This is a genomic window from Candidatus Chloroploca mongolica (genome assembly GCF_004762035.2).
Lineage (GTDB): Bacteria > Chloroflexota > Chloroflexia > Chloroflexales > Chloroflexaceae > Chloroploca > Chloroploca mongolica.
Genome location: NZ_SIJK02000021.1, coordinates 1 through 101,202, shown reverse-complemented (window position 1 = coordinate 101,202; position 101,202 = coordinate 1). Strand labels below are relative to the sequence as shown.

The window sequence follows — 101,202 nt, the reverse complement described above, 5'->3', positions numbered from 1 at the left end:
GCGGCCGCCATCGACCGCCTCTTGTTCCGGGCCTGACTTTGCATCAGCCCTGGTGCCTGCGGGCTGAAGGCCCCAAAAGCTTGGTGTGTGTGATACAATATAAAAAGCAATGCATACGTTCACGATATGGTGGAGAAGAGCCTATGGACGCCTTGATGGGTAACGCCGCTGTGCAGCATGTGCTGCAGACCACTGTTGAGCGTCTGGGAAACGTCCAGGGCTTTAGGCGCCACAGTTATGTGTATACACCAGGCCAACCCGCGCACGCGCTCTACTTTGTGCAGAGCGGGCAGGTGAGTCTGCAATTATTGTCCAACGAAGGCCGGATCTTGACGCTTAAAGTGGTTGAGCCAGGTCAGTTTTTTGGGCACAGTGCGCTCGATGGTAGCGGCTCGTATGATACGTATGCGCAGGCGCTCTTGCCTGTACGTGTCGTTGCGGTACAGTCCGCCACGCTCCGTGGATCTGTGGCTACAACCCCCGGCCTGGCGAGTGCCTTGATTGATATGCTCGGCCAACACCGGCTGGCGGTCAGCCGCCGGATTGATGAAGTGGCCTTCAAATCGGTGCCCGCCCGGCTCGCATCGGTCTTGCTTGAGATGTCAGGCGACCAACCCGAATCCAACCAGCCACGCCAACGCGTGCCACGCCGCACCCATCAGCAACTTGCCGAGATGATCAACGCCTACCGCGAAACCGTCACCAAAGTGATCAACCAGTTTCGCGATGCCCACCTCCTCGATATTGATCGCTCGGGCATTACCCTGCTTAACCTTTCACGCCTCCGCGAACTCTCGCAAAGTTAACCGACGTTCCCCATAGATCGCAGAAGGCCAGCAAAGCTGGCCTTCTGCGATCTATGCACCACCTCTACTTGCGCAGCAAATAGATCCCCACTGCTACCAGCGACGCTGGAAAAACAATCCAGGTGAAGCCGGGCCAGATGATCTGCAAAATGATAAATACCCCGAGCCCCAGCAGCATGTAGCCGAGCATCCGGTTGCCCGGGGTGGCTGGCTGACTCTCATGGTGCGGCCTGCCACCGCCGACATTGTTGATCGGCACTTCTTGTTCAGGCCCGCCGGTCTCCCCAGTCATCGCATCAACACGCAGACGCTGCGTTTTGCCTGTTGCCACAAAGACCTGGCTCACTCCCGCGCCCTCGGCTGGTTCTTGCGGCATAATCAGCCAGAGCAAAGGGTAGAGCAGGAACGCAGGGCCACTGAGGGCCAGCAAGACGAAAATCAAGCGGACAATGGCCGTATCTATGATGAGATAACGGGCGATCCCGGCGGCCACGCCAGCGATCATCCGATCATTGCGACTGCGCATCAAGCGGGTTGTCGTATTCATTGTTGTTCCTTCCGTCACTACCTTCCGTTCACTTGTCAATGAGACGGTGCGCAGCGGGGAATAGTTGCAACAAGGTGGAGATGATGCGCCTTTGCGTCAACCCTTACGGCTGAGGCAGACCAAGTTTGCGCCGACGGGCGGCGATCTGTTTCATATGCTGACGCCGGACAACCAGTTTGCCCCAGAGCTGGATCAGTTGCACGCCGGTACGCCAAAGACGCGGAAAGTTGAAGAACTGGCTCTGCCCATAGGTGCGGTGGTAATGATGCACCGGTACCTCGGCAAAGCGGTATCCCGCGTCCTGTAGCTTCTTGACGAGCTCGAGACAAATTGTGCCACTGTCCGACTCAAGTTCGACCACATCAAAGACGCCACGCCGGATCAGCCGGAAGTCGCAGTCAACATCGCGTAACTTGAAGCCAAAGAGCAACTTGACCGTATGATGGTAGACACGCCCGATGATTTTGCGGTGCAATGGGTCAGAACGATCGATTTTCCAGCCATTGACGATATCAATTTCGTCATGCATGGCGGCAAGCAGTAGGCGTAGCTCACGGGGGTCATACTGGGCATCACCGTCGGTGTAGAAGATCAGATCCTTGGTGGCACTGGCAAAGCCGACCCGCAAGGCCCCGCCATAGCCGAGCGGTTGACGATGGGTAAAGACCCGGAGGCGCGGGTAGTGAGCAGCGAGTGACTCGAGCACCTGTACGGTATAATCGGTGCTGCCATTCTCGACCACAATCACTTCGTAATCGTCAGTCAGATCCTCTAAAGTCTCGATGACACTGATCACCATACTGCCAATGGTGCCTGCATCGTTGAAAGCCGGAAAGAAAGCCGTAATGCTGGGCCGCTCGGTCATGCTGCTATCCTTAAAACTCGCGGGCTTTTGCCACGCGGCGATTATAGCATAGGTACTCGCTACGATATGTTATCATGAAGTCTCAGAAGGTGGGTAGGTGCGTTCTTGGCGCGCGTGTCTATGGGAGTGCGGACTTCAGTCGGCTGAGCCGGAAGCCGACTGAAGTCCGCACTACCGGATTAATTTCTTGCAGACCAATTAGCCGGCTAAAGCCGACACGCCTCTATAGATATAAATGAGGAGGAACCAATGTGGGTGTCTGGACGTATCTGATTATCGGCGTGATCCTGTTTGAGGTCTGGTATCTGGTGGCGTTTTTATATGCGTATCGCCAGATTGGTGAGCGTTTGCTGTTGTTGCCTGCGCTACAGGCCTTGCTGATGCTGCTTGCCTTTGCGTACCTGGCCGTAGCCTCGGTCGTTGGCTTTGATATCAATATGGTTGTCTTCATCGCGTTGCTCGTCACCGCGATGCTGATCTCGCTCTTCTGGCGACGCAATCCCAATGGCCTGACCCGGTTTATCAAGAGCTATCCGCGTGGCACGCTTGATGTGCTCGGCTTTCGCCAGCCGTCGCTTGACCTCAAGCGCCGTGTTCGCACCAAATAAAACGTCGCTCTCCTGCGATGATATCTCATCTACAAGGCCTTGTCAGACCATCACGATACGGTACCATAGACGTATCAGTCGGTACGCTGAAACCAGCACGGTTTTCAGGCATGGTATGAGGAGATAACGCAATGAGTTGTACGCAACACGAGAACCATCCGCATGTGCATAGCGAGCATTGCGGCCATGTACGGGTACGCCACGAGGGTCACGTTGATTATCTGCACGATGGGCATCTGCATCATACCCACGCGAGCCATTACGATGAGCATGTGATTGCGGTGAGTGCAACCAATCCTGATGGCTGCGCCCCCATTGCCTGCGCATGTGGTCATGTCGGCTGTGGGCATCCGCTGGTGCCGCACGGCGACCATTTCGACTATCTCGTTGACGGGCGTCTGCACCACGTCCACGGCGACCATTGCGATGATCACGGCCCCCTTGAAGTCGTTGCCTAACTTTTTTAAGTAAGCGAGGCGACCAGCGAAGCTGGTCGCCTCGCTTACTTTTATCCTCGTTGCAACCCTTGCAAGGCGTCGCTGGCGGTGAGCCAGCCGCGGCCGGGGAAGATGCGGGCGATTTGCGGGGCGAAGAGCGGTGAGTTGCCGAGCACGTTCCACGGGGGGCCGTCGGCAATCAGGCCGCCTTGGCCGAGAATCAGCACGCGGTCGGCAATCTCGGCGACAAATTCGACATCGTGTGAGACGACGATGATCGCGGTGCCTTCCCGACTCCATTGGCGCAAGAGGCCGCCGAGCATGGCTTTGGCTTCGTAGTCGAGCCCCCGCGTTGGTTCGTCAAGCAGTAACCCTCCCGGTCGCGTGATGCTGATCGCCCCCAGGGCGACCCGCTGCCGTTCGCCGATGCTCAGGTCGCGTGGGTAGCGCTCGCGTCGTTCGCTTAGCCCCAGTTGCGCAAGCAGTTCGTCAATGAGCGCTTCGTTCACCGGCAGGCGGTGGTTGCGCAGCGTGGTGCGCAGTTCGTCGGCGACGGTGTCGGCAAAGAGCATGCTTTCTGGTTCCTGGGGCAGGCAGGCAAGCTCGCGGCTGATCGCGGCAACATCGCGCCCGGCAATGGAATGCCCTGCAATGCGGATCTCGCCTCGCCGTGGCCGCAAGAGGCCGATCATGCATTTGAGCAGGGTGCTTTTGCCGATGCCATTGCGCCCCATGAGCAGGGTGATTTCGCCCGCCGCAATGGTGAGATCCAGGTTGCGCAAGACCGGTGTGGTGCCGTAGCCTGCTTCGAGGCTACGTATTTCCAGATATGGGCGTTGCTGTCTGGTGGGGCCTGTTGCACTGGCCCGCCCCGCCTCCCCGGTCTTCCCCACAGCTATTGCATCCTGTTGGGCCAACCCTTGCCTCGTGGCAAAGGGACGCGCCTCTTTCACACTCAGGGGCAGGGGTTGCCACCCGGCGGCACGCGCTACGGTGATCAGCGGCGGGCAGAGCGGACTATTCGCCAAGATCTCACGTGGGTGGCCGCTGACTACGCGCCCGGCCCGATCAAGCGCCACAACCAGATCGACCATCGGCAAGACGCGTTCGGAGCGGTGCTCGGCGAGCACGATCGTCAGCCCCAGGTCGTGATTGAGCCGCACCAGCGCTTGCAAGACGTCGTCCGCCGATTGTGGGTCAAGCTGGCTCGTTGGTTCATCGAGCACGAGCACCTCTGGTTGCAACGCGAGTGTTGCGGCAATTGCCACGCGCTGGCGTTCGCCTCCCGAGAGCGTCGTCAGCAACCGGTCGCGTAGCGGTGCGAGATCGAGCAGGTCAAGCACCTCTTCGACCCTGATGCGCAGTTGCTCGCGTGGCACCGCGGCATGTTCCAGCGCAAAGGCGATCTCGTCTTCGACCCGCTCCAGCACAAATTGCGCCTCGGGGCTTTGAAAGACCATGCCGACATGGCGACTCATTACCCGTGGCCCGAGGGCAATGGGATCATAGGCGGCGATCCGCACGCTGCCCGCAACCTCGCCGCCACTGAAGTGAGGCACGAGCCCGTTTAGACAGCGGAGCAGCGTTGATTTGCCGCTGCCCGACGGGCCGATCACCAGCGTAAAGCTCCCGGCAGGCAGCGCCAGGCTCACCTGGTCGAGACAGACCTGCGGCTGGTCAGGGTAGCGATAGCTCAGTTGTGCAAACTCAATCATGGTAGATAATGGTCGCCCAGGCGTACCGCCACAGGCATCAGCAGCCCCATCAGGGCGAGGGCGAGCAGCGGCTCGAAGATTGGCATTTGCAAGGTCGGGTAGGGCGTGTAGGCGAGACTCGCTCGCCCCGGCCAGGGTGCCAGCACGGCGATCAGGGTCAGGCCGGCCCCAAGCAACACCATCATATCACGGATGCCCCGGCGATAGACGCGGTAGCGCGTGCGCGGGGCTTGCTGGCCCGACTCACGCAGTGCCCAAAGGATCAGGCCAGTGCCAATGAGCAGGGTCAGACTTGCCGCCACGACTTGCCCCCAGGCAAACTGCAAGAGCAGCCCGGCAAAGAGCGCGGCCAGTCCGCCGACGAGCATCATTCTGACCTGATTGGAGGGCGGATCGGCGGCGAAGCCTCGCGCCGCCATTGCTTCGGCGAGTTGCAAGGCTCGTTCGAGCCCGCCGATGAGCAGCGGCAAGAGCAGCGGCAGCCCGTCGCGCCAGACGCGCACCTGATGCCCGCGGAGTTGCTGGGCTTCACGGACTTGCCCGGCGAGCCGGATCGTCAGCGGGACATAGGTGACGGCGACGCTCATCACGACGGCCAGCGGATAAAAGGCGCGGGGCACGAGGCTGATCAGCGCACTGATCGGCATCGCGGTGCCAAATGCGCCAAATCCGGCCACCAGCGCACTGAGCACCAACCCGTTGATCATGCCAAAAACAACGGCTTCAAGCGTGATCGGCCCACCGATCAGCCACCACGATGCCGGCAGCGCCACCAGCACCGTATCGCCATAGCGGATCGTCGCGGCATTGAAGAGTGCCCCAAACGAAACCGCGATCACCGCAAAGAAGATCGGATCAAGCGGCGTCGCCCGCCCCGTCGGACGTTCGGTTTCGGCCACGAGGGTTAGCCCGAAGAGCAGGAGCAGCAAATAGAGCGGATTCCGCGTGAGCGACACCGTCAGCAGCGTCGTACCAAGCCAGATCGTCCAGGTGACCGGATGCACCAGCAGCAGCGAGCGCGGCGTCACAGCCCCTCACTCAGCGGTACGTGCCGCAACACAAACGCAAAGCGGCGCTGGAACCGGCGCAAGACGCGCAGAATTGGCCCGCCAAAGGCCGCAATGAGCAGGCCATTGCCGAGACTCCCTGCGACATCCCAGAGCAGCGACGTCGCAAGGTAGAAGGTCAGATAGCGGCGCACCGTCTCGATAAAGCCGATGCCCGTCTGCCAGTATTGCTCCACCGGGCCGCTCGCAAAAGGCCAGAACCAGAGGTTCATGATTGCCCCATACCCAAACCCCCAGAGTGCCCCAAAGACGGCGAGCACCAGCACCTCGCGGTAGCGCCCGACGCCCCCAAGCAACTGGATTGGCCCCCGACAGAGCGGTGCCGTCAGACCGACCCAGCCCGCCGTCAGCATCTGAAAGGGCAGCCACGGGCCAACGCCGCCGGTGATCAGCGCCGAAACGAGCAGCGTCATCGTACCCATCAAAAAGCCAAACGAGCCACCAAAGAGATAGCCAGTGAGGATGATCAGGACGAAGATCGGTGAAAAGCCGCCGGGCAACGGTAGCGCAACATCAATGAAGCGCAGGATCGCATTCATCGCCACGAGCACCCCGAGCAACGCCACGAGCAACGCATGCTCGGCGGCGCGCTGCGCCTCTAGCAACAGCGCCAGAAAGCTCAGGCCCACCAGGGTCGTCAGGATCACCGGGGCTGTGCCAGCGTGCGCCCCCCCGACCCCGCCGGTCGCCACCGTCGGCAACCAGAAGGGATAGAGAAAAGCAATGATCCCGATCACCGTCGTGAACCCAATGATCATTCCGCTCATCAACCGGTCACGCATGTCAGACCATTTCAGATTGCAGATTTTGGCTTGCAGATTGCCGTGCATGGCGTTCCCATGCGCTCTGGCAGCAATAGCTCTATGCGGATTGCTCAATTTCAATTGCTATCACGTCCCTGGTTCACGGCGTGAACGTGCCACAACGAGTGCCCCGGCAAGTGTCATGCTCATCACCAGAAACCAGGTCAGGCCCTGGCGCTGATTGGTTGACGCTGGCGTCGGTGCGGGCGCCGCCGTTGGCGACGGCTCAGGCGTGGCGGTCGGGGTTGCCGTTGCCACCGGGATGGTTGTCGGTTCCTGGAACGTGATGGTCGGTCGCACCACTGTCGGTTCAGCCCCTGCCTGTTGCACCATCGGCAGCCAGACCGGAGCGGGCGAAGGAGTTATCAGGGCGATCAGGGCCATCGTCTGATCGGGCGTCTCTTCGGGCGTCGTTTCGTAGGCAGGATCGGGCTGCGTCGAGATCACTGCAGCCTCGCTCACTGGCGTTGGGGGTGCAATGGAGGGAACTTCAGGGAGACCAGGTGCGGGCGTTGCCGTGCTTGCGACGGTCGGCGAAGGTGGCGCTAGCGTCGGCGTTGGAGGCACGGGCGTTGATGTGGGTTGCGTGGTTGACGTGGCAGGCAGCGCCGTTGCGGTCACGGTCGTCGGCGAGGGTTGCGGCGTACTCGTTGCCACCGGCATGATCACCGGCGCATCGGTGGGCGGAGGTGGTGCAGCAGGCGCATCGGTTGGCTGAGGCGTGGCCGTCGCGGCGCTGGTCGCGGTTGGCGTTGCAGTCGCCGTGGGTGTCGCAGTCGCCGTGGGTGTCGCGGTCGCCGTGGGCGTTGCGGTCGCCGGTGGCACACAGATCTCTTCAAAAGGCACGGCAGGCGGTTCTACGCCAAGGCCAATGCCACCTGGCCCCCACGACCAGCCGTCAACATCGCCATCCCGCAGGATGCGCGAGCTCGAGCCCCCCTGTGAAAAGACCCAGTCGTTGTTATTCCATTGATAGTAAGCCCAGTAACGACACTGCTGGCCTGGGGCAAGCGTACACTGACAGAAACAGCCCTCGGCGGGATAATTGCAGCCTACCTGTTCGATCTTGCAGACAGCAGACCCAGCCCCTGGATCAAAGGCAACAATAGTAGTTAGCCCTGACGCACGTAACGCCTGTTCCCCCGTCATCTCCCCCGTTGCGCCAAGATTAACGCATGCCTTCTCGACCCTGCCATCGCCAAACCGCACGACGAGCCCCGCCTGCGCTGGGTTCTGCGCAACCGGGGCCGCCAGACTCGCCGGAATGGCAGGCACAAGCCCGCTCAACAAGGCAAGACAGCTTAACATAAGGATAGAGGCAATGAGTTTGAACAGGTAGCGCATCGTTGTTTCTGGCCTTCCACACGCGGAATGTTACGTTACCGTCTTTCGCGTTTCCGCCCCCCTCCCAACCTCCCCCCGCTTGGGGAAGGCGTCCGGCTCCCTCCCCCAGCGGGGGAGGGCTGGGGAGGGGGCGGACGGGCGTGAATGGTAACCCGTCACCGCAACACAAGCGGAAGATACATTGTCGCCGGTGGCACACAGATCTCTTCAAAAGGCACGGCAGGCGGTTCTACGCCAAGGCCAATGCCACCTGGCCCCCACGACCAGCCGTCAACATCGCCATCCCGCAGGATGCGCGAGCTCGAGCCCCCCTGTGAAAAGACCCAGTCGTTGTTATTCCATTGATAGTAAGCCCAGTAACGACACTGCTGGCCTGGGGCAAGCGTACACTGACAGAAACAGCCCTCGGCGGGATAATTGCAGCCTACCTGTTCGATCTTGCAGACAGCAGACCCAGCCCCTGGATCAAAGGCAACAATAGTAGTTAGCCCTGACGCACGTAACGCCTGTTCCCCCGTCATCTCCCCCGTTGCGCCAAGATTAACGCATGCCTTCTCGACCCTGCCATCGCCAAACCGCACGACGAGCCCCGCCTGCGCTGGGTTCTGCGCAACCGGGGCCGCCAGACTCGCCGGAATGGCAGGCACAAGCCCGCTCAACAAGGCAAGACAGCTTAACATAAGGATAGAGGCAATGAGTTTGAACAGGTAGCGCATCGTTGTTTCTGGCCTTCCACACGCGGAATGTTACGTTACCGTCTTTCGCGTTTCCGCCCCCCTCCCAACCTCCCCCCGCTTGGGGAAGGCGTCCGGCTCCCTCCCCCAGCGGGGGAGGGCTGGGGAGGGGGCGGACGGGCGTGAATGGTAACCCGTCACCGCAACACAAGCGGAAGATACGTTCGGAACGGCTCAACCGTTGTCACTGTCGTCAGGGTTGTGCTTACGGCATTGCCTGCCTGCACGCCATCGCTGTCGTTCACAATCGTGCGTAGTTCGTAGGTTCGCGGCATGGTTACGGGCAGCGTCGCGGTAAAGACGCCAGGTGCCCGCGTCAGCGTCGCTGTGAGCCATTCACTTGCCCCGGCGGCACGCCATTCGAGTTCAGCAGTAGCGTCACCATTGAGATCACCGCCAAAGGGGAGGCTGACGGCAATGCTGTTGCCCCAACGCCCTGTGGTTGGCCGCACGACCAGGCGGTCTGGATTGGGGCCGCGCAGAACCGGGACATACTGTGTCAGATCAGTTCCTGTCGGCAGCGGATAGCTGCGGGCGAGCAGCGCGGGCACAGCCTGCCACGTGGCAAAGGCATTCGACGTCCCCGGCGTAAAGAACGAACCCTCTTCCCAGGTGTAGGTCAGCGGGCCATCGGGCCGCTGATAGAGACCGAGCGCGTCGAAGGGGCTGCGTCCAGCTTTGCGCCAATCGCTGCGCAGATCTTCGCCAGCGGCGAGCAAGCCCTGGATAGCGTAGGCCGTCGAATTGGGATTATTCCAGCCACCGAGCGCATCCTGCTGGCTGCGCAGGAAGGCGACTGCCGCGGCAATGGCTGGATCATTTGGCGCGACCCCGGCGGCAACGAACGCCTGGATCACCAGGCCGGTGGTATCAACACTGCCCCACGAGCCATCTTCGGCATTCTGGCGCTGACGCAGGAAATCAATGGCCTCGTCGGGAATAGCTTCACCTGCCGCACGCAGGCCCAGGATGGCAAAGGCCTGACTGAGCGGGGTTGCCGCCCCGCTGCTAAAGCCACGTACAGCGGTGGTACTGTAGGCACCAGTAGGCTGGAGGGTTGCCTGAAGATCGGTGACGAGATTGAGCGTGACGCCAGGGCTGGCGGCAAAGGCGGTCGGATCTTCGCCTGCCGCAACAATGCCAAGCAGCGCCTTGCCCGTCGCAGCCGGGAAGAGATTGGTGCTGACATCGCCAGCGGTGGTGATCACACGGGTATAGGTCAAGACCTGATTGCGCAAGAAGGCGAGCGCCGACGCTCCACCGGGCTGGCTCACACTGTCGGGTGCAAAGCCTGCCGCGCTAACGGCCAAGATGACATCGAGCGTCGCCCCGACGTCGGGCGTTGTGCCAAACGAAGCCCATCCGCCACTGCTTGTCTGCGTTGTCTGCAACCAGGCAAGCGCACGCTCGGCCCGCTGGCGGCTACTAAAGATCGGCAGTGGCGCCTCGGCCAGCCCAGGGATCGCATTGGCCGTGCCAAGCGCATTGCCAAAACCGCCATCAGCCTGTTGCAGGGCCAGCAGCGCCGTCTGCGGATTGCCATTGGCCGCCTGCCAGCTCAAGGTCACCGGGAAGAAACCGGCGGCGGCGGCGGCTTGGATCACGGCAGCCGTCGAGTCGGCATTCGGCGTCCCATCGAAGCCCCAGCTCCCATCATCGATCTGGCTTGCGGCGAGAAAGCCGAGCGCATCCTGGATCACCGGCGCGGTCGGGGCAACGCCATTGGCAAGCAGCGCCTGGACAATCAACGCGGTCGTATCAACATCGCCCCCAAAACCAAAGCCCCAGCTTCCATCGGTATCTTGCAGATCAATCAGGTAGGTCAGCGCTTGCTCAGAAGGCAAAGCTTGCTGTGCTGCCGCCAGACCGAGCAGCGCATAGGCCTGATTCAGTGGGCCGGCGGCACCACTGGAAAAGCCGAGCGATGCCGTGCTGCTATACGCGCCCGTCGCAGGCTGGTAGGTTGCCGTCAGCGCGGCAACCAGATCGAGCGGCTGCGCGGTAGGATCCGTCCCGTAGGCCATCGGATTCGCGTCACCGGCCACCGCCGCGATAATCAGCATACCGAGACGACCGGGCAGCGGGCGCCCCTGGAGATCGTGCGTATAGCTATAGGCGCGGGTGGTCAAATAATCGTGGACGCTCTTGCCCTCGTCACTGAGCAGATAGTCACCAGGCAGGCGGGCTGCACCAAGCGCAAAGGCCACCCTAACACTCGTGAAATCATCGCTCTGGCCGGGGGTAAAGCCAACAAAACCGCCATCGTTGCGCTGGGCACCATCCAGATACACAAGCGCACGGGTGATCGGGGCCGTATCAAGAATGGGATAACTCGTCCGGGGTATCGCAAAAGCCGCGGGTGCAGCTACTGGGGCAACGGCAGGAACGCGGGCCGTAGCGACACCAACAAAACCAAGCAACGTACATACTGCCAGACCACAGGCCAGCACGAACAAACGAACCTGATGCATTGCCTACACTCCTCACACTACAAACAAACAGCGACCGCACGACAAAAGTGTCGGGCGGTCGCTGTGCATGTACCGGCAGGGCCACGATCGCGGGACCGGGGGGTTCTCCTACGGGTCAGTCATACTCGTCCGCCTTCCTCAGATTACGCGAAGGAAAGGTCAGCAAAGATAGCGGCGCTCGACCTGACTCTGCATCCTTTGAGGGAGGCATTACAGTTGCGCGACAGTGCCGGACTCACACCGGCTTCGGCTTTCACCCTGATTGTAAAACCAGAGGAACCGCTATCTGACTGGAATATATAATTGGAAAATGTCCCGCGTCGCACCTCTTTTGTGAAGCATATGCAACGCCGTGCTACTATAGCACCGGATTACCTCGGCGTCAACTTGCGCCGTTTCGCGCCTTTGCGTCAAAAAAACCTACCTATCCGCAAGGTAGAAGAAATCCAAGGGCCATATCTGGTAGAATGATTCCTGGAGTGCTTGCCCGGGGCGGCGTGAGCTCGCCCTTCGCAAGCGCAACTGGAGTTGTGGGACATCGCCCTATGTGCAGTGTCGATGAATCTGTATTGGGAGTTTTAGCATGAAGCTACGTTCTGATGGTGTGTTTCGTTCGTTACGTCTGTTCCTTTTCGTTGCTTTGTTGATGGGCATGGTCGGGATGGCAATAGGGGTTGCCTCGACCACGGCTGAGGAAGGAACCCTTTCGTCAGGTGGCTTGACCGCCTACCTCCCCTTTGCGGCCCTGCCGCAACCGCCCGCGCCGCCGCCTCCACCCCCGCCGCCTCCACCCCCGCCCCCATTCCCTGCGCGCCAGGTGACGATTCGCCCGGTACCGTTGTCCCAGGTGCAACGCGGCTCAACGCTGTCGGTTGAGTATCGCTTTCGTAACCAGAGCACTACTGATATGATTGCAAGCGACACCCTGCAACTGGTCTATCAGTCGCGCTTGCTTTCCTTTACGTCGGTAAGCCCAGCACCTGGGGATCGTTACCTTGCCCATGATGGCAGCACCGTGACCGTCGAAGTGCGGAATATCGCGCCCGGTGAAGAACGTCGCGGGCGGATCAATTTCTTTGTGCGCCGCGATGCGCCGTTGCAGTCACGGGTTGCCCTTTTTGCGGTCTTCCGCTGTACACCAGTCCAGACCTGTAACTCGAACCTGGCTGAAGTGGAAGTCCTTGCCAATGATGATGAGAGCACAACCGGCGGCATCTTTACCATGGGTGTTTCGCCGGATCGTGGCCCGATTGGGACGGCCCATGTCTTCCAGGGGTCACGCTTCCTGCCCGGCGAAGAGTTCCGCACCTGGCTCAATATGCCAGGTGGCGGGGTGATGCCCCTCTCAATCACTGGGAACGCCGATGCCCAGGGCAATATCCGCTTTACCTTTGGCTCGGGTGGGCTGACCCAGGCGGGCTTCTATAGCATGGTGGCCCACGGGATGAGCAGTTCGGTGCAGAATGTGGCCCCCTTCATTGTGCAGATCAATGGTCAGCCCGCGACGATGCCCGGGATGGCAGGCGGGGCTGAGTTGACGCTGCCCGTGAGTGCCTTTGAAATTCCTGCAACCCCTGTTCTCGCCGGCACGGGCGGTCTCGCCGGTACCGTGCGTGATGCAACGGGAACCGGGTTGGCCGGGATTGTCGTTGAAGTACTGGATAGCCAGGGTGACATCATCACCGTCACGCGCACTATTACTGATGGCGTCTATACCATTGCAACTGGCTTAGAGACGGGAACCTATACTGTCAAAGCGTTGCCCGGTGCAACAGGCGATCCGGCGTTGGCGCTGTTCGGCACGGTCAGCAGCGACCCGGTGCAGGTCACCGAGCCGAATTTGACGCCCGAGGTTAATCTCTTGCTGCCTGCGGTGGGTGCTTTGCGCGGAACCGTGACTGCCGATGGCGCGCCCGTGGGCGCTGTGCGGGTGACTGCGGTTGATGCTGATGAGAACTCGGTTGCCGGGACTCTCACCGACGAAACCGGTACCTACACCTTGGATAACGTACCGTCCGGCACCTACACGCTGCGCTTCGATCATCGGGCCATATCCACGAGTGGGGCTTTTGGTTCAACGACGCTGGCCGATGTGGCCGTGACGGCAGGTGCGATCAGTCCGGTTGCGCCCATCGCTCTGCCGGCTTCGACGCAAACCGGCACCATCCGTGGCACGGTCAAGGCCGCTGACAGTCAGGCCGGGCTTGGTGGGGTCATTGTTGTCCTGGCCCGCCTTGGGGCAAATGAGGCTGAATTCCCATTTGTCACCGTGACCCAGACCGATCCCGATGGTACCTATGTCAGCAAGCCACTCATCCCTGGTGCGTATCGCGTGCAGTTTGTGACCAGTTTTGCATCAGTGACTACCACCCTCGGCTATGGTGGGGCACTCTATGCAAGCAACCCTGTGACTGTCACCGAGGGCCTGCTGATCTCGAATGTTGATGCCGAACTGGTTGCCGGTGGCAGCATCACGGGAACGGTCAGCGGCGATGGCGCTGATGCGCTTGCCGGTGTTCTCGTCGTAGCTACAGATAGCAACAACATCATCCGTGGGCTGGCGCGCACCAATGCAACCGGTGGCTACCGTATGGGCGGGCTAGAGGCGGGCGAGTATACGCTGCGCTTCTTGGCGAGCCGATCACCCAATGCCGAGGTGCGTGCCTTCTTCAACAGCGCGCTCGATCCGCTTGTGCTTGGCGCAGGCGAAAACCTGAGCAACCGCGATATTACGTTGAATCGCGGCCATCAGATCATTGGCACGGTGACCGCCGCTGATACCGGCGCACCGCTGAGCCAGGTCATCGTGATCTTTGAAGATGACTTGACCGGCAGTGTCATCGGGGCGACCTTGACCGACGCAACGGGGGCCTTCAGTTCACCGGCCGTTGACGGTGGGCGCTACCGTGTCCGGTATGCCACACGGCTCTCGCCGGATGCAACGACGCAGCGCTATCAGAGCACCGATGGCGAAGCGTTCATCGTGCCGCGTTCACTGGGGACAAGCAGGCGTGATTTTGCGCTTGAGCTTGGTGGCGCAATCAGTGGCCGGGTCAGTGCCGTCGCTTCAGGCGAAGGCCTGGCTGGCGTCGCGGTGGTGGCACGGGTCAACGGCAACGCCGTCGGCAGTGTGGTCACTGACAATTTCGGCCAGTACGACCTGGCTGGCCTGCCGGCTGGTGAAGTGACGCTGGATGTCTACACCGAAGCGACGCCGCTGCTGACGGTTCGCCGTTACACGAGTGCCGTCGCCAGCGCAACCGTGACGGTCGTGATTGGTACCACGGTCGAACAAGATCTGCAACTGGATCTTGCGCCATAGCTTCTGATGGCTCGCGGATGCGCACAAAAACGGCCAGCTTTGCTGGCCGTTTTTGCGTGCATCCGTATAGATCCCTAGCCTGGTGCGCCTATCATCGACTCAGAGCGCCGTGCCAGGGCCGCATTCCGGGCCAGGAGCGTACCGCCAACGGCAAAGAGGAAGCTGAGCAGATAGATGAACCATCCCAGGAATGGCACCATGCCAAGCAACACAATGACGGTAACCCCCAGCATCAGGCTTGCCAGGCGGCTCGCATAGCGCCCCGTTGCCTGGAAGATGGCCTGCCCAAGCCAGAGACCCGTAACAAGTGGGCTGAGTGTCCAGATAAGCACGAGGGCACCGGTTAAAAAGAACCCAAACATGATCGCAGGCAGAGGCCCCCAGAAGAGCAGCAAGATGACACCGATCAGGGTTGAGAGCAAGGGCAAGCCTACGAGTAAGAGTGCGGCCACGAGGCCATAGAGCAGGGCTTTGCCAGGGCTCATCATAATGGCTCCGGCAGGTGTCGCCAGGGCCTGGGGCGCAAAACGCAACAGCAACCATGCGGCACCGGTAAAACCAAGCAGCACTAACAGCAAGCGCAGCGCCTGACTAAAGAGACTTGACCCACCACCAGTCGTCGCGCTCGTGGCCTCTGGTTCAAAGCGGATCTCGGCGGCGACCTGATCAGGGAGGCTGAGCTCTTCAGGCGCGGTATAGGTCAACTGACCAGTCACACGGGCGGTGTCGGCTACGTCCAACGCGCCCACGCTCAACTGCGCATTGCCCTCTACCGTGCCTGCGAGCACGGCGCTACCGGCTGCCACCAGAACATCATCGCCGACAGTGCCCTCAAGTTGCACCCCACCGGCAGCCACGATCACGCCGCCCCCAACCCGAGCATCGGATGCCACGACAAAGCCCTGCTGCACCGTTCGTCCACCGATAGGTGGGACAAAACCTGCGGGGCCATCGCCTCCACCTGCTGCAGCGAGCACGTGGTCACCGACCTCACCATGAATGATCACCCCGGCGGCACCGGCGCGCAGATCGTCACCCACAACGCCATTGATGCGCACCTCGCCCGCGAGCGCGAGCAGATCGCCTTCAACCCTCCCATTTACCTCAACGAGGCCGGCAAAGGCGACAAGATCGCCTTCAACCGTTCCATCAATATAGACCTCACCTGCGGTAACGATCAAATCAGAGGTCACGACCTGACCAGCCTCTAAGCGATAGACCTCGGTATTCGCCAGTTCAGCCGCGACCGCTGGGCGACTGATCAGCAAGGCCAGCCCACCGACGCAGAGCACGAGCAACCAGAACCTTGTCGTTGTCCGCATAGAAACTCCTTAGCGGCTGGCTGAAAAGAGTGTCAGCACCGTTCGCCACCACGTGGTGTGCCGTTGGAGTGCCGGCTTTAGCCGGCTAAAGTCGGCACTCCGGAGCAACCCGTCGACATTTCAGGCAGCCTGTTAGCACTTTTGTGTTGCTCATCGAAAAAGCCAGCTATGCTGGCTTTTTCGATGAGCGAAACACCGAATTGGAGGGCGACAGCCCTAATCAAGGTACCCACGCAACTTCTTGCCCAGATGGGGATGGCGCAGCTTACGCAGGGCCACCGCCTCGATCTGGCGAATGCGCTCACGGGTAATGCCAAACTCCACGCCAACCTCTTCGAGCGTGCGATAGCGGCCATCCTTCAGGCCATAGCGCAGTTGAATGATCTTGCGCTCGCGTTCGGGAAGTTTTTGCAGCACCTCTTCGATCTGCTCGCGCAGCATCGAAACGGCGGCGGCCTCAGAAGGTGTCGAGATGCGATCATCCTCAATGAAATCGCCCATCCGTCCTTCACCCTCCTGCCCAACCGGCATTTCGAGGGAGAGCGGATGCATACTTGCTTCGAGGGTACGGCGCACTTTGCCAGCGCTGATCCCCATTGCCTCAGCGATCTCTTCTGGTGTTGGCTCACGCTGCATCGACTGCTGGAGCTTGTGGCTCGTGCGTTTGACCTGGCTAATTGCCTCACCCATATGCACAGGGAGCCGGATCGTGCGACTCTGATCCGCAATAGCCCGCGTAATCGCCTGTCGGATCCACCATGTAGCATAGGTCGAGAACTTATGCCCCTTGGTATAATCAAACTTCTCGACGGCACGCATCAAGCCAATATTGCCCTCTTGCACCAGATCCATCATGGTCAGGCCATACGACGTGTATTTTTTCGCAATCGAAACAACCAGGCGGAGGTTGGCCTGGATCAAATGTTGCCGTGCCTCCTGGCCCTGGGCAAACGCGCGCTCAAGCAAGAGGCGCTCGCGACTGGTCGCATACTCTTCGCGTTCGAGGGCGACTTTCGCCGCATCGCCAGACTCCATCGCCTTGGCGAGTTGCACCTCTTGGGCCGCAGTCAACAGCGGTACCTGTCCAATCTCCTGAAGGTACATCCGGACAGGATCATCAAACGCGATGTCAGCCAGATCATGCAGGTCGCTGGCAGGTTCCTCATCACTGAGTTCGGTGATTTTTTCCAGATCGGCCGCCGACTCAATGACTTTAATGCCCTCAGCTTGCAATCTAGCGTAGAGTTGATCAACCTCTGCAACTTCAAATTCTGGTTGCGGATACGCTCCAAGGATCTCACTATACGTGAGATACCCACGACCCCGGGCTAGCTCTAACAGCCGCTCGATCATCAGACCCGACTCCTGTGTGGATAGTTTGTGCTGCGTTACCATCCTAATCTCCAGGAAACGCCTGACACCACTCGCCGTAACAAGTGCTGTCAACAGCAGTCGTATGTACTTGTATCATACACATGCTGTCAAGCCTTTCCTGCCAACTTGCGATATCAACGCTCACCCTGCGCAAGGAGAGACTCTTCAGCATAACACGATCATTATGGCGTCGCAATGCCAAAGAACGATGAAGGCCCGAGCGAGTTTATTACCCCACTCTGGCCCCTGTGCCATAGTATGACCTGCATTAGCATAAAGAGAGGGCCGAGCTGGGTAGCTCCAACCCCATCAGGATCACACAATCGAAGGGACGCGATCCTGGCACCCCGTTGATGTACTGGTTGCTACTATAGCACTATCGCATGGGGAAAGTCAACCCCCTTAGAGCGACCGTTATCGGGCGATTGCAGCTTTTGTCGTGGCCGTCAACGCGGCACCTACCGCTGAGGCAGACGGTTACCCCGCTTGCTTGCGTGCGGCTTCCTGGGCAGCGATGCGGCTAATGTGGGTCGCGAAGTCGCTATCTTCGCCTTCAAGCAGCAGCGGCAGCGTGGTACGAAATTCTTCGCGCCGACACCATTCACGCATGTAGCCCTCCCACGAGCGCCAGAGACGCTGCTGACGGGGGGGCATCTCCTCTTCGTAGACGAGAATGTAGGCTCGTTCAAAGAGCGAGACGAGGATGTCAAAGATGATCAGCCGTCGTTCCTGCTGATCGTCGCTCAGTGGCGGCGCTGTGCCGATCATGCGTAGGTGGAGATCGGGGTGCTCGAGAATGAGTTTTTGAAAGCGGACGTACTCATCAATCAGGGCGAGATAGACGGCTTCTTCGTCACGTTGTTCGGCCAGGCGCTGTTCGCGGAGATAGATCACAATGGCATAGGGTAGGCCAATAATGGTGACTATATAGCTCGCGATTTCGAGGATCGTCAGGAAGCTCACGGTATATCCTGTGGTTACGCATCCAACCCGCGCCGTGACCAGCGTTCGACCTGGCGCAGCAGGGCGTTGGCCCCAAACGCGAGCAGTGAGACGGCGATCGCGCCAGCGACAATCTTTTCCTGGTTGCTGCTGCGGACACCGTCAAAGAGCAGCATCCCCAGGCCGCCAGCATTGATAAAGGCGGCAATTGTTGCAATGCCAATGGTCGAAAGCGTCGCGATGCGGAGCCCGGCGAGCAAGAGCGGTAGGGCCAGCGGGAATTCAACGATGATCAGCCGTTGCCATCCATTCATGCCCATGCCATTGGCTGCTTCGAGGATCGCGGCGTCGATTTCGGTCAGGCCAACGACAAGATTGCGCACCAGCACCAGTTGGGCATAGATGACGAGCGTGACCACTGCCGGCCAGTAGCCCAGGCCCAGCAGTGGGATCAGCAAGACCAGCAACGAGAGACTGGGGATCGTGTAGAGTACCCCCAGCAACCCGAGCACCGGCCCACGCAGCCGTGGAATCCGTACGAGCAGAATGCTCGTGGGCACGGCGATGACCAGGGCGATGGCAAGCGCCGAGAGCGTGAGCCAGAGGTGTTCGACGACTAGGCTGCCGACCGAGCGCCAGTTCTGCACCAGGTAGGTCATCGTTGTGCTCCCAGGAGTGCTGGGTCACGTAGCACTGCTTGTAGATGGCTCAGCGTCAAACGCCCACACGTCCGCCCGTCCTCTACGACGACCAACCCCTCGTCACCGACGCTGAGCAGGCGGGTCAAGGCCAAACGCAGGTCATCCTGCGGATGCAGCGGCGTCAGGTCAGCAGTCTCATCGGTCGACGGTTGGAGACCAGGATGCGCGAGGGCTCGCTCGACGGTAATCAGGCTCAACTGACGGAGCAGATCGCTCGCACCAGTCAACTCGGCCACAAAGGGATCTTCTGGTTGAGCGAGGAGCATCAGGGGCGTGGCAAACTGGACAATGCGTCCATCCTTCATCACCATCACCCGATCAGCGAGGCGTAGCGCTTCTTCGATATCATGCGTGACAAAGAGAATCGTCTTGTGCAATTTGCGCTGGATTGCCATCAACTCATCTTGCAGGCGGGTACGCGTGATTGCATCGAGCGCCCCGAACGGCTCGTCCATAAGCATCATCGCCGGATCAGCGGCCAGGGCACGAGCCAGGCCGACCCGTTGTTGTTGCCCGCCCGAGAGTTGCCGTGGATACCGTTGGCGAAACTCACGGGGCAAGCCAACAAGATCGAGCAACTCATCGATACGCGCTTCGATGCGCTCACGCGGCCAGCCAAGCAGCCTGGGCACCACCGCGATATTCTGTGCGATGCGCAGATGCGGAAAGAGCCCGGTCTGCTGGATGGCATAACCAATGCGCCGTCGCAACTCGGTGACCGGCATATCGTGTGCATCCACGCCCTCAATGAAGAACCGGCCACTCGTCGGCTCATACAGCCGGTTGATCATCTTGAGCAGGGTCGTCTTGCCGCATCCCGAAGGACCCAGCAAGACGATGAATTCACCTGGCTCAACCGTAAAGCTGACCGCATCAACGGCTGGCTGACTTTCACCAGGAAAGAGTTTGGTCAGTTCGTCAGCAACGAGCATGCTCATGGATGAAACCCTTAGATCTAATGTGCAGGTTCATCTTCCTGCTGGGAGTGAGGGCGCGACGCCCTCGCTCCCAGCAGTGAAGATGAACCTTTAGATCAAGCCCTGACTGGTCAGGAAATCACGCACGACATCAGGCACTTCGCGCTTGTCTGGCCCGTCAACTTCCCAGTTGAGCCCCGACATCACTTCGCCCGTCAGGGATGCTGAGAGGCGATTGAGCAGATCGGTGATGGTCGGATTGGCCTCGAGGGTTGCCTGACGAATCACGGGGCTCACTTGATAGATTGGGTAGGCATTTTTATCGTCGACCAGGGGGCGCAAGCCGAGCCCGGCCAGTTGCCCGTCCGTCCCAAACGCGACGACAACCTCAACGTCACCACGGACGAGCGCCTCATAGCGCAACCCACCGGTATCGAGTTGCACATAGTTGTCGCCGCCAAACTTCGGATCAAAGCCATAGAGCGCGAGCACGGCTTTGTTATCCTCACGCTCGGGAAACTCGGGTGGCCCACCAAGCCGCAATTCGCCCGACAAGGGTACCAGGTCGGAAAAGCTCGTTACGCCCAACTCGGCAGCCCGTGCTTCGGTCATGGCAAAGGTATTGGTATTATTGAACGGGGCGGGTTCGAGCCAGGTGATTTGGAACTGGCTTTCGTAGCCTTCGCGTAGCGCGGCCAGAATGCCAGCCGCATCGGCAATCGGCTCTTGTTTGAGTACCTCGAGCAGACCGGTTGACGTATACTCAGGGTAGAGGTCAATCTCGCCACTGGTCAGGGCGGTATGGGCGATTGGCGTAGCCCCCAGGTTGAGTTTGCGTTCGACGGTAAAGCCATTGGCTTCGAGCATCTGGGCGTACATTTCAGCGACGAGCAGTGATTCTGTAAAATTCTTCGAGCCGATCTTGATCGTCGGGCTGGCAGGTTGCCCGCCACCCGGCCCAGCTGCTGGCTGACCTCCACAGGCGGCCAGTACCAGAACAAGCAGCAGGATCAGTGTTCCCGGACGCCATGCGCGCAACAAAGTTCTCATCACGATGTCTCCTTATGAACGATACGAAGTTGCCCATCGCTCGGCCTGACCAAGCAGCAGATCGCTGCCTAGGGCGAGCAGCGCAATAGGCACTGCACCAACCAGCATAATGCGTGGCTCGAAGAGGGCAAAGCCACGCGTAATAAAAATCCCGAGCCCACCCGCCCCGATGAAGGCGGCCAGCGTCGCACTTGAAATAACTTCAACCGCTGCGATCCGGATTCCCGCCAGAATGACGGGTAACGCGAGCGGCAGTTCGATCCGCAGCAATTGCTGCTGCACCGTCATGCCCATCCCTTGGGCAGCTTCCACGATGGCACGTTCAACGCCAAGCAGTCCAGCATAGACATTGATCAAGATCGGGGGGAGAGCCAGCACCGTGAGGGCAATCAAAGCCGGGGCGAAACCAGTGCCGAGATAGGGTTGGGCCAGAAAGAGGATCGCCAGACTGGGAACAAGGCGCAGCGCACCAACCGCATTGATGAGATACTGCGCACTGGCTGCATGACGGGCAGCCCAGATCCCCAGTGGCAGGCACACGAGAATGCTGATGCCAAGGGCCGTCCCACTCAAGGTCAGGTGGCGTCCAAACTCGGTCCAGAAGCGCGTCTGATTGGCGAGATAGTAGGCGTATGCCTCGCCGAGCAGTTCGATCATAAGATGAAGATACTCCTGGAGCCTGTGCGGAAAGACGACGTCTAAGGCCTTCTTTGTATGTTCTCACAATCACCGATGTACGTCAAATGTTGGGCCGCTTCTTGTCTTAACTCTGATTTTTGTGATGCGATGAATGACGATGAGGGGTCTTGTGCAACCCGCTCAGATTCCTCGCTGCGCTCGGAATGACAAGAATGCGGCATCATCAATAGTAATTGGTATAAGACCGGAAGAGAGGCTGTCAACCTGTGTGTTTGATCATGGTAAGATGGTACCAGAGCAAGCCTGGAGACGAAAGGCAGCTATGGAGTTTTTTAATATTCATTTGACCGAGTTGCTGATTATTGCTGGCCTCGCTCTGGTGATCTTTGGGCCTGAGCGGTTGCCTGAACTAGGGCGCTTCGCGGGCAAGCATGTGGCCCGATTTCTCGCCTGGCAACAGCAATCACCTGAATTTCAGATGATCAATGAGGTGCGCGCTGAGTTTGAGCAAGAGATTGCCAGCCTGCGTGATGAATTGGTGCGTACGCGCAAGCATTTCGATATTTCACCTGATCTGACCAGTCTCCCCAAAGAATTGCGCCCGATGCTACGTTTGACCGACTCGACGACGACGCCTGCTGAGGCCGCCGATCTGATAGCTGGTGATCCCGCCCAGACGATCCTGCCTCCGCGTGAGGCGGGCGCAGGGGCTGAGATAGGGCCTGATGTGCCAAACCTGACCGAGGTGGCTCAATCGAATGGTGTTGTTGCGCCCGCTGATCTCGCCGAGGCTACCCAGACAGTGAGGGAGCAACTTGCTGCGCCACCCCCGCTTGTGCCGACACCTGCCGCAGGGAGTGTGCCAGCCCCACCACGCCCGGCGCGTATGGCGGCAACCCAGCCTACGGGTGTGCTCAACTCAGTGCAAGACTGGGCACCGGTTCCAGCAACTGAGGGAACGATTGCTGAACCGCAAACGTCTGACTCGCATGAGGTAACCGCACCGCCTGAGCCACAGCCAGCGATGGTTACGTTGAGTGTTGAAGAGCACGCCCAACTAGTGGGACAGCTTGAGGCTGTGACGATCGCACTGCACCATCTGGTTGCTGAATTGCGTGAACGGGGCCTTTTGAGCGAGTCGTGGTCGGCAGAGGTTGAAGTACAAGCGCAGGAGACGTTGTCACGGTGACCACCAAGACAGAACAAGCAACCACGAATCCATCGCCCCCCAGTAACGCTGCAGAAGATGAGCCAGCGATGTCGCTCATTGAGCATCTGAAAGAGTTACGGATGCGTCTGGTGCGAGCGAGTATTGGGATTTTCATTGGGGTCGGTTTCGGTATTTTCCTGGTGATGGGGCCGTTCAAGCTGGTTGATCTCATTATCAATACCTTTGCGCCCCTGACCGATCGCCCGCCTGTGCAGTCGGTTGGAACGACCGAAGAGTTCACCAGTTATATGACGGTCGCCCTGACGGTTGGCCTGATTATGGCGATGCCGGTGATTGTCTACCAGTTGCTTGCGTTCATTGTGCCTGGTTTGAACGACCGCGAACGACGCATTATCTATATCTCGCTCCCGTTTGTGACCTTTTTCTTTGCAGCTGGTCTTGCTTTTGGCTGGTTTATTACGGTGCCAACGGCGATTCAATTTCTGATTGGCTTTTCAGGCTCAGAATTAATCGAAAGTCAGCCATCAGTTGCTAATTTTATTCGCACCATTACGACCTTGCTCTTGATCAACGGTATTGTTTTTGAGTTGCCGGTGATTATCTATGTGCTGGCCTTTCTTGGCGTTGTCACCGCCAGCCAACTGACAAAGTATCGCCGATTTGCCGTGCTGGCGGTCGTGATCATTGCCGCGTTGATTACGCCAACGGGCGATCCCATCAACCTGGCGTTGCTGGCAATTCCGATGTATTTGCTCTATGAGCTTGGAGCGATTATGGCGCGCTTTGTGCCAAAACGCTGAACATATTTGCGCCGCGCCCTCGCACAGTGCTATACTGCAAATGAGGGATTGTTCGGCGCTGTCAGGTTAAACGGGAGGACAAAAGCGGATGGTCGAGCGCATCTGTCCTGTGTGCCAGCATGGCAATCCAATGGAAAATCGTTTCTGTGGGGCGTGCGGGGTTTCACTTGAGCAGCATGCCCTGGCGCAACGCCCGCCTGATGCCCTGGTGATCGCTGGGCAGATGATCCCGCTCACGCAGGTGCGCCAGGTGGGCAAAGCTGTTGCCGTGGGGCTCGCCGCTGTTGCGGTCGAGGCAGGGATCGCCTGGTTGCGACGCCGTAGTGAGCCGACGAGTCTTGCCGTTGCACCGCAAACGATGGCCCTTACGCAGTCCAATGGGCTGCCGCAAGCCGAGGCTGTTTTCGGGGCGGTGACGATTGTGAGTCAACGTGTGGTTGAGATCTGGGATCATGGCACTTTGACCCGTCAAATTGTTGAAAAGCACGTCTGGAAAAAAGAGGGTTGAGTACCGTGTCACCATATGATCAGATGCGGCAGCAGTTGCGCCCACTCGGGTTGCGCCTCCGCTTGAGCGATACACTCTGGTTTGCTAGTCAGAGCCTCTGGGTGGCGACGCTGGCGATGGTCGGGGTGGCGCTGCTCGGGCGGTTGATGCCGATTGCAAACCTGCTGTTGTGGGCGTTGTTGCCACTCCTGATCTGGTTACTGGTCGTCCTTGGCTATGGCCTCTTCCGTCCGCTGCCGCTGGTGCGGGTCGCCCGCCGCGTTGACCTGATCCTTGGCCTGCGTGAGCGTCTGGCGACGGCAATCGAGTTGCACGACCGCGATGCGCACGATCTGTTGAGTGAACGTCAGCAGGAGGATGCAGGCAGTGTCGCTCAGGCGCTCAAGGCTGGGCAGTTGCCGCTGCGGGTCGCTCGTAAGCCGTTGCTCTGGTCGCTCGCTCCACTTGCCCTCGCACTCTTGTTGCTCTTTGGTCTGCCCAATCCCCAGGATCTTGTGCTTGCCGAACGTGAGGCGGTGCAAGCGGCGTTAGAGCAGACTGATCAGCAGTTGACCGAGTTGCAGCAGCAGATCGCCGAAGATACGCAGCTCTCGCCTGAAGATCGTGAGCAGATTCTTGCCGAGTTGCAGGCGTTGCAAGAGCAGTTGCGCAACAATCCCGGTGATCGCCAGGAGGCGCTGGCTGATCTGTCGGCGGCTGAGGCGCGCTTGCAACAGCGGCTTGACCCGAATAGCGATGCGCAGCGGGCGGCGTTGGAACAGATGGCGCGTAATCTGGAGAATCTGGCGGGCAACCAGCCGGGGCAGCGTCCGAGTGTTGAACAGGCCGCGCAACAACTCGAAGAACTGGCTCGCCAGCTTGACCAGTTGAGTGACGCTGAACGCGCCGAACTGGCCGAGCAACTCGGGCAGCAGGCAGCCCAGCAGTCCTCGGCAAATCCTCAGGTGGCCCAGAATCTGCAGCAGGCATCGCAGGCCCTTGAACAGGGCGATACCCAGCGCGCCGCCGAGCAACTTGCCCAGGCTGCTGATCAGGTGCGCCAGGCGCAAGAAGCGCTGGCGAACCAGCAGAGTACGCAGGAGTCGCTTGCCGAAGTGCAGGGTGCACGTCAAGAGGTCGCTGAGGCTGGTCAGCAAGGTCAGCAAGGCCAACAGGCGCAACAGGGTGAGCAAGGTCAGCAGGGTCAGCAGGGTGAGCAAGGCCAGCAGGGTGAGCAAGGCCAGCAGGCTCAGCAAGGCCAGCAGGGCCAGCAAGGTCAGCAGGGTCAGCAGGGCCAGCAAGGCCAGCAGGGTCAGCAGGGCCAGCCTGGTCAGGGTCAGGGCCAGGATGGGCAACAACCCGGTGGTGGTGGTGGCTCGAATGCCGATAACCTTGGCGCCGGGCAGAGCAATAATGGGGCCAATGTTGATCCAAACCGACCTTCAGGTCAGCAAGGCAGTGGTTCAGGCAGCGAGGGCCTCGTCTATCAGCCCTTCCGCCCATCGGGTTTGCAGGGCGACCCCGATTTTGTCCAGGGTCAGCAGGGTTCAGGCGGAACCACCGAGACGCGACCGGGGCAGAGTACGCTTCCCGGTACGGACAGCCCGTCGGTCGTGCCCTATCAGCAGATCTTCCCCGAATATAGCCAGGCCGCTAGCGAAGCGCTCGATCGTGGTTATATTCCGCCCCATTTGAAAGATTTTGTCCGCGACTATTTTTCGCAGCTTGAGCCTTAGAGGCAATACCTTGCAAAGAAGGCGGTTGTTTTGACGCAAAGGCGCAAAGGCGCAAAGTTTTTAGCGCAGGTGAGCGAACCTTTCGCGTGAGCTTATTTGAAAAGTATTGGCCTTAGAGACTGTCTGAAACGTCGACGGACTGCTCTGGGGTGCCGGCAGTACCCTGAAACCGTGCCTTAAGCGTCTAGATGAAGGTAGCAATGCCAACGTCCTTGCCAGACGATTACGTTGTTTGGCAAGGACGTTGTAAGGAATTGATAGAATGAGTGAAGCTCTCCCTAAGGCCGCGGCGGCGGTCAATCGGATTAGTCCTGATGAATTTCGTCGGCGTGCCCAGATGATCGAAGCTGAGGTGGGCAATGTGATTGTTGGGCAGCGTGAACTGATCCGCCAGGTTGTGGTGACGCTGATGGCCGGTGGCAATGCGCTGCTTGAGGGCGTGCCCGGTCTTGCCAAGACGACGCTGGTGCGGACGCTGGCTGATGTGATTGATTGCGGTTTTTCGCGCATCCAGTTTACGCCCGACCTGATGCCTGCCGATATTATTGGGACGACGCTGATCAGTGAAGATGAGCAGGGACGCAAGACGTTTCGTTTTGAGCCGGGGCCGATCTTTGCCAATCTGGTGCTGGCCGATGAGATCAACCGTGCGACGCCCAAGACGCAGTCGGCGCTGCTTGAGGCAATGCAAGAGCGCACGGTCAGTGTCGCCAAGACGATCCATAAGCTCGCGCCGCCCTTCTTTGTGCTGGCGACCCAGAACCCGCTCGAGATGGAGGGAACGTACCCGCTGCCGGAAGCCCAGCTTGACCGCTTTTTCTTCAAGGTCAATGTGCCTTTTCCGACCACGGCTGAACTGGTTGAGATTGCGCAGCGTACCACGGGCGAACGTCAGCCGACGATCCGTCACGTGACGAGTGGGGCGATGATTGTCGAGATGCAAGATCTGGCGCGAACGGTACCGATAGCGAGCCATGTGCTCGCCTATGCGGCCCGGGTGATTTCGGCGACCCATCCCGAGACCCGTGAGGCTTCGTCGGTCACAAAACAATATGTGCGCTATGGTGCGTCGCCGCGTGGGATGCAGGCGCTTATTCTCGCTGGCAAGATCCTCGCGCTGCTTGATGGCCGCTATAATGTCTCGTTTGCCGATCTCAAGCTTGCCGCACTCCCCGCCCTCCGCCATCGGGTGGTGCTCAATTTTGAGGCGCAGGCCGAAGGCATTTCGCCCGATGAGGTGGTCAAAGGGGTGCTTGAGGCGATTAAAGAGGAATAGGCTGGCCCTATGACCACGACCGAACCTCTGCTCGAGAGCAGTTTTTTGCGCAAGCTCGATCGGCTGATGATCTTGACCCGGCGGGCGATGGCGGGCGAGATTCAGGGTGAACGCCGGAGTCCGCGCCGTGGTTCGTCGGTTGAATTTGCCGATTTTCGCCCCTATACGCCCGGCGATGATATCCGTCAGATTGACTGGAACCTTTATGCGCGGATGGAGCGGGTCTTTCTCAAGCTCTTTGTGGCTGAGGAAGAATTGACAGTTCATCTGCTGGTTGATACAAGTGCCTCGATGGATTGGGGGACACCGAACAAGCTGCGGTATGCGACGAAGCTTGCCGCTGCGTTTGGCTATATTGCGTTGAGCAATCTTGACCGGGTGAGCGTGAGTGCGTTTGCGGCTGGCGCGACGCCGGTGCAGATGCCGAGTGTACGCGGCAAGCGGGGCGCTATTGGGCTCTTCACCTTTCTCCAACGCCTGGGGGTCAGTGGGGGCGGCAACCTTACCGAATCCTGTCGGCGCTATATGCAGACAGCGCGGAATCCGGGGCCACTGTTGCTCTGCTCGGATCTGCTTGATGCCAACTGGCAAGAGGCCCTCAAGACGCTGTCGTCGCGTCCGTTTGAGATTACGGTGATGCATACGCTGGCCCCTCAGGAATTGTCGCCTGAACTGGATGGCGATTTTCGCCTGATTGATGTCGAGGGCGGGCCAGCCGTCGAGATTAGTGCCGATCTTGATCTGCTGCGCCGCTACCGCGAGCAACTTGCGGCGTGGCAAGATGAGATCGAGAGCTTTTGCAGTGGTCGGGGCATCGTCTACCTGCCGATTGATACGGGTGTTCCTGTCGAGGAGTTTGTGCTGGGGCGCTTGCGCAAACGAGGGGTCTTACGCTAATGACGAGCCACGCTGCCCTCTGCCGAATGGATCTGATCCGTGCGGGATTGGTGCCGTACGCCGAGGCACTGGCCTGGCAGCGGCGTCTGGTGGCGGCGCGTTCGGCGGGCGAGGTGCCTGATACGCTCCTTTTGCTCGAACATCCGCCCACGATTACGCTTGGGGTGCGCGCCAAACCTGCGCATGTGTTGCTCACGTCGGCGCAACTGGCGGAACGGGGCATTGCGCTGGTCGCCAGTGACCGCGGGGGCGATGTGACCTATCACGCGCCCGGCCAACTCGTCGGTTATCCTGTGCTCAAGCTTTCGCACCACGGTGCTGATCTCGGGCGGTATGTGCGCACGCTCGAAGAGGTCATCATTCGCACGCTGGCCGATTATGGCGTGGTGGGCGAACGCGTCGCCGGTTTGACGGGGGTCTGGGTCCACGGAGGCACCGCCAAGATCTGTGCGCTCGGTGTGCGGCTCAGCGCGTCCGGCGTGACCTCGCACGGCTTTGCGCTGAATGTCGCCCCTGATCTCGCTGGTTTTGCGCAGATTGTGCCGTGCGGCATCAGCGATCGGGCCGTGACCTCGCTGGAGGCGCTGCTTGGCACGGCGCCAGCCCTGGTCGACGTTGAGCAGCGGGTGCTGGCCCACTTTTGTGCGCTCTTTGGCGTGACCTGCGCGCCCCGGGAAACTCAGTGAAACGGCGGTATGTCGTTTGTCTGCTGGTGCTCTTGGTGCTGGCAGGCTGCACGCTCAGCGGGCAGCGCCTGCCTGCGGGCGATCGCGTACGCCTGGCCTATTTTCCGAATGTCACCCACGGGATTGCGCTGGTCGGGGTCGCCCGGGGGACGTTTCAAGAGGCGCTTGGGCCAGAGGTGACGCTGGTGACGGCGAATTTCAATGCCGGCCCATCGCTGGTCGAGGCGCTCTTTGCCGGCGAGGTTGACATTGGCTATCTCGGGCCAAACCCGGCGATCAATGGCTATGTGCGCAGCAACGGCGAAGCAGTGCGCATCATTGCCGGGGCCGCCGAGGGCGGCGCGGCGCTGGTGGTGAACCCCGATGCGGGCATCAATGAGCCGCCCGATTTCGCTGGTAAGCGTTTCGCGACCCCGCAGTATGGCGGCACCCAGGATGTCGCCCTGCGCCACCTGATGCAGCAGTACGGACTCAAACCGGCGGATCGTGGCGGCACCGTCACGATTTTGCCGAGCCAGAACCCCGATATTCTGACGCTCTTTCGCAAAGGCGATCTTGATGGCGCCTGGGTGCCGGAACCGTGGGTTTCGCGGCTGGTACTGGAAGCAGGTGGCACCGTCTTGATCGATGAGCGCTCGCTCTGGCCCGAAGGCCGTTTTATCAGCACGGTTGTGGTTGTGCATCCCCGTTTTCTGCGTGAACATCCCGATCTGGTTGAAGCCTTCTTGCGTGCGCACGTTGATACCGTACAATACATGCAAGCGCAGCCTGCAACGGCAGCGCAGCTGATCAACCAGGAGATCGAGCGCATCACGACGCGGCCACTTCCCGAAGAGGTGCTGAAACGTTCGCTCACGACCCTGGAGTTTACCTATGATCCCTTGCCCGCGACCCTCTTGCAGGCAGCGGATCATGCCTACGCACTTGGCTTTCTGGGGGCAACGGAGCCCGATCTCCAGAATATCTACGACCTTGCATTGCTGAACAAGGTGCTTGGAGGGCAGGGGCTGGCACCAATGGTGCTGCCATAGCCTCGATTGGAGCGAAACATGGCGGAGCGACACCTCGTGGCGCAGCACGGGCATGCGGTTGCTGGGATGGCTGATGCGTCGGAGCAGCCTTCGGGTGGGATCTCGTTGGAAATTGTTGGCGTAAGCAAGCGTTTTCTCGCCCGTGGTCGTATGGTCGAAGCCCTTGCCCCGGTCGATCTGCAGGTCAAACCGGGTGAACTGATCTGCCTGCTCGGGCCGAGTGGCTGCGGCAAGTCAACGCTCTTGAGCATCATTGCCGGGCTTGAACCGCCGTCGAGTGGTCTGATTCGGGCGGGCGGGCGCAAAGTGCAAGGCCCAGGGATTGACCGGGTCTTGCTCTTTCAAGAAGCGGCGCTCTTTCCGTGGCTCGATGTGCAGCACAATGTCGCCTTTGGCTTGCGGCAGGCCGGTATGCCTGAAGCCGAGCGGATGCGCATGGCCCGCGAATATCTGGAACTCGTGCATCTGAGTGGGTTTGAGCATAGCTATGTGCATCAGCTTTCGGGCGGTATGCGGCAGCGGGTCGCGCTCGCCCGTGCGCTCGTGCTCAATCCGGCGGTGCTCCTGATGGACGAGCCCTTTGGGGCGCTTGATGCGCTGACCCGTGATAAGTTGCAGATCGAGCTCGAAACAATCTGGGCGGCCACCGGCAAGACGATCCTCTTTGTGACCCATAATGTACGGGAAGCGGTGGCGCTCGGTGATCGGGTGCTTGTCTTTTCGCCGCGCCCTGGACGCATCATACAAGAATTTTCCATCACCCTGCCCCGCCCGCGGAGTCTCGAACATCACCAGACGATTGACCAGGCCCGCGAGATCCTCGCGGTGCTGCATGCTGATCAACGTCCCGATGAGGAGGCAAACGATGAGTGGTGAAATGACGACCATGCTTGCCGAACAATCGCGTCTCGGTCGGGCCAGAGTCATGCCGTGGATCCGACGGCTTATCTTTTACCTGATCCTGCTGAGCATCTGGGAAGGCATCGTCCGCCTCGAAATCTGGCCGCCATACCTCTTTCCCGGGCCCCTGATCGTCGCCAACGCGCTCTGGGAAGGGGTCACGCAGGGGCTCTTTCTGCCTGCGGCCCTGGTGAGTCTGCGCCGCCTCGCGATTGGCTACAGCATCTCGCTCTCGCTTGGCCTCGTGCTGGGCTTGCTGCTCGGGCGCAACAAACTCATCCAGGAGACTGTCGGCTCGCTGGTGCTTGGTATGCAAGCGTTGCCGAGTGTGTGCTGGCTGCCCTTGGCGATCCTCTGGTTTGGCTTGAACGAACGGGCGATCATCTTTGTGGTGGTGCTCGGGGCGCTCTTTTCGATTACGCTCGGCGTCGAAGCAGGTGTCAAGAATACGCCGCCGGTCTACTTGAAAGCCGCCCGCAACCTTGGCGCACGTGGGGTACGCCTCTATACGCAGGTGCTTTTGCCTGCGGCCCTCCCCGCGATCCTCAACGGGCTCAAACAGGGTTGGTCATTCGCCTGGCGCTCACTCATGGCTGGCGAGTTGCTCTACTATACCCTGAGCCTTGGCAATCTATTGCAGACCGGGCGTGATCTGAACGATGCGGCCCAGGTGATGGCCGTCATGGTGATGATCGTGATCGTCGGTGTCACGATCGATCAGATCCTCTTTGCCCCTGTCGAACGCCGTGTCCGCGAACGCTGGGGGCTGGCGTGAGTTGCGATATAGTCAAGATTGACTATGTCGCAAGATTGATTATAATAGGAGGTGGGTTTGGGGCCTAAGGCCCCCAGGAAGCTTTCTTCCAGCGAAGAAGCAGGGTTTGAGGGCGTAGCCCTCAGGAGTCGCGCTTGTGCTGGTGACAACGGCCAGCACAGGTACAGGTTGTAGGACGGAGTTCCTATGCACGCTCAGCGCCTTGATGCCGCAGTTGATGCGCTCTCACGTCGGCGGATTATGCTGGTTCTTTTTGTCGGGGTCTTTATGGCGGCGCTCGATACAGCAGTCGTTGCGCCTGCGGTGCCTGCCTTGCGCCAGGTGTTTGGGGTTGACAATAGTCAGATCGGGATGATTACGATCATCTTTAGTCTGGCAACGCTCAGCAGCACGACCTTGATGGCTGGCCTGGGTGATCGCTACGGGCGGCGCCCGGTCTACCTCTTTTGTGTTACCGGCTTTGCGCTCGGGTCGTTGATCATTGCGATGGCTCCAAGTTTTACGGTGCTCTTGCTTGGGCGAGCGATCCAGGGCTTTGCTTCGGGTGGCGTGACGCCAACCGCGAGTGCGATGGTGGGCGATGCTTTTCCGCGTGAAGAACGGGGTAAGGCGCTCGGTATGCTAGGGGCGACCTTTGGCATGGCTTTTCTGTTGGGGCCACTGGTGGCGTCGCTGATTCTGCTGGTCTTGAGTTGGCAGTGGATCTTTTTGATCAACCTGCCGGTCGCGGCAGTGGTCATCTGGCTCGGCCTGCGGAACCTGCCCGGCAAACAACTGGCCGCAAACCCGGCTCCCCTCGACTGGGCCGGGGTGGTGGTGGTAGCAGTGATGTTGACCAGTCTGGTGCTCGGGATCAACCGGGTGCTCGACAACGCGCTTGGTTTGATGCTCTGGCCGGCGTTGCTTGGCCTGGCGTTGCTCTGTGTCCCGTTGCTGATCATGGTCGAGCGCCGCGCCGCTAGCCCGGTTGTACCGTTGCACCTCTTCTACTCACGTCAGCTTCGCCTGACCTACATCCTCTGTTGCGGGGCTGGTTTTGGCATGGGGAGTGTGATCTACATCGCCTCGGTGGCGGTCGCCGGGCTAGGCATTGCCGCCGAGCAGGCCGGGTTGCTCTTGTTGCCCCTGGTGATCGCATCATCGGCGGGCTCGGTGATCTTTGGGCGCTTGCTCAATACCCTCGGCTCGCGCATGGTCATGCTGATCGGCTTTGGCACAACCGGCCTTGGCTCGGCCTTGCTTGGCCTCACCGAAACAGCGGGGCTCTGGATCTTTTTGCCTGCCAGCATGCTGATTGGTCTGGGGGTCGGCATTATCGTCGGGGGCACGCTGCGCACGATTGTCTTGAACGAAGTAAACCTTGAAGAGCGTGGCGCAGCGCAGGGTCTGGTGAACGTGGGCATCAGTGTCGGCAACCTGCTCGTTGTTGCGACGCTCGGCGTGATTGCCGATGCCTGGGGCGGCGGGATGACCGGTCTCGCCATCGCCTACTTTGCCTCGGCGGTTTGCATGGGCGTGATGTTCTTGTTGAGCCTGGGGCTCAAATCGCACGGCGAGGAATTAGCGACCGCTCTCGCGACGAGTGAGGCTTCTTCGGGTGCGTGAGTTTGCCGTGCCCCGCACTGGGCACGGCGATGGTGTGCCCCTGCACCCGGGCACGGGCACGGGCGATGGTGTGCCCCTACACCTGGGCACGGCGATGGGTGTGCCCCTACACCTGGGCACGGGCGATAGTGTGCCCCTACACCGCGCCCCCATCCCCTGGCACGGGTTCCCGCAAGATGGTGTATACTCTAGACACCATCCCAAAGGATGCTCTCTATGTCATTGGATGTGGTGCAGTAGGTTGTCGGGCGGGCGATTACCTATGCTGAGTTTTGTTAGCAGTTGATTGAAGATGCGCGTAGCGTGTGTCCCGACGATGAACTCGATGCGCTTGGTACCGAGAGTTTGAAGGCGTTTGCGGGGACGCTCGATCCGCGTCTGTCGAAGAGTGCCGGACGTGATTTTATTTAGGTTGCAGAGAAGCTATGTTTGATCTGGCGACAATTGATCATTTGCTCACGACAACCCGGTCGGTGCGCAAACGGCTTGATCTGAGCCGTCCCGTTGGACCTGAGGTGATCGAGCGCTGCTTGGAGATCGCGACTCAGGCGCCGAGCGGGTCGGATCGCCAGCGTTGGCATTTTGTCGTGATTACTGATGCGACCCTGCGCCAAAGCATCGCCGAGATATACCGGCGCTCGTTTGCGGCCTATTTTGGTGCGCCGCAGGGCCCGCACGGGGGGCGTTATACGCCGACGAATGCTTTGCAAGCTTCGGCGATCTATCTGGCCGAGCATTTTCATGAAATTCCGGTGATGGTGCTCTTCTGTTATGAGGGGCGCGTTGAACAGCAAGGCGTCACGGCCCAGGCGTCGCTCTATGGGTCGATCTTGCCAGCGGCCTGGTCGTTTATGCTGGCCCTGCGCTCCCGTGGACTCGGCGCGGTCTGGACGACGTTGCATTTGCAGGAAGAGGCGGAGGTCGCAGCGCTGCTGGGGCTTCCGGCGCATTTGACGCAGGCGGTGCTGTTGCCGGTGGCCTACTATACCGGCGACGATTTTCGCCCGGCGCAACGTGCCCCGGCCAGCGAACGTACGCACTGGAATGGCTGGAAGCAACGCCGTGCGCCTGACGAGCCTGGCGAGGGAACCTGAACTGGATGGGCAGATCAAGCGCGTTGCTCCAGGCCGTGCGTGGGCGGGAGGCAACCAGGCCAGCCGGTTCTTCTTCCCACAAAAGGCTGATCGATCAGCTCTGGTTGGCCCTGCTGGTTGTGCCACTCTTGGCCTGGCTGACGATGGCGGCGGGGTATCAGTTCCCGGTTACGGTCAACGAGTCGCTTGCCGCTAACCCGTCGCCCCTCAGCTTGCGTGGCGTCTATCCGCCCGAGGCGGGGGCGTTTGGCTTTCAGCGCTGGACGACCGAGCAGGCGCAGATCCGCGTGCCCGGCGTTGGTTCGGCCCCCTTCGAGGTTCGTCTGCGCTTTTTTGGCCCTCCTGATGCGCCCCCCGACCGGGTGTTACGCCTGAGCAGTGGTGCGCAGGTGCTTGCCGAGATGCAGGTACGCAACGGCATGCAAGAGGTGTGGCTGCTGGTGCCAGCGGGTCAGAGCGATCGGGTCAGTGGCGATCTTGTGTTGAACCTTGAGGTGCCGGGTTTTCGGGTTGCCGATGACCCGCGCTTGCTTGGCGTCTCGCTCGACCGACTGACGCTTGCCTCACGCCAACAAGGGATGCTGCTGCCACCTTCAGGGATGGCGTTGCAACTCGGTCTCGTGGCGCTCTTGAGCCTGCTGGCCCTGCGGATCAGCGGGGTGGCAACGCGGATCGCGCTGGGCCTGAGTGGGTTGCTGTGTGTTGGGGCGGGCCTGTTGGTCGTGGGGGGCGCTAGCACGAGCATTGCGTTGCGCCTACAGGCCGCCCTGGCGCTGCCCGTGTTGGTTGAGGTGCTCGCGTATACCCTTGTGCTCGCCCTGATCCTCCGTCTCCCCGCTCTCCGCCAGCGCCAACTAAGCCCCAATGCCCAGGCGCTGACCCTGGTACGGCTCGCTGTCTTGCTCATCTTTGTTTTTCGGCTCGCCGGGATGCTGCACCCGCAGTTTATCAACATTGACCACGGTCTCCGGGCAAATCAGTTGCTGCTGATTGCCGACGGGCAAGAAGCGGCCGTGCGTGAGCGGCTCGAGCAACAGTACGAATGGGGCACCCGCGAACCAGTGCCCTACAGCCTCGTCACCTACTACCTGCTCTTGCCGCTGACCGTCGTCTGGAGTAGTCCCTTTGAGCTGATCAAAGCCGTCAAAATCGTCACCGCCCTGATCGAAGCCACCTTCCCGCTCTTGTTTCTTGCGCTGATGCGTCAGGGGCCACAGCCGCGCTGGGGGGCAGCTTGGGGCGGCCTGATCTACGCCGGCTTGCCGGTCGGCTACCTCTTTTTTCACGACGGCAGCTTCCCGACCACCATCGGCATCTGGCTAACCCTGATGGCCCTGGTTGCGCTGCAATGGGCGCTCGAACCGGCACCGCAGGGCCAGACGTGGCTTCGCTGGAGCAGCGCCATCCTGCTGCTCGGCATCGCGATCGCTGCCTACGTCACACATCTTGCCTTCATCCCCTTTCTCATCATCGCCATTGCAGGCAGCCTCTTTTTCTTGGGCGAAAGCCGCACGCGGCGTCAAGGCCTGATCCTGCTTCCCGCCGTCGGCCTGGCCTTTCTGGTCGGCTGGGTCATCGTCTACCGCAGCTACACCCTGACCCTCATTCAGCGCACCATCCCGGCCTATCTTGGGCTCATCGCGAGCGAAGGGAGCGTCGGGCGCAGCAGTGACACCTTTTTTGGCACGCCGATCAACAGCTTTCCCGCGCATCTCGTGGCGCACTTTCGCCTCTGGCCCGTGATGCTCGCCGGGCTTGTGCTCATCGTGCTGGTCTGGAACTGGCGAAACCGCTTCATCACCCACCTGGGGCTTGGCTACGCCGCGCTGCTGATCGCCACCTCGCTTGCCGAGCAATGGTTCGGGCTCTGGAACAAACACATGGTCTTCATTGCCCCGCTGGTTGCACTGCTGAGCGGCCCTGGGTGCGCGTGGCTCTGGCAACGGGGTCGAGCGGGCAAGCTTACCGTCAGCCTGTTGCTCATCTGGCTCTTCTGGCAAAGCCTGACGGCGTGGGGCAACCGCGTGCTCTGGTACCTATTGCCGCCGGGGGCGTTGTGATGGATGCGTAACGCCGTTGGTGCACGAACTCCACTGTGTGCCCCCAGCCCGTTACGCAGCCGCCCAACGCTCCATCTCCTTCCGGTTATTTTGATCCGGGCGGTGTTGTTGTTTGACGAATTGCTGCAGCAAGCTCGGCCACGGTCATATGACCAAACAAGCGATCTTTTTCGGCAAGAGAATCGCCGACACCGCGTGTGAATTGGTTGATAAAGCGTGCGGTGTTCGCGATGCCGAGTTCCTGCACCAGCACGCGCACGGCAATCTCATTTATTTCGGTTAAGGCCAGATAGGCGGTGGTACTCATACAAGTATCGCACCCAGGTTCAAGGCCGCGCCAGCGGTGTCGCGCTACAGCGCCATGTTGGGCTGCGATTGACACGCATGAAGCAGATATGTTACTCCTATATGACAGAGCGGTTCGTTGTGTAAAGTATATCGCGTATGCTTGATGCGTCTGCTCGTATGGTTGCTGGTTGCACCTGTAGATAGAATACGTTATACTTATTGTAGATACTTCCGTCTACACCTACAGGAGAAAGGCGCATGTCTACGACAACCATCCGAGTTTCGTCCGAAACGCGCACCTTGTTGCATACGCTCGCCCGTCAGGCAGGGACATCCATGCAGCAAGTCTTGGAAGAGGCGCTCGCGCAGTATCGCCGTCGCCAATTTCTCGAAGCGTTGAATGCGGCCTACGCGGTCGCACAATCGGACCCTGCTGCTCACGCGGCAGCAGAGGCAGAGAGCGCCGATTGGGACGCGACCCTGCTTGATGGGCTCGACGAACAGGAGACGTGGCATGAGTCCTGAACCATCGCGTGGGGAAATCTGGCTCGCCGATTTGAATCCTATCCGTGGGCACGAACAAGCGGGCACACGACCCGTGCTGGTGATTTCGACCGATCTCTTTAATCATGGGCCGGCAGGCTTAGTGTTTGTCCTTCCTTTAACGCGCACCGATCGCCGTATTCCGGCACATATTCCGCTTGTTCCTCCGGAAGGAGGCGTGAGCAGCCAGAGTCTGATTTTGTGTGATGCCCTGCGATCCATCTCCAAAGATCGCCTCAAAGGTGATCCATGGGGGCGTATTTCGGTCGCCACCATGGAGCGTGTTGAAGAAACGCTCCGGATGCTGCTTGATTTATAGGCGAACGCTGTTTGCCGCCCAACGGCCTGCGCATCACCCGCGCCGCCATGTAGATCAGAACTGCTTTCCGGTTGATTCCAACCTTCAAAATCGCACCGCATCTTGGGCCCGCGTAGCGGCGTCGGGTGCATGCGCTTGTTCGGCGGCAATGCCATCGATAATATGGGAATGATGCGTTAGCTTGCCATAGTGACCATTTTGTCAATGCAGCGCAGCCAGACGATCATTGCCTTCCACGCTTCCTCCGCGTTATCGAGCTTTGTTTCAATGTGGGCAACGCGAGTGTTGCGAAAGTCGTTGACTTGGCGCAGTTCGGCATAGAGCGCGGCCATTCCTCTGCCGCCGAATTGCTTTTGAACATCTGTCCCGCCGCCGGGTTCGGTAGGCGATAATTGATTTCATCTCATGCCTCCCAATCTTCCAGGCGTAATCCTACAACGCGGCTGAATTCACCTGTATTGTGAGTAACCAGTGTAAGGTTGTGTGCTAACGCCGTCGCAGCGATCAGCGTATCATACGGACCAATGCGCAGACCTCCTGCCATCAGTTCGGCATCTATTCTTCCGGCATGCGTGGCTACCATTTGATCAAGCGGCAGGCACATAAACTGCGCGACCATAGCTTGAACCTGGTTGAGATTCTCTTGCATCCTGGCGCTGCGGTATGCACCACGCACAAGCTCAACCACGGTAATCGCGCTGATCGCAATCGCGTCCGGTGATGTCGCAGCAACCTTTTGCGCCACCGATGATATAGGGGAGCGCAGGTAGCGAATACAGGCGTTGGTATCGAGCAGGTAGATCATTCCAGTGGCAGCCGTTCTTCAGCTACGCCTTGATCGCCACGCACAAACGTTGGATCGTCGATCGAGCCTGCGATTCTGGCAAAGAAGCCGGCCGGCCAACCCATTGCTATGGCGGTGCGCTCAAGTTCGGCGCGACGCTGCTTTACCAGCAAGAATTCGACAAAATCTTCGACTTCGCGCTGAAGCTCGTTCGGGAGTTCACGAATTTTTTCTTCAAGGGTCATACGATTCTCCTTTGAAAGCACAGTCAGGCCCGTACCTCGATGACCGTGGTCGTATCCACCCCAAACACGTCGATCACCTTGACGCAGATCCAGTAACTGCCCGTGTCGGCGTAGCTCCAGCCGGTGTCAGTGCGGGTTTTGAGCGAGCGGTCTTTGCGGGTGCGGAAGTCCTGCCAGTGATGTTCGAACGGTTTGTTCTCGCGCCAGGTGAAATCAACCGCCCAGAAGTCGATGAAGTCGAACGGCGATGTGATCGCCCGCTCGCGCAGCGCAGTTATCGCCCCAGGTATCGCGATAGGCCACCGCTTCGAGGATAGACTGCTCCCTCCCCGCTTGCTGGGAGGGCTGGGGTGGGGTTCTTGCGCTCGTTCATTGTGCGATGCTCCTGCGCTGTGCTGGCGGCTACGCGCTATGCTTTATCCGCAGGCATTGTAGATGAAAGCATGTGCGGATGCAACTTTATACGTGGGACGCGGAAGATCGTGGAAGAGCAATGGAGAAGACTGCGCAGGCATTGAAGCATTGCCGCCGAACATGAACTAGACAGCATTTTTACCACCTATACCCGCTATACCTGTGCTACGAGGTAATTGTACCACCGAAATGGTCTTGTCTATGCTACGCCGCGAATACGCTGCGTTCATCGTGCTACGCGGCGCATGCGACTCCAAGAGCATGCACAGAAGCTCACGTGAAGGCGCGAAGGCGCGAAGGGTGAGCGCTCCTACGCTCCAATCTTTGCGTCTTTGCGCCTTTGCGTCAAAACAAAAGTCGAGCCGTTTACGCTGACGGAAGAAGCTGCAATGGCCCGATGCCGCCTACTAGGGCGATTGCATCTTCCGTGTAGGCACGCCGCCAAGGCACCCGCGAGGGCACCCGCAAGGGCACCCGCAAGGGCACCCGCAAGGGGTGCCCCTACGCCGGATGCGGCCTTGCGCTGGTACGGGCACCCCTTGCGGGTGCCCCGTTGTATCCGATTTCGTATGATGCAACAGCCCTAGCCGCCCACGGCTGTTGCTTGACAAGCTCCTACGATAAGCCATATAATTCCTAATGCAACTATCCAGCATCCTCCACAGAACGTTTGATCTCCCCAGCGTTGGGGGCGGGCTACGGCCCGTACATTCTTCAGCCACGTCTTTCTGTCTCCGGGATTGCGCTGTTGCGTCCCGGTTGGGCTGAAGTTTTTTTGTAAGGAGCGACCTATGCGACATCGGACGCCATGGCGGGCCGTGCAGATCCTCTGTGCGTTTGCCCTCCTGTTCAGCATGCTTGGGATCCCCGGGGCAGCGACGCCCCTCACCCTGGCTGACCACACCGCTGCCCCTACTCGTGTGACGGTTCCTGGGAGTTTTAATAGCGAACTTGGCTGCACGGCTACGAGCAGCAACGCTGGCGGTGACTGGGAACCCGGGTGTACGACGAACCCCGGAGTCACGCCAGTTACCCCGACGCCCCCCGAGGGTAACGACCTGCAAGATCAGGGCAACGAGGTCTGGGCGCGCACCCTTGGCCCGATCCCAGCAGGCAATTACGAGTTCAAGATCGCGCTCAATGGCGCGTGGGACCAGAACTACGGCAGTGATTTCCAGCAAAATGGCCCCAATTTTACTCTGAACCTGACCACGACAACCTCGGTCAGGTTTTTCTATGACCACAAGACCCACTACATCGCCAATAGCTTCGCCAATACGATCTATACCGTCCCTGGTGATTTCAATAGCGAACTTGGCTGTTCTGGCGATTGGCTGGCCGATTGTCTGCGCACGCTGATGAGCGATGTGGACGCTGATGGCGTCTATACCTTCCGCAGTGAAGCCATTCCTGCCGGCAATTACGAGTTCAAGGTTGCGACCAACGAGGATTGGGGCAATCCGAACTATGGTGATAACGGCAATAATGTGCCCTTCACGGTGGGCGAAGATACCGCTGAAGTGGTCTTTAGCTTTGATACCGCCGATAATACGGTGGGCGTCGAGGTTATTGCGACGACGCCACCGCCGCCGCCGCCTGCCGAAGACGCCGCCTTGATCCAGCCGCCGGTCAGTGATCCCATCAACCAGGGCGAGATCTTCTATTTTGTGATGCCCGACCGCTTTGCCAATGGTGAGCCGTCCAATGATCGCGGCGGTATCGCCGGTGACGATCCGCTTCAAACCGGCTTTTTGCCCACCAATAAGGGCTATTACCACGGCGGCGATCTGGCCGGGCTCCAGGCCAACCTGGATTACATCCAGAATCTTGGGGTGACTGCGATCTGGATGACGCCGATGTTCAAGAATAAGCCGGTTCAGTGTGATCGCACCAAGGAGCCTTCGATTGACGATTGTTCGGCGGGGTATCATGGCTACTGGCCGCTGGACTTTACGCAGATCGCCCCCCATTTCGGCACCAATGCCGAAATGACGGCCTTTGTCGAGGCGGCTCAGGGCCGTGGCATGCGGGTCTTCTTCGACATTATTACCAACCATACCGCCGATGTGATTGTGCCCGAAGACGGCAATACAACCTATGTGTCGCGGGCCGCCGCCCCCTATCGCGATGCGGGTGGCAATATCTTCGATGACCGGGACTTTCTCTTTGCCGAGCGCTTCCCCACGATGAATCGCTTCAGTTTCCCGCGTCGGCCTTTCTTCCCCGATCCCGCTGATGCGACGGCCAAGACGCCGAGTTGGCTCAATGACCCGACGATGTACCATAACCGCGGGAACGCGGCCTTTGATGGCTCTGAGGGCGACCTCTACGGCGACTTCGTTGGCCTCGATGGGCTCTTCACCGAACGCCCCGAGGTTGTTCAGGGCATGGTTGATATCCACAAGTTCTGGATCAGCGAGTTCGGCATTGATGGCTTCCGCGTGGATACGGTCAAGCACGTCAATATGGAGTTCTGGCAGCAGTTTGTGCCGGCGATCCGCGCCCATGCCGCCGCTGAGGGCAAGCCCGAGTTCTTCATCTTCGGCGAGGTCTTTGATGGCAATCCCGCCGTGCTTAGCCGCTTCACCCGCGAAGGTGAATTCCCAGCCATTCTTGACTTCGACTTCAATTATTCGGTCGGCGATTTTGCCACCACCAGCGCCGGCCCCGGGCGGCTCCAGGGTCTCTTCCGGGGTGATGACTTCTACACGACTGCCGAGCAGAATGCCTACAATCTGCCGACCTTCCTCGGTAACCACGATGTGGGCCGCCTTGGCAATCGGCTGCGCACACCGCAGGATCCCGATGATGAGCTGCGCGTCAAGCGGATTCTGCTTGGTTATGGGGTGATGTTCACCGCCCGTGGCGTACCGATCATCTACTACGGCGACGAGCAAGGCTTCACCGGGAACGACGATGGCAACGATAAGGATGCTCGCCAGAATATGTTCCCGAGCCAGGTGGCAAGCTATAATGCCGAAGACCTGATCGGTACGGATAAGACCACCGCCGACGACAACTTTGACCCGACCCACCCGCTTTACCTTGGTCTGACCGACCTGGCCGCCCTGCGCACGGCGCATCCGGCGTTGCAGGTTGGTGCCCAGATCGAGCGTCTGGCTGAAGGCGACGCCAGCGGTGTCTATGCCTTCTCGCGCATTGACCGTGAGCAGCAGGTCGAGTATGTCGTCGCGGCCAATAATGCGACGACGGAGCGCACCGTGACCATTCCCACCTTTGCCGCCGATACGACCTTTGCGGCGATCTATGGGGCTGAAGGCGCGGTGGTGACCGGGGCCAATGGGCGGATGCAACTTACGGTACCCGCCCTGAGTGTGGTTGTCTATCAGCAGCAGAGCGAGCCGGTGGCGAATCTAGCGCCCACGGCTGCGCCAATTGGTCCGGCGATCAGCCTCACGGGGCCGGTCAGTGGCACGGTTGTGCTCGGGACAGGCCTGATAGAGGTGGCCGCCAGTGTCGCTGGGAACGCCTTTGCCGAAGTCTCGTTTGCAGTCAGCGTCGACGGGGCACCGTTCCAGCATCTGGGCACTGATACCAATGCGCCGTACCGGGTCTTCTTCGATCCGCAGGGCTTGCCTGCCGGGGCTGAACTCACCTTCAAGGCTGTCGTGACCGACTTGCTTGGGGCCGAGGGCAACTTCAATTCGGCTACCAGCATCGTGACCCTGGGTGTTCCCCCGGTGTGTACAGTGGAGTACGAGTTTGCCGTCATCCACTACTACCGCGAGGATGGCAACTACGACGATTGGGGTCTGCACCTCTGGGGCGATGCGATTGCTGATGAAGAAGCGACCGACTGGAATGAGCCCAAGCCGTTCCTGGGGCGTACTGACTATGGTGCCTTTGCCTGGGTACGCCTGAAAGACCCGACCAAGCCGGTCAACTTCATTGTCCACCAACCCGGCGGTGATAGTGTGCCCGATACGCGTGACCCCGGCGGCGACCGCAGCTTCATTCCTCAAGAGAATCCGCAGATCTTCCTGAAGGGTGGCGATGCAGCGATCTATGCGTCGCAGGCCGAAGCCCAGGGCTTTATCACGGTGCATTACAATCGCCCCGATGGCATCTACGACGGCTGGGGCGTCTATGTCTTTGGCGATGGGGTTGACCCGAGCGAACAGACCGCATGGCCCGCCAACCGGCCCTTTACCGGTACCGACGATTTTGGGCGCTTTGTGCGGATCCAGTTGACCGACGCAACCAAACAGGTTGGCGTGATCGTGATGAACAACGGGGTCAAGGATACCGAGCCTGACCGCACCTTCATCCCGTCCGCGCAGCCTGCGCTCTGGGTCAACAGTGGCGACGAGGCGAACAATCGCTCGCTGAGCCAGGCGCTGAATGTGGCGACGTTGCGCTACCATCGCCCGGCTGGTGACTATGGTGACTTTACCAGCACCAACTTCAACGACTTCTGGGGCCTGCATCTCTGGGCTGGAACCTTGACGCCTAACCCCGCCTGGGAAACGCCCTTCAAGCCCAATCTGCCCCAGGATAGCTTCGGGATTGGTTTCCAGGTTGAACTCGAACCTGATGCGCCACGCTGGGCCTACATCCTCCACCGTGGCAACGAAAAGGATCAGGAGACCGATCAGTTTCTCGATCTGAATGGCACTGGTCATGAGATCTGGGTGCTGCAGAATATGCCCGGTAGTTACCCCTACATCGTGCCGGTGGAGGCCGGGTGTACGCTGGGCCAGGGCAATGCCGTGAGCAAACAACGCGCCCACTGGGTGAGCCAGAATACGCTGGCCTGGCCGATCCTAGCCAGTAGCCAGGTCGAGTACGCGCTGCACTATGCCCCCAACGGAGGCATGAGTGTGGTTGATGGTGCCGTGCAGGGGGGCACGAGTGTGCCGCTGACCCTGGCTGGCAGTGGCCTGACTGGTGCGGTCGCCACAAAGTTCCCGCATCTCGCCGGCAATGACCATGCCCGCCTCACCCATAGCCTGAGTGCCGACCAGATCAAAGCCATTCTGCGCGGCCAGGTCTGGGTTTCGGCGCGCAACGACCAACTCGGCCTGATCGAAGTTACCGGGGTGCAGATCCCGGGTGTGCTCGACGATCTCTATGCCCAGGCCGCCGCCGCGCTGTCCATGGGCGTGAACTACGGCGCGCTCGAACTGGCCCAGGCCATCACGCTGCGGCTCTGGGCACCGACGGCGCAGGAGGTCAACCTGCTGCTCTTTGACACGGCGGTCGTGACCACGCCCGAGCGCCTCGCTATGACCCACGACGACGCGTCGGGCAGTTGGAGTATTGAGCTGCCGACCACTCGCGAAGACCAGTTCTACCTCTATGAGGTGAACGTCTTTGTGCCGAGTACCGGCCAAGTCGAAATCAATCAGGTCACCGATCCCTACGCGATCAGTCTGGCGACCAATAGCACACGCAGCCAGATTGTCAACCTGAACAACGCGGCGCTCAAGCCGAGTGGATGGGATGCGACCGCCAAGCCCACGCTCGAAGCCTTCGAGGACGTGGTGCTCTACGAGTTGCATGTGCGCGACTTTAGCATCACCGACGAAAGCGTACCGTTGCTTCAACGCGGGACGTTCAAAGCCTTCACGCAGCGCAACAGCAACGGCATGCGCCACCTGCGCGAACTGGCCGAGGATGGCCTGACCCACATCCACTTGCTGCCAGTCTTTGACATTGCGACCATCAACGAGGATCGCACCGCCCGCACCGAGTTGCTCGACCGCTTCCCCGAGTTGCGTGCCCTGTCACCCGACAGCGAAGAGCAGCAGCGCATCAGCAACGAGGTGCGCAATCTCGACGGTTTCAACTGGGGCTACGATCCCTTCCACTACAACGTGCCCGAGGGCAGCTACAGCACCGACCCGAACGGTACGCCCCGCATCCTCGAGTTCCGCGAGATGGTCCAGGCGCTGAACGAGAACGGGTTGCGCGTCGTGATGGATGTGGTCTACAACCATACCAACGCCGCCGGTCAGGCCGAAAAGTCAGTGCTTGATCGCGTCGTCCCCGGCTATTACCATCGCCTGAATGCCGACGGCGTGGTTGAAACCAGCACCTGCTGTCCGAATACGGCCACCGAGCACGCCATGATGGAACGGCTCATGATCGAATCGCTCGTGCTCTGGGCACGCGAGTACAAAGTGGACGGCTTCCGCTTCGACCTAATGGGCCACCACACTCGCGAGAACATGCTCAACGTACGGGCGGCCCTTGATGCCCTCACGCTTGCGAAGGACGGCGTGGACGGTGCAAAGATTATGCTCTATGGCGAGGGCTGGAACTTTGGCGAGGTGGCCGACGGGCGGCGTGGCATCAACGCGACCCAGCGCAACATGGCTGGTACCGGGATCGCCACCTTCTCGGATCGCCTACGTGACGCTGTACGCGGGGGTGGCCCCTTCGACAGTGGCGAGGGTGCCAGACGCCAGGGCTTCGCGACCGGACTCTTCACCGACCCGAACGACCTGAACCAGGGCAGCGAAGCCGATCAGCGCAACAACCTGCTGGACGCGACTGACCTGATTCGCGTAGGCTTGACCGGCAATCTAGCCTTCTTCCCGCTGGAAAACCGCACCGGGCGGGTCGTCAACGGTGAAGACGTGACCTACAACGGTGCGCCGGGCGGCTACACGCTTGATCCACAAGAGGTGATCACTTACGTCGAGGCCCACGACAACGAGACCCTCTTCGACGCGGTGCAGTTGAAAGCCCCAGCGGCGGCGACCCTAGCCGACCGGGTGCGTATGCACAACCTGGGGGTTAGTGTAGCGATGCTAGGTCAGGGCATCCCCTTCTTCCAGGCGGGCCAGGATCTGCTGCGCTCGAAGTCGGGTGACCGCAACAGCTACGACTCGGGCGACTGGTTCAACCGCATCGATTGGATGCGCAACGAGCATGGTTGGGGTTCGGGTCTGCCGCCCCAGGGCGAGAACAACAACAACTGGGGCGTCCTGCGCTCGGTGCTCGTGCGCGAGGAGATCAAGCCGGGACGGGCCGAGCTTGACCTTGGTCACTACCACTTCCGCGAGATGTTGCAGATCCGCAAGAGCTCACCGCTCTTCCGCCTGCGCACCGCCGAAGAAGTGATCGCCCAGGTCAGCTTTATGAACACCGGGGCCGACCAGATCCCGGGCCTGATCGTGATGCGGATCACCGACAACGGTGCGCGTGACCTTGATCCGCAGCGCGAGCAGATCGTCGTGCTCTTCAACGCAGCCCCCGAGCCAGTCAGCTTCACCGCTGAAACGCTCAGAGACGCGCAGCTACGCCTGCACCCGATCCAGGGCACATCGGTTGATACGGTGGTGCGCAGTGCCAGCTTTGACCCGGCCACGGGCACCTTCGCGGTACCGGGCCGCGCCACGGTCGTCTTCACCGACGAACGCACGCAGATCTTCATGCCCATCGCCGGACGGTAAACGCACCCAACCTCCTGAGCCTGGTAAATGGTTCACAGCCTAAAGCCAGGCTCAGGAGGTGGGAGATCCCTCCCAGAACCCTCCAACTCGGTCAGCTATGCGTGCATGCACACCGCAATGTTGGTCACAGCTGGCTCATTTTCGATGGTGCCATCCTCGGCCAGTCGGTGGTGCTCACACCCCCCGCCCTTGAAGAATTTGTCATGCATCGTTGATACGATGATGCCATCCTTGTCGGGCAGCGCTGGCTGGTCTAACTCACGCAGAACCGCTTCGAGGCTATGCGTGATCGTTGTCTGCACATACATCGTATTCTCCTAACTGGCGTAATCTCAGATGGCGAGCTCACACAGATCACACGCGTCGAGTTGGTGATTGATGTGCTCACGCAGGGTAAGCACTGCTTGTGAGCCCTGCCAGATCTCACCGAACGAGTGCTCGGTCAGGCGACCAAGCGGATAGCGCGACAGTCGCTTCATCTTCAAACAGGGAAGCAGGCGACCATCTTCGCAGATCGAGAAAAAGGAGAACCCTGCTCGGCAGAGCTTTGGCTTGGGTGCTGCCGCGTTCGGTCGCGTCTGCGCACGCATATACTGCTGTAACTGCGCCGCATCAAGCCGCTCAACGAGATTGTCCGTCCCGCCGTCATCCCGGGGAAAGATCTCGGTATCAAAGTGAACCGGTATCCCCAGCGGATCACCGATTTCGTCGCGCACCTTGTGGTACGTCGCGTAATTTGCCTTCATCACCGAACAATTGATGCGCAGATCGAAGCCTGCTGCGCGCAAGAGATGCAGCGCGTGCAGTGTTTTGTGATAAGATCCCGGCGCATTGGTGATCTGATCGTGGATTTCTGGCTCGGAACTGTAGAGGCTGATATGAATGCGGTAGATATTGCTTAGTTCCTGTAGGGCACGCACGACCGTTTCGTCGATCAGTGTACCATTCGAATTGATCCGCACCACAAACTTCTGCGCCTCCAGGTAGCGCAGCAGATCAAGGATATCCTTGCGAAAGAAGAGTTCTCCACCGGTCAGCACCAAGCCCAGTGTCCCATTGTCGCGGAGGTCATCAAGAATACGGCACACCTGTTCTGTGCTGAGCGTATCCTGTTTGGTCTCGAAAAGACCGTAACAATGGCGACACCGCAAATTGCAGCGCGAGGTCAGTTCGAAGTGGCCGCTCAGCGGGATATGGTTCTTGAACGCCCAGAGATGCAAGGCACCGATATCAATGGTGTGTGCATGCTCGTCGCGGGTGTTGGCGTGGGGCCTTGACGGAGGGAGTTCGGCAGGCTCGCCAAGCATACCAAGGTTTTGCAGGCGAGCATAGAGGGGATGGTGACGATCCGGTTCGTCCGCCTGCACGCACTCTTTCCAGAACTGGAGGGACGGCCCTTGGAGCACGGCCACCTGCCTGGTCTTGACATTCATCAGGACGGCAAGCGCATCACCATAAATGCGGTAGACAACGGCTTGAGCAATCATAAGCCCTCCCACACGCACTGAAGAACCTGAGATCTGCTTCAAACTTGAAGCCAGATTTCATGATGATTTTATCCTACGACTCTTTATAGCTCTTGTCAAGACTGTGAGCATGACTGCCAAGGGCTACGCTGAAAATGGGGGAACCACGTTCCCCCATTTTCAGCGTAGCCCTTGGCGCATCGGTCGGGTCGGCGTTGCTCATGCCCTGCCTATGCTATACTACGTCTTACGAATGATCTACCTTATGGGATAGTTGTATGCACGAGACAATGCTCTCTGGTACCGACCACCTTGCGCCTCTTCGCGGCCTCTACCCGTTTCAAACGCGCCGTCTGGCGGTTCCCGGTGGTACCATCAGCTATGTTGATGAGGGTTCTGGCCCCCCGGTGCTGATGGTTCACGGCAATCCGACCTGGTCGTTTTATTATCGCCATCTGATTGCTGCGCTCAGCCCTACGCATCGGGTCATTGTGCCTGACCATATGGGCTGCGGGCTTTCCGATAAGCCCCAGACCTATGCCTATACGCTCCAGAATCATCTTGGCAACCTGACGCGTCTGATGGAACATCTTGACCTTGGGCCGCTCGATCTCGTTGTCCACGATTGGGGCGGTGCGATAGGGATGGGTTGGGCTACCCGTTTTGCTGACCAAGTGCGCCGCATTGTGGTGCTCAATACGGCAGCTTTTCTCTCGCCCCGCCTGCCATTCCGCATCGCGGTCTGCCGATACCCCATTTTTGGCGATCTGGCGGTACGTGGCCTCAATGGGTTCGCCGGCGCCGCGACGGTGATGGCCGTCGAACGTCCGATGTCACCCGAGGTGCGCCAGGGCTACCTCTTCCCCTACAATTCGTGGGAGAATCGGGTCGCTATCCAGCGCTTTGTCCGCGATATTCCGATGTCACCGCGCCATCCTACCTGGGCGGTTGTTGATGGCATTGACCGCGATCTGGTCAATGTGCGCGACAAGCCGATGCAGATCTTTTGGGGTGGCAAAGATTGGTGCTTCTCGGACTATTTTCTCGCCGGTTGGCTCGAGCGCTTCCCTGCGGCATCAGTTGTCCGTTTTGATGACGCCGGACACTATGTGCTTGAAGATGCGCACGAAGAGATTGTGCCGCGTGTCGTACGGTTTTTTGGGGAGGATTATCCTCAATAACTCTTCAAAGGAAATGTTGATGACAGATGCGTCTTCTGATCGCACAATCCACGACGACTCCTTCTATGGTTCAGCCCCTCCAGGGGCAAATATTGCACGCTATCTTCCCTTGATGGCCCGCGAACGCCCCGAGCAGACGGCGATTGTGATGGGCGATGGGCAAAATCGCGCCGGGCAGACGGTCTATCGGCGCTTGAGTTTCGCCGAGTTAAACCTGGTGAGCGACCGCTATGCCTGGGGGTTGAGTGCGCTTGGGATCGAACGGGGTACTCGGGTCTTGTCGATGGTTCCTGCCGGTCTGCCGTTGATCAGTCTCACCTTTGCGTTGATGAAGGTCGGGGCGGTGCCGATCCTCATCGATCCCGCGATGGGGCGACGGAATTTGATCCAGTGCATCAAGGAGTGTACCCCCGAGGCGATGATCGGGGTGGCGCGGGCGCAATTGGCGCGGCTCCTCTTTCCTGGTGCGTTTCGGACCGTGCAACGCAGTATCACCGTTGGTTCGCGTTTTACGCCCCTTGGTGATCTCAACCTCGCCGATCTGAGTGTGCCGCTCAATGCGCCCTTTGCTTTGGCCCAGGTCTCGCCTGACGAGCCAGCAGCGATCATCTTTACCACCGGCAGCACCGGTGTCCCCAAGGGGGTGCTCTATGAGCACGGGATGTTTGAGGCCCAGGTGCGGCTGTTGCGGGCGCTCTTTCATCTCGAACCAGGTGAAGTTGAAATGCCGGCGTTTCCGCTCTTCTCGCTCTTCAATGTGGCTCTCGGGTGTACCTCGGCTATCCCGCCGATTGATCCCACCCGCCCCGCCAGTTGCGATCCTGCGGCTGTGATTGCCTTTATGCAGGATCAGAAGGTGACCTCGACCTTTGGTTCGCCCGCGATCTGGCGCAAGGTGACGGCCTATTGTCTGGAACATCAGGTGAAATTGCCTGGTCTACGGCGTGTGTTGATGGCCGGTGCGCCCGTGCCGGCGGATCTTCACGAGCGCTTCCGTCAGATCCTGGACGAGACTAGCGATACCCATACGCCCTATGGTGCGACCGAGGCCTTGCCGATTACGTCGATCAGTGGGCGTGAGGTGCTCGCGGCGATTGCTGCGCGGGGGGCCGATCCGACTGCCGGTACCTGTGTCGGCTTCCCGGCCCCCGAGGTGACGCTGCGCATTATTCCGGTCAGCGATGAGCCAATTGAACATTGGGATGAAGCCCTTGCCTTGCCCGCCCATCAGATCGGTGAGTTGGTGGTCAAAGGCCCCTCGGTGACCAAAACCTATATCAGTCGCCCGACGTCAACCGCGCAAGCCAAGATCCACGAAGGCGATCAGGTCTGGCACCGGATGGGCGACCTCGGCTATCTGGATGACGAGGGCCGGGTCTGGTTCTATGGCCGCAAGAGCCATCGGGTCGAGACCGGACGCTTGCACGGGACCCTTTACACCGAACCGATCGAACTGATCTTTAACCAGCATCCCGCTGTGGCGCGGAGCGCCCTCGTTGGCGTTGGCCCTGCTGGTTATCAAGAGCCGGTTGTGATTGTCGAGCCAAAAGACCGCTCTCTGCTGCGCGATCGCAGTGCCGGAGCAGCGTTGCTGCACGAGCTCCAGGAGCTTGGTGGCCGTTATCCAATGACGTCGGGGATCATGACGTTTCTTCTCCATCCATCGTTCCCGGTTGATATTCGTCACAATGCCAAAATCTTCCGTGAACAACTCGCTGTCTGGGCACTCAGTCAACCTGGCATCCCGGCTGGCTCAACGATGCCGCTCGCCCAGAGTCTCCAGACTCCTCATGTTGCGGAGGAAGCAGAAGAAGATGGCTAGTACTTCGTCCATCTTCAGGTGATGGGTTCGCGGGCGTTGGGGCGCAGCGCGCTGCGCCCTTACCGGAAGACGGCTATCGATCAGCATGCGGGACGCCCGCGCACCCAGGCCCTCACAAATTGACTTCTTTTGGCGCAAGCCCGATTTGAATGCTGCGGAGCAATAGATGCTAACACTTGTCACTGGTGGCAATGGTTTTCTTGGCCGTTACATCGTTGAACAGTTGCTCGCACGCGGTGACCGTGTCCGTGTGCTTGGGCGTAACCCGTACCCTGAACTCGAGGCGCTTGGGGTTGCGTGTGTTCGTGCTGATCTGAGTAGCCCTGATGTGGCGCTGCCTCTTGCGAAAGCGCTGCAAGGCGTTGAAGTTGTCTTCCATGTCGCTGCTAAGGCAAGCGTCTGGGGCACGTTTGATCAGTTCTATGTGAATAATGTGACGGCAACCCAGCGGTTGGTACGCGCTGCCGAGCGGGCAGGTGTGCCACGGTTTGTCTATACTTCGTCCCCATCGGTGGTGATCGGCGAAACCGATCTCGAAGGTGCCGATGAGAGCACGCCCTATCCCGAGCGCTATCTTGCACCCTATCCGGCGACCAAAGCCCTTGCCGAGCGTTTTGTCTTGAGCCGCAGTGAGCTTGCGACGGTTGCCATTCGGCCCCACCTTATCTGGGGGCCACGCGATCCGCATATCTTTCCGCGCCTCATTGCCCGTGCGCGCAGCGGTCGCCTGATCCAGATTGGTGATGGCACCAATCTCGCCGATATTACCTATGTCGAGAATGCCGCCGAGGCGCATCTGCAAGCCGCCGATGCTCTGAGTGAACGCTCGCCGCTCCGGGGTCGCCCCTATTTCATTGGTCAAGAACAACCAGTGAACCTCTGGGACTTCATCAACGAAGTGATTACTGGCGCAGGCTACAAGCCAGTCCGCCGCTCCATCTCGTTACGCACGGCGCTGCGCCTCACCACCGGCATCGAAGCGGTCTATCGGGGCCTCGGCATCACCCGCGAACCGCCACTGACCCGTTTTACCGTCAACCAGATGGGCATCAGCCACTGGTTTGACCACTCGGCAGCCAAGCGCGACTTTGGCTATAGCCCGCGGATTACTACTCCCGAAGGCTTGCGTAGGACGCTGGCCGCGCTCGGCAAACACGACCATGCTTGAAGGTTGACCCGTGTTGACGCAAAGACGCAAAGGGTTGTTCGATCTTTGCGCCTTTGCGTCTTTGCGTCAAAACATGAAGCGTGAGAAGCCTACACGTGCCCTCTCTATCGCATGTTCAACGCCGAACCAACGGCAAGAAGACCTGTTCGATCTGCCGCTCTGGGTCAATGCTCACGACCATCACCCGTTCTTCCGACTGATTGCCAAGGCTGTCAAAGGCCGTGTAGCGGATTGTGTGCGTGCCAAGGCCAAAGCCGTCGAGCATAACCGCGCTGCCTTCGTAGGTTTGCCATGCCTCATCATTGATTGATACCTCTACTCTGGCGACCCCAGCGCCCCCCAGATCGTCGGCCACCAGGTGCATCCCATCGAGACGATGAAAGCTATTCCCCAGTCGTCCCTGAGGGTTGATCAGCAAGCCATCAATCACCGTGCTAAAATCAGAGGCTCCGGGCGCAAGGAGATCATAACCAGCGGTGGCCTCTCCACTCCGTTCAAACATTTTGAAGGCGAGCACGTGACGGCCTGCTTCAAGATAGATCGAGCCAATGACCGATCTGGTTGGTTGCAACCCGGGGTTGCTCACCACGAGGCGTCCGTTGAGCCAGAGCCACGCCCCATCATCGCTGGTCAGGCGGAAGATGTATTCGCCAGCCTGAGCGACGACGATTGAGCGGGTCTGTTCCACCAGAAAATAGTCGGTCAGTTCAGACACCTCGGGCAGTGGCCCGCCTTCGCCCCAGTCAAGCGTTGTCCCATCCCAGGCAAAACTGCCCATATAGGTGCCACGCGGGATGGCCGTTGGATCGACCGTGCGCGCCAGCAGGTTATCAGGCACAAACCCGAGCCGATAGACATGGGCTTTGGGGCCGAGCGCGTCAGTATAGGCCGCCGGGGCAGGCATCTGGCGTTCGGGGTGTACTGTGATGGTCGTTGGGGCCAGCGAACGCGCCATATACCCCACATATTCGTGGATTGCCCCCGCCTGGAGGGTGAACTGCCCAGGCGTACGGAGCCGTATGTAGCCGACGATCTCGCGGGTCTCGCCAGGCGCAAGCGACCCATTCAGCCCCCAGCGCCACGGGTATCCACCAGTTTCGCCTGCACAGGTCGGCTGGCGCCCGGCTTCAACTGGCCCGAGCACGACCCGAAAACGCCCCGCCTCTTTGGGAAAGGCCGGATAGCTCTGCCACTCGTTGCCCTGGAAACATTCGCCTTCGTCATAGACATAACTATTGTCGAGGTCAAAGCCACTGGGGGACGCGCTGTTGCGACTCGCTTCGGGGGCCTGGCTTTCAATTGTCAGGCTCCCGCTATTTTTGACGGTGAATGTGACCTTCAACAACTCGCCTGCGCTCACTTCTTGCCGGTCGTAGCGCACGTCAAGCAGATCGAGGCGTGCGGTTGCGTCATTTTCAAAGACAAAATGCATGCTATCAAAGAAGATCAGGCGTTGCTCGCTCAGTGGTTCGCCCGTCAGATCGTTGAGTTCGACAAAACCGGCCTGGCCTGCATTGAAACGGAAACTCCCCAAGGCCACCCATTCATCGCGGGTATTGTGGCTGATCGTCACCTCTTGTGTGCCGTCGGCACTCGTGATGCGATAGGTTGCCCGATTGGTTGCATGACCAAGGCTACAGCCCTGGGGAATATGAACCAGTACCTGGTAGTTGCCGGCCTGGCTGATCGTTGGCTGCCAGCGCCCATTATTTGTGCTTTCGGCAGGATTGTCAGTGGCAAAGGTGTAGAGCGTGGTGCCCCCATAGCCGCACGCTGCCTCATACCAGTTGGCATTGCTGCGGGTAAAACCGCTATCGCGCTCATCAATCAATAGCGGATCACTCACGATGCCCTGGAGACGTTCGTGGATCCGCCACCGAATGCCGGGCAACATCTCCATAAAGCGGTCACCAGGGCACGTGGTATGGCCCGGGGTCACCTGGCGATGGCCGGCGATATTTTCTATGATCGCCCCTGGATTGAATGGATTGCAAAAAGCGCTGCGGGAACAGCCATAATAAAACGCCCGCCCGAGCGGGTCGATGCCCTTTTGATCGGCTTTCCAGGCCAACAACTCAACCAGACTATCGACCGCAGGTGCAGGCGGATTGACCGTCGCGTAAGTGCCGATGACCGATACGCCCATCGAGCCATAGTTGGCGGTATCGTGGAACCCAACCGCATTATCACCGCCAGCCCGTCCTTCATAGATAACGCCGTTGGGATCGATCAGGAAGTTGTAGCCAATATCGCCCCATCCTCTGGTGAAGGTGTGGAATGACCAGATGGCCCGCACGCGATCCGCCCAGACCTGCTGGCTCCCGCCGAGGCTATTCGCGTCGGCGGTATGATGGACGATCATGTGCTTGACCGGATAATAGACCGGGGTTGCTCGACTGCCTTGACCATCAGGGTTGCCCCAACCCGTGCGCGTCACCACTGGTGGTCGCGCCAGGCCGGTCAGACCTGGCTGATCTGAATCAAAGGAGGGCAATGGATCGGTAGGGCCAAAGCGGGCATCAATACTATTGACCTCGATCCGTTGAAGTTCCGGCAAGGATCCATCGGTTGCTGGATCACGCAAGGCTCGCACCTGCCAGAACCGGCGTGCCTCACCAGCATAGATCGCTTCACTCCAGTAGACACCCGCGCCATCCTCGGGCATCCAAAGTTCTGGGTTCTCTTCGACCATGCCCCAATCAGTCCAGGTACGCCCATCGCTGCTCGCCCGGATTTCGAGCCGCAAGGCCGCCCCAAGAGGGACAACCGCTTCCCAGCGTACCAGGAGATAGGTAAAAGGATGGGGCGTTGCCGTAGCCGCCGAGAGGTAGGCATCGCCAACACTGGTGAGGGTTCCCGCACCAGCGACAGCCTCGGCACCGGTAGGTATCAGCACCGCATGATCGGGGCGACCAGGTTCACCAGTCGCTGGAACGGTGGCCTCAACCTCGTGGGTCACCAGGCCAATGAGCAGGAGCATGCTCAGGAAACTGAGCAGACGAGGAAGCCAGTACATCATTGGATTTACCTCATAAGAAACTAGTCTTTCCTCTAAGCCAAGGTTCGTAGGCACGTGACTGTTTGCGCCCCACGGAGTGCCGACTTCAGTTGGCTTCAGCCGACTAAAGTCGGCACTCCAATGAAACCTTGTCTGCCATGAGAAACGCTCGGTGGCTGCCTTTTGGCTTGTTACGCAGGTGATAAAGAGGTGAGCAAAGCGCTCTCGTGCGCAAAGAGAGTTTCTGGTAATACCGTGGTATGGTACGGTTGATATGATGATACCATGTCGTGAGCAACAGCGGAGTATTAACACATGAGCGCGACCCATTTCACTCACGCGTCGCTGTTACGGGGCTTCTGGGTTGTCTTCTTTGTTCTGGCCCTGGTTGGCTGTGGTTCAACCGGCTCATCTTCATTGACCCTCATCGACGCTACTTCAGCAATTCCCGCTACGGCTCCAGCAGCGCAGCCCACGGTTCAGATCGGGTTGGTGATGAAGACCTTGACCAACCCGTTTTTTATTGAGATGGAACGGGGGGCGCGCCGGGCTGAAGCCGAACTTGGCATCGAGTTGATTGTGAAGACGGCGGCGCAGGAGACCTCGATTGATCAGCAGATCGCGATTGTGAACGATCTGATTGATACGCGGGTTGACGCCATTGTCATTGCCCCTGGCGACTCAACGAGTCTGATCCCTGTCCTCCACGAGGCGCGGCAGGCTGGCATTATCATTGTGAATATTGATAATCGCCTGGATATGGCAGTGGCCGAAAAGCTGGGCCTGGTGGGGGTTCCGTTTATCAGTGTTGATAATGAAGCCGGGGCGTATGACTCGGCGCGCGTCATTAGCGATCAGCTTACGACGCGCACAAAAGTGGCGATTATGCAGGGCATTCCTACGGCCCAGAATGCGATTGATCGCGAACAGGGGGCGCGCCGGGCGTTTCGTGAGAACCCGAATATTACGATCGTTGCGACGGCAAGTGGCTTCTGGAAAATTGATGAAGGCTACAAGGTTGCCGCCCAGTTTTTGACCGAGCATCCCGATCTTGGGGCGATCTTCTGTGCCAACGATATGATGGCCCTGGGCACGATCCGGTTTCTCAGCGAGCATGGGTATGATCATGTGCTCGTCGCCGCGTTTGATAACCTTCAGGAAGTCCAGCCGACGCTGCAAGATGGTTCGTTACAGGCGACCATTGATCAGCAAGCCGCTGAACAGGGCTATCTGGGTGTTCAGTATGCCTACAAGATGCTTCAGGGCGAGACGGTGCCTACCGAGACGATGATCTCCACCTTGCTTGTGACAGGTACGCGTCAACCGTAAGGCTTTTTTATGCGCGTGCGGCTCAATCTAACCCGGAAATTTATAGCCATTCTGATGGTGATCAGTATTCTCCCACTGATGATTGTCAGCGTTGCTTCATATCAAGTGTCGCGCACGGTCGTGAATGATGAAGTGAGTCACTATACGACCGAGTTGCTTAATAGCCATCGCGACCATCTAGATTTCAGCCTTGAGCAACTCGAGCGTCTGATCATCAATCTTTCGAGTGTTGAACCAGTGCTTCAGGCTCTCGGTCAGACTGAGGCCGAAATGGATACCTACACGCGCCTGGCAACCCAGGCGCAGATTGGGTATATCCTTGATAGTTACACCGACCTTGGTGGGGTTGTCTCGATTGATATTTTTACCGAGAATGGCGTGCATTACCATGTTGGTGATACGCTCAATATCTCGAATATTCGTACCGATCTACGTGACGATATTATTGCCCAAACACGTGCCGCTGCCCCCGAGGTTGTCTGGTTTGGTCTGATTGAAAATGTCAATAGTAATTCGAATACCAGGCATGTCGTGACGCTTGCCCGCGCGTTGATGACCGTTGATGTCGGTACCGCTCAGGCACGACCTGTCGCAACGCTGTTGGTCAACTACGATCCGCAGATGCTCCAGAAACATTTTAATCATGTCGATCTGGGTATGGACGGGTTTATGCTGGTGAGTGACACGCGAGGTCAGATTATTTATCATCCGCAGACCGATCTGATTGGTGCTATGCTCCATCCTGACCTGTTGCATCTGGTACAAGAGGCTCAAGATAGCGTTACCCACGTCATTAATGATCAGCCGATGGTGATCAACTCTGTACAATCGCAGGTCACCGACTGGCTTATTATGAGTCTCGTGCCAGTGCAGACGCTTGATCAAGGTGTGCAGGCGATTGGAACGGTTACCGTTGTGGCAATGGGGCTGGCCCTGTTGATTGTGGCTGTTGGTGTGCTGCTTGTCTCACGTTCCGTCGTCAATCCCATCCGCCAGTTGACGTACCGTTTTCAGCTCTATCAGAGTGATCGCCCGGGTTGGTCAGAGCCGTTGCAGGCGACTAGTCATGATGAGATCGGTGAACTGACGCGCTGGTTCAATGCATTTCTCGAGACCCTGGCCGCCCGTCGCCATGCCGAACAGGCTCTTCGCGAGAGCGAGTCGCGCTATGTCTTGGCCCTCCAGGGGGCTAATGACGGTATCTGGGATTGGGATCTGCGCACCCAGACGATCCACTATTCGCTGCGTTGGAAGATGATGCTTGGCTATGGCGATGATGCGATCGGCGATAGCCCCGATGAATGGTTCAAACGTATTCATCCCGCCGATTATGACCATGTGCGTGCCCGGATCGACGCTCATTTGCGTGGCGATTTGCCCCATTTTGAGAGCGAATATCAGATGCTCTGCCGCGATGGTGTGACCTACCTTTGGGTGCTGGCGCGGGGCATGGCTGTTGCCGACGAGCACGGGACGATGGTGCGGATGGCAGGATCCCAGACTGACATTAGTATGCGTAAACAGACAGAAGAACATTTGCGCTATGAGTTACTCCATGATCCGCTTACCGGGTTGCCGAACCGTACCTATTTTGTTCAGGCGATTGAACAGATGCTCGAGCATCTGGATCTTGCTTCTGGGCGTCAGGCCACTGTCCTTTTCCTCGATCTCGATCGCTTCAAGGTGATCAACGATAGCCTTGGTCACGCGGCTGGCGATGAGGTCTTGCGGATCGTCGCGCAGCGTCTCTCGAACTCGCGGCGCTTTAGTGACGTGGTGGCCCGTATCAGTGGCGATGAGTTCGCCTTGTTGCTCCCTGATATGCGTTCGATCGAGAGTGCCACCAGGGTGGCTGAACGCATCCAGGATATCCTCTCTCAGCCGATGGCAATCGAGTCACTCGAGATTACGATCCAGGCCAGTATTGGTATTGCCTTCATGACCGGGGTCTATACCCGCGCCGAGGATCTCTTGCGTGATGCCGATACCGCACTCTATCAGGCGAAAGCCAATGGGCGCGCCTGCGCGATGGTCTTTGATAACGAGATGCATACCCGCAGTATGGATCTCCTGCATCTCGATACCAGCCTGCGTCGGGCCATCGACGAAGACGAGTTGCGCGTGTTCTATCAGCCCATTGCCGATGTGCAGACGGGCCATGTCTATGGGTTTGAGGCGCTTGTCCGCTGGTATAACTGGGAACGCGGGATGATTAGCCCCGCCGAGTTTGTGCCCTTTGCCGAAGAGACCGGCCTCATTACCCGGATTGATCTCTGGGTCCTCGGGCGTGCCCTGACGCAGTTGCAGTCCTGGCATCGCCAGGGGTATGACCACCTCTCGGTTTCGGTCAACCTTTCGGTACGGAGTCTCCAGAATCCCCACTTGCCCCGCCTGGTGGCGAATTTGCTCACGGCGATGGGGCTTCCCCCAAGGAGTTTGCACCTCGAAGTGACCGAAAGTGCTGCGATGCTCGATATTGAACGTACGATTGCGTTGCTCAAAGAGTTACGGGCGATTGGGGTACAGCTTGCGATTGATGATTTTGGCACAGGCTATTCGTCGCTTGGGTATTTGCGCCGCTTGCCAGTGCAGATCCTAAAGATTGACCGCTCCTTTGTCCGCGATATTACCGAGAGCAAGGATGCAGCTGCGATTGCCAGTGCTGTGATTGCGATCGGGCATATCCTCGATATGCGCATTGTGGCTGAAGGTGTTGAGACCCAGGCGCAGCGTACGTTCTTGATGCACCATGGTTGTGATGCCATCCAGGGCTACCTCATCAGCCCACCGCAACCTGCGGAACTGGCTGAGAAGTTGCTCGGCCAAACCCTCTTTGAACTCAAGCGTTGAGCCTCTCCCCATGCACATGAAGTGGTCGTACTGGGTCCAGAAGGTCAACGACTAGGATCAATACCTTGCACATAATACCATTTACCGTTGAGGAGCCCGCATGGTTACCCTGAGTACCACATGGCCTGTGGGCCAGTGATGCCGTGCGCAACCAGGGTGTTGCACCGGCCCGGCCATGGCACCCCGAACACCGCCCTTGTCACCCCGAACGCCCTTGTCACCCCGAACGAAGTGAGGGGTCTTCCATGTCGATCAGTGCAGATTCCTCACTACGCCTACGGCTTCGTTCGGAATGACAACGAAGGCGTTGCGCTCCGCCCAGGAGGCGGGGAGGCGTTGCGCTCCGCCCAGGAGGCGGGGAGGCGTTGCGCTCCGCCCAGGAGGTGTGTTGCTAAGGAGTGATGCCGTGAGCAACCAGGCTGGTGCCCAGGCCCGCAATGTCACCCCGAACGCCCTTGTCACCCCGAACGCCCTTGTCACCCCGAACGCCCTTGTCACCCCGAACGAAGTGAGGGGTCTTCCATGTCGATCAGTGCAGATTCCTCACTGCGCCTACGGCTTCGTTCGGAATGACCGCGGAAGCGTTGCGATCCGACCATCCATGAGGTTTGTTGCGCAGGAGCGAAGCGAAGGGTCACGGGCGTCCCAACGGCACAGATGCTTCGCTGCGCTCAGCATGACAATGCGGCACCTTCAAGCGGAATTGGTATAAGGCGGTTGTTTTGACGCAAAGGCGCAACGTTTTTCGCGTAGATGCGCGACCCCTTCGCGCCTTCGCGTGCGCTTCTTTGCCGCGTAGATGCGCGACCCCTTCGCGCCTTCGCGCCTTCGCGTGCGCTTCTTTGAATGGTATTGCGCCTAGGATTCTCCCGACGGATCTATTTCCGTACCATGTTTGAACCAGCGCGCGACGAGCGCAATGATTTCGTCGGCGCTCTCTTCAATGGAGCGGTCGGTCAAATTAAGCGTGGCCCACCCATGCTGGCGAAAGAGGCGACGTGCCCATTCGACCTCGTCCTCGGTCGTCTCCTGGCTGACATACCGACTCCCAAACGCCATGCCTGTCCGACGCTGCCGATGGCGGCGCCGTGCGGTGATCTGTTCCGCGTCAACAACAAGGCCAATCACCCGTCGGCGATCAATCTGAAAGAGTGCTTCAGGGGGCGGAACCTCTTTGACCAGCGGAATATTCGCCACCTTCCAGCCAAGCACGGCCAGGTACATACTCAGTGGGGTTTTGCCGACGCGTGAAATGCCGACGAGCACAATCTCTGCGTCGTGCAACTCATCGGTGCGCGCACCATCGTCATGCTTGATCGAATATTCAATCGCCTCAAGGCGATCAAAATAGGTCGAAAGGCGTTGTTTGTAGAGCCCCGGTTTGCCCAGAGGTTCTTTGCCGACCAGGGTGGCAACGCGGGCAAGAACCGAACCCACCAGATCAATTTCGACCACGCGGTTGTCCCGTGCCTTCCGCATCAGATCGCGACGCACGCCTGGCTCCATCAGTGTATGAAGGATGGTTCCGCGGCTGACCCGCGCTTCTTCGATGACTTCACTGATCTGCTCGGTAGTGTGGACATTCGGAATGACAATCACGGGTACCTGGACGCCCTCGAATTGGCTGATCACCAGGCGTGCCACTTCCGATCCGACCAGTCCCTCGCCCCCTGATACGACATAGATCGGTGGGGCCAGACTCGCATCCTGAGACATCGGTGTCCTCGTTTGATCCATGGTTTTCCTCATGTTTCTGGCCAGAATGGGTCAAATTGTAGCACACTTCTTTGCGGATTGATGGTGAAACGGTTACAGGCTGTTATGGGACTTTTACACGTTTGTAGATACAGGTGTGCGATAATGAACGGGAATGCTCTTCAGGGTCTGCGCCCTGAAGTTTATGAGTGTGTCAACGAATTAGAGGTGTGTGATGTCACGACATGGTTTTGGCATGGTCGTGCTCGTTGCAACGTTGTTGTTGACAAGTTGTTCCTTTGGTCAGGCGTCAACGCCTACGCCTGTCATCGAAGATACGTTTGCGCCGCCACCACCACTGGTGATTGCTGATGGGCGGGTTGTGCCCGCCCGTTCGGTTGAGGTGCAGTTTGCGCTGCCTGGTACCGTTGCCGAGGTGCTGGTCAGCGAGGGTGAAACGGTCGAGCCAGGGGCACCTCTGGCCCGGTTGGAAACGGCTGAGCTTGAAGCTGCGGTTGAACAGGCGCGTGCGGTGCTTGACGAGGCGCAGGCGCAGTATGAACTTTTGCGTGAGCCGGCGCGCCCCGAGGCAATCGCTGCCGCCGAGGCGCAACTTGCGCAGGCGCAGGCCGCCGAGCGCCAGACCGCCGGGCGGGTCACAGCGGCTGATCTTCAGGCTGCCCGCGATGAATTGCGTGAGGCCCAGGCGCTCCTGGCACGGCTGCTGGCTGGCCCCAATCGCTCGGAACTGACCCAGGCCGAAGCAGCGGTCGCACAAGCCCAGGCCAATCTGCAGGCGCAACGCGATGCGCTTGCGGCAGCCAAGCTTGCCGCCGAGGTGCGGGTGACCCAGGCGGCGAATGCCCTGCGTGATCTCCAGGATGCGTATAGTCGCATTGTCTGGGAAAATAAAGATCTGCGCGAACAGGCCGAGCGTCAGGGCGAAACGCTTGCCCAGGCGCGTCAGGATGCCGAAGCGGCGGCCTTCCGTGCCGTGGCAAATGGCGAAGCCGCTCTTGAAGAGGCCCGGGTTGCCCTGGAACACGCCATGCAGGCTGAACGCACCGGCATTGAGGCTGCCACGGCGCAACTGCGTGAACTTGAGGCGCGGCGTGATCGTTTGCTCGCCGGGGCCGAGAATGACCAGATCGCCGGTGCGCGGGCACGGGTCAGCGCGGCTCAGGCGCGCCTGGCCCAGTTGAGTGGTACCGCTCGTGCGGGTGAACTCGAGGCCGCCCAGGCTGGTGTGGAACAGGCCGAAGCTGGGTTGCAACAGGTGCTCGCCGATCCCTCAACGCCAGCAATCGCCGCCGCCGAGGCGCGTGTACGTGCGAGCCAGGCCAATCTGCGCCTCGCCGAGCTTGCCCTTGCCAAAGCGACACTGACCGCTCCTTTTGCCGCAACGGTGGTGACGATCAATCTTGAGCCAGGCGAACAGCCATCGGCTACGTTGCCCGCCTTTGTGCTGGCCGATCTGACTTCGTGGAAGATTGAGACAAGCGATCTTACCGAACTGGATATTGTGGCGGTGCGTGAAGGTGATACGGTGGCTCTGAGCTTTGATGCTTTGCCTGAGCTCAACCTTGTCGGTGTGATTAGCCAGATTGAAGCCATGGGCAAGACCTATCAAGGCGATGTCATCTATACGGTCACGATTGTCCCGCAAACGTGGGATCCGCGGCTGCGCTGGAATATGACGGCGACCATGACCCTCGAAGGTTGAAGGGGGCGTCATGCTCAGTTTCAAAAATCTGCTGCGACGCAAGGTTCGTACCCTGCTGACCCTGCTTGGCGTTGCGATCGGGGTCGCGGCGGTCGTGGTGCTCTCGGCCTTTGGTGAGGGTATGGCGCGTGGGTTTGGCAGTGCGGGCGATACCCGCGATGCCGATCTGCTCATTAGCCAGAAAGATGCGCTCATGATTATGATGGGCGCTATCGATGCCGAGATCGGTGATGAAATTACCGCGATGCCGGGTGTGACGGCCGTGAATCGGACGGTCATCGGCATTCTGCAGTTGCCCGAGACGCCCTATTTTCTCATTGCGGGTGAAGAACCGCGTGGGTTTGCGATCCAGCGTTATCGCATTGTTGATGGGCGTTCGGTGGCTACCCGCCGTGAATTGATTCTCGGTCGTCAGGCAGCGCTCAATTTCAAAAAGCAGGTTGGTGATAAGTTTCGCATCAATGAGATGAGCTATACCGTTGTTGGGATCTATGAGACCGGGGCGAGCTTTGAAGACAATGGGGCGGTGATCCATCTTGATGATGCGCAGCGTGCCTTTGATCGCCGTCGCCAGGTGACCTTTTTCAAAGTTCTTGTCCGTGATGCCCATGAACGCGATGCGCTCAAAGAGCGCATTGAGCAACGCTGGCCTGATCTGGCAGCGACGCGCTCGGGCGATCCCCATAGTCAGGACGATCTGCTTGAAATTTATCGTTCGATGGGCTGGGTGATCGGCATTTTTGCGATGCTGGTTGGTGGCCTGGGGATGATGAATGCTCAGTTGATGAGCGTTTTTGAGCGCACCCGCGAGATCGGGGTGCTGCGGGCGCTTGGGTGGCGCAGGCGGCGTGTGGTGAGCATGATCATTGGTGAAGCGCTGATCGTGGCGTTCGCCGGTGGTCTGCTTGGCCTGTTGCTCGCGGCTGGTTCAATTACACTGCTAGCTCAATCGGCGGCGTTGAGTGGCTTCCTTAGCGGTGAATTGGAATCGTCGGCGATGGTGCAGGCGGTGCTGATTGCCGGTGTGCTTGGACTAGTTGGCGGCGGCTATCCGGCGTGGCGGGCCGCCCGCCTTGCCCCGGTCGAGGCGATGCGCGCCGAGGCAGGGTCGAGTGTGCGTTGGGGCTTGATGGCACGCCTGTTGGCCCCGTTGCTACGCGGGCCGGCGCTCCGCAATCTGCTGCGCCGACCGACGCGTAGTTTGATGACCATGCTTGGGATCGGCGTTGGCGTTGGTTTGATCGTTGCACTCAGTGGCATCGCCGAAGGCTCGCGTCAGGTCATTACCGAGATGCTTGGTGCCGGCCAGGCTGATATTCTCGCCCAGCAAGCGGGCGCGTCTGATGCGATGTTCTCGTCAATTGACGAACGGCTCGCCGATCATCTTCGCACCCACCCCGAGGTCAAAGCTGTCTCGCGGCTGGTCTTTGGCTCAACGGCGGTACCTGGCCTGCCCTTCTTTTTGCTCTATGGCCTTGACCCCCGCGAGAACCATATCGCCCATTATCGCGTGAGCGAGGGCCGTTTGATCCAACGGAGTGATGACATTATCCTGGGGCGCCTGGCCGCCAATAGCCTGGATAAGCAGGTGGGCGATCGGCTCCGCCTGAGCGGTCAGACCTTCACGATTGTGGGCATCTACGAAACCGGGATTGGCTATGAAGACTCGGGCGGGGTGATTAGCATCCGTGAGGCGCAGCGTCTCTTTGGCAAGCCGCGTCAGGTCTCGTTCCTCGGGATTAGCCTGCATACGCCTGAGCGAGCCGCCGAGATCGCGGCTGAGCTTGAGGCGCGCTACCCTGAACTGCTGGTTGCGCGTACGAACGATCTGACGTCACGCATGCAAGACTTTGCCACGATGGACGCCTTTTTTGGAGCCTTGATGGGTTTGATGATGCTCGTTGGTGGCGTCGTCATGATGAATGTGATGCTGATGAGTGTCTTTGAGCGCACCCACGAAATTGGTGTGCTGCGGGCGGTCGGCTGGCGTGGTCGGCGTGTGTTGCGGATGATCCTCGCCGAGTCGTTGGCCCTCGCCTTGCTCAGCGGTCTGGCTGGCCTTGGGCTTGGGATGGGCCTCAACCAGTTGCTCGTCATGATCCCGGGGTACGGCGAAGTGCTCGCAATCAGCTATGCAAGTGCCGATCTGTGGCGTATTTTCGGGCTGGCGCTCGGCCTCGGCCTGATTGGTGGCCTGTTGCCAGCGTGGCGAGCGGTGCGCCTGCGCCCGATTGCGGCGCTCTATCACGAATAGAAATGAGCGACTTTATGCCTACGACAATTGTGCTCGAGGCACGCAAATTGACCCGTATCTATGGTGAGCGTGTGCCGGTGCGAGCCTTGAATGAGGTCGATCTGCAGATCCAGGCCGGTGAGATCGTGGCGATTGTCGGCCCGTCGGGCTCGGGCAAATCCACCCTCTTGAATCTGATCGGTGCGCTTGATCGCCCCTCTTCAGGCGACGTGATCATCAATGGGACTTCACTGACCAAGGTTCGTAACCTCGACCGTTTTCGCGGGGAGACGATTGGCTTTATCTTTCAGAGTCACAACCTCTTGCCGACGCTGACTGCTCGTGAGAATGTCGAAGTCCCGATGTACGAGTCGTCGCTGCGGGCTGGTCAGCGTCGCGCCCGGGCGCAAGAATTGCTGACGATGGTTGGCCTCGCGTCGCGCATCAACCATCTGCCCAACCAGCTTTCGGGGGGCGAGCGTCAACGGGTTGCCGTCGCCCGTGCGCTCGCCAATCGCCCGGCAATAATCCTTGCCGATGAACCAACGGGCAACCTCGATACCAAAACCACCGCGGACATCATGGCCCTGCTCACCACGCTCAACCGCGAACAGGGCACCACGCTGATCATTGTCACCCACAACAGTGAGGTCGCAGCGGCGGCACAGCGTGTGATCACCATTCGTGACGGCCAGATCCAGCGTGACGTCTTGATGACCAATCAACTCGAACGGGAGCTGATCGAACTCAAAAGCTCGGCCCTCGGGCAAGCGATCCTGCGTGGTGACCCCCTGCCTCCGGCGCTCGCCGAGATCGCCGGGCCGTTGCACGAACTGCTTGAGCATGTCTGAAAACGAGGTTCAGCCCCGGTTTCCTACCTTTGTTATGGTAAAGTTATCCACATCTGGGGGATTACTGTGGATAAAGCTACTATATCTAGTGGCTGGCGGGATAGCCTACGGCCTGACCAACTCAACCGTGCTGAGATCGAGCACTCCCATTGGTGTAAGCTCAAGGCCGCGCACGTAGGGTTTTACCAGCATATGCTCGACGTCATGGTAGAGCGGGATGATCGGACTGTCGGCCATGATGCGCGCTTCAATCTCTTGATAGAGGGCGTAGCGTTTGTTGTCGTCGGGCTCGACGGCGGCCTGATTCAGCAGAAGATCAACGTCGGGGTTGCTGTAGGCCATATGGTTTTGGCCGCTGCCACTCCGAAAGAGCACATCGAGGAAGTTTTCGGGGTCGGGATAGTCGGCAATCCACCCGGTGCCAAAGATTTGGAAGCGGTTCTCTTCCAGGGCGGCCAGGTAGTCGCCGAAATCTTCGTAGTCGCGTACCTCGATCGTTATCCCGAGCGTCGCTTCGGCCACGTCGCTCAGCAGGCTCGCCCAACTGCCATACGCGATAATTGGTGGCAAGGCTTCCACACTCCCATAGCGTGACGTCGCAATCAGTTCGCGGATGCGCTCACCATCTGGCTCAAGTGGCGTCAGTTGCTCGTTATACCCAGGCATGCCAGGTGGAAGGACGCCGTAGGCTGACTCGGCGGTGCCTTGCAACGTCACATTGGTGAGCAGGCTGCGGTCAATCAGGAGGCGGAAGGCTTCGCGGATGTTGGCATCATCAAACGGGGGCAAGTTGGCGTTCATGCCCAGGTAAAAGAGCGAGAGTTGTGGCTCTTGCCGGAGTTCTGCCGCGAGGGGATTATTGTCATCCTGAATGCGCGCCAGGGCAAATGAGGGTACACTGGTCAGATCGATCTGGCCCTGTTCGTAGAGGATCAGCGGATTGCTGGCGGCGGCACCGATGAGCATCTGCACGCGATCGAGGCGCGCCGGTTCACGGGCGAAATGAGGATTGCGCGCCAGCACCAGCAACTGGTTCCGCTCCCAGCGTTCGATGGTAAAGGGCCCACTCCCATTCGGTTGCTCGGTCCAATCGCGGCGTCCGGACTCAACGGCCTGCTGGTCAACCACGAAACTCGTTGGATGGGCCAGTTTCGCGAGGAAGAAGCCCTTGGGTGCGTCAATCGTCAGCACGATGGTACGTTCGTCCAGAACCTCCAACCCGCTGATCGTGCTGGCTGTTCCGGCGAGTTTTTCGGCGACCCCGACAATATCGCCCAGGTAGGTTGCAGATGGAAGCATCGCCCCGAGCCGTGGATCAGTGGCGCGTTCCAGGCTATAGCGTACATCCTCAGCCGTGATTGGCCTCCCGTCGGCAAAGTTGGCCGTGGGCCGCAGGCGAAACGTGTAGCTCCGCCCATCCTCCGAGCGTTCCCAGCTTTCGGCCAGATCTGGTTCGACTTCGAGGTCTTTGTCCAACCGTACCAGACCGCTGAAGATCTGCCGGGTGACAAAAGCGCTCGTCACATCACCAACGAGGGCCGGGTCGAGCGTGGTCGGATCGCGTGAGCCGAGCGTCATAATGAGCGTCCCACCCGAAGCCGCCTCTGGGCTTGGCACTGGCCCAGAAAGGGGCTCTTTCGCCTCCTGGACACACGCACCAAGGCTCAAGCTGAGCACGAGCAGCAACGCTATGACAACCCACGCTCGGTGGGTGGAGAAGGCGATCTTGTTGGCACCCTGCATGATTGGATCCTCCCGCAACGGGCAGACTCGTTTGAAGTAACATATAATTATAGCATGGGCAACGGCGTGGGATGCCCAATGCATCATTCCTTGGCTGGTTCAAAAGCCAGCTATGCTGGCTTTTGAACCAGCCATAAAGGAAACCTATGACAAGCGCAACTGACTTGACATTAGTCCGCGAGTACGACGGGCTCAAGGTGAGTCTGCATCCGCTTCAGGGGCTCTGGACTGAAGAGCAGTATCTGAGGTTGAGTGATCATACGCGCCATTTGATCGAGTTTACCGATGGAATGATTGAGGTGCTGCCCATGCCGACCGATAAGCATCAGGTTATGCTGCTCTTGCTCTATGATTGGTTCCGGCTATGGGTTGATCGCCTCGGTGGCAAAGTCTTGGTCGCCCCGTTGCGTCTCCAGATTCGCCCCGGCAAGCATCGTGAACCCGATATTCTCCTTGTGCGCGATGCCCATGATCCCCGTCGCCAGAATCGGTACTGGCTTGGCGCTGATCTCGTGGTCGAAATTGTCAGTCCCGATGATCCTGAGCGTGATACGGTGGTCAAGGTGGTCGATTACGCCGAGGCTGGCATTGCCGAGTACTGGCTGGTTGATCCGGTCGCCGAGCAGATCACCGTCTTGACGCTTGATGGGGCGGCCTATGTGGCGCATGGGCGCTTTGCTCGTGGTGAACAGGCCACCTCGTTGATCTTGCCTGGCTTTGAGGTGGCCGTGAGTGCGGTCTTTGATGCGACGTAGGGTTGGCGCTTAGCTTGGGACTGAGGCGCCTGCGAGTTGCCCGCAGGCTGCGGCAATGGCGACGCCCCGTTCGATGCGGACGGTGCAGGCGATGCCGTAGTCGAGCAGGACTTGCTGGAAGGCCGTCACTCGTTCGCGTTCTGAGCGGCCGAGTGGCATGCCTGGCACGGGGTTCCACGGGATCAGGTTGACATGGCAGAGCAAGGCTGGCCCTTTGCTGACGCCCTGACCACGCAGCAGGCGGGCGAGGGCAAGTGCCTGGTGCGGGTGGTCGTTGCGCCCCTGCAGCAGCACATATTCAAAGCTGACCCGCCGCCCAGTCCGATCGATATAGTCACGGGTTGCCTCAAGCAATTCGACCAGTGGATACCGCTGGTTAATCGGCATCATCGCGCTGCGCAGCGCATCGTCGGGCGCATGCAACGAGATCGCCAGGCTGATCGGCAACGATGCCTCGGCGAGGCGCCTGATGCCTGGCACAAGCCCAACCGTCGAGACGGTCATGCTCCGTGCGCCAAGGTTGAAGCCCTGCGGATCGTGCAGACGTTCGACGGCTGCCCACCAGCGATCATAGTTGGCGAACGGTTCGCCCATGCCCATAAAGACCAGATTGGTCACCCTGGCGACCTGGTGCGTGACCCGCTCGGTAAAGGCCTCGCCTTCGCCGCCCCACCATTGCCCAGCGTCGTCGGTTCGGGTGGTCTCGGGGCCGGGCAAGGCTTGTTGTCTGGCCCGACTTGTGGCAGGAGGCGTCTGGAGTGGGGCTGCATCAGGGGCCACCAGGCTTGCCTGCCACTTCCGTAACTCACGTGAAGCCCAGAGCGCCTGTTCGACAATCTCCCCCACCGTCAGATTCCGTAACAGACCGAGCTTGCCGGTGGCACAGAAATCGCAGCCCATCGCGCAACCAGCCTGCGTACTAACACAGACGGTTGCGCGATCGGGATAGATCATCAAGACGGTTTCGAGCACAGCCCCGTCGTGCAGCCGAAAGAGCGCCTTGCGCGTCAGCCCCTGATCGGTCTCTTGCACCCGTTCAAGCTGCAACGCGCCCAGGCGCACCTCGCTGGCGAGCCGCTCGCGCAGGGCGAGCGGCAGATCGGTCATCGTCATCGCGTCGTCAGCTAAATTGACATAAAGCTGGCGATAGAGCTGTTTGGCGCGAAAGGCCGGCTGGCCCAGGTCACGTAGCAGGGTTTCGAGCTCGATCATGGTCAGATTGTAGAGGGCAACAGTTGACATTGCGCTTACACGAGCACCGGGCGAAACTTGTACCCATAGACGAGCACATTATCTTCGCCGGTATCGAGCAACTGACGTGTCACCATCTCAACGGATTGACCAATCGCAAGATCGGCCTCGGCGCAATCGGTCAACTGGGCCGCGACCAGCGGGCCTTCTTCAAGGCGCACCATCCCGACTGGGTAAGGTACAAGCCCCTCATAGCCATCAGGCCCCTGCCGCAGCACACTAAAACTATAGAGTTCGCCGCGCCCACTGAGATCAACGGCTTCCCAAACCGTCGGATCTTCGCCGATGGCAGGGGGCTGAGCGGGAAAGCGTACCTCACCAGTTTCACGATGGCGTTGACCTTGCAACCGATAACGTGCGGCGCGCTGGCGCCAGTGACGAGCAATTTCCATATCGATCAACGTCTCCTCGTAAAAAAACTAGACCCCACCAGCCGCGCCGATCAGGGCTGCGATCATGAGGGCAAAGAAAAGGAAAAAGCAGAGGCCAATGGCGATCCCGATGGCAAACTGGATCAGAATGACGTATAGGGCTTTATTGCCCGGCAGGTTCATGCCAGCCTGGATCGCGAGATAGGTCAGGTAGAGATTGTAGATAAAGAGGGCAAACGCCGCAATGCCACCAAGAAATGGAATGAGGCCGAACACACTCCCGATCACCGTAATGGGTGCCCCAAAGAGCGACATATTGTAGGCCAGTTCACCAAACTTGCCATCGCCTCCAAACGCCCGCCCGAGTGCAAAGGTAATGCCCCAGGCAATGAGCAGAATGAGTGGCGTAAAGACGATTGCCCCGATCACCGAGGCCCAGATATTAGGCGCTGCTGCTGCACCCGTCGTCATACCGCCGAGCAACTCGGCCAATTCCGGGGGGACATCACCTAAATCTTGCGGATTGACTGGTGTTGGTGGAAAAAGAGCGAACTGAATGCCACTAATGATCGCATTGATCACCCCGGCGAGCACCGAGTAGATCAGCGCCCAACCCAGATTATCCTTCTCATATTCCTCGAAGGTCGCCACTGATGGTCGACTCAGCACACCGACGCTGCCGTTGATCATCTCCTGAATCATGGTCTGGCTCCTGTAGAAAGGGCGAGTACGTAGCGTAACCTGCGAACCCTGCCAGGGCAAAGGTCGTGGGATCATTGTAGTGCATGAAGGGCGAAACGTACAGCTAAAGCTTCCGGGAAGCTTGTGCGGTGGTGGCGGCATGCTCATCGGTGGTTCGGCACGTCGGTGCGCCATGACATCTTCGCGCAGAGCTTCCCGGAAGCTGTACTACTCAGCGACGATGACGGCGGTAGCTGCGGTTGCCCCAATGCCACCGAGCGTTTGCGCCAACCCAACGCGGGCTTCGGCTACCTGGGTTGGGCCGGCTTCGCCGCGCAACTGGCGTACCAGTTCGACCACCTGGTAGACGCCACTTGCGCCGACGATGTCGCCACGGGCTTTGTAGCCGCCTGCCGTGGCGAGCGGTGTGCGCCCGCTCGGCGCGATGGACCCATCAGCGGCGTGGCGCGGGGCCTCGCCGCGTTCGTAGTAGCCGATTGATTCGAGCGCAAGCACGGCAGCAATGCCGTGGGGGTCGCTCAATTCAAAGACCTGCACATTGCTGAGGCCCATATGGGCGCGCCCAAGTGCGACGTGGGCACTGGCCCGCGCTGCTTCAAGATCGAGCGGATTGCGGCGTGCGCCGAGCGAAGGCGTATCGGTGGCGATCGCTGTGCCAGCCAGTCGGATAAGTGGCCCGGGGAGTTCGCGGGCAAGCGATTCTGCCGCGAGGATGACACATGCTGCGCCATCAGCGACACTGCTGCAATCGAGCATATTCAGCGGCGAGGCGACCATGCCGGCTTTGCGGTATTTGTCGGCGTTGATCGCAAACCGGTAGAGCGCCTGCGGATTTTTTGCTGCATTGGCATGCGCATTGACCGGGAAGGGCGCAAAGGCTTCTAGGCCATGGTTGTATTCGTGCATATACCGACGCATCAGCAGCGCCCATTGCGAGGTCAGCGTCAACCCGTGGATCGCCTCGGCCTCGGTGTCGGTATGCAGCGCGAGCGCTGCTTCAAGTGCCCCTTCGAGGCGATCGGTTACCTTCTCGGCTCCCAGCACCACCACCAGGTCGCACTGCCCTGTCGCAATCGCCTGGGCCGCCTGGTGCATTGCCACCCCGCCACTTGCGCCGGCGGCCTCAACACGCAGCGCAGGCACCCCTCGTAGTCCGACAGCGTTGGCCAGATACGCCCCGAGTTGCCCCTGGCTTGCCAGCGTCTCGCCCATTGCATTCGCGACAAAAAGCGCCCCCACCCGCTCGGGGCTTACCTCGGGTAGGGCGGCAAACGCGTTACGTACCGCCTCACTCGCCAGATCGCTCAGACTGCGTGCATAATGCTCGCCAACGGCAGTTGCCGCAGCACTCACAATATATGATGATCGCATACATCTCCTTATTTGCTTAACAATCCTTTTCAGCGTAGCCCTCGTTTGCCTGGTTTTGGCAGCGCAGCCACCCCACACCCTACCGCCAGAGGCGAACTTTGCATCACCCCTCGTGTGCCTGGTTTTGGCAGCGCAGCCACCCCACACCCTACCGCCAGAGGCGAACTTTGCATCACCCCTCGTGTGCCTGGTTTTGGCAGCGCAGCCACCCCACACCCTACCGCCAGAGGCAAACTTTGCATCACCCCTCGTTTGCCTGGTTTTGGCGGCGCAGCCGCCAAAACCAGGCAAACAAAAGCATTACCCCATCACCAACTTGCCGATCCATTTCGCATAGACCGCATAGTCAATAAAGACCTGCCGTTTGAGGTAGGCCTCGGTCAGCGGGGCGCGGTTGCGCCGCTCGAGGATCTGCTCGGTGACGGTGAGCGCATAGGCATCAGAGCCAGCGCCGCTACCGTAGGTCGTGATAAAGATGGTCTCACCGGGTTGCGCAACGTCAAGTGTTGCACACAGGCCGACCATGGCCGCGCCCGAGTAGGTATTGCCGATCTGTGGGCTAAGCAAACCGGGCGCAATCTGGCTATCGCTGAAACCCAGGCGCTTGGCGACTGCCTGAGGGAACTTGGCATTCGGCTGGTGGAAGATCGCATAGGTGAAATTCTTGGCGGTCTTGCCCATATCGCTCATCAAGCGTTGGGCCGCCGATTGGATCTGGTGAAAGTAGGCCGGCTCGCCGGTAAAGCGATTGCCATGGACGGGATAGGGACGATCGGCGCGCCGGAAGAAGTCGGGCGTATCGCTCACATAGCTCACGGTTGCGTCAATCGTTGCCACGGCCTCTGCGGCTGGCCCGATCAGCAACGCACCTGCCCCCGCCGACGCGGTATATTCCAGCGCATCGCTGGGGCGGCTCTGCGCGGTATCGGCGCCAATCGCCATGGCATAATTGGCCATCCCGCTGCCAACCAACGCCATCGCTGCGGTGAGGGCCTCGCTGCCCGCTTTGCAGGCAAACTCAAAATCAGCGGCGCTCACCCACGGCGTCGCCCCAAGCGCTTCGGCCACGATCGTGCCCGAAGGCTTCACACTATACGGATGGCTCTCGCTGCCGACCCAGACCGCACTCACCTGTTCGATTGTGACCCCGGCACGCGCAAGGGCATTGCGGGCGGCCTCAATCGAGAGGGTAATGGTATCTTCATCGGGCCCTGGCACACTCTTGGCATCCACGGGCACCCCACCCTGCCCATCAGTCCAGATGCGCGCAATCTCACGCGCAGCAATGCGATAGCGGGGAACATACGCCCCGTAGCCAATCAGACCAACCGGGCGCTCTGGTTTCATCATACGGCTAACCTTCTCTCTAATGTAGTGCCGACTTCAGTCGGCTTCCGGCTCAGCCGACTGAAGTCGGCACTACGATGAGCGTAACTTGGTATCTGGCACAGCAAAAAACGCAGGCCCTGCCCAACGTGCGATGCAGCCATCGTCATCATCGGCGATCCTGCGTTTATCCCACAGTTGCTTTGTCTTAACACCCTTTGCGCTGTTGCGTCTTTGCGTCAAATCATCAGAAAACGTGCTTCACCGACGGCACTACCGCAATTCAGCGATCAATTCTTCCGCTCGAGCGGGTTTGATATTGCGTTCTTCAATCATACGGCGGACGACCTCATCAACGAGGGGGCCGTGGGCTCCGGCGGCCATTGCGATCTGGCGTGCGTGGAGCCCCATGTGGCCGCGGTTGATCCCTTCGCAGGCGAGGGCACGCATGGCGGCCAGATTGCTTGCGAGGCCGGCGGCGACACAAATCTCGGCCAGTTCGTTGGCTGACTTCACCCCAAGCAATTTGAGCGCGGTCTGCGCTGCGGGATGCACCCTGGTTGCACCGCCAACAATGCCAACGGCCATGGGCATTTCGAGGGTGCCAACAAGATTGCCCTCGTCATCGCGCTCCCACACACTCAACGAGCGGTACTGGCCGCTGCGTGAAGCATACGCGTGAGCGCCAGCCTCGATGGCGCGCCAGTCATTGCCGGTTGCGACAATCACCGGGTCAACCCCATTGAGGATGCCCTTGTTGTGGGTCGTTGCCCGATAGGGATCAACGGCGGCAAAAGCATAGGCCCACATAATGCCCTCGGCCACCTCTTCGCCACTCAACCCATCGCGTTCGAGGGCGCGGGTTGGCACGACACAGCGTGCGCGGGCGAGGCGACGGTCACTGAGATTCGACAGAATGCGCAGATAGACGCGCCCACCGGTGATCTGCTCGATCAATGGCGCAACGGCCTCACACATCGAGTTGATGGCGTTGGCCCCCATCGCATCGCGGGTGTCAACCAGCAGGTGAACAACCATCATTGGCCCCATCGGGCTTGTTGCATGCAGGTTGACCTCGAGATCACGGGCACCGCCGCCAAGCCCGACGAGCGAGCGGCTCTGGGCATTTGCGATCGCGAGGATCTCTTCTTTGCGCGTAAAAATATCGTGACGCGCACTCTGCGGGGCCGCCACGCCAACAATCTGAATTTGCCCGATCATCACTGGGTCGGTGCTATTGGTTGCAAAACCGCCGCCCTCGCGTACCATTCTGGCCGCGTAGCTTGCGCCGGCAACAATTGATGGTTCCTCAACGACCATCGGGATCAAATGGTCACGCCCGTTGATCAAAAAATTGGTCGCGATGCCAAGTGGCAGGTTGTAGGTGCCGACCACATTTTCGATCATCTTGTCAGCACGCTCAATCGTCAGGGTGCCATGACCACCATGCAAAACCCGGAGATCTTCTTCGCACAGTCCGTCAAAGGACTTGACCATTTGCAAACGCTCAAACGGGTTTAACTGATAAAATCCCTGGAGCCGTGAATTTTTTGTACCCATAAAACGCTATGCTTCCTCCACATCGTACTTTGTTGCACAAGCTCTTCCGTTGACTATTGTAACATTGGTAGGCCCTCGGCAAGCCTTGGATTAACTGTCAAAACCTATCAACCCACTCTCTCAGGCTTTCAGGCAAGGCACATGGGCTTGAAATTATGGTAAAAAGAGGCCATTATAACCGCATTTCACGTTGTTCACGCACGGGATTGCTTTTGCTAGACTTGCATGCGAGCAAAACATTGGACTTTTTTTTGAAGCGGAAGAAAATACATATATGAACATCACAACGCTCGAAACGAACGACCACGAGGCCCGTACGGCGGCAGCGATGCTGCTGGTCGAGGGGTTTCGTGACTTTGCGCCACAGACCTGGCCGGATCTTCAGAGCGCCCAGACCGAGGTTGAGGAGGCACTTGATCCGGCGAAGATCTGCCGAGTTGCCTATGACGAGGCCGGGTTGCTCGTGGGCTGGATTGGGTCCCTCGAGTTGTACCCCGGCCATGTGTGGGAACTGCACCCGTTGGTGGTGCGCCGCTCGCACCAGCGCCAAGGCGTTGGGCGGGCACTCGTGCAAGATCTGGAACGGCAGGTTGTGGCGCGTGGCGGCTCGACCATCTTCCTTGGCACCGATGATGAGGCTGGGCTTACGTCGCTGGCTGGCGTTGACCTCTATCCTGATGTGTCTGCCCATATGTCGACGATCCGCAACGTGCGTGACCACCCGTACGCCTTTTATCAACGGTGTGGCTTCGTGATTGTGGGCCTTGTGCCTGATGCGAATGGCTTTGGCAAACCTGATATCTTGATGGCGAAACGGGTTGCTCAGGCCTCAGGCCCAAAATAGTCGGGCACAAAGCAGCCGTGGAACCCATGCGGCAGGTGGTGCTTCATCTGAAGCCGGGCGATTGGCCCCTGGGCAAGGTCGCGGGCATCGAGGATCACGACGCTGCTGCGATGCTGCTCGCCATCGTAGACGAGGCTCAAGAGCCAGCCATCATCTTCTGCCACCCCATCGGGCCTGGGTACAAAGAGCGCTTCACTCGGGAACCCGTAGGGCGCAGCATTCCACACATCGGTTGTGCCCGTGGCGAGATCGAGTTTCGTGATCGTCTGCACGACCCATCTGGTCTTGTCTGGGGGGGCCGCAACAAGGTAGACATAACGATACGGACGGCCCTGGTTCTGCGGGTGGAGTGTCGGGAAATCGCAGGTACCCGGATAGAGGAATGTACGGTCAACCGTGCCAGTGTTGGTATCAATCGTATAGCGCCAGAGTTCGCCAGCAGGGAACCGCCGATAATCAAGGTCAAGAAAGTTCTCGCCTGGCTCGATCTGGGGGAAATCAGCGTACGAGACAGCATCAACACAGAGCGTATCACCATCTTCAAAGGCATTGGCAAGGTGAAAAATGAAGCCTGATTTTGTGTCGTAGATATTTACTGGCCCCTCGGGATCGCGGGGCAGCACCACAATCCGGGTCGGACGCGAAGGATTCAGGCGAAAAGACTGGACAATCGACTGGATGCCGAGCACATACGGGATCGCATTGTAATCGAGGGGCGTCTGGAAAAAGATGCAGTGGTTAGGCGTAATTGCCATATCATGCAGCACCGAGAAACCAGGGATGCGATAGGCGTGGCGCTTGAGCACCTTGCCTGCCTGGTCAAACTCATAGATCGTGATGATCGTCGCATCTTCCTGGAAACCGATGCCGAGTTTCATCTGGCTGCCAAAATTGACCAGATGTGGCTCCCCCGCGACATCGGGATCAATGCGGTAATGGGCCGCGAACTCTTTGCCGGGGCTGAGAATGCCACCCAGGTCATCGAGGCCAAGTGTTTCGAGCGTATAAGGATCGAGGCGATGGGGTTCGCCACCCTCCCACAGAGCAAGCAATTTGCCGCCCCAATAGGTAACACTGGTATTCGCCAGGTTCTTGAGGCGCAGATCAAAAATATTGGCGAGCATCCCGCCCTGTTTCTGCGTGCCAAACGGGCTACGGTAGAGGATCTTGCCGGCTTCTTGCTCTTCGAGAAAGCCTTTGGTGCGCACAAAGCGATTGCGCACAAAGGCACGGCCATTGGCAAAGGCCATTGAGAAGATCATACCGTCACCGTCAATCGGGTGATGCAGACGTTGCCCATTCACATCGAGCAAGCCCGGGCCATTCCGAAAGAACGTACCGTGGAGATCGGGGGGAATGGTTCCCTCAACCTCATCAATCCAATAGGCCAATTCTTGCCGCTGCGACTGATAGCCCCGCGCAAAGGCTGCGCGTATCTGCTCGAACGGCACCTCGGTCGTTGGGGTGGTTGTCATTGTCATCTATATTCCTTTTTACGCCTTCTGGCGCGGTCTAGGGCTGTTGCCCTAAAAACCCATGCTTGTACAGCGGTCAGCGAAGCTGACCGCCGTACAAGCGAGTTTCTTGGGGTCGTAGGCCCCAAGAAACTCAGATGAAAGCTTTGCAAAAAGCGAAAAAAACCTGTGCATACTTCATTGTACCACAAGAATGAGGCCTCCAGGAGGCGTTCCTGTGTGGGGAGCCAAGCCAGCGGCGTTGACTTGGCTCCCCGCACAGGAACGGCATATTTCGGACATTGAAAGTCCCCCTAGCGGGTGATACAATACGATCACCGGTCTCATTGTCACATTCCTCAAACCACATACGTACGTTTGAGAGACCAGTGTTTATGCAGAATCAAACCAGTCTTGTTTCGCCATCGCGTCGTCTGTGGCTTATAGGGAACATCTTCCTGCTGGCGCTACTCTATGTGGCGATTGCTCACGCTACCCTCTTTTTTCTTGATCCGCTTGATCCAATCGTTGCGGTGTGGCCTGCGGCAGGTGTGGCCCTGGCTGGCGTTGTTATCGGCGGCTACTGGTTGAGCCTGGGAGTGCTGGCGGGTAGTTTTCTCGTCGGTCTTTCGCTCCTTGGCGGCCCGGTGACCCCGATACTGGCCCTGGTGTTTGCGCTTGGTTCAACGATGCAGGCCCTACTCGGGGCCTTTTTGCTGCGCCGCTTTGCCAGTCCGTTGCCGCCACGCACGGTGAAACTGGTGGTACTCAGCCTCTTTTTCAACGGGGTAACGGCTGCGGTAGCCCCTGCTGTCGGCATGGTGTCCATGGCCGTGGCTGGAGTGTTGTCGTGGGCGCAGGCGCCTCTTTTGTTTGGGCGCTGGTGGATCAGCGTCTATGTCGGCATCCTGATGATCGCGCCGGCGATCATTGCTGCAACCCGGATCAGGCATAACCGCGTGAGCCTGGAAGTGCTGGTCGGCCCATTGGCAAGTCTGATGGTCGGGCTGGCTTTTTTTGTCTTTACGCTTGCGATTAACTATGAAGAGCGTCAGTTGCGCGCCCGCCTCGAGGCCGATAGTGCCGAGGTGGTACGGGCGGTTGCGACAATGATGTCTGACCACGACTACTCGTTGCTCGCGGTGCGCTCCTTCTATGACGCCTCAGATGAGGTTGATCGCGCTGAGTTTCTTCGTTTTGTCACCCCTCTATTGGCGCGTTCACCGAGTATTCAGACGATGGCGTGGTCGCCCGTAGTGCCGCAAGAAGAGCGGGCCGCGTTTGAGCAAGCGCTGCGTGAAGAGGGTTTTTCCTCCTCTATGCTTTATGAACGTGATGCCACCGGTCAACCGATACCTGTCGCTGAGCGGCCTTTCTATCTTCCGGCGACCTTTTTTGAGCCTTTTGAGCTCAATCGTCCGGCCCTAGGCTTTGATATGCCATCCGAGCAAGTCCGTGCTGCGACGATTATGCGTGCGCGTGATCGTGGTGAGACAATGCTGACTCCGCAACTCAAGCTGATTTCAACGACCGATGATGAGTTGCATGTCTTGCTCATTAGCCCGCTCTATGCTGTTGATACCCCCATAGAGACCCTTGCCGAGCGTCAGGCGGCTTTTGAAGGGATGGTCTTTCTCATTCTCCAGATGGAAGAGGTGGTCGAACAGGCCCTTGGTGCGACGACGCCTCATGATCTTGAATTCTACCTTTTTGATGTGACGGAAGGAGCGCCGCCGTTGCTGGCTTTTCAACCGTCGCGCTCGGGAAGCCAGACCTTGGCACCTGCTGACGAGGTGAGCCCAGCCCAACTCGAGGCGTCCCGCTATGTGACCACCCACCGTCTCGAGCTCTATGGCCGCACGTGGGAGTTTGTCGTTCGGCCTGGCCCGGCGTATGTGGCTGCTATTCGCGGCTGGATGGCCTGGCCGACCCTTGCGATCGGGCTTTTCACCGCTACGCTCTTCCTCCTTTATATACGGTCGCGCCAGCGCACCGATCTCTTGCTGGCGCAGAGTCAGGCGAGCCTTGAGATGGCCCAGGAGGTGGCCCATCTGGGGAGTTGGGATCTTGATCTTGCGACTGGCACGGGCTTCTGGTCACACGAGATGTTTCGCCTGTTTGGGCGGGATCCCAAGGCTGGGGTCCCCTCCTTTGATGAGTTTATCACTTGGGTTCACCCCGATGATCGTGCGGCCTTGCTTGCGGCGCAGGCCGAGGCGCTGGCTAGCCACGAGCGGGTGACGATCGAATATCGCCTCAACCCCTCGTTGGGGCGTGAGCAATGGTTTGAAGCAGCCATCTCCTTGAGCCAGTCCGAAGATAAACCGCAACGAATTATTGGCACAGTGCAGGATATCACCGAGCGCAAGCAGGCCGAAGCCCGTTTGCACAAGCTCAATCGCGCTTATATCGTGCTGAGTGAGGTGAATGAGACGATTGTGCGCGTGCGTGATCCGCAGTTCCTCTTTGCCACGGCCTGCCAGATCGCGGTTACCCAGGGGGGCTTTCGCATGGCCTGGATTGGCTTGCTTGATCCGGAGACAAGTGAAGTGCAACCGGTTGCCTGGGCTGGCGAAATTGGCGATTATCTGGGCAAGCTGCGCATCACGCTTGACGATAGCCCGCGCGGGCGTGGGCCCACGGCGACCGCTCTGCGACATGGGGAGCATATCGTGATCAATGATATTGCCAATGATCCACGCATGGCCCCCTGGCGCGAGGATGCGTTGCGCCTTGGGTATGATGCGCTCGCGGTCTTTCCCCTGATTGTTGCGGGCAAGGTAGAGGGTTCGCTGAATCTGTATGCGCCTGAGACCGATTTCTTTGATGAAGCTGAACTCAAGCTTTTTGATGAAATGGCCATTGATATTGCCTTTGCGCTGGAATTTATGGCGCAGGAGCAGCAACGACACGAAGCGGAAGAGCAGATACGCGCCAGTGAGCGGCGTAGTCGCGCGTTACTTGCGGCAATTCCGGATATCATGTTCCGGGTGAACCACGAAGGCGTCATTCTTGATTATTCGGCTATGATGTCTGACCTCCTGTATGTCTCGCCCGACGTGTTTCTTGGCAAGTCGTTTCGCGATGTACTGCCCTTGGAGGTCGGGGAACAATGGCAGATAGCCATTGATGCGGCTTTCACAACCGACGCGTTGCAGACCTTTGAATATCAACTGATGCTTGGTGATGAACCGCACTTCTTTGAGGCGCGGCTCAGTGTCAACCCGAGCGAGCGCGAAGCGGTTGCCATTGTTCGTGATGTCACGGAGGCGCGGCGATCAGCCGCCGAAATTGTGCGCCTTTCACGGGTGGTGGAACAGATGGATGACATCGTCTTGATTACTGATATCAACGGGATCATCCAGTATGTCAACCCAGCCTTCGAGCGCCAGTTCGGGTTTGCCTATGACGAAGTCATTGGGCAGACACCGCGTATTCTCAAATCGGGCCTGGAGAGCATGGCGTTCTATACCAACCTCTGGGCCACGATCCTCAGTGGTGAGTCGTTTCAGGCCGAGTTCTCCAATCGACGCAAAGATGGGCAGCTTATCTATGAGGCCAAGACGATTACCCCGGTGCGTGATGAGCGTGGGGCGATTACCGACTTTGTCGCGACGAGCAAAGATATTACCATGCGCAAGCAGATGGAACACGATCTGCAAGAGCGGCTCAAAGAGTTGACGTGTTTACGTCAGGTGCAGCGCTTGCTTGATCAGAATCCCTCCCTTGATGCTCTCTGTCATCAGGTGATCGGCTATCTTGTTGCTGCGATGCAGTATCCTGAGATTGCATTCGCGACCATTGACGTTGATGGTTGCCATTATCGTTCGATGAAAGGCGAGGCCATTGCTGAGTCGTTGCCGGGCATTCGTGCCGACATTCTTGTGGGTAGAAGCGCGATCGGGTGCTTGAAGGTCTTTTACCTTGAAGATGTGCAACTTATCCCGGAAGAGCAAAACATGCTCGACAGCATTGCGCATGCCCTTAGTCTCTGGCTTGAGCGGCGGCGTGCCGAACATGCGCTGATCAATGAGCGCAATCTGTTGGCCCGGCGGGTTGATGAGCGTACTGCGGATCTTAGCCGTACCAACCTGGAACTTGCCCGCGCTGTGCGCGCCAAAGATGACTTTCTCGCCAATATGAGCCACGAGTTGCGGACGCCGCTCAATGCGATTCTGGCATTGAGTGAAGGCTTGCTGGAACAACTGCGTGGCCCGCTCAACGAACGCCAGCAGGCGTCGCTGCGCAACATCGAAGCGAGTGGTCGCCACCTGCTTGCCTTGATCAACGATATCCTTGATCTCTCGAAAGTTGAAGCCGGGCGCATGGATCTGCAACCCGAAATCCTGGCGGTGAGCGAGATCTGCGAGGCAAGCCTGGTCTTTGTCAAAGAGCTCGCCAATAAAAAGCAGATCCAGCTGCACCTGCAGATCAATGAGCCACAGGCGCGTGTTGAAGCTGACCCCAAGCGCCTCAAGCAGATCCTTGTCAATCTCCTCAGCAATGCGGTGAAATTCACCCCGCCAGGGGGCCGAGTGAGTCTGCTTGTCGAGGCGCAGGCGGACGAGGGGGCGATCCGTTTTGCCGTTGAGGATACCGGCATTGGGATGTCACTCGAAGGGATCGCCCAACTCTTCAAGCCTTTTATCCAACTCGACTCGAGCCTCAGCCGTCAGCATGAAGGGACTGGTCTTGGCCTTGCGCTGGTGCGTCGGCTGGTTGAGTTGCACGGGGGCAGTGTCACGGTGACGAGTGAACCGGGCAAGGGGAGTTGTTTTACCGTCGCGCTGCCCTATCCACCGCCTCCCACGGTTCCCGCACGCTTGCCGACCCATCCGGCAGACGAACCTGCTTCCGAAGAGCTCCGCTCGGCGCTGGTGATTGAAGACTCAGAGACGGCCGGTGAACAGATCGCCCGGTACCTTGAGGAACTCGACATCCATGCGATGGTCTATGGTCGGGGTGTCGGGGCCGTTGATGAGGTCGCTCGTCTGCGTCCTGATGTCATCTTCCTTGATCTGCAGATGCCCGAGCAATCAGGCTGGGAAATTCTGGCGCAACTCAAGGCTGATGCAACGTTGCAGGCTATTCCGGTGATCATTATCTCGGTTGTTGACGATCGGGTCAGTGGCTTGGCGGCCGGGGCCGCCGAATACCTGGTGAAGCCCATCTCGCGCGAGACGCTGCGTCGGGCGCTTGGTGCTGCGGTGCATAAGCCTCAACCACCACGTGAAGCGATTGTTATCGCCTCAGCACCAGCACGACGCTCGTCAGTAGCCCATATCCTGATGGCCGAAGATAACGAAGTCAATATTATTGCGCTTGGCGACTATCTGCAAGACAAAGGCTATCGGCTCTCGGTGGCACGCAATGGGCGTGAAGCCCTTGACCTAGCCGCCGAGACCCCCCCCGATCTCGTGCTCATGGATATTCAGATGCCTGAATTAGATGGACTTGAGGCGATTCGGCGGTTGCGCGCCGATTCTACTTTTGCGCTAACGCCGATTATTGCGTTGACGGCCCTTGCGATGCCGGGTGATCGTGAGCGCTGTATGGAAGCGGGGGCGAGTGAGTACCTCAGCAAACCGGTGAGTCTGCGTGGCCTGGTTGACACGATTGAGCGGCTTCTCGACCATCCGCAGGGGGAGCTATGATGGCAGCACCGAGCATTGTCCTCATTGTTGACGATAACCCGATTGGCCGCGAGACACTGGAAGATCTGCTCTATGGTCAGGGCTATACGCTGGCATTTGCGGCTGATGGTCCTGAAGCGTTGCAGCAGGCCGCTGCCCTGACGCCTGATGTGATCTTGCTGGATGTGATGATGCCAGGTATGGATGGGTTTGAGGTATGCCGACGCCTGCGCGCCGATCCGCATCTGGCCGAAGTTCCTGTGGTGATGGTCACGGCGCTTGATGACTCAGAGTCGCGCCTCCGTGGGCTTGAAGCTGGTGCTGACGATTTCATTAGCAAACCCTTCAAACGGGCCGAGTTGCGGGCACGGGTCAAAACGATTACCCGGCTCAATCGCTATCGGAGCCTACTTGAAGAGCGCGCTGCTCTGCAGCATGCCCACGAGGAACTGATCGCGAGTTATGACGCAACCATCGAAGGCTGGGTGCATGCCCTCGATCTGCGCGATAAAGAGACCGAGGGCCACTCGTTGCGTGTGACCGAGATGACCATACGTATGGCCCGTGCTGCTGGCACCACTGAACCTGAGTTGACCGCGATTCGACGTGGAGCGTTGCTGCACGATATTGGTAAACTCGGCATTCCTGATGCGATTCTGCTCAAACCAGGGCCATTGACCGAAGAAGAGTGGGCCATTATGCACCAGCATCCGCGGTATGCCTACGATATGCTTGCGCCGATCGCCTACTTGCAACCAGCGCTCGCTATCCCCTATTGCCACCACGAAAAGTGGGATGGTACAGGCTACCCGTGTGGTCTGGCGGGCAGCGCGATTCCCCTGGCGGCGCGTCTCTTTGCGGTCGTCGATGTCTGGGACGCCCTGCGTTCCGATCGCCCTTATCGCCGTGGCTGGCCCGAACACGAGGTTCTGGCCTATCTGCGGGCGCAAGCCGGAACACACTTTGACCCGTGGGCCGTCGAACTCTTTTTTCAAGTCCTCGAGGCAATGCCTGGCAAATAAGGTGGTTGTTTTGACGCAAAGGCGCAAAGGCGCAAAGGTTTTCGTGGAGGTGCACGAACCCTTCGTGTCTTCGCGTGAGCTTCCTTGAATGCTATTGATCCTAGAGAACCTAGAGGAGCAGTAAGACAGTATATGGTGATGCTTCGTCGTAGCCAGTGGGATATACTCATGCTTGCCACGCTGGTGGTGGGGATTGGGTTGATCGTTCTGAGTCGTGTGCGCCCTGATCAGCCTGTTAGCCTGGCCGAGCCTGGTGCAGCAAGCGTTGCAACGGTACCCGCGCCCCGTGAAGGCCATCCTGCGCCTGACTTTACCCTGCTCGATCTCACGGGGCAACCGGTGCAACTCGCTGACCTGCGCGGCCAGGTGATCTTGATCAACATCTGGGCGACCTGGTGCCCGCCGTGTCGCGCCGAGATGCCGATGATCCAGGCGTCGTACGAAGAGTACCGTGACCAGGGTTTCACCGTGCTGGCGGTCAATTCCCGTGAGGAAGCGGCAACCGTTGCGGGCTATATGGACGCGAGCGGCCTCACCTTTCCTGCGTTGCTTGATCGTGATGGCACCGTGAGCAATGTCTATCAAGCCCGCGTGATGCCATCAAGCTTTTTTGTGGATCGAGCCGGGGTGATCCGTGCCGTCTACCGTGGGCCATTGGCCCGCAGCGTCATTGCTGGTACGGTCGAACAGTTGCTGGCCGAGGCGCCATAATGTATCCCCTCATTCCACTTGGCCCGCTCAACCTGAGCAGTGGCGGTCTGCTGCTGCTGCTCGGCATCATGGTGGGGATGTTCCTGAGCGAACGCATCGCGCGTCAGCGGGGCGGCGCGGAACTGGCCGATCAGGTTTCCAGCCTCACCTTGCCGGTACTCGCAGGCGCACTCGTTGGCGGACGGCTCTGGTATGGCCTTTTCAACTGGGATCTCTATGGGCGCAATCCTGGGCTTTTTGTGGCGCTACGGGTTGCCGATCTCGCCTGGGCAGGTGCGTTGATCGGTGGCATGGCCTCAGTGTGGCTCTGGTGTCGTTGGCGTCGGTGCGACCTCGCGCCGAGCGCGGATGTAGCGGCGCTGACCTTGCCACTTGTACAGGCCATTGCCAGCCTCGGTCTCTTGCTCAGCGGCGAAGCCTTTGGCCTCCCAACGGCGTTGCCCTGGGGCATTCCGCTTTTTGGCACCATACGCCACCCAACGCAGATCTATCTGATGCTTGCGGCGCTGATCAGCTATGGCATCCTTCAGCTACTTGCCCGACGTTCCCTGGCACCGGGGGCACTCTTTGCCGCCTACCTTTGGCTGCAGGGCCTGACGATGCTGTTGCTTGAACCACTGCGTGGCGACGCACTGCTGACCGTTTTTGGCCTGCGGATAGCGCAGATCGTCGGCCTGGGCCTCATGCTCGGGGCGATGAGGTGGGGGCGCAAGAAGATACAACTGCATCCCGATTATATGAGGTGAACCATGTCTATGCGCTATTTCTTCGGTCTTTTGCTTCTGCTGACCATCTTTCTGCCGCTGAGTGCTGCGGCCCAGACCTCTGATCCTCCCGCTTTTAGGACGATCTGGGAGCGCAGCGATTACCCGGTACAGCAGGGGCGCGGCAGCCATTCGTGGCTCTGGGGGCCAGTTCCGCGCACGCAAGGGCTGCGGGAGTGGTATGTTGATGGGCCAGAGCAGTTTCGCTCGGTGCAATACTTCGACAAGGGGCGGATGGAGATCAATGATCCGCTTGGTGATCCAGCTAGCCTCTGGTTTGTCACGAGCGGGTTACTCGTGCGTGACATGATTGATGGGCGGGTGCAGGTTGGCAATGGCGCTTTTGTGGCGTTGGCACCAGCGACCATCCCGGTGGCGGGCGATCCTAACGCGACCTTTCCAACCTACGCCGATTTGCAGCCCTATGTACGGGTGCAACCGCGCCTTGGCCCTGGCGATACCGTCGCAGAGCGGTTGACGCCTGTTGGCTTGCGAGCCGCCCCAGAGTTCGCCAACCTTGCGGCGGCACGGATTGACAGCGCAGTCGTCAATGGGTATGGCATTCCACGTGCCTTCTGGTCATACCTCAACGAAGGCGGAGTCGTGTACGAGAAGCGGCGTTTTGTGCAAGTAACCCCGCGTTTTGACTGGCTCTATATAGCGGGTTATCCTCTTGCTGACGCCTTCTGGGTGCGTGTCCCGATTGCCGGGGTCGAGCGTGACGTCATGGTGCAGCCCTTCGAGCGGCGGTTGCTGACCTACACCCCGAGCAACCCGCCCCAATTTCAGGTCGAAATGGGCAATGTCGGCCTGCACTACTACCGTTGGCGTTACGAACTCCCCTTTGCCGAGGGACAGCAAGCGTTGATTACGGTACCGGCGGCGGCGACGCGCATCAGCAGTCCGGTACTTGTGCAAGGCTTTGAGCGAGGGCGAGCCTTTGAGGCGGGCATTGATCTCCGGCTACGCACGGCCAGCGGCGCGATCATCGCCCAGGGTGGAACCTCGGTGCAGCGTCCCGATCTCAACATTCCCGGCCCCTTTGTGGCGAGCCTCGTATTCACGCCACCCGAAACCGAAACCCCTGGTGTCATCGAGGTCTTTGTCATCTCGCCGCTTGATGGCAGCGAAACAATCATTGCGCGCCAACCGGTGATCATCGAGGGTCTTGCGCGTGGCATCGACCGAGCGATTGCCCTTGCGCAAGCCGATCTCATCAAGCGTACCGGCGCCTCGTTTGCAGCAATCAGCCTGCACCTTGCAGACGAAGTCGTCTGGCCGGACGGCTCACTGGGTTGCCCTGAACCAGGCCAAAACTACCTCCAGGTACTCACCCCAGGCTACCAGATCGTGCTCAAGCTAGACGAACAGTTCTACGACTATCACACCGACACCCGCACTGCGGTGATCCTCTGTCGCAATGGACGGCCAGCGGGGTAAGCGGCAGGGCTACGCTGAAAATGGGGGAACCACGTTCCCCCATTTTCAGCGTAGCCCTAGGGTAAGCGGTAGGGCGATTGACCTACACGCTTACTTAAAAATCGATCGTCTGATCCCCGTTTCTTGCCCACATCCGGTGCAGGCTGTGCCGTCGAGGCCGACGATGCGCGTGCTGCCGTTGGTGCGTGTGATCAGGGTTTGCTCGCAGTGGGGGCATAGGGTCTCTTGGTCTGGTTCCAGGCCGTAGATGTGGAAAAGGCCGCGTTCGTGGCCGAGCCTCCGTGCGCGCATGGTTGAGGCAGCTGTGGCACTGCCGGTATCGCCAGGCAGGATATGCCAGGGCGTGGCCGCACCCAGGGTGTCACGGATCCAGTCGATGAGCGCTTGCAGTTCGTCAGGGTTGTCGTTGACCCCGTGATGGATGCGGGTGGTTACTTCGAGGTGGCATTGCCAGCGTTGCTGGGCACGCTCGGCGATGCCCAAGATTTCGCGCCACGCGGGGAGCCCGCCGAGCCGCGCATAGCTCTCGTCGCTAAACCCACGCAGGTCGAGACTCATACCGTCAAGGTAGTGCCCGAGCGCATCAAGCGCTTCGATGGTGAAGGCTCCCGTCGTTACCAGCGCAGTGTAGCGACTGGTCGCCCGGCAGAGTTGCAACAGGTTGCGGACATATTCAAAGTTGACCGCTGGCTCACCAAAGGCCCAGATGACCCCTCGACAGAGTCGTTCGAGGGCGACGTTGGCCGCACGTTCGGGGTCAAGCCGCCGTTGCTGCGCCGGATCTTCGGGGAGCGTGGCATACAGTCCGCGTTCCTGATCCACCAGCGTTGCATACCCCCATCCGCCCAGCGCCAACGTCATCGTGTCGGGAAAGAAGTGCCAGAGCCGATAATCTTCAATCGGCCCGAGCGCTGCGCCCGCAATGCGTTCGTAGTTGAGCATGGCGATGCCGCCTTCGACCCCGATGCGCATCTGGCAGCGCCCGGTTTCGCCAGGAGTGAGGGTGCAACGCCATTGGCACGCCTGACATGTCGTTTGATGTTCTTCTCTGGCGATGACGAGATCGGCGAGGTTGTGCGCGTCTGTCATGCGAGTTCCTGTTGCTCTAGCATTGCATTCATGAGATGACGTATAATAGGACAGTGTAACATAGGTATTCGTGGGCCAATTTGAGAAACTTCATGGAAGACACCCCCCTCCGGCCCGGGCAACGCGATGAGGTTGCTCGTTCCGTTCAGCATGAGCGTTCCCCTGGTGATGATCAGCCCTGGACGCAGCTTGCCGAACCGCCGCACCCCGGGCTCCGTTTGACCCAGGTGCGCCGGGTTGTGCGCGAATTGTTGGAAACAGCGCTCTTTATTTTGTTGATCTTCTTTATTGTGCGCGGCATGGTGCAGAACTTCAAGATCGAAGGAAGTAGCATGGAGCCGACGATGCACAGTGGTCAGTATATCCTTGTCAACAAGTTGGTCTATTTTCACTTTGACCTCAATGCACCGTTGCGCCTGATGCCCGGCCAGGAGGATTTGCCCCAACGCATTATTTATCCGTTTCATCAGCCACGCCGTGGTGATATCGTTGTCTTTGAGTATCCGAATGATGTTGCCAAGGATTATATCAAACGTGTGATCGGCTTGCCTGGTGATAGCGTAGAGATCCGCGATGGCAAGGTTTTTGTGAATGGTCAGGAGCTTGCGCAGCCCTATCTGGGTGGTGCCTCAACCTACTGTATGATCAATTCGGCATGTCAAACTGTCCCGCTCGTGGTGCCCGAAGGCCATCTCTTTGTGATGGGGGATAATCGGGCTAATTCGAGTGACTCACGTGAGTGGGGGCCCCTGGCTTTCGAGCGAGTGGTGGGGAAAGCCTGGTTTGTCTATTATCCGCTGAGCGAGTGGGGGCTCGTGCCGCACCATGACTATGCGTCGCTGGCTGATGCTCATCAACCGCCAGCCGAGCTTGCCTTTGAACCGTAGCGCGACGGGCTACGAGGAACGATCAATTCTATGCATATTGCCATCAATGCCCACCTGCTTGCCCATACCCGTTCCTTCCGGCGCGCCGGTGTTTCGCACTATATTGAACAGGTGTTGCTGCACCTCGGTCGCCTTGATCGCCAGAATCGGTATACCGTCTATACAACCCGTGGGTTGACCAGTGCGGCCCTCGGGTTGCCCCCCAACTTTTGTGTGCGCCCCAGCCATCTGCCGACGATCAATCCTCGCGTGCGGATTCCGTGGGAACAACTGCTCGCCCCGCTCTTGCTGCGTTCGATGCGCGCCGATCTTTTTCATGGGGTCTTGAATGTGGCCCCGCTCTTTTGCCCCGTGCCGAGCGTCATTACCATCCACGATCTCGCGTTTATTCGGTTCCCTCAGACCTTTCGGGCCTATAATCGAACCTATCTTGATTTTGCGACCCGCCTGAGCGCCAGGCGGGCGTCACGGATTCTGGCGGTGTCTGAGCATACCAAACGCGAAGTTGTAGGCTTGCTGGGCATTCCAGAGGATCGCATTATCGTTACCCCTAACGCCGTCCGTGACCATTTTCGCCCCCCCGAGCCAGGTGTGCTCGCTCATTTCCGCGCCCGCAAAGGCCTGCCCGAGCGCTTTCTCTTGACCGTCGGTACCCTTGAGCCACGCAAAAACCTGACGACTCTGCTTGATGCGTATGCCCAGGTCGTGCGCACCCATCAGGTTCCATTGCTGATTGGTGGCGGCAAGGGCTGGCTCTACGATGCCGTCTTTCAGCGTCTCGAGGCGCTTGGGTTGCGCGATCTGGTGGAGTTTGTCGGCTATATTGAAGAAGAGGAACTGCCACTCTGGTATGCTGCTGCGACCGTCTTTGTCTTTCCTTCAATCTATGAAGGGTTTGGGATGCCGCCGCTTGAAGCGATGGCCTGTGGTACCCCGGTGATCACCTCGGCGAGCGCCAGCCTGCCCGAGGTTGTTGGTGACGCCGGCCTGATGGTCAACCCGCACGATGCCGGGGCCTTTGCGCAGGCGATCATAGCCCTGCTCGACGACCGCGCGTTGCACCATGAACTGCGTGAGCGTGGTCTGCGCCGTGCCGAGGCTTTTTCGTGGCATACGACGGCAGAACGAACGCTTGCCGCCTACGAAGCCGCCGTGAGGGGTTTTTAAGCACAATACCTTGCAATAAGGCGCTTGTTTTGACGCAAAGACGCAAAGGCGCAACGTTTTTCGCGTACGTGAGCGAACCCTTCGCGCCTTCGCGTGAGCTTATTGGAAAAGTATTGGTTTTAAGCATTAAAAAGGAACTATCGATGCACCGCACACAACGTCTCGTTTTCGTGATCGTCCTGCTGCTGAGTCTGGCTGCATGTGCCCAGCCCCAACCGCCCTTGCCCGAGGTGCAACTGACCGACGATGCGGTCGGTCAGACTGTTGAACTGGCGGTGGGACAGGCGTTGGCGATTACGCTGCCGAGCAATCCCTCAACCGGCTATGGCTGGCAGTTCATCGCTGGCGATGAGGCAATCATCGCGCAGCAGGGTGAGGCCGAGTATGTCCAGGGCGCGAGCATGCCCGGTGCTGGCGGGATGGAGACCCTGCGGTTTATGGCGCAAGGTGCGGGGACAACCATGTTGACAATTGGCTATAAACGTCCCTTTGAGCCAGATGAAATGCCGGTGCGGAGTTTTACCGTCGAGGTGGTCGTTCGCTAGTATAATAGGCATGGTCTCAATGGTATACCTGCCTCGAGTCTAGGAGGAGCGATGACGAACGTGGATCTTGCGAGTCTGGTGCGCAACGTGCCCGATTTTCCGATTCCGGGCATTCAGTTCAAGGATATCACCACGCTGATCAGCAATGGATCGGCGTTTCAGCAAGTGATCACGACGCTGGCTGACCGGTACCGGCCACTGGGGATCGATGCGGTGGTGGGGATCGAATCGCGGGGGTTTATCTTTAGCGCCCCGCTTGCCCTGGAACTGAAGGTAGGCCTGGTGCCTGTGCGCAAGCCGGGCAAGTTGCCGGCTGATACCTATCAGATCGAGTATGCGTTGGAATATGGTACCAGCAAACTGGAGATTCACCGTGATGCGTTTGTGCCAGGGGCACGGGTCATTGTGATTGATGATCTGCTGGCGACGGGTGGCACGATCAGTGCCGCCACGCAACTGATTGAACAGGCTGGCGCACGGGTCGTTGAACTTGCCTTTGTGATCGAGTTGGCGTTCCTCAATGGACGCGAAAAACTTGAGGGCTATCCGGTCTACTCGCTGATCCAATATTGAGACTTGCACAACGTCTGAATCTCGGCTATACTTTTGTACGGTGTATCGTCGTTGTTCTGAGGGCTGCATGGGGCCACACCAAATCCACGGCAAAGGGGGTGAGCAGACGAGATCAATATCAAGCGTGTCTGGAACAGGCGCTGCCCCACGCATATGAGAGTCCAGGTCATCTGAGGTGGTCGTACGATATTGATCGATGCAGAGCAATGCGTGTAGAACGTCGTGAAGGCGAGACTGTCGAGCAGTTGATCCGCCGTTTTAATAAGGGCGTGGTCTCTGAGCGGATTACCAAAACATATCGCGAGAAGATGCACTTCGTTTCCAAGAGCGAACAGCGCAAGGAGAAACGTCGTCGTGCCGAGCGCAATCGGCGCAAGAAGATGTCGAAGGGTTTCTAACCAATCCATAAAGAACGACACGAGGCTAGCGGGCATTTGTTCGCTCTTCTCGTGTCGTTTGTGTCTTTTTAAAGGTTGCACTGTATGTTTGATAAACTAAAACTTGTTGAAGCCCGCTATGAAGAACTTGATCACCTGATGGCGAACCCTGAGGTGGTTACTGATTTGCCACGCTTGCAACAGTATGCGCGTGAACAGAGTGATTTGACCGACCTTGTGACCGCCTATCGCGCGTATCGTCAGGCCGTCACCGCGCTCGATGAGGCTCAGACAATGGCGTATGAGACCGATGATCCCGAGTTGAAGACGCTTGCACAAGAAGAGATGGAGCAGCAGCAGACCACGATTGCCAGGCTCGACCAGGAGATCCGCTTGTTGCTGTTGCCGAGCGATCCGAATGATGCGAAAGATGTCATTATGGAGATCCGGCAGGGCGAGGGCGGCGATGAGGCTGGTCTTTTTGCCGGCGATCTCTATCGGATGTATGTCCGGTATGCCGAGTTGCGCGGGTGGAAAGTTGAAGTGAACAGTACCACCGAAAGTGATACCGGTGGGATGAAAGAAGTGATCTTCGAGATCCGTGGCGAAGGGGCCTATAGCCGAATGAAGTATGAGGGTGGCGTGCATCGGGTGCAGCGGGTGCCCGTGACCGAGGCGCGTGGGCGGATTCATACCTCTACGGCGACGGTTGCAGTCTTGCCCGAGGTCGAACCAACCGAATTTGAGATCAGGTCTGATGAGATCCGCCTCGATGTCTTCCGCGCCGGTGGGCACGGCGGTCAGGGCGTCAATACGACCGACTCGGCGGTGCGCCTGGTGTATCGAGCGGGAACGCCTGATGAGATTGTGGTGACATGTCAGGATGGCCGTTCGCAGATCAAGAACCGGGATAAGGCGATGACGGTGCTGCGGGCGCGGCTCTATGCCCGTGAACAAGAGAAGCAAGATCGTGAACTGAGCTCATCACGCCTTGCTCAGGTTGGAACCGGTGAACGTGCCGAGAAGATTCGTACCTACAACTTCCCGCAGGATCGCATCACCGATCATCGTATCGGCCAGAACTTCTCGAATCTGCCGGGTGTGCTCGCTGGCAACCTGGATAAGATTATTGATGCCCTGATCGTGCATGATAACGCTGAACGCCTGCAGGCTTCCGGGATTGCGTGATTCGATTGGCGCTTGCTGAGAGGATAGTCTATAATCTTCACACACCATCGGCAAGATAGTCAGGGAAGATCATTGTGCTCACGCCAGTGCTTGAGACCTTTATCACTCAGATGCCCAAGGTGGAACTCCACCTTCACCTGGAGGGAACGATCACCCCGCGCACGTTGTTAGTGCTGGCTGAACGCAATGGGGTCACCTTGCCCGCCAATGATGAAGAGGGTGTCGCCGCACTCTTTCGCTATCGCGATTTTGGCGATTTCCTCAATGTGTTTATGGCGATGACGCGAGCCATTGTGCGTGGTGAGGATTTTGAACAACTGGCCTATGAGTTGGGCCACGATCTCGCCCAGCAGCACGTGCGCTATGCCGAGGTGATGATTTCCCCGATGCAGTACCTGCTGCGCGGGGTCGATCTCTATGAGGTCATTGAGGGCACGATGGCAGGCTTTGCCCAGGTCGAGCGTGAGGCTGATATTGTGCTCCGCCTGGCCCTTGATTATGGGCGCCAGTATGGCCCTGAACGCGCCTGGGAGTCACTCGAAGTCGCCTGTGCGCTGATGCACCGTGGGGTTGTCGGCTGGTCGATTGGAGGCAATGAGATCGGGCATCCCCCCGAGCCGTTTGCCCCTGTCTTTGCGGCTGCCCGTGCGGCGGGGCTTGGGGTGATGGCCCACGCCGGTGAGGTGGTCGGGCCGGTGAGTGTCTGGGGCGCGATCGAGTTTCTTGAGGCGCAGCGGGTCGGCCATGGTGTGCGCAGCGTTGATGATCCCCTCCTGGTGCAGACGCTGGCCGAACGGGGCGTTGTGCTTGATATTTGCCCCAGTAGCAATCTGTTGACCGGCGCTATCAAGACGTGGGAGAGCCACCCGTTGCCCTCTTTGCTTGCCGCGGGCGTCCAGGTGACGATCAATTCTGATGACCCGACCTTCTTTGCGACGACGTTGACCGAAGAGTACCGTCGCTCGCTTACGCACCTTGGCCTGACGCTCGACCAGTTGTGTGGTACGGTCAACACAGCGGCCCGGGCGACCTTCTTGCCCGCCTCTGACCAGGAGGCGCTCACAATGCGGGTTGAACAAGAGATCACGCTGCTCCGTCAACGCCTTGGGGTGTAACGGCCAATAGGGTGGCACACAGCAAAAAACAAGCCAGCTTTGCTGGCTTGTTTTTTTTGCTATGCGCCAGGGCTGCATAGTGTGTTATAATACGATATATATATCGTGAATTAAATAGCATTCCAAAGCGGCGCAAGGAGCATGTAGCCTGGGAGAGGGTATGCAGGTCTTCAATCACTTTCGGTTCGATAACCTTCGCGGGGACCTGTTCGGTGGGGTGACGACGGCCATTGTTTCGTTGCCGCTGGCGTTGACGTTTGGGGTTGCTTCGGGGGCGGGGCCTGCAGCCGGGTTGTATGGGGCGATTCTGGTTGGTCTCTTTGCGGCGCTCTTTGGGGGCACCTCAACGCTCATCTCAGAGCCAACTGGCCCGATGACGGTGGTGATGACGGCGGTGATTGTCGCGATGCTGGCGCAAAATCCCGATCAAGGGATGGCAATGGCCTTTACGGTGGTGATGGTTGCGGGTCTCTTTCAGATCCTGTTCGGCCTGCTCAAACTGGGCAAGTATATTACGCTGATGCCCTACAGTGTCATTTCTGGCTTTATGTCGGGCATTGGCATTATCCTGATGACGCTGCAACTGGCCCCGCTGATGGGCCAGCCGAGTCCTCCGGGGGGGGTGCTGGGGACGTTGCAAAATCTGCCGACCCTGGTGGCGAATATCCGCCCCACCGAGACGATCCTCGGACTGCTGACGCTGGCGATCCTGTTTCTCTTTCCGGCGCGCTTCAAACGCTATGTGCCCCCTCAGTTGATCGCGCTTGTTGCGGGTACGGTTGTCTCGTTGCTGGTCTTTGCCAATGAAGATCTCCGTCGGATTGGGGTGATTCCGGTTGGCTTGCCCGAGCTGATCTTTCCCACCTTTACCCCCGAGCAGATCACGACGATCATGATTGATGGCCTGATCCTGGGGATGCTCGGGTGCATTGATACGACGCTCACGGCAATGATTGCCGACAGCCTGACCCGTACCGAGCATCGTTCGGATAAGGAGTTGATTGGTCAGGGGCTTGGCAATTTTGTCTCGGGTCTCTTTGGTGGCTTGCCGGGGGCGGGCGCCACGATGGGCACGGTGGTCAATATCCAGAGTGGAGGCAGGACGCCGCTCGCCGGGGTGATCCGGGCCTTGCTGTTACTGGTAGTGGTATTCGGGGCAGCCAGGTTGACCGAACAGATCCCGCTTGCTGTGCTCGCCGGCATTGCGATGCATGTTGGGTTCAACATCCTCGATTGGAGCTTGCTCAAGCGGGCGCATCGGGTCTCATTCCAGACGACGGTGATTATGTATGGCGTGTTGCTGCTGACGGTCTTTGTTGATCTGATTGTCGCGGTTGGGGTGGGCATTTTTATTGCCAATATCCTGACGATCGAGCGGCTGAGCGCGTTGCAATCAGAGCATGTGAAGGCGATTAGTGATGCTGATGATGCGATCCAGATGACTGACGAAGAGCGCAGCCTGTTGCAACAGGCCGATGGACGGGTCTTGCTCTTTTACCTGAGTGGCCCGATGATCTTTGGGGTCTCGAAGGCGATTGCGCGTCAGCACGCGACAATCAGCGAGTATGATGCCGTGGTGATCGATCTGAGCAATGTGCCCCTGCTGGATGATACGATTTCGCTGGCGATTGAGAATGCGATCAAAGATGCGGTCGAAGCCAGGGGCGAGGTTTTCATCGTTAGTCCCACCGCCGCGATGCATCGCCAGTTGAGTCGGCTCGATATTTTTGCCATGATCCCAGAGGATCATGTCTTCTGCCATCGGCCAGCGGCCCTGCGGCGGGCAGTGGGGCGGTTGATGCCTGCATTGCCGGGCATCGCGGCTTGATCGACTTTTCGCCCTCACCCGCCTCCTGGAGCGGGGGTGACGGCGAGGGGGCACGGCGAGGGGGTACGGCGTGGGGGCACGGCGGCGCCGTGCCCGTACGGCGGCTTCGGGGACCCGGCGCGGGGGCACGGCGCGGGGGCACGGCGCGTGGGGGCACGGCGGCGCCGTGCCCGTACTCTTGGTTGCGTCCTCCGCGTGGTGTGTGCTACCATGCGTGCGCGCGAAGGTTCGTGGTTCAGGCGCATGTGAGGAGTTGTGGGATGGAAGCGTGGCCCTATCTCGCTGAGTTGGCGGTGGTGATCAGTGGTGCCGCGATCCTCTTTGCGACGCTGAGTTATGGCGATCATATGCGCCGTATTCCGCTCGCTGCACCGATTGAGTCCTGGTTTTCCAGCGGGTTTGCCCTCTTTCTCATCGGGGTGATGTTGATCGCCCGTGAAATGCTCTGGCTTGAGTTGATCAGGCTGACGATTACCGCGTCGGTCTTTTTTCTGGCGCTCTGGACGATGCGCTGGCTGCGGAGACGACGATGACCCAGATTGCTGCCGATCCCCCCCTTGCATCTTCCCGTCGCAAGGCAACAGATTGGGTGACGTTCGCGTGCCTGCTGAGTTTTGCGTTGCTCCACGGTTTGCTCTATCTCTTTTTGATTTTGCCCTGGCAGGGCTATGATGAGCCGACCCATTTTGAGCATGCGTTGATCCGCGCTGCGAGTGATCTTGCGACCTACCGCAATGAGTTTGTGCAGCCAATTGCCGATTCGATGCAGCGCTTTGACTTTTGGGGGCCTGATGGCGAGCCGACCTACCGCTCGCCTGGGGTGCCTTTCATTGGTTTCAATCAGCGCATTCACCCGCCCTTCTATTATGAGCTTGCCTCGCTTCCGATTGAACAGACGCTTGATCAGTCCATCGAAACGCAACTTTATGCAGCCCGTCTCTTGAGTCTCGCACTCTATGTCGTGTCCGTGCTAGCGGTCTGGCGCCTCGCGGTTGTGCTGACCCCTGATCAGCCGTCACTCCAGGTGGCGGTGCCGTTGATCTATGCCACGCTGCCTGCGTTTGCCTCGTTGATGGTGACGGTGAATAACGATGTGCTGATCAATGCGACCGGGGCGATGCTCTTGCTTGCCTGTGCGTTGCTGATCCGCGATGGTCTGCGCCCGTTGCCGTTGTTGATGGCGTTGCTCAGCCTGGGGATCGGGGTGGCGGCCAAACGGACGGCGGTGCTGGGCGTGGTGCCGCTGGTGCTGGCGCTCTTCTGGTCGCTGAAACGCCAGCCGATCCGTGGGATCTGGCGCTGGGTGACGCTGGTGCTTGGGCTGGCCCTTGCCACAGGCGGATTCGTGGCCGCAGTAGAGATCGCGCAGACTGAGGCCGGGATGACGTTCGAGTTGCGCCCCTGGTTTCTGCAACTCGATCAGCAGTATCTGCGCCTCAGGCTTGAGCCCTTTTTCCTGTCGATTATGGACTGGGAAAATAGTGCGCAGCTCTATCCTTTTACCCTTGAGGTTGCGTTTCGGACCCATTGGGGTGCCTATGGCTGGGATCGCATCGTGCTCGATGGGGTCTGGACGATCATCTTTCTGCTGCTCAGTGCCGCCGCGGGTCTCGGCTTGCTTATCCGGGCTTTCCGTCGCCGCGATGAGGTGGCGCTCTGGCAGCGCCGGGTGATCTGGATGCTGTTGAGCCTGATCGCGGTCGGGGTGGCGGCTTTGTTGCTGCGTGTGCATCCAATCCCACCCTATGGCGACTATGTCTATATTTCGCGGGGGCGCTACCTCTTTGGCATGCTCGGTGCCACGATCTGGCTGCTGGTCTTTGGCCTGCTCGGTCTGCTGCCTCGCCGTTTCGACACCCTGCTCTTGCTGGCGCTTGTGCTCTTCTTCTTCATCTTTAACACGTACGGCCTCGTCACGCTGATCACCGAATACTATGGGCAACCCTGGACGCTCGAGGCGTTGACCGCTGGCAAGCCCTGGCTCTTTGCGGTGCCCGCGCTCTATCTTGCGCTTGGTGTGCTTACTGCGGTGAGCGCGGGCGTGTGCCTGTGGCGCGTCTGGGCTGTGGCGCGGGTGTCGACGTGACCTTTACCCCTATGTCAGCAGCGCAACTCTCGCTGGCCCTGGCTCAGCGCCACCACAATCGTCAGCTTTTTGCTGATCGTTATCTTGATGTGACGTTGCCGCAACGTGAGCAGTGGCTGGCGCTGCGGGCTGAGGCTGCTCCGGTGCTGGCGCAGGTGCGGGCGCTGTTGGCGGCTTTTACGCCTTCGAATAATGAGGCGCAGACCGAGCACGATCTGGTGCGTCCGGTGCTGCTGGCGCTCGGCCATAGCTTTGAGGTGCAGGCTGCGCTGCGTACGCCCAAGGGGACGAAGAAGCCGGATTATGTTTTCTACTGCGATCAGGCTGCGCTGAATGCTAATAAAGGTCGGGTGCTGACGGATGCCGATTTCGGTGCGGCGTTTGCGGTGGGCGATGCGAAGCATTGGGAGCGCAAGCTGGATGTTTCGAGCACCGGCGAGAGCGATGAGATCAATAAAGTTCCGGCTGATCAGATCGCTTTTTATATGCGCCATAGCGGGGTCGCCTGGGGCATCTTGACCAATGGGCGCTTCTGGCGGCTCTATCATAAGGATACCGTTCATAAGCAGGATCGCTTCTACGAGGTCGATCTGCGCCAGTTGGCCGAGTCCGGTGATGTTGATGCGTTCCTCTATTTCTATGCCTTCTTTCGGCGGGAGGCTTTCAACCCTCCGGCGGCGGAACCGCTCGCGCTCGAGGCGATGCTCCGTGAGAGCAGCGCCTATGCTCGTGGCGTGAGTGAGAGCCTCAAGGCGCAGGTTTTTGATGCGCTCCGCCATCTTGCTCAGGGTTTGCTCGATTATCCGGGCAATCGGTTGGAACCGACGCCTGAGACGCTGCGCGAGGTCTATAGCCATAGCCTGATTGTGCTCTATCGGTTGCTCTTTATCTTTTACGCCGAGGCGCGTGAGTTGCTGCCGTTGCGTGCGAGTGCGGCCTATCGCGAGGATTACAGTCTTGCGGCGACGGTGCGTCAGGTGGTGCGGCGTCTCGATAGTGGCTTGACGCTGCTGGCTGATACCGGGCGGACGTGGGCGCGCTTGCGCGATCTCTTCCATATTATCAATGGCGGAAGTCCGCCGCTTCAGGTTGCGACCTTCAATGGGGGCCTGTTCGATCCGCAGCGGCATCCCTTTCTTGAGCGTTATACGATTGGTGATGCGCAGCTTCAGCGGGCGCTGGATAAGCTCGCCCGCGTCGAGAAGGAGCAGATCGATTATCGCGATCTGGCCGAGCGCCATCTTGGCACGATCTACGAAGGCTTGCTTGAGTATCATTTGCAGCCGATTGCGCCCACGTCTGACGGCTTCACGCTTGATCTCTTCAATGACAAGGGCGAGCGCCACCGCACCGGCAGCTACTACACGCCCGATTTCGTGGTGCAGTATATTGTTGAGCAGACCATCCGCCCGTTGCTGGAGGAGGCGGTTGCTGGGCAGACGACGGACGAGGCGAAGATTGCGGCGGTGCTGGCGGTGAATTGCCTCGATCCTGCGATGGGCAGCGGGCATTTTCCGGTGGCGGCGACGGAGTATATCGCACGCTACCTCGTCGAGCTGGGCGTCCAGCCGCCCGCCGAGGCCGGCGAGGAGCCTGATCTGGTCTATTGGAAGCGGCGCGTGGCGCAGAGTTGCATCTACGGCGTCGATCTCAACCCGCTCGCGGTCGATCTCGCCAAGCTCTCGCTCTGGCTGGCGACCGCCGCGAAGGGCCGCCCGCTCTCCTTCCTTGACCATCACCTGCGCTGCGGCAATGCCCTGGTAGGTTCCAGAGCGACCGAGGTTGCGGCCAGCAAGCCCGTGAAGCAGGCGAAACGCAGCAAGAAAGAGGTGGCGGCGGCGCAAGCAGGGCAGCTCTCGATGCTCGAAGATCCGGCCTTTGCCGGGGCGATGTCGAGCGCCGTCGGCTCGATGTGGCTGATTGAAGGCAGCGCCGGGCGCACCGTCGCCGAAGTCAAAGAGCAAGAGCACTTATACGAGTTGATCCGGTGCGAATTGACCGAACGCTTTGCGGTGCAGGCCGATCTGCGCACCGCCGACGACTTCGCCCAGGCGCCCGACCAGAGCCTCTGGCCGAGTCTGCTTGCGTATGCCAGCAAGCGCGAGAGCGGAGCGTTTGCCATGCCCGCCTACGAGCCGCTGCTGGCGCAGGTACGGGCGCTGGCCGAAGCGCAACGCTTCTTGCATTGGGATCTGGAATTCCCCGAAGTCTTTTTTGATCGCCACGGTCGCCCGCTGGGGGAACAGGCCGGCTTTGACGCGATCATTGGCAACCCGCCCTACGTACGCCAGGAACAACTCGGCCTGCTCAAACCCTACCTGCAACGAGCCTACCCCGAAACCTACAGCGGCACAGCGGATCTCTTTGTCTCCTTCTTCCACCAGGGCGTCAAGCTGCTGCGGCACGGCGGGCGGCTGGGGTATATCACAACCAACAAGTGGCTACGGGCTGGCTATGGCGAGGGGCTACGGGCTTACTTCGCCTCTCAGTCAACCATTGAGCGCATCATTGATTTCGGCCACGCTCCAATCTTTGAGGGTGCCGATGTCTTCCCGGTGATTATCGTGGTGACGAAACCTTCAGCGGATGCAGACTTGAAAGATCACGAGGTGCAAGTAACGAGCTTTCCACGAGATGCTCTGGGCTTAGTGAGCCTGGACAGCTACGTGGCTCGCTACAGCCACCCTGTGCCTCAGCACCGTCTGGGTCGCAATGCCTGGAGCCTGGAACAAACCGGCACCGATGCGCTTATAGATAAGATTCGCTGCGCTGGCATACCGCTGATTGAGTATGCTGGGGTGAAGCCCTTTTATGGTATCAAGACCGGCTTTAACGAGGCGTTCCTGATCGATACGCCGACCAAAACACGTCTGGTGCAAGAAGATCCGCGTTCGGAGCAAGTCATCAAGCCGTACCTGCGCGGGCAGGATATTAAACGCTGGACGCCCGAGTGGCAAGGACTGTGGATGATTGTGCTCAAGTCCAGCGAAAATAATTTCTGGCCCTGGAGTCATACCCCGGAACAAGCGGCTGAGATCGCTTTCCGCGAGCACTATCCCTCGCTCTACGCCTTTATGAAGCCTATGGAGGTGCGATTGCGCGCCCGTCAGGACAAAGGGCACTATTGGTGGGAGCTACGATCCTGTGCGTACTATGAGGCTTTTGAAAAACCAAAGGTAATGTATCAAGTCATTCAATTCCACTCACAATATGGAATTGATAAGTCTCAAGCATTTACTAACGATAAAGGCTTTTTTATTCCGGTTCCTGACCATTGGCTCCTTGCAGTTCTTAACTCCCCGCTCATGTGGTGGTATAACTGGCGCTATCTGCCACATATGAAAGACGAAGCCCTTAACCCGGCTGGCTTTCTAATCGAGAAGTTACCAATCGCTCCGGCTAATGATGCCACCCGCGAGGTCGTCGCGCCAGCAGTGGATCGGCTGATCGCCATTACCAGAACTGGGCAGCAAGCGCGGCGCGATACCCTTGACTGGTTGCGTAGCGAGTTCGATATAGCGACACCAGGCCAGAAGCTTGCCGAGTTCTCCACCCTTAGTGAACCAGAGTTTATCGAGGAGGTTAAGAAGCGTCGCCCCAAGGCTTCAGGCAAACTCTCGCCAGCAGGACTACGGGCACTGCGCGACGGCTACGCTGAACAAGCTAAGCCTGTTCAACAACACCGGGCCGAAGCACTGGGACTGGAGCGACGTCTGGCTGAGTTGGTCAACGCTGCTTACGGCCTGACGCCAGAGGATGTTGCATTACTGTGGGAAACTGCGCCGCCACGAATGCCGGTAAATAAATAGAATTTTACTATGACCATCCCCGATTTCCAAAACCTGATGCTACCGATGCTGCAACTTGCCGCCGATGGCCGCGAGCATC

At 59.1% G+C, this 101,202-nt stretch carries 78 protein-coding genes and 1 riboswitch; of the genes, 46 read left to right on the top strand and 32 right to left on the bottom strand.

Annotated elements, in window-relative coordinates:
* Positions 1 to 143: 143 nt before the first annotated feature.
* Positions 144 to 806 carry a Crp/Fnr family transcriptional regulator gene (locus EYB53_RS13055; RefSeq protein ID WP_135478611.1) on the top strand — a complete coding sequence of 221 codons (663 nt, stop codon included), beginning with the start codon at positions 144 to 146 and terminating at the stop codon, positions 804 to 806.
* 64 nt (positions 807 to 870) lie between these two features.
* Here EYB53_RS13055 and EYB53_RS13050 read toward each other — a convergent pair whose 3' ends face one another.
* Positions 871 to 1,353 (bottom strand): PspC domain-containing protein, encoded by a 483-nt coding sequence (locus EYB53_RS13050; RefSeq protein ID WP_135478610.1) that lies wholly within the window; start codon positions 1,351 to 1,353, stop codon positions 871 to 873.
* 103 nt (positions 1,354 to 1,456) lie between these two features.
* Positions 1,457 to 2,218, bottom strand: coding sequence for a glycosyltransferase family 2 protein (locus EYB53_RS13045; RefSeq protein WP_135478609.1), 762 nt, complete (start codon positions 2,216 to 2,218; stop codon positions 1,457 to 1,459).
* A 251-nt stretch (positions 2,219 to 2,469) separates the two neighbouring features.
* On the opposite strand from EYB53_RS13045, the gene EYB53_RS13040 reads away from it, so the two are divergent.
* Together EYB53_RS13040 and EYB53_RS13035 are read left to right on the top strand one after the other, a co-directional pair.
* The gene (locus EYB53_RS13040) at positions 2,470 to 2,826 is read left to right on the top strand and encodes a hypothetical protein (RefSeq protein WP_135478608.1); all 357 of its coding nucleotides are present in this window, start codon (positions 2,470 to 2,472) and stop codon (positions 2,824 to 2,826) included.
* Positions 2,827 to 2,957: 131 nt separating this feature from the next.
* A complete protein-coding gene (locus EYB53_RS13035; RefSeq protein ID WP_135478607.1) occupies positions 2,958 to 3,284 on the top strand; it encodes a hypothetical protein in 327 nt (108 codons plus the stop codon).
* A gap of 50 nt (positions 3,285 to 3,334) precedes the next feature.
* Here EYB53_RS13035 and EYB53_RS13030 read toward each other — a convergent pair whose 3' ends face one another.
* The 6 genes from EYB53_RS13030 to EYB53_RS13005 form a co-directional block, all read right to left on the bottom strand.
* Positions 3,335 to 4,978: an ABC transporter ATP-binding protein gene (locus EYB53_RS13030; protein WP_135478606.1), complete on the bottom strand. Its 1,644-nt coding sequence runs from the start codon at positions 4,976 to 4,978 to the stop codon at positions 3,335 to 3,337.
* Positions 4,975 to 6,006, bottom strand: coding sequence for an energy-coupling factor transporter transmembrane component T (locus EYB53_RS13025; RefSeq protein ID WP_135478605.1), 1,032 nt, complete (start codon positions 6,004 to 6,006; stop codon positions 4,975 to 4,977). The genes EYB53_RS13030 and EYB53_RS13025 overlap by 4 nt, the downstream gene beginning before the upstream one ends.
* Positions 6,003 to 6,803, bottom strand: a complete 801-nt coding sequence (locus EYB53_RS13020; protein ID WP_205712650.1) for an ECF transporter S component — start codon at positions 6,801 to 6,803, stop codon at positions 6,003 to 6,005. The genes EYB53_RS13025 and EYB53_RS13020 overlap by 4 nt, the downstream gene beginning before the upstream one ends.
* A 132-nt stretch (positions 6,804 to 6,935) precedes the next feature.
* Positions 6,936 to 8,192 (bottom strand): hypothetical protein, encoded by a 1,257-nt coding sequence (locus EYB53_RS13015; RefSeq protein WP_167857386.1) that lies wholly within the window; start codon positions 8,190 to 8,192, stop codon positions 6,936 to 6,938.
* Between the two features lie 155 nt (positions 8,193 to 8,347).
* The gene (locus tag EYB53_RS13010; protein ID WP_135478601.1) at positions 8,348 to 8,908 is read right to left on the bottom strand and encodes an SCO2322-related protein; all 561 of its coding nucleotides are present in this window, start codon (positions 8,906 to 8,908) and stop codon (positions 8,348 to 8,350) included.
* 155 nt (positions 8,909 to 9,063) lie between these two features.
* A complete protein-coding gene (locus EYB53_RS13005; protein WP_135478600.1) occupies positions 9,064 to 11,397 on the bottom strand; it encodes a prenyltransferase/squalene oxidase repeat-containing protein in 2,334 nt (777 codons plus the stop codon).
* 156 nt (positions 11,398 to 11,553) lie between these two features.
* A riboswitch (cobalamin riboswitch) is annotated at positions 11,554 to 11,696 on the bottom strand.
* A 284-nt stretch (positions 11,697 to 11,980) separates the two neighbouring features.
* On the opposite strand from EYB53_RS13005, the gene EYB53_RS13000 reads away from it, so the two are divergent.
* Positions 11,981 to 14,719 carry an MSCRAMM family protein gene (locus EYB53_RS13000; RefSeq protein WP_167857385.1) on the top strand — a complete coding sequence of 913 codons (2,739 nt, stop codon included), beginning with the start codon at positions 11,981 to 11,983 and terminating at the stop codon, positions 14,717 to 14,719.
* A 74-nt stretch (positions 14,720 to 14,793) separates the two neighbouring features.
* On the opposite strand, the gene EYB53_RS12995 is transcribed toward EYB53_RS13000, so the two are convergent.
* From EYB53_RS12995 to EYB53_RS12965, 7 genes are all read right to left on the bottom strand, one after another.
* The gene (locus EYB53_RS12995; protein WP_135478598.1) at positions 14,794 to 16,041 is read right to left on the bottom strand and encodes a bactofilin family protein; all 1,248 of its coding nucleotides are present in this window, start codon (positions 16,039 to 16,041) and stop codon (positions 14,794 to 14,796) included.
* Between the two features lie 216 nt (positions 16,042 to 16,257).
* Positions 16,258 to 17,394, bottom strand: a complete 1,137-nt coding sequence (gene rpoD / locus EYB53_RS12990) for an RNA polymerase sigma factor RpoD (protein WP_135478597.1) — start codon at positions 17,392 to 17,394, stop codon at positions 16,258 to 16,260.
* A gap of 498 nt (positions 17,395 to 17,892) precedes the next feature.
* Positions 17,893 to 18,378, bottom strand: coding sequence for a hypothetical protein (locus EYB53_RS12985; RefSeq protein ID WP_097653607.1), 486 nt, complete (start codon positions 18,376 to 18,378; stop codon positions 17,893 to 17,895).
* Positions 18,379 to 18,392: 14 nt separating this feature from the next.
* Positions 18,393 to 19,016, bottom strand: a complete 624-nt coding sequence (locus EYB53_RS12980) for an ABC transporter permease (RefSeq protein WP_135478596.1) — start codon at positions 19,014 to 19,016, stop codon at positions 18,393 to 18,395.
* The gene (locus tag EYB53_RS12975) at positions 19,013 to 19,996 is read right to left on the bottom strand and encodes an ABC transporter ATP-binding protein (protein ID WP_135478595.1); all 984 of its coding nucleotides are present in this window, start codon (positions 19,994 to 19,996) and stop codon (positions 19,013 to 19,015) included. The genes EYB53_RS12980 and EYB53_RS12975 overlap by 4 nt, the downstream gene beginning before the upstream one ends.
* A gap of 90 nt (positions 19,997 to 20,086) precedes the next feature.
* On the bottom strand, positions 20,087 to 21,025 hold the full coding sequence (locus tag EYB53_RS12970) for a glycine betaine ABC transporter substrate-binding protein (protein ID WP_135478594.1): 939 nt from the start codon (positions 21,023 to 21,025) through the stop codon (positions 20,087 to 20,089).
* 12 nt (positions 21,026 to 21,037) lie between these two features.
* A complete protein-coding gene (locus EYB53_RS12965; RefSeq protein WP_135478593.1) occupies positions 21,038 to 21,682 on the bottom strand; it encodes an ABC transporter permease in 645 nt (214 codons plus the stop codon).
* A 304-nt stretch (positions 21,683 to 21,986) separates the two neighbouring features.
* Here EYB53_RS12965 and EYB53_RS12960 point away from each other — a divergent pair, with 304 nt between their 5' ends.
* From EYB53_RS12960 to EYB53_RS12895, 13 genes are all read left to right on the top strand, one after another.
* The gene (locus EYB53_RS12960; RefSeq protein WP_167857384.1) at positions 21,987 to 22,853 is read left to right on the top strand and encodes a twin-arginine translocase TatA/TatE family subunit; all 867 of its coding nucleotides are present in this window, start codon (positions 21,987 to 21,989) and stop codon (positions 22,851 to 22,853) included.
* Positions 22,850 to 23,635, top strand: coding sequence for a twin-arginine translocase subunit TatC (gene tatC / locus EYB53_RS12955; RefSeq protein WP_371879112.1), 786 nt, complete (start codon positions 22,850 to 22,852; stop codon positions 23,633 to 23,635). The genes EYB53_RS12960 and tatC overlap by 4 nt, the downstream gene beginning before the upstream one ends.
* Before the next feature lie 88 nt (positions 23,636 to 23,723).
* Positions 23,724 to 24,143: a zinc ribbon domain-containing protein gene (locus tag EYB53_RS12950; RefSeq protein ID WP_135478592.1), complete on the top strand. Its 420-nt coding sequence runs from the start codon at positions 23,724 to 23,726 to the stop codon at positions 24,141 to 24,143.
* A 5-nt stretch (positions 24,144 to 24,148) separates the two neighbouring features.
* Positions 24,149 to 25,858, top strand: coding sequence for a DUF8809 domain-containing protein (locus EYB53_RS12945; protein ID WP_371879111.1), 1,710 nt, complete (start codon positions 24,149 to 24,151; stop codon positions 25,856 to 25,858).
* Positions 25,859 to 26,120: 262 nt separating this feature from the next.
* Positions 26,121 to 27,134, top strand: coding sequence for an AAA family ATPase (locus tag EYB53_RS12940; protein ID WP_135478591.1), 1,014 nt, complete (start codon positions 26,121 to 26,123; stop codon positions 27,132 to 27,134).
* A gap of 9 nt (positions 27,135 to 27,143) precedes the next feature.
* Positions 27,144 to 28,031 carry a DUF58 domain-containing protein gene (locus tag EYB53_RS12935; protein WP_135478590.1) on the top strand — a complete coding sequence of 296 codons (888 nt, stop codon included), beginning with the start codon at positions 27,144 to 27,146 and terminating at the stop codon, positions 28,029 to 28,031.
* Positions 28,032 to 28,057: 26 nt separating this feature from the next.
* On the top strand, positions 28,058 to 28,717 hold the full coding sequence (lipB, locus tag EYB53_RS12930) for a lipoyl(octanoyl) transferase LipB (protein ID WP_135478618.1): 660 nt from the start codon (positions 28,058 to 28,060) through the stop codon (positions 28,715 to 28,717).
* Entirely contained in the window at positions 28,714 to 29,748 is a 1,035-nt protein-coding gene (locus EYB53_RS12925) for an aliphatic sulfonate ABC transporter substrate-binding protein (RefSeq protein WP_135478589.1), read from the top strand. Before lipB ends, EYB53_RS12925 begins: the two co-directional genes overlap by 4 nt.
* Positions 29,749 to 29,766: 18 nt before the next feature.
* The gene (locus EYB53_RS12920) at positions 29,767 to 30,624 is read left to right on the top strand and encodes an ABC transporter ATP-binding protein (protein ID WP_254151055.1); all 858 of its coding nucleotides are present in this window, start codon (positions 29,767 to 29,769) and stop codon (positions 30,622 to 30,624) included.
* A complete protein-coding gene (locus EYB53_RS12915) occupies positions 30,614 to 31,423 on the top strand; it encodes an ABC transporter permease (RefSeq protein WP_254151054.1) in 810 nt (269 codons plus the stop codon). Before EYB53_RS12920 ends, EYB53_RS12915 begins: the two co-directional genes overlap by 11 nt.
* A 186-nt stretch (positions 31,424 to 31,609) precedes the next feature.
* Complete coding sequence (locus EYB53_RS12910; RefSeq protein WP_135478588.1) at positions 31,610 to 33,028, top strand: MFS transporter; 1,419 nt, start codon at positions 31,610 to 31,612, stop codon at positions 33,026 to 33,028.
* 425 nt (positions 33,029 to 33,453) lie between these two features.
* Positions 33,454 to 34,122 (top strand): nitroreductase family protein, encoded by a 669-nt coding sequence (locus EYB53_RS12900; RefSeq protein WP_135478587.1) that lies wholly within the window; start codon positions 33,454 to 33,456, stop codon positions 34,120 to 34,122.
* A gap of 5 nt (positions 34,123 to 34,127) precedes the next feature.
* Positions 34,128 to 36,182 carry a hypothetical protein gene (locus EYB53_RS12895; RefSeq protein WP_135478586.1) on the top strand — a complete coding sequence of 685 codons (2,055 nt, stop codon included), beginning with the start codon at positions 34,128 to 34,130 and terminating at the stop codon, positions 36,180 to 36,182.
* Between the two features lie 85 nt (positions 36,183 to 36,267).
* Here EYB53_RS12895 and EYB53_RS12890 read toward each other — a convergent pair whose 3' ends face one another.
* The gene (locus EYB53_RS12890; RefSeq protein WP_097653625.1) at positions 36,268 to 36,489 is read right to left on the bottom strand and encodes a hypothetical protein; all 222 of its coding nucleotides are present in this window, start codon (positions 36,487 to 36,489) and stop codon (positions 36,268 to 36,270) included.
* Between the two features lie 239 nt (positions 36,490 to 36,728).
* Between EYB53_RS12890 and EYB53_RS12885 the strand changes: the two genes are divergently transcribed.
* Together EYB53_RS12885 and EYB53_RS12880 are read left to right on the top strand one after the other, a co-directional pair.
* A complete protein-coding gene (locus EYB53_RS12885) occupies positions 36,729 to 36,995 on the top strand; it encodes a DUF8778 family protein (protein ID WP_135478585.1) in 267 nt (88 codons plus the stop codon).
* Positions 36,985 to 37,332, top strand: coding sequence for a type II toxin-antitoxin system PemK/MazF family toxin (locus tag EYB53_RS12880; protein ID WP_135478584.1), 348 nt, complete (start codon positions 36,985 to 36,987; stop codon positions 37,330 to 37,332). Before EYB53_RS12885 ends, EYB53_RS12880 begins: the two co-directional genes overlap by 11 nt.
* 176 nt (positions 37,333 to 37,508) lie before the next feature.
* Here the strand turns inward: EYB53_RS12880 and EYB53_RS12875 are convergent, their stop codons facing one another.
* The 3 genes from EYB53_RS12875 to EYB53_RS12865 all read right to left on the bottom strand — a co-directional run bounded on the left by EYB53_RS12875 (position 37,509) and on the right by EYB53_RS12865 (position 38,361).
* Positions 37,509 to 37,664: a hypothetical protein gene (locus tag EYB53_RS12875; RefSeq protein ID WP_167857383.1), complete on the bottom strand. Its 156-nt coding sequence runs from the start codon at positions 37,662 to 37,664 to the stop codon at positions 37,509 to 37,511.
* A 71-nt stretch (positions 37,665 to 37,735) separates the two neighbouring features.
* Positions 37,736 to 38,137, bottom strand: a complete 402-nt coding sequence (locus tag EYB53_RS12870; protein WP_135478583.1) for a type II toxin-antitoxin system VapC family toxin — start codon at positions 38,135 to 38,137, stop codon at positions 37,736 to 37,738.
* Positions 38,134 to 38,361: a DUF2281 domain-containing protein gene (locus tag EYB53_RS12865; RefSeq protein ID WP_097651237.1), complete on the bottom strand. Its 228-nt coding sequence runs from the start codon at positions 38,359 to 38,361 to the stop codon at positions 38,134 to 38,136. Before EYB53_RS12865 ends, EYB53_RS12870 begins: the two co-directional genes overlap by 4 nt.
* Positions 38,362 to 39,566: 1,205 nt before the next feature.
* On the opposite strand from EYB53_RS12865, the gene pulA reads away from it, so the two are divergent.
* The gene (pulA, locus tag EYB53_RS12860; protein WP_135478582.1) at positions 39,567 to 46,196 is read left to right on the top strand and encodes a pullulanase-type alpha-1,6-glucosidase; all 6,630 of its coding nucleotides are present in this window, start codon (positions 39,567 to 39,569) and stop codon (positions 46,194 to 46,196) included.
* A 95-nt stretch (positions 46,197 to 46,291) separates the two neighbouring features.
* On the opposite strand, the gene EYB53_RS12855 is transcribed toward pulA, so the two are convergent.
* Positions 46,292 to 46,504 (bottom strand): hypothetical protein, encoded by a 213-nt coding sequence (locus EYB53_RS12855; protein ID WP_135478581.1) that lies wholly within the window; start codon positions 46,502 to 46,504, stop codon positions 46,292 to 46,294.
* 24 nt (positions 46,505 to 46,528) lie between these two features.
* Positions 46,529 to 47,683: a radical SAM/SPASM domain-containing protein gene (locus EYB53_RS12850; protein ID WP_135478580.1), complete on the bottom strand. Its 1,155-nt coding sequence runs from the start codon at positions 47,681 to 47,683 to the stop codon at positions 46,529 to 46,531.
* Positions 47,684 to 47,940: 257 nt separating this feature from the next.
* On the opposite strand from EYB53_RS12850, the gene EYB53_RS12845 reads away from it, so the two are divergent.
* From EYB53_RS12845 to EYB53_RS12835, 3 genes are all read left to right on the top strand, one after another.
* Positions 47,941 to 48,843: an alpha/beta fold hydrolase gene (locus tag EYB53_RS12845; protein ID WP_254151053.1), complete on the top strand. Its 903-nt coding sequence runs from the start codon at positions 47,941 to 47,943 to the stop codon at positions 48,841 to 48,843.
* 19 nt (positions 48,844 to 48,862) lie between these two features.
* Positions 48,863 to 50,665, top strand: coding sequence for a fatty acid CoA ligase family protein (locus EYB53_RS12840; protein WP_135478579.1), 1,803 nt, complete (start codon positions 48,863 to 48,865; stop codon positions 50,663 to 50,665).
* A gap of 166 nt (positions 50,666 to 50,831) precedes the next feature.
* A complete protein-coding gene (locus tag EYB53_RS12835; RefSeq protein ID WP_135478578.1) occupies positions 50,832 to 51,833 on the top strand; it encodes an NAD-dependent epimerase/dehydratase family protein in 1,002 nt (333 codons plus the stop codon).
* Positions 51,834 to 51,948: 115 nt separating this feature from the next.
* On the opposite strand, the gene EYB53_RS12830 is transcribed toward EYB53_RS12835, so the two are convergent.
* Positions 51,949 to 54,852 carry a golvesin C-terminal-like domain-containing protein gene (locus EYB53_RS12830; protein ID WP_167857382.1) on the bottom strand — a complete coding sequence of 968 codons (2,904 nt, stop codon included), beginning with the start codon at positions 54,850 to 54,852 and terminating at the stop codon, positions 51,949 to 51,951.
* Between the two features lie 294 nt (positions 54,853 to 55,146).
* Here EYB53_RS12830 and EYB53_RS12825 point away from each other — a divergent pair, with 294 nt between their 5' ends.
* On the top strand, positions 55,147 to 56,160 hold the full coding sequence (locus tag EYB53_RS12825; RefSeq protein WP_135478577.1) for a sugar ABC transporter substrate-binding protein: 1,014 nt from the start codon (positions 55,147 to 55,149) through the stop codon (positions 56,158 to 56,160).
* Between the two features lie 9 nt (positions 56,161 to 56,169).
* Complete coding sequence (locus EYB53_RS12820; RefSeq protein ID WP_135478576.1) at positions 56,170 to 59,010, top strand: bifunctional diguanylate cyclase/phosphodiesterase; 2,841 nt, start codon at positions 56,170 to 56,172, stop codon at positions 59,008 to 59,010.
* Between the two features lie 858 nt (positions 59,011 to 59,868).
* Here the strand turns inward: EYB53_RS12820 and EYB53_RS12815 are convergent.
* Positions 59,869 to 60,747 carry a pyruvate, water dikinase regulatory protein gene (locus tag EYB53_RS12815; RefSeq protein ID WP_254151052.1) on the bottom strand — a complete coding sequence of 293 codons (879 nt, stop codon included), beginning with the start codon at positions 60,745 to 60,747 and terminating at the stop codon, positions 59,869 to 59,871.
* Between the two features lie 193 nt (positions 60,748 to 60,940).
* Here EYB53_RS12815 and EYB53_RS12810 point away from each other — a divergent pair, with 193 nt between their 5' ends.
* Genes EYB53_RS12810 through EYB53_RS12800 form a run of 3 tightly spaced genes read left to right on the top strand, consistent with a single transcriptional unit; the run spans position 60,941 to position 65,512 of the window.
* Positions 60,941 to 62,428 carry an HlyD family efflux transporter periplasmic adaptor subunit gene (locus tag EYB53_RS12810; protein ID WP_254151051.1) on the top strand — a complete coding sequence of 496 codons (1,488 nt, stop codon included), beginning with the start codon at positions 60,941 to 60,943 and terminating at the stop codon, positions 62,426 to 62,428.
* A 10-nt stretch (positions 62,429 to 62,438) separates the two neighbouring features.
* Positions 62,439 to 64,682, top strand: a complete 2,244-nt coding sequence (locus EYB53_RS12805) for an ABC transporter permease (protein WP_135478575.1) — start codon at positions 62,439 to 62,441, stop codon at positions 64,680 to 64,682.
* Between the two features lie 14 nt (positions 64,683 to 64,696).
* Complete coding sequence (locus EYB53_RS12800) at positions 64,697 to 65,512, top strand: ABC transporter ATP-binding protein (RefSeq protein ID WP_135478574.1); 816 nt, start codon at positions 64,697 to 64,699, stop codon at positions 65,510 to 65,512.
* Positions 65,513 to 65,617: 105 nt separating this feature from the next.
* Here the strand turns inward: EYB53_RS12800 and EYB53_RS12795 are convergent, their stop codons facing one another.
* Entirely contained in the window at positions 65,618 to 67,255 is a 1,638-nt protein-coding gene (locus tag EYB53_RS12795; RefSeq protein WP_167857381.1) for a peptide ABC transporter substrate-binding protein, read from the bottom strand.
* A gap of 146 nt (positions 67,256 to 67,401) precedes the next feature.
* Here EYB53_RS12795 and EYB53_RS12790 point away from each other — a divergent pair, with 146 nt between their 5' ends.
* A complete protein-coding gene (locus tag EYB53_RS12790) occupies positions 67,402 to 68,010 on the top strand; it encodes a Uma2 family endonuclease (RefSeq protein ID WP_135478572.1) in 609 nt (202 codons plus the stop codon).
* Between the two features lie 9 nt (positions 68,011 to 68,019).
* On the opposite strand, the gene EYB53_RS12785 is transcribed toward EYB53_RS12790, so the two are convergent.
* The 6 genes from EYB53_RS12785 to EYB53_RS12760 form a co-directional block, all read right to left on the bottom strand.
* A complete protein-coding gene (locus tag EYB53_RS12785) occupies positions 68,020 to 69,252 on the bottom strand; it encodes a radical SAM protein (RefSeq protein WP_135478571.1) in 1,233 nt (410 codons plus the stop codon).
* A 5-nt stretch (positions 69,253 to 69,257) separates the two neighbouring features.
* A complete protein-coding gene (locus EYB53_RS12780; RefSeq protein ID WP_135478570.1) occupies positions 69,258 to 69,653 on the bottom strand; it encodes a Zn-ribbon domain-containing OB-fold protein in 396 nt (131 codons plus the stop codon).
* Between the two features lie 27 nt (positions 69,654 to 69,680).
* Entirely contained in the window at positions 69,681 to 70,334 is a 654-nt protein-coding gene (locus EYB53_RS12775) for a YIP1 family protein (protein WP_097654403.1), read from the bottom strand.
* 207 nt (positions 70,335 to 70,541) lie between these two features.
* Entirely contained in the window at positions 70,542 to 71,705 is a 1,164-nt protein-coding gene (locus EYB53_RS12770) for a thiolase C-terminal domain-containing protein (protein ID WP_135478568.1), read from the bottom strand.
* 300 nt (positions 71,706 to 72,005) lie between these two features.
* Positions 72,006 to 73,055: a hydroxymethylglutaryl-CoA synthase gene (locus EYB53_RS12765; protein WP_135478567.1), complete on the bottom strand. Its 1,050-nt coding sequence runs from the start codon at positions 73,053 to 73,055 to the stop codon at positions 72,006 to 72,008.
* 249 nt (positions 73,056 to 73,304) lie between these two features.
* Positions 73,305 to 74,591, bottom strand: coding sequence for a hydroxymethylglutaryl-CoA reductase, degradative (locus EYB53_RS12760; protein ID WP_135478566.1), 1,287 nt, complete (start codon positions 74,589 to 74,591; stop codon positions 73,305 to 73,307).
* A gap of 274 nt (positions 74,592 to 74,865) precedes the next feature.
* On the opposite strand from EYB53_RS12760, the gene EYB53_RS12755 reads away from it, so the two are divergent.
* On the top strand, positions 74,866 to 75,435 hold the full coding sequence (locus EYB53_RS12755) for a GNAT family N-acetyltransferase (RefSeq protein WP_135478565.1): 570 nt from the start codon (positions 74,866 to 74,868) through the stop codon (positions 75,433 to 75,435).
* On the opposite strand, the gene EYB53_RS12750 is transcribed toward EYB53_RS12755, so the two are convergent.
* Positions 75,414 to 76,916, bottom strand: a complete 1,503-nt coding sequence (locus tag EYB53_RS12750) for a carotenoid oxygenase family protein (protein WP_135478564.1) — start codon at positions 76,914 to 76,916, stop codon at positions 75,414 to 75,416. The genes EYB53_RS12755 and EYB53_RS12750 overlap by 22 nt on opposite strands.
* A 368-nt stretch (positions 76,917 to 77,284) precedes the next feature.
* Between EYB53_RS12750 and EYB53_RS12745 the strand changes: the two genes are divergently transcribed.
* The 5 genes from EYB53_RS12745 (at position 77,285) to EYB53_RS12725 (ending at position 86,459) form a co-directional block, all read left to right on the top strand.
* Complete coding sequence (locus EYB53_RS12745; protein WP_135478563.1) at positions 77,285 to 82,543, top strand: response regulator; 5,259 nt, start codon at positions 77,285 to 77,287, stop codon at positions 82,541 to 82,543.
* Entirely contained in the window at positions 82,540 to 83,544 is a 1,005-nt protein-coding gene (locus EYB53_RS12740; RefSeq protein WP_254151050.1) for an HD-GYP domain-containing protein, read from the top strand. Before EYB53_RS12745 ends, EYB53_RS12740 begins: the two co-directional genes overlap by 4 nt.
* 132 nt (positions 83,545 to 83,676) lie before the next feature.
* Positions 83,677 to 84,255: a TlpA family protein disulfide reductase gene (locus tag EYB53_RS12735; RefSeq protein WP_135478562.1), complete on the top strand. Its 579-nt coding sequence runs from the start codon at positions 83,677 to 83,679 to the stop codon at positions 84,253 to 84,255.
* Positions 84,255 to 85,001, top strand: a complete 747-nt coding sequence (locus EYB53_RS12730; RefSeq protein WP_135478561.1) for a prolipoprotein diacylglyceryl transferase — start codon at positions 84,255 to 84,257, stop codon at positions 84,999 to 85,001. Before EYB53_RS12735 ends, EYB53_RS12730 begins: the two co-directional genes overlap by 1 nt.
* Positions 85,002 to 85,004: 3 nt before the next feature.
* Positions 85,005 to 86,459 (top strand): DUF8738 domain-containing protein, encoded by a 1,455-nt coding sequence (locus EYB53_RS12725; protein WP_135478560.1) that lies wholly within the window; start codon positions 85,005 to 85,007, stop codon positions 86,457 to 86,459.
* Between the two features lie 90 nt (positions 86,460 to 86,549).
* On the opposite strand, the gene EYB53_RS12720 is transcribed toward EYB53_RS12725, so the two are convergent.
* Complete coding sequence (locus EYB53_RS12720) at positions 86,550 to 87,548, bottom strand: radical SAM protein (RefSeq protein ID WP_135478559.1); 999 nt, start codon at positions 87,546 to 87,548, stop codon at positions 86,550 to 86,552.
* Between the two features lie 92 nt (positions 87,549 to 87,640).
* On the opposite strand from EYB53_RS12720, the gene lepB reads away from it, so the two are divergent.
* The 11 genes from lepB (at position 87,641) to EYB53_RS26380 (ending at position 101,123) form a co-directional block, all read left to right on the top strand.
* Entirely contained in the window at positions 87,641 to 88,435 is a 795-nt protein-coding gene (gene lepB, locus EYB53_RS12715; protein ID WP_135478558.1) for a signal peptidase I, read from the top strand.
* A 30-nt stretch (positions 88,436 to 88,465) separates the two neighbouring features.
* The gene (locus tag EYB53_RS12710; RefSeq protein ID WP_135478557.1) at positions 88,466 to 89,602 is read left to right on the top strand and encodes a glycosyltransferase family 4 protein; all 1,137 of its coding nucleotides are present in this window, start codon (positions 88,466 to 88,468) and stop codon (positions 89,600 to 89,602) included.
* A 143-nt stretch (positions 89,603 to 89,745) separates the two neighbouring features.
* Positions 89,746 to 90,147 carry a protease inhibitor I42 family protein gene (locus EYB53_RS12705; protein ID WP_135478556.1) on the top strand — a complete coding sequence of 134 codons (402 nt, stop codon included), beginning with the start codon at positions 89,746 to 89,748 and terminating at the stop codon, positions 90,145 to 90,147.
* Positions 90,148 to 90,198: 51 nt separating this feature from the next.
* Entirely contained in the window at positions 90,199 to 90,720 is a 522-nt protein-coding gene (locus tag EYB53_RS12700) for an adenine phosphoribosyltransferase (protein ID WP_135478555.1), read from the top strand.
* A gap of 206 nt (positions 90,721 to 90,926) precedes the next feature.
* Complete coding sequence (rpsU, locus tag EYB53_RS12695) at positions 90,927 to 91,118, top strand: 30S ribosomal protein S21 (RefSeq protein WP_097654388.1); 192 nt, start codon at positions 90,927 to 90,929, stop codon at positions 91,116 to 91,118.
* An 84-nt stretch (positions 91,119 to 91,202) separates the two neighbouring features.
* Positions 91,203 to 92,285 (top strand): peptide chain release factor 1, encoded by a 1,083-nt coding sequence (prfA, locus tag EYB53_RS12690; protein WP_135478554.1) that lies wholly within the window; start codon positions 91,203 to 91,205, stop codon positions 92,283 to 92,285.
* Positions 92,286 to 92,359: 74 nt separating this feature from the next.
* The gene (add, locus tag EYB53_RS12685; protein ID WP_135478553.1) at positions 92,360 to 93,400 is read left to right on the top strand and encodes an adenosine deaminase; all 1,041 of its coding nucleotides are present in this window, start codon (positions 92,360 to 92,362) and stop codon (positions 93,398 to 93,400) included.
* 160 nt (positions 93,401 to 93,560) lie between these two features.
* A complete protein-coding gene (gene bicA, locus EYB53_RS12680) occupies positions 93,561 to 95,228 on the top strand; it encodes a bicarbonate transporter BicA (protein ID WP_135478552.1) in 1,668 nt (555 codons plus the stop codon).
* A 260-nt stretch (positions 95,229 to 95,488) separates the two neighbouring features.
* Positions 95,489 to 95,761, top strand: coding sequence for a hypothetical protein (locus tag EYB53_RS12675; protein ID WP_135478551.1), 273 nt, complete (start codon positions 95,489 to 95,491; stop codon positions 95,759 to 95,761).
* On the top strand, positions 95,758 to 97,314 hold the full coding sequence (locus tag EYB53_RS12670) for a glycosyltransferase family 39 protein (RefSeq protein ID WP_135478550.1): 1,557 nt from the start codon (positions 95,758 to 95,760) through the stop codon (positions 97,312 to 97,314). Before EYB53_RS12675 ends, EYB53_RS12670 begins: the two co-directional genes overlap by 4 nt.
* The gene (locus EYB53_RS26380; protein WP_209949612.1) at positions 97,272 to 101,123 is read left to right on the top strand and encodes an Eco57I restriction-modification methylase domain-containing protein; all 3,852 of its coding nucleotides are present in this window, start codon (positions 97,272 to 97,274) and stop codon (positions 101,121 to 101,123) included. The genes EYB53_RS12670 and EYB53_RS26380 overlap by 43 nt, the downstream gene beginning before the upstream one ends.
* The last annotated feature ends 79 nt before the right edge of the window (positions 101,124 to 101,202 follow it).

Coding starts and splice junctions, on each gene's coding strand:
- EYB53_RS13055 (WP_135478611.1), top strand. CDS start 144: ATGGACGCCTTGATGGGTAACGCCGCTGTGCAGCATGTGCTGCAGACC.
- EYB53_RS13050 (WP_135478610.1), bottom strand. CDS start 1,353: ATGAATACGACAACCCGCTTGATGCGCAGTCGCAATGATCGGATGATC.
- EYB53_RS13045 (WP_135478609.1), bottom strand. CDS start 2,218: ATGACCGAGCGGCCCAGCATTACGGCTTTCTTTCCGGCTTTCAACGAT.
- EYB53_RS13035 (WP_135478607.1), top strand. CDS start 2,958: ATGAGTTGTACGCAACACGAGAACCATCCGCATGTGCATAGCGAGCAT.
- EYB53_RS13030 (WP_135478606.1), bottom strand. CDS start 4,978: ATGATTGAGTTTGCACAACTGAGCTATCGCTACCCTGACCAGCCGCAG.
- EYB53_RS13020 (WP_205712650.1), bottom strand. CDS start 6,803: ATGATCATTGGGTTCACGACGGTGATCGGGATCATTGCTTTTCTCTAT.
- EYB53_RS13015 (WP_167857386.1), bottom strand. CDS start 8,192: ATGCGCTACCTGTTCAAACTCATTGCCTCTATCCTTATGTTAAGCTGT.
- EYB53_RS13010 (WP_135478601.1), bottom strand. CDS start 8,908: ATGCGCTACCTGTTCAAACTCATTGCCTCTATCCTTATGTTAAGCTGT.
- EYB53_RS13005 (WP_135478600.1), bottom strand. CDS start 11,397: ATGCATCAGGTTCGTTTGTTCGTGCTGGCCTGTGGTCTGGCAGTATGT.
- EYB53_RS13000 (WP_167857385.1), top strand. CDS start 11,981: ATGAAGCTACGTTCTGATGGTGTGTTTCGTTCGTTACGTCTGTTCCTT.
- EYB53_RS12995 (WP_135478598.1), bottom strand. CDS start 16,041: ATGCGGACAACGACAAGGTTCTGGTTGCTCGTGCTCTGCGTCGGTGGG.
- rpoD (WP_135478597.1), bottom strand. CDS start 17,394: ATGATCGAGCGGCTGTTAGAGCTAGCCCGGGGTCGTGGGTATCTCACG.
- EYB53_RS12980 (WP_135478596.1), bottom strand. CDS start 19,016: ATGACCTACCTGGTGCAGAACTGGCGCTCGGTCGGCAGCCTAGTCGTC.
- EYB53_RS12975 (WP_135478595.1), bottom strand. CDS start 19,996: ATGAGCATGCTCGTTGCTGACGAACTGACCAAACTCTTTCCTGGTGAA.
- EYB53_RS12970 (WP_135478594.1), bottom strand. CDS start 21,025: ATGAGAACTTTGTTGCGCGCATGGCGTCCGGGAACACTGATCCTGCTG.
- EYB53_RS12965 (WP_135478593.1), bottom strand. CDS start 21,682: ATGATCGAACTGCTCGGCGAGGCATACGCCTACTATCTCGCCAATCAG.
- EYB53_RS12960 (WP_167857384.1), top strand. CDS start 21,987: ATGGAGTTTTTTAATATTCATTTGACCGAGTTGCTGATTATTGCTGGC.
- EYB53_RS12950 (WP_135478592.1), top strand. CDS start 23,724: ATGGTCGAGCGCATCTGTCCTGTGTGCCAGCATGGCAATCCAATGGAA.
- EYB53_RS12940 (WP_135478591.1), top strand. CDS start 26,121: ATGAGTGAAGCTCTCCCTAAGGCCGCGGCGGCGGTCAATCGGATTAGT.
- EYB53_RS12935 (WP_135478590.1), top strand. CDS start 27,144: ATGACCACGACCGAACCTCTGCTCGAGAGCAGTTTTTTGCGCAAGCTC.
- lipB (WP_135478618.1), top strand. CDS start 28,058: ATGGATCTGATCCGTGCGGGATTGGTGCCGTACGCCGAGGCACTGGCC.
- EYB53_RS12920 (WP_254151055.1), top strand. CDS start 29,767: ATGGCGGAGCGACACCTCGTGGCGCAGCACGGGCATGCGGTTGCTGGG.
- EYB53_RS12915 (WP_254151054.1), top strand. CDS start 30,614: ATGAGTGGTGAAATGACGACCATGCTTGCCGAACAATCGCGTCTCGGT.
- EYB53_RS12910 (WP_135478588.1), top strand. CDS start 31,610: ATGCACGCTCAGCGCCTTGATGCCGCAGTTGATGCGCTCTCACGTCGG.
- EYB53_RS12900 (WP_135478587.1), top strand. CDS start 33,454: ATGTTTGATCTGGCGACAATTGATCATTTGCTCACGACAACCCGGTCG.
- EYB53_RS12895 (WP_135478586.1), top strand. CDS start 34,128: ATGGGCAGATCAAGCGCGTTGCTCCAGGCCGTGCGTGGGCGGGAGGCA.
- EYB53_RS12890 (WP_097653625.1), bottom strand. CDS start 36,489: ATGAGTACCACCGCCTATCTGGCCTTAACCGAAATAAATGAGATTGCC.
- EYB53_RS12885 (WP_135478585.1), top strand. CDS start 36,729: ATGTCTACGACAACCATCCGAGTTTCGTCCGAAACGCGCACCTTGTTG.
- EYB53_RS12880 (WP_135478584.1), top strand. CDS start 36,985: ATGAGTCCTGAACCATCGCGTGGGGAAATCTGGCTCGCCGATTTGAAT.
- EYB53_RS12875 (WP_167857383.1), bottom strand. CDS start 37,664: ATGGCCGCGCTCTATGCCGAACTGCGCCAAGTCAACGACTTTCGCAAC.
- EYB53_RS12870 (WP_135478583.1), bottom strand. CDS start 38,137: ATGATCTACCTGCTCGATACCAACGCCTGTATTCGCTACCTGCGCTCC.
- EYB53_RS12865 (WP_097651237.1), bottom strand. CDS start 38,361: ATGACCCTTGAAGAAAAAATTCGTGAACTCCCGAACGAGCTTCAGCGC.
- pulA (WP_135478582.1), top strand. CDS start 39,567: ATGCGACATCGGACGCCATGGCGGGCCGTGCAGATCCTCTGTGCGTTT.
- EYB53_RS12855 (WP_135478581.1), bottom strand. CDS start 46,504: ATGTATGTGCAGACAACGATCACGCATAGCCTCGAAGCGGTTCTGCGT.
- EYB53_RS12850 (WP_135478580.1), bottom strand. CDS start 47,683: ATGATTGCTCAAGCCGTTGTCTACCGCATTTATGGTGATGCGCTTGCC.
- EYB53_RS12845 (WP_254151053.1), top strand. CDS start 47,941: ATGCACGAGACAATGCTCTCTGGTACCGACCACCTTGCGCCTCTTCGC.
- EYB53_RS12840 (WP_135478579.1), top strand. CDS start 48,863: ATGACAGATGCGTCTTCTGATCGCACAATCCACGACGACTCCTTCTAT.
- EYB53_RS12835 (WP_135478578.1), top strand. CDS start 50,832: ATGCTAACACTTGTCACTGGTGGCAATGGTTTTCTTGGCCGTTACATC.
- EYB53_RS12830 (WP_167857382.1), bottom strand. CDS start 54,852: ATGATGTACTGGCTTCCTCGTCTGCTCAGTTTCCTGAGCATGCTCCTG.
- EYB53_RS12825 (WP_135478577.1), top strand. CDS start 55,147: ATGAGCGCGACCCATTTCACTCACGCGTCGCTGTTACGGGGCTTCTGG.
- EYB53_RS12820 (WP_135478576.1), top strand. CDS start 56,170: ATGCGCGTGCGGCTCAATCTAACCCGGAAATTTATAGCCATTCTGATG.
- EYB53_RS12815 (WP_254151052.1), bottom strand. CDS start 60,747: ATGGATCAAACGAGGACACCGATGTCTCAGGATGCGAGTCTGGCCCCA.
- EYB53_RS12810 (WP_254151051.1), top strand. CDS start 60,941: ATGTCACGACATGGTTTTGGCATGGTCGTGCTCGTTGCAACGTTGTTG.
- EYB53_RS12805 (WP_135478575.1), top strand. CDS start 62,439: ATGCTCAGTTTCAAAAATCTGCTGCGACGCAAGGTTCGTACCCTGCTG.
- EYB53_RS12800 (WP_135478574.1), top strand. CDS start 64,697: ATGCCTACGACAATTGTGCTCGAGGCACGCAAATTGACCCGTATCTAT.
- EYB53_RS12795 (WP_167857381.1), bottom strand. CDS start 67,255: ATGCAGGGTGCCAACAAGATCGCCTTCTCCACCCACCGAGCGTGGGTT.
- EYB53_RS12790 (WP_135478572.1), top strand. CDS start 67,402: ATGACAAGCGCAACTGACTTGACATTAGTCCGCGAGTACGACGGGCTC.
- EYB53_RS12785 (WP_135478571.1), bottom strand. CDS start 69,252: ATGTCAACTGTTGCCCTCTACAATCTGACCATGATCGAGCTCGAAACC.
- EYB53_RS12780 (WP_135478570.1), bottom strand. CDS start 69,653: ATGGAAATTGCTCGTCACTGGCGCCAGCGCGCCGCACGTTATCGGTTG.
- EYB53_RS12775 (WP_097654403.1), bottom strand. CDS start 70,334: ATGATTCAGGAGATGATCAACGGCAGCGTCGGTGTGCTGAGTCGACCA.
- EYB53_RS12770 (WP_135478568.1), bottom strand. CDS start 71,705: ATGCGATCATCATATATTGTGAGTGCTGCGGCAACTGCCGTTGGCGAG.
- EYB53_RS12765 (WP_135478567.1), bottom strand. CDS start 73,055: ATGATGAAACCAGAGCGCCCGGTTGGTCTGATTGGCTACGGGGCGTAT.
- EYB53_RS12760 (WP_135478566.1), bottom strand. CDS start 74,591: ATGGGTACAAAAAATTCACGGCTCCAGGGATTTTATCAGTTAAACCCG.
- EYB53_RS12755 (WP_135478565.1), top strand. CDS start 74,866: ATGAACATCACAACGCTCGAAACGAACGACCACGAGGCCCGTACGGCG.
- EYB53_RS12750 (WP_135478564.1), bottom strand. CDS start 76,916: ATGACAATGACAACCACCCCAACGACCGAGGTGCCGTTCGAGCAGATA.
- EYB53_RS12745 (WP_135478563.1), top strand. CDS start 77,285: ATGCAGAATCAAACCAGTCTTGTTTCGCCATCGCGTCGTCTGTGGCTT.
- EYB53_RS12740 (WP_254151050.1), top strand. CDS start 82,540: ATGATGGCAGCACCGAGCATTGTCCTCATTGTTGACGATAACCCGATT.
- EYB53_RS12735 (WP_135478562.1), top strand. CDS start 83,677: ATGGTGATGCTTCGTCGTAGCCAGTGGGATATACTCATGCTTGCCACG.
- EYB53_RS12730 (WP_135478561.1), top strand. CDS start 84,255: ATGTATCCCCTCATTCCACTTGGCCCGCTCAACCTGAGCAGTGGCGGT.
- EYB53_RS12725 (WP_135478560.1), top strand. CDS start 85,005: ATGTCTATGCGCTATTTCTTCGGTCTTTTGCTTCTGCTGACCATCTTT.
- EYB53_RS12720 (WP_135478559.1), bottom strand. CDS start 87,548: ATGACAGACGCGCACAACCTCGCCGATCTCGTCATCGCCAGAGAAGAA.
- lepB (WP_135478558.1), top strand. CDS start 87,641: ATGGAAGACACCCCCCTCCGGCCCGGGCAACGCGATGAGGTTGCTCGT.
- EYB53_RS12710 (WP_135478557.1), top strand. CDS start 88,466: ATGCATATTGCCATCAATGCCCACCTGCTTGCCCATACCCGTTCCTTC.
- EYB53_RS12705 (WP_135478556.1), top strand. CDS start 89,746: ATGCACCGCACACAACGTCTCGTTTTCGTGATCGTCCTGCTGCTGAGT.
- EYB53_RS12700 (WP_135478555.1), top strand. CDS start 90,199: ATGACGAACGTGGATCTTGCGAGTCTGGTGCGCAACGTGCCCGATTTT.
- rpsU (WP_097654388.1), top strand. CDS start 90,927: ATGCGTGTAGAACGTCGTGAAGGCGAGACTGTCGAGCAGTTGATCCGC.
- prfA (WP_135478554.1), top strand. CDS start 91,203: ATGTTTGATAAACTAAAACTTGTTGAAGCCCGCTATGAAGAACTTGAT.
- bicA (WP_135478552.1), top strand. CDS start 93,561: ATGCAGGTCTTCAATCACTTTCGGTTCGATAACCTTCGCGGGGACCTG.
- EYB53_RS12675 (WP_135478551.1), top strand. CDS start 95,489: ATGGAAGCGTGGCCCTATCTCGCTGAGTTGGCGGTGGTGATCAGTGGT.
- EYB53_RS12670 (WP_135478550.1), top strand. CDS start 95,758: ATGACCCAGATTGCTGCCGATCCCCCCCTTGCATCTTCCCGTCGCAAG.